Annotated in this window: 94 protein-coding genes and 2 pseudogenes (2 of these 96 running past the window's edge); 88 read left to right on the forward strand and 8 right to left on the reverse strand. The window is 56.0% G+C overall.

Annotated elements, in window-relative coordinates; all coding sequences use genetic code 11:
- The 5 genes from P0120_09835 to galU all read right to left on the reverse strand — a co-directional run.
- Positions 1-292, reverse strand: the start of a protein-coding gene (locus P0120_09835; protein ID MDF0674617.1) for an HD domain-containing protein. It extends 1,127 nt beyond the left edge of the window; 292 of the gene's 1,419 nt are visible here — the first part of the coding sequence; it begins with the start codon at positions 290-292; its stop codon lies off the left edge, out of view.
- Between the two features lie 14 nt (positions 293-306).
- On the reverse strand, positions 307-822 hold the full coding sequence (locus P0120_09840) for a DUF2062 domain-containing protein (protein MDF0674618.1): 516 nt from the start codon (positions 820-822) through the stop codon (positions 307-309).
- Positions 822-1,865 (reverse strand): thiamine-phosphate kinase, encoded by a 1,044-nt coding sequence (thiL, locus tag P0120_09845; GenBank protein MDF0674619.1) that lies wholly within the window; start codon positions 1,863-1,865, stop codon positions 822-824. Before thiL ends, P0120_09840 begins: the two co-directional genes overlap by 1 nt.
- A 9-nt stretch (positions 1,866-1,874) precedes the next feature.
- On the reverse strand, positions 1,875-4,370 hold the full coding sequence (gene lon / locus P0120_09850) for an endopeptidase La (GenBank protein ID MDF0674620.1): 2,496 nt from the start codon (positions 4,368-4,370) through the stop codon (positions 1,875-1,877).
- A gap of 247 nt (positions 4,371-4,617) precedes the next feature.
- Positions 4,618-5,514: a UTP--glucose-1-phosphate uridylyltransferase GalU gene (gene galU, locus P0120_09855; GenBank protein MDF0674621.1), complete on the reverse strand. Its 897-nt coding sequence runs from the start codon at positions 5,512-5,514 to the stop codon at positions 4,618-4,620.
- 497 nt (positions 5,515-6,011) lie between these two features.
- Here galU and bamA point away from each other — a divergent pair, with 497 nt between their 5' ends.
- From bamA to cysE, 69 genes and pseudogenes are all read left to right on the forward strand, one after another.
- Entirely contained in the window at positions 6,012-8,333 is a 2,322-nt protein-coding gene (gene bamA, locus P0120_09860; GenBank protein MDF0674622.1) for an outer membrane protein assembly factor BamA, read from the forward strand.
- Between the two features lie 13 nt (positions 8,334-8,346).
- Positions 8,347-8,922 carry an OmpH family outer membrane protein gene (locus P0120_09865; protein MDF0674623.1) on the forward strand — a complete coding sequence of 192 codons (576 nt, stop codon included), beginning with the start codon at positions 8,347-8,349 and terminating at the stop codon, positions 8,920-8,922.
- Positions 8,923-8,941: 19 nt separating this feature from the next.
- On the forward strand, positions 8,942-9,484 hold the full coding sequence (locus P0120_09870) for an OmpH family outer membrane protein (protein ID MDF0674624.1): 543 nt from the start codon (positions 8,942-8,944) through the stop codon (positions 9,482-9,484).
- A 38-nt stretch (positions 9,485-9,522) separates the two neighbouring features.
- Positions 9,523-9,975 (forward strand): 3-hydroxyacyl-ACP dehydratase FabZ, encoded by a 453-nt coding sequence (fabZ, locus tag P0120_09875; protein MDF0674625.1) that lies wholly within the window; start codon positions 9,523-9,525, stop codon positions 9,973-9,975.
- A gap of 113 nt (positions 9,976-10,088) precedes the next feature.
- Positions 10,089-10,907: an acyl-ACP--UDP-N-acetylglucosamine O-acyltransferase gene (gene lpxA / locus P0120_09880; protein ID MDF0674626.1), complete on the forward strand. Its 819-nt coding sequence runs from the start codon at positions 10,089-10,091 to the stop codon at positions 10,905-10,907.
- Between the two features lie 10 nt (positions 10,908-10,917).
- Positions 10,918-11,772: a UDP-2,3-diacylglucosamine diphosphatase LpxI gene (lpxI, locus tag P0120_09885; GenBank protein ID MDF0674627.1), complete on the forward strand. Its 855-nt coding sequence runs from the start codon at positions 10,918-10,920 to the stop codon at positions 11,770-11,772.
- Positions 11,773-11,880: 108 nt separating this feature from the next.
- A complete protein-coding gene (locus P0120_09890) occupies positions 11,881-12,828 on the forward strand; it encodes a Gfo/Idh/MocA family oxidoreductase (protein ID MDF0674628.1) in 948 nt (315 codons plus the stop codon).
- Positions 12,829-12,876: 48 nt separating this feature from the next.
- Entirely contained in the window at positions 12,877-14,019 is a 1,143-nt protein-coding gene (gene lpxB / locus P0120_09895) for a lipid-A-disaccharide synthase (GenBank protein MDF0674629.1), read from the forward strand.
- Complete coding sequence (gene msbA / locus P0120_09900) at positions 14,007-15,752, forward strand: lipid A export permease/ATP-binding protein MsbA (GenBank protein MDF0674630.1); 1,746 nt, start codon at positions 14,007-14,009, stop codon at positions 15,750-15,752. Before lpxB ends, msbA begins: the two co-directional genes overlap by 13 nt.
- Before the next feature lie 20 nt (positions 15,753-15,772).
- On the forward strand, positions 15,773-16,414 hold the full coding sequence (locus tag P0120_09905; protein ID MDF0674631.1) for a lysophospholipid acyltransferase family protein: 642 nt from the start codon (positions 15,773-15,775) through the stop codon (positions 16,412-16,414).
- Between the two features lie 126 nt (positions 16,415-16,540).
- Positions 16,541-17,878, forward strand: a complete 1,338-nt coding sequence (locus tag P0120_09910; GenBank protein MDF0674632.1) for a 3-deoxy-D-manno-octulosonic acid transferase — start codon at positions 16,541-16,543, stop codon at positions 17,876-17,878.
- A 22-nt stretch (positions 17,879-17,900) separates the two neighbouring features.
- Positions 17,901-18,992, forward strand: a complete 1,092-nt coding sequence (lpxK, locus tag P0120_09915; protein MDF0674633.1) for a tetraacyldisaccharide 4'-kinase — start codon at positions 17,901-17,903, stop codon at positions 18,990-18,992.
- A gap of 4 nt (positions 18,993-18,996) precedes the next feature.
- Positions 18,997-20,703: a lipopolysaccharide heptosyltransferase II gene (gene waaF / locus P0120_09920; protein ID MDF0674634.1), complete on the forward strand. Its 1,707-nt coding sequence runs from the start codon at positions 18,997-18,999 to the stop codon at positions 20,701-20,703.
- Positions 20,704-20,959: 256 nt separating this feature from the next.
- Positions 20,960-21,826, forward strand: coding sequence for a class I SAM-dependent methyltransferase (locus tag P0120_09925; protein ID MDF0674635.1), 867 nt, complete (start codon positions 20,960-20,962; stop codon positions 21,824-21,826).
- Entirely contained in the window at positions 21,823-22,986 is a 1,164-nt protein-coding gene (waaF, locus tag P0120_09930) for a lipopolysaccharide heptosyltransferase II (GenBank protein MDF0674636.1), read from the forward strand. The genes P0120_09925 and waaF (P0120_09930) overlap by 4 nt, the downstream gene beginning before the upstream one ends.
- Positions 22,977-24,002 carry a glycosyltransferase family 9 protein gene (locus P0120_09935; protein ID MDF0674637.1) on the forward strand — a complete coding sequence of 342 codons (1,026 nt, stop codon included), beginning with the start codon at positions 22,977-22,979 and terminating at the stop codon, positions 24,000-24,002. The genes waaF (P0120_09930) and P0120_09935 overlap by 10 nt, the downstream gene beginning before the upstream one ends.
- Before the next feature lie 133 nt (positions 24,003-24,135).
- Entirely contained in the window at positions 24,136-24,693 is a 558-nt protein-coding gene (locus tag P0120_09940) for a winged helix-turn-helix transcriptional regulator (GenBank protein ID MDF0674638.1), read from the forward strand.
- A gap of 59 nt (positions 24,694-24,752) precedes the next feature.
- Positions 24,753-25,265 carry a UpxY family transcription antiterminator gene (locus P0120_09945; GenBank protein ID MDF0674639.1) on the forward strand — a complete coding sequence of 171 codons (513 nt, stop codon included), beginning with the start codon at positions 24,753-24,755 and terminating at the stop codon, positions 25,263-25,265.
- A 15-nt stretch (positions 25,266-25,280) separates the two neighbouring features.
- Positions 25,281-26,744, forward strand: coding sequence for a flippase (locus P0120_09950; protein MDF0674640.1), 1,464 nt, complete (start codon positions 25,281-25,283; stop codon positions 26,742-26,744).
- Positions 26,745-26,779: 35 nt separating this feature from the next.
- Positions 26,780-27,604: a methyltransferase domain-containing protein gene (locus P0120_09955; GenBank protein MDF0674641.1), complete on the forward strand. Its 825-nt coding sequence runs from the start codon at positions 26,780-26,782 to the stop codon at positions 27,602-27,604.
- An 89-nt stretch (positions 27,605-27,693) separates the two neighbouring features.
- Positions 27,694-28,167: an acyltransferase gene (locus P0120_09960; GenBank protein ID MDF0674642.1), complete on the forward strand. Its 474-nt coding sequence runs from the start codon at positions 27,694-27,696 to the stop codon at positions 28,165-28,167.
- Positions 28,139-28,978 (forward strand): class I SAM-dependent methyltransferase, encoded by an 840-nt coding sequence (locus P0120_09965; protein ID MDF0674643.1) that lies wholly within the window; start codon positions 28,139-28,141, stop codon positions 28,976-28,978. The genes P0120_09960 and P0120_09965 overlap by 29 nt, the downstream gene beginning before the upstream one ends.
- Complete coding sequence (locus tag P0120_09970; protein MDF0674644.1) at positions 28,971-29,888, forward strand: NAD-dependent epimerase/dehydratase family protein; 918 nt, start codon at positions 28,971-28,973, stop codon at positions 29,886-29,888. The genes P0120_09965 and P0120_09970 overlap by 8 nt, the downstream gene beginning before the upstream one ends.
- A complete protein-coding gene (locus P0120_09975) occupies positions 29,864-31,045 on the forward strand; it encodes a glycosyltransferase (GenBank protein MDF0674645.1) in 1,182 nt (393 codons plus the stop codon). The genes P0120_09970 and P0120_09975 overlap by 25 nt, the downstream gene beginning before the upstream one ends.
- Complete coding sequence (locus P0120_09980; protein ID MDF0674646.1) at positions 31,042-31,944, forward strand: glycosyltransferase family 2 protein; 903 nt, start codon at positions 31,042-31,044, stop codon at positions 31,942-31,944. Before P0120_09975 ends, P0120_09980 begins: the two co-directional genes overlap by 4 nt.
- Positions 31,945-32,117: 173 nt before the next feature.
- A complete protein-coding gene (locus tag P0120_09985) occupies positions 32,118-32,615 on the forward strand; it encodes a nucleotidyltransferase domain-containing protein (GenBank protein MDF0674647.1) in 498 nt (165 codons plus the stop codon).
- Complete coding sequence (locus P0120_09990) at positions 32,612-33,022, forward strand: HEPN domain-containing protein (GenBank protein MDF0674648.1); 411 nt, start codon at positions 32,612-32,614, stop codon at positions 33,020-33,022. The genes P0120_09985 and P0120_09990 overlap by 4 nt, the downstream gene beginning before the upstream one ends.
- A gap of 288 nt (positions 33,023-33,310) precedes the next feature.
- Complete coding sequence (locus tag P0120_09995) at positions 33,311-34,045, forward strand: DUF268 domain-containing protein (GenBank protein ID MDF0674649.1); 735 nt, start codon at positions 33,311-33,313, stop codon at positions 34,043-34,045.
- Complete coding sequence (locus P0120_10000) at positions 34,038-34,781, forward strand: methyltransferase domain-containing protein (protein MDF0674650.1); 744 nt, start codon at positions 34,038-34,040, stop codon at positions 34,779-34,781. Before P0120_09995 ends, P0120_10000 begins: the two co-directional genes overlap by 8 nt.
- Positions 34,782-34,785: 4 nt before the next feature.
- The gene (locus tag P0120_10005; protein MDF0674651.1) at positions 34,786-35,988 is read left to right on the forward strand and encodes a glycosyltransferase; all 1,203 of its coding nucleotides are present in this window, start codon (positions 34,786-34,788) and stop codon (positions 35,986-35,988) included.
- Complete coding sequence (locus tag P0120_10010; protein MDF0674652.1) at positions 35,989-36,879, forward strand: glycosyltransferase family A protein; 891 nt, start codon at positions 35,989-35,991, stop codon at positions 36,877-36,879.
- A gap of 33 nt (positions 36,880-36,912) precedes the next feature.
- Positions 36,913-37,815, forward strand: coding sequence for a class I SAM-dependent methyltransferase (locus P0120_10015; GenBank protein MDF0674653.1), 903 nt, complete (start codon positions 36,913-36,915; stop codon positions 37,813-37,815).
- Between the two features lie 5 nt (positions 37,816-37,820).
- Complete coding sequence (asnB, locus tag P0120_10020) at positions 37,821-39,788, forward strand: asparagine synthase (glutamine-hydrolyzing) (protein MDF0674654.1); 1,968 nt, start codon at positions 37,821-37,823, stop codon at positions 39,786-39,788.
- Complete coding sequence (locus P0120_10025) at positions 39,751-40,908, forward strand: glycosyltransferase family 4 protein (GenBank protein MDF0674655.1); 1,158 nt, start codon at positions 39,751-39,753, stop codon at positions 40,906-40,908. Before asnB ends, P0120_10025 begins: the two co-directional genes overlap by 38 nt.
- The gene (locus P0120_10030) at positions 40,905-41,894 is read left to right on the forward strand and encodes an NAD-dependent epimerase/dehydratase family protein (GenBank protein ID MDF0674656.1); all 990 of its coding nucleotides are present in this window, start codon (positions 40,905-40,907) and stop codon (positions 41,892-41,894) included. Before P0120_10025 ends, P0120_10030 begins: the two co-directional genes overlap by 4 nt.
- Before the next feature lie 82 nt (positions 41,895-41,976).
- Positions 41,977-43,128, forward strand: a complete 1,152-nt coding sequence (locus tag P0120_10035) for a glycosyltransferase family 4 protein (protein ID MDF0674657.1) — start codon at positions 41,977-41,979, stop codon at positions 43,126-43,128.
- Between the two features lies 1 nt (position 43,129).
- Entirely contained in the window at positions 43,130-43,924 is a 795-nt protein-coding gene (locus P0120_10040) for a class I SAM-dependent methyltransferase (protein ID MDF0674658.1), read from the forward strand.
- A 26-nt stretch (positions 43,925-43,950) separates the two neighbouring features.
- Complete coding sequence (locus P0120_10045; GenBank protein MDF0674659.1) at positions 43,951-45,153, forward strand: O-antigen ligase family protein; 1,203 nt, start codon at positions 43,951-43,953, stop codon at positions 45,151-45,153.
- Positions 45,150-45,950, forward strand: a complete 801-nt coding sequence (locus P0120_10050) for a glycosyltransferase family 2 protein (GenBank protein ID MDF0674660.1) — start codon at positions 45,150-45,152, stop codon at positions 45,948-45,950. Before P0120_10045 ends, P0120_10050 begins: the two co-directional genes overlap by 4 nt.
- The gene (locus P0120_10055) at positions 45,947-46,762 is read left to right on the forward strand and encodes a glycosyltransferase family 2 protein (protein MDF0674661.1); all 816 of its coding nucleotides are present in this window, start codon (positions 45,947-45,949) and stop codon (positions 46,760-46,762) included. Before P0120_10050 ends, P0120_10055 begins: the two co-directional genes overlap by 4 nt.
- Positions 46,763-46,805: 43 nt before the next feature.
- Complete coding sequence (locus P0120_10060; protein ID MDF0674662.1) at positions 46,806-47,918, forward strand: glycosyltransferase family 9 protein; 1,113 nt, start codon at positions 46,806-46,808, stop codon at positions 47,916-47,918.
- Entirely contained in the window at positions 47,915-49,810 is a 1,896-nt protein-coding gene (locus P0120_10065) for a nucleoside-diphosphate sugar epimerase/dehydratase (GenBank protein ID MDF0674663.1), read from the forward strand. The genes P0120_10060 and P0120_10065 overlap by 4 nt, the downstream gene beginning before the upstream one ends.
- A gap of 77 nt (positions 49,811-49,887) precedes the next feature.
- Complete coding sequence (gene rfbB, locus P0120_10070; GenBank protein ID MDF0674664.1) at positions 49,888-50,949, forward strand: dTDP-glucose 4,6-dehydratase; 1,062 nt, start codon at positions 49,888-49,890, stop codon at positions 50,947-50,949.
- Between the two features lie 5 nt (positions 50,950-50,954).
- Positions 50,955-51,851: a dTDP-4-dehydrorhamnose reductase gene (gene rfbD, locus P0120_10075; protein MDF0674665.1), complete on the forward strand. Its 897-nt coding sequence runs from the start codon at positions 50,955-50,957 to the stop codon at positions 51,849-51,851.
- Positions 51,848-52,732 (forward strand): glucose-1-phosphate thymidylyltransferase RfbA, encoded by an 885-nt coding sequence (gene rfbA / locus P0120_10080; protein MDF0674666.1) that lies wholly within the window; start codon positions 51,848-51,850, stop codon positions 52,730-52,732. Before rfbD ends, rfbA begins: the two co-directional genes overlap by 4 nt.
- An 88-nt stretch (positions 52,733-52,820) precedes the next feature.
- Positions 52,821-53,684, forward strand: coding sequence for an ABC transporter permease (locus tag P0120_10085; GenBank protein MDF0674667.1), 864 nt, complete (start codon positions 52,821-52,823; stop codon positions 53,682-53,684).
- A complete protein-coding gene (gene cysC, locus P0120_10090) occupies positions 53,674-54,324 on the forward strand; it encodes an adenylyl-sulfate kinase (protein ID MDF0674668.1) in 651 nt (216 codons plus the stop codon). Before P0120_10085 ends, cysC begins: the two co-directional genes overlap by 11 nt.
- A 155-nt stretch (positions 54,325-54,479) precedes the next feature.
- On the forward strand, positions 54,480-54,908 hold the full coding sequence (locus P0120_10095) for a hypothetical protein (GenBank protein ID MDF0674669.1): 429 nt from the start codon (positions 54,480-54,482) through the stop codon (positions 54,906-54,908).
- Positions 54,909-55,067: 159 nt separating this feature from the next.
- The gene (locus P0120_10100; GenBank protein ID MDF0674670.1) at positions 55,068-55,460 is read left to right on the forward strand and encodes a nucleotidyltransferase domain-containing protein; all 393 of its coding nucleotides are present in this window, start codon (positions 55,068-55,070) and stop codon (positions 55,458-55,460) included.
- Positions 55,453-55,869: pseudogene (locus tag P0120_10105) on the forward strand (HEPN domain-containing protein). Before P0120_10100 ends, P0120_10105 begins: the two are co-directional and overlap by 8 nt.
- Before the next feature lie 113 nt (positions 55,870-55,982).
- Positions 55,983-56,118: pseudogene (locus tag P0120_10110) on the forward strand (DUF2283 domain-containing protein).
- Positions 56,119-56,322: 204 nt separating this feature from the next.
- A complete protein-coding gene (locus tag P0120_10115) occupies positions 56,323-57,753 on the forward strand; it encodes an ABC transporter ATP-binding protein (GenBank protein ID MDF0674671.1) in 1,431 nt (476 codons plus the stop codon).
- Positions 57,750-58,580, forward strand: coding sequence for a sulfotransferase family 2 domain-containing protein (locus P0120_10120; protein MDF0674672.1), 831 nt, complete (start codon positions 57,750-57,752; stop codon positions 58,578-58,580). The genes P0120_10115 and P0120_10120 overlap by 4 nt, the downstream gene beginning before the upstream one ends.
- A 367-nt stretch (positions 58,581-58,947) precedes the next feature.
- A complete protein-coding gene (locus P0120_10125; GenBank protein MDF0674673.1) occupies positions 58,948-63,555 on the forward strand; it encodes a glycosyltransferase in 4,608 nt (1,535 codons plus the stop codon).
- Positions 63,556-63,691: 136 nt separating this feature from the next.
- Positions 63,692-63,835, forward strand: coding sequence for a hypothetical protein (locus tag P0120_10130; protein MDF0674674.1), 144 nt, complete (start codon positions 63,692-63,694; stop codon positions 63,833-63,835).
- 14 nt (positions 63,836-63,849) lie between these two features.
- Complete coding sequence (gene wecB, locus P0120_10135) at positions 63,850-64,962, forward strand: UDP-N-acetylglucosamine 2-epimerase (non-hydrolyzing) (GenBank protein ID MDF0674675.1); 1,113 nt, start codon at positions 63,850-63,852, stop codon at positions 64,960-64,962.
- Positions 64,963-65,131: 169 nt separating this feature from the next.
- Positions 65,132-66,283: a glycosyltransferase gene (locus P0120_10140; GenBank protein MDF0674676.1), complete on the forward strand. Its 1,152-nt coding sequence runs from the start codon at positions 65,132-65,134 to the stop codon at positions 66,281-66,283.
- 33 nt (positions 66,284-66,316) lie between these two features.
- Positions 66,317-67,336, forward strand: a complete 1,020-nt coding sequence (locus tag P0120_10145; GenBank protein ID MDF0674677.1) for a glycosyltransferase family 2 protein — start codon at positions 66,317-66,319, stop codon at positions 67,334-67,336.
- 175 nt (positions 67,337-67,511) lie between these two features.
- The gene (locus tag P0120_10150) at positions 67,512-68,486 is read left to right on the forward strand and encodes a glycosyltransferase family 2 protein (GenBank protein MDF0674678.1); all 975 of its coding nucleotides are present in this window, start codon (positions 67,512-67,514) and stop codon (positions 68,484-68,486) included.
- Positions 68,479-69,357 carry an NAD-dependent epimerase/dehydratase family protein gene (locus tag P0120_10155; protein MDF0674679.1) on the forward strand — a complete coding sequence of 293 codons (879 nt, stop codon included), beginning with the start codon at positions 68,479-68,481 and terminating at the stop codon, positions 69,355-69,357. The genes P0120_10150 and P0120_10155 overlap by 8 nt, the downstream gene beginning before the upstream one ends.
- A 239-nt stretch (positions 69,358-69,596) precedes the next feature.
- A complete protein-coding gene (locus tag P0120_10160; protein MDF0674680.1) occupies positions 69,597-70,079 on the forward strand; it encodes an HAD-IIIA family hydrolase in 483 nt (160 codons plus the stop codon).
- 9 nt (positions 70,080-70,088) lie between these two features.
- Positions 70,089-71,540 carry a mannose-1-phosphate guanylyltransferase/mannose-6-phosphate isomerase gene (locus P0120_10165; protein MDF0674681.1) on the forward strand — a complete coding sequence of 484 codons (1,452 nt, stop codon included), beginning with the start codon at positions 70,089-70,091 and terminating at the stop codon, positions 71,538-71,540.
- A gap of 76 nt (positions 71,541-71,616) precedes the next feature.
- Positions 71,617-73,017, forward strand: coding sequence for a phosphomannomutase/phosphoglucomutase (locus P0120_10170; protein MDF0674682.1), 1,401 nt, complete (start codon positions 71,617-71,619; stop codon positions 73,015-73,017).
- Positions 73,011-73,832: a DUF3108 domain-containing protein gene (locus P0120_10175; protein ID MDF0674683.1), complete on the forward strand. Its 822-nt coding sequence runs from the start codon at positions 73,011-73,013 to the stop codon at positions 73,830-73,832. Before P0120_10170 ends, P0120_10175 begins: the two co-directional genes overlap by 7 nt.
- A gap of 48 nt (positions 73,833-73,880) precedes the next feature.
- Entirely contained in the window at positions 73,881-74,885 is a 1,005-nt protein-coding gene (gene fbp, locus P0120_10180) for a class 1 fructose-bisphosphatase (protein ID MDF0674684.1), read from the forward strand.
- Positions 74,886-75,105: 220 nt separating this feature from the next.
- Positions 75,106-76,665, forward strand: a complete 1,560-nt coding sequence (locus P0120_10185; GenBank protein MDF0674685.1) for a DegQ family serine endoprotease — start codon at positions 75,106-75,108, stop codon at positions 76,663-76,665.
- Positions 76,666-76,770: 105 nt separating this feature from the next.
- The gene (ispD, locus tag P0120_10190; protein ID MDF0674686.1) at positions 76,771-77,490 is read left to right on the forward strand and encodes a 2-C-methyl-D-erythritol 4-phosphate cytidylyltransferase; all 720 of its coding nucleotides are present in this window, start codon (positions 76,771-76,773) and stop codon (positions 77,488-77,490) included.
- A complete protein-coding gene (gene ispF, locus P0120_10195; protein ID MDF0674687.1) occupies positions 77,487-77,972 on the forward strand; it encodes a 2-C-methyl-D-erythritol 2,4-cyclodiphosphate synthase in 486 nt (161 codons plus the stop codon). The genes ispD and ispF overlap by 4 nt, the downstream gene beginning before the upstream one ends.
- Positions 77,973-77,992: 20 nt before the next feature.
- Complete coding sequence (cysE, locus tag P0120_10200; GenBank protein ID MDF0674688.1) at positions 77,993-78,631, forward strand: serine O-acetyltransferase; 639 nt, start codon at positions 77,993-77,995, stop codon at positions 78,629-78,631.
- 205 nt (positions 78,632-78,836) lie between these two features.
- Here cysE and truA read toward each other — a convergent pair whose 3' ends face one another.
- On the reverse strand, positions 78,837-79,574 hold the full coding sequence (truA, locus tag P0120_10205) for a tRNA pseudouridine(38-40) synthase TruA (GenBank protein ID MDF0674689.1): 738 nt from the start codon (positions 79,572-79,574) through the stop codon (positions 78,837-78,839).
- A 30-nt stretch (positions 79,575-79,604) separates the two neighbouring features.
- The gene (locus P0120_10210) at positions 79,605-80,885 is read right to left on the reverse strand and encodes an N-acetylmuramoyl-L-alanine amidase (GenBank protein MDF0674690.1); all 1,281 of its coding nucleotides are present in this window, start codon (positions 80,883-80,885) and stop codon (positions 79,605-79,607) included.
- Between the two features lie 126 nt (positions 80,886-81,011).
- On the opposite strand from P0120_10210, the gene P0120_10215 reads away from it, so the two are divergent.
- Complete coding sequence (locus tag P0120_10215) at positions 81,012-81,533, forward strand: NYN domain-containing protein (protein ID MDF0674691.1); 522 nt, start codon at positions 81,012-81,014, stop codon at positions 81,531-81,533.
- Here the strand turns inward: P0120_10215 and P0120_10220 are convergent.
- On the reverse strand, positions 81,520-82,287 hold the full coding sequence (locus P0120_10220) for a TatD family hydrolase (GenBank protein ID MDF0674692.1): 768 nt from the start codon (positions 82,285-82,287) through the stop codon (positions 81,520-81,522). The genes P0120_10215 and P0120_10220 overlap by 14 nt on opposite strands.
- A 429-nt stretch (positions 82,288-82,716) precedes the next feature.
- Between P0120_10220 and exbB the strand changes: the two genes are divergently transcribed.
- The 18 genes from exbB to P0120_10310 all read left to right on the forward strand — a co-directional run.
- On the forward strand, positions 82,717-83,142 hold the full coding sequence (exbB, locus tag P0120_10225; protein ID MDF0674693.1) for a TonB-system energizer ExbB: 426 nt from the start codon (positions 82,717-82,719) through the stop codon (positions 83,140-83,142).
- The gene (locus P0120_10230; protein ID MDF0674694.1) at positions 83,132-83,506 is read left to right on the forward strand and encodes a biopolymer transporter ExbD; all 375 of its coding nucleotides are present in this window, start codon (positions 83,132-83,134) and stop codon (positions 83,504-83,506) included. Before exbB ends, P0120_10230 begins: the two co-directional genes overlap by 11 nt.
- On the forward strand, positions 83,503-84,333 hold the full coding sequence (locus P0120_10235) for an energy transducer TonB (GenBank protein MDF0674695.1): 831 nt from the start codon (positions 83,503-83,505) through the stop codon (positions 84,331-84,333). Before P0120_10230 ends, P0120_10235 begins: the two co-directional genes overlap by 4 nt.
- A gap of 54 nt (positions 84,334-84,387) precedes the next feature.
- A complete protein-coding gene (locus tag P0120_10240; GenBank protein MDF0674696.1) occupies positions 84,388-84,846 on the forward strand; it encodes a hypothetical protein in 459 nt (152 codons plus the stop codon).
- 329 nt (positions 84,847-85,175) lie between these two features.
- A complete protein-coding gene (locus P0120_10245) occupies positions 85,176-86,447 on the forward strand; it encodes a PepSY-associated TM helix domain-containing protein (protein MDF0674697.1) in 1,272 nt (423 codons plus the stop codon).
- A 657-nt stretch (positions 86,448-87,104) separates the two neighbouring features.
- Positions 87,105-87,323, forward strand: coding sequence for a hypothetical protein (locus P0120_10250; protein ID MDF0674698.1), 219 nt, complete (start codon positions 87,105-87,107; stop codon positions 87,321-87,323).
- Positions 87,324-87,814: 491 nt separating this feature from the next.
- Complete coding sequence (locus P0120_10255) at positions 87,815-88,411, forward strand: RNA polymerase sigma factor (GenBank protein ID MDF0674699.1); 597 nt, start codon at positions 87,815-87,817, stop codon at positions 88,409-88,411.
- A gap of 73 nt (positions 88,412-88,484) precedes the next feature.
- Complete coding sequence (locus P0120_10260) at positions 88,485-89,474, forward strand: FecR family protein (protein ID MDF0674700.1); 990 nt, start codon at positions 88,485-88,487, stop codon at positions 89,472-89,474.
- Positions 89,475-89,571: 97 nt separating this feature from the next.
- A complete protein-coding gene (locus P0120_10265) occupies positions 89,572-92,181 on the forward strand; it encodes a TonB-dependent receptor (protein MDF0674701.1) in 2,610 nt (869 codons plus the stop codon).
- A gap of 362 nt (positions 92,182-92,543) precedes the next feature.
- A complete protein-coding gene (locus P0120_10270; GenBank protein ID MDF0674702.1) occupies positions 92,544-97,892 on the forward strand; it encodes an amino acid adenylation domain-containing protein in 5,349 nt (1,782 codons plus the stop codon).
- 1 nt (position 97,893) lies between these two features.
- The gene (locus P0120_10275; GenBank protein ID MDF0674703.1) at positions 97,894-102,495 is read left to right on the forward strand and encodes an SDR family NAD(P)-dependent oxidoreductase; all 4,602 of its coding nucleotides are present in this window, start codon (positions 97,894-97,896) and stop codon (positions 102,493-102,495) included.
- Positions 102,496-102,508: 13 nt separating this feature from the next.
- Positions 102,509-104,173 (forward strand): cyclic peptide export ABC transporter, encoded by a 1,665-nt coding sequence (locus P0120_10280; GenBank protein MDF0674704.1) that lies wholly within the window; start codon positions 102,509-102,511, stop codon positions 104,171-104,173.
- A gap of 76 nt (positions 104,174-104,249) precedes the next feature.
- Positions 104,250-105,656 carry a diaminobutyrate--2-oxoglutarate transaminase gene (locus P0120_10285; GenBank protein ID MDF0674705.1) on the forward strand — a complete coding sequence of 469 codons (1,407 nt, stop codon included), beginning with the start codon at positions 104,250-104,252 and terminating at the stop codon, positions 105,654-105,656.
- Entirely contained in the window at positions 105,653-108,097 is a 2,445-nt protein-coding gene (locus tag P0120_10290) for a penicillin acylase family protein (protein ID MDF0674706.1), read from the forward strand. Before P0120_10285 ends, P0120_10290 begins: the two co-directional genes overlap by 4 nt.
- Positions 108,094-108,336, forward strand: coding sequence for an MbtH family protein (locus tag P0120_10295; GenBank protein ID MDF0674707.1), 243 nt, complete (start codon positions 108,094-108,096; stop codon positions 108,334-108,336). The genes P0120_10290 and P0120_10295 overlap by 4 nt, the downstream gene beginning before the upstream one ends.
- 53 nt (positions 108,337-108,389) lie before the next feature.
- A complete protein-coding gene (locus P0120_10300; GenBank protein MDF0674708.1) occupies positions 108,390-109,097 on the forward strand; it encodes an alpha/beta fold hydrolase in 708 nt (235 codons plus the stop codon).
- Positions 109,094-110,119 carry a TauD/TfdA family dioxygenase gene (locus P0120_10305; protein ID MDF0674709.1) on the forward strand — a complete coding sequence of 342 codons (1,026 nt, stop codon included), beginning with the start codon at positions 109,094-109,096 and terminating at the stop codon, positions 110,117-110,119. Before P0120_10300 ends, P0120_10305 begins: the two co-directional genes overlap by 4 nt.
- 2 nt (positions 110,120-110,121) lie before the next feature.
- A protein-coding gene (locus P0120_10310; protein MDF0674710.1) for an amino acid adenylation domain-containing protein crosses the window boundary here: on the forward strand, positions 110,122-115,343 show its 5' portion. It continues 1,348 nt past the right edge of the window; 5,222 of the gene's 6,570 nt are visible here — the first part of the coding sequence; its start codon is at positions 110,122-110,124; the stop codon falls past the right edge of the window.

A 115,343-nucleotide genomic window follows, 5' to 3' on the forward strand; every position in this document is an offset into this window, starting at 1 on the left:
ATTTCTTGAGGAAAGGATACAAATGCCGGGCGAATCGTCCCGCCACGTGCATCGTCCCGAGCGAATGCACGAATCGGGTATGTTCCGCCGATGGATAGACCCAACGGGCGCTCTGCAGCTGGTAGATGTACCGCAGCCGCTGAACCCAGGAGGAGTCGATCAGGTCTTTCTCGGTGTATTCATGTGGATCGGGCTGAGCATACGGTACGGTGAAACTGACGTACTTGTGGATGGGATCGGCGATGAGGGCCGATCCATCATACGGAGCGTTCGGTCGGTCTGCCGATTCCATGGCGAGTGGGCATCTTAGCCCACCTGGTCAGAGGGCGGCAACGGTTCGGTCGTGGGTTTGGCGGGCGAGGAACGATGTTTATGGAAAAGTAGGTAGGCGACCGGATAGGACAGCAAGGCTCCGAGCACACTGAGAACGAGTCCTCCGAGCATGAAGGGGGCTGCGTAGGGAAGGACTTGTTCGTAGATACCGCTGAAACTCAGATCCTGCCAATCAAAATTCGGCATATCGGTCCGTCCCAAGAGCAATGCACCGGTCCAGTAGGTTGCACCTAAGATTGGAATAATGGTCCAGGGATTGTTGACCAAGGCACCGGTGAACAGGGCCAAGAAATTGAGTCCGAATAGCCAGGTGCACAGCACGACCATCGCCGTGTGCAGGCCATAGGCGGGTGAGAACGCGATGAAGACGCCCAGCGCAAATGCCAGCGCGGTGCGTTGCGGTGACTCCTGTAAGTGGAGTATTTGGCGTAGGAGTGCCCGGAACGATCGGGTTCCTCGCGCAGAGGGCTGGTTGCTCACGTCGGGCATCAGCAGAAATGCTCGTAACTGGTGGCCGGCATCGGCTGCGTCCGACCGTCGGACCTCATCCTGATCCCGAACCGCTGCGGGCGAATCGTCCCGATACAGGTCATGCGATAGCCCCGTGAATGTGCTTGCCGCTCAATGATATCGCGGTTGTTCGGCGAAGCGGTGAACAATAGTTCGTAGTCTTCACCGCCGGTGAGCGCGAGTCGAATCGGCGAGACTCCGATCGCCGATGCATAGGCTCGGCAGGCCGGTGAGATCGGGATCTTCTCGAGTTCCACATCTGCGCCGACTCGACTTGCTTCGCACAGATGTCGAAGGTCTCCGGAGAGACCGTCGGACAGATCGATGGCGGCGGAGGCGAGTCGTCTCCCGTTGAGCCACCGGCCTTCGGAGACCCTCGCGGTAGGGTGGGAATGGCGGCGAACAAGGAATTGCCGATGGGAGCGCAAGAAGTCGCTCTTCCTCTTGCTCAAAGGGTGCGAGGTTGTGCCGTTCATCAAGAGTTTGAGGCCTGCCAGAGAGTCTCCGAGGGTGCCCGAAACATAGATGTGATCTCCCACTTTGGCACCGTGCCGAAAAAGCGCCCGATGCCCGCTCGTCGTGCCGACCAGGGTGATGCTGAGAAAGAGTCCAGCCTTGGACGCCGAAGTGTCTCCACCGATGAGTGCCACGTCATACAGGCGGCAAGCCTTCATTAAGCCGCGGTACAACTTGTCGATATGGGACTGCTTCACTGTCCTCGGGATGGCGAGCGAGATGAGCAGATAGCGAGGAACGGCGCCCATCGCGGCAATATCGCTGAGGTTGGCCATGGCGGCTCGGTATCCGACTGACTCAGGGGGAACCGACTTCAGGTCAAAGTGGATTCCTTCGGCGAGCAGGTCCGTTGTGAGATGCCACCAGGTTTGGGCGGAAGTCTCAATTACGGCTGCATCGTCGCCGATGCCTTGAACGAGCCCTGGCGTGTGACGGGCAAACCGACGTTCGAGAGATCGGATCAGAGCAAATTCTTGAATGGGGCGGTTGGCCGGACGACGGGCCACGACACTATCCTATGACCGTGCGGGCTCTCGGTTTGCCATCATCGAGGCAGGGAGTTCGTGCGACCGCCGACCTTTGCCGGATCGCAGGGGGAGGCGCGTTGGCGCAGGACGGGCCGATGGTTTCCGGGAAGCCGGTGAAGCCTTGACGCTTCGGCGGAGGGCGATCTTCATGACGTCGTCCATGGTATCGACGAACGCCAATTGAATGCCTTTGAGGAGATGTTTGGGGATTTCCTCCAGGTCCTTCCTATTCCGACGTGGGAGGATCACTGTGGTGAGCTTCGCCCGCTTTGCGGCCAAAATCTTTTCCTTGAGTCCACCGATCGGAAGCACGCGGCCGCGCAAGGTGATTTCTCCGGTCATTGCCAAATCTCGTCTTGCGGGAGTACCGGAAAATGCCGAGGCAATGGCGGTGGCCATCGTGATGCCGGCCGAAGGACCGTCTTTGGGAATAGCCCCGGCCGGCACATGGATGTGCAGGTCTTGTTTGCTGAACATTGCGGGGCTGAGATGCAAGGTTTTCTCTCGTGAGCGGACGTAGCTGAGCGCCGCCTGCGCGGATTCTTTCATCACATCGCCCAGGTGTCCGGTGAGGGTCAATTGGCCTTTCCCCTTCATCACCGTCGCCTCGATGTAGAGCACATCGCCACCCGATTCCGTCCAGGCTAGGCCGGTCGCCACACCGATTTCGTCCTTCTCGAGTTCCGCTTCCGGCACATATTTCGGCACTCCCAGATATTTATGGAGATTGGACGGCTCGATCGGAAATCCTAGACCTTTGCCCTCGGCGACTTTCTTTGCAACCTTACGCATCACATTGGCGATCTCGCGCTCAAGGTTCCGTACCCCGGCCTCGCGCGTGTAGTGCGAAATGATCTGGCGGATCGCCGGCTCCGTAAGGCGGACATGTTTGCTCGTAATCCCGTGCTCTTCGAGCTGCCGGGGAATCAGGTATTTCTGGGCGATGCCGAGTTTCTCTTCTTCGGTATATCCGGGGATCTCGATGATCTCCATGCGATCGCGCAACGCGGGAAGGACCGGATCGATCAAATTCGCGGTGGTGATGAACATCACTTCGGTGAGGTCGAATGGGACCCCGAGATAGTGGTCGGTGAAAGCACTGTTTTGTTCGGGATCGAGGACCTCCAGCAAGGCTGCTGAGGGGTCGCCCCGAAAATCCATCCCGACCTTATCCACCTCGTCGAGCATGAATACAGGGTTGCCTGTGCCCGCTTGCTTCATGCCCTGGATGATGCGTCCCGGTAATGCGCCGACGTAGGTGCGGCGGTGGCCGCGAATTTCGGCCTCATCCCGCACGCCGCCCAAGCTGATACGTACAAACTCGCGCCCCAATGCACGGGCGATCGACTTTCCCAACGATGTTTTCCCGACTCCCGGTGGGCCGACGAAGCAGAGGATCGGCCCCTTCATCTTCTCTTTCAGCTTGCGGACGGCCAGGTATTCGAGAATCCGCTCCTTGACCTTTTCGAGGTCATAGTGGTCGTCGTTCAATACCTTGGCGGCGGCCTTCAGATCGAGGTTATCCTTCGACCGCTTCGACCATGGCAATTCGACCATCCATTCCAGATAGGTCCGCACCGTCGCGGATTCGGCGGTATCCGGATGCATCTTTTCGAGACGCTTGAGCTGTTTTTCCGATTCTTTCAGTACCTTGTCGGGCATCTTGGCATCTTTGATGCGCTTGCGGAATTCCGTGATTTCTTCCGCCCGCTCATCGAGTTCACCCAACTCCTTTTGAATGGCCTTCAGTTGTTCCCGCAGAAAGTACTCCCGTTGAGTCTTGTCCATCTCGCCCTTGGCTTGCGCCTGAATCTTTTGTTGCATGGAGAGGACTTCGATTTCCTTCCCGAGAATGTCGCTCACTTGGCGAAGGCGTTGAATCGGATCTGAGATTTCCAAGACGGCTTGGGTGGCGTCGACCTTGAGGCCGAGATTTGAGGCGACCATGTCGGCCAATCGGCCCGGCTCTTCGAGGTTTTCGATGACGACCATGACATCGGGGATCAAGACTTTCCCCAAGCTCACGATTCGTTCGATCTGTTCTTTCACGGTCCGCATGACGGCTTCCGCCTCAAGGGCCGTGGACGTCGGTTTCGTATCGATCAGTTTGTCGATCCGAACGGAGTAGTAAGGGTCGTTCTGAATGTATTTGGTGATCTTCGCTTTGGCGATGCCTTGCACCAGGATTTTGATGCGTTCATCGGGCAGTTTCAGCATCCGCATGATGAGGCCGACGGTGCCGATGGCATGGATGTCTTTCGGAGCGGGATTTTCGACGTCGAGCGCTTTCTGAGTCGCGAGGAAGATCATTCGATTGCCGGCAAGGGCTGCTTCGATGGCCTTGATCGACATGTCGCGTCCGACGAAAAGGGGAAGCACCATATACGGAAAGACGACGATATCTCGGACCGGCAACAGCGGGAGCTGACCGGGAACCTCGATGTTTTGTGGAGGCTGAATCTCTTGTTCGTTTGGGTCGGTCATGTGCCTGCCTGTTCTATATCGCTAAGCGGTGGCGGGTCCGACGAACCAGGTTGTGCAACGACTCATCATGCGTTTGAGCGCAGGATTTCCCTCGTCCATGAGACTCGGTGTTCCATCCTTCTGGAACTGAACGACCGATCGGGATTGCGTCATGCACCGGATCGGACACTCCGTTCACTCTCAAGCCGGGTGCCGCATGCTTGTTGCTGGGAACCTCGCGACCGAGTGCCCATCATGTCTGATGGGATCATCCTCGACGATTATTCGATGCGGTGTGCATTCTGGTCGAAAGGTAGTCGCGGAATTCTGACCCTAGTGCCGGGTTCTTCAACGCGAACTCAACAGTGGCGATCAAAAAGCCCAATTTGTCTCCGGCGTCATGGCGCTGTCCCTCCACCTCCAGAGCAAACATCGGAGTTTTTTTTGCCAGTGTCTTGAGTGCATCGGTCAATTGAATTTCCCCGTTCTTTCCAGGGGCGGTTTTTCTCAGGATCGGAAAGATTTCAGGGGGAAGGACATACCGGCCGATCACGGCGAGCGCGGATGGGGCATCGGTCGGCGATGGTTTCTCAACCAAATCCTCAACCCGATGCAGACCGTGAGCGAGGCGCTTTGGGGTCACAATTCCGTACCGGCTGACATCTGCTTTGGGAACCTCCTGCACTCCGAGCACTGCCCCATGCCGCTTTTTATAGATGTGGATCAATTGCGCGAGCCCTGGGACGTCGGCGTCGATGATTTCATCCCCGAGAATGACGGCGAAGGGTTCATCGCCGATCAGATGCTGCGCGCACAACACGGCATGCCCCAAGCCGAGGGCTTCGGATTGCCGCACGTAACAGAAATTCGCGAGGTTCGAGATCTGTCGGATTTGATGGAGTACCTGACTCTTGCCGGTGCCTTTCAAATTTTCTTCCAACTCGACCGAACGATCAAAGTGATCTTCGATAGCGCGTTTCCCGCGGCCTGTAATGACTATGATGTCCTCGATACCAGAGGCCACCGCTTCTTCGACCGTATATTGAATGAGCGGCTTGTCGACCAACGGCAACATCTCTTTGGGGGATGCCTTGGTGGCAGGAAGGAAGCGTGTCCCAAGGCCGGCAGCGGGAATGATCGCTTTTCTGACAGTCAGACGTGACATGGAAGGATACTATGTGATGGGGTGTATGAAGTCAAGAAACCAACGAACTCATCTCATCCGAGGCGACGTTGTCGTTCAGATAAAAAGCAGACACGAACGATGCTCATGGACGAGACCTGTGCCGTGCCGATTCTGCGGAATGGCGGGTGACCGTCACGATCGATGCGATCCCTGGGAACGTCCGGTGCAGAGCAAAGCAAGATGTACGCGCCTCGAATCGGAAAAGTCGATCGGAGCGGAGGACGCTGCTTTACAATGCGGGATGGGCTCAATATAATCCGAAAGTTTTGCGCGGGCGGGTGGTGCAAGGATGTTGGCGTGGTAGAGCTGCCGGGCTGTGGATTCCCGACAAGAATCCTTTTGCGGTTCAACGTGTTCTCCTGAGCGGGAGGGACGGACTCGTAGAGAACCGGCGTACGGTCGACAACGGAGAGGACCTGTGTCATGGTTCCAGCCGCACGCCCCATCTCCATACTTTGCCACAGGAATCCTTATCGGTGACCGAGCATGCTGTCTACAGCCCTCGATCGTTCCTGGTCGCGGTCGTGGTCGTCTCTGTGTTGTGGTGCGTGGTCGAAGCACTCGCTCAGACGCCAGACCTCAAGGTCGCTTCGATTGAAATTCGGGGAGCCAAACGAATCGAAGTTCCGGCGATTGCCGGTCGGCTCACACTGAAGGTCGGCGACCGCTATTCTCCGGAAACGGTGCGTGGACAAGTGAAGATTCTCTACGACACGGGTTTTTTCGAGGATGTGCAGGTTGAAACAGAATCGATCGCCGAGGGGATGGCGGTGACCTTCGTCGTGCAGGAAAAGCCGTTCATCACCGAGATCGTCTTCGACGGTAACGAGCAGTTGACCGACGAGAAGCTGAAGGAAAAAGCGACCATCAAGAACCAGGCATTTCTTGATCCACAACAGGTGAAAGAAAGCGCCGAGGCCATTCGCTTGGCCTACCAGCATGAGGGATATTTCAACGCGCAGGTTGTTCCCGTGATCGAGACGTTGGATGAGGAACGAAAGCGTCTGACCTTCCATATTACGGAGGGAGAGAAGGCTAAGGTTAAGACGGTGACATTCGAAGGGCTGCGTGCGGCAACGAAGAACGAGATGCTCAATGTCATGTCGACTCGGGAATGGATCCCTTGGTACGGGCTCGTGACGAGGTTCAAGTTGCCTTCGATGGTGTCCGACGCGGGCGTCTTGAAGCGTGAAGAGCTGACCAATGATGTGGAGCGGATCAGGGAAGTACTGCTGAACAAAGGCTACTTCAATGTTCGGGTCGGTCAGCCGTCGGTGGAGCTCACCGACGATAAAAAATGGTTCCTCATCACCTACCACATTACCGAGGGAGAGCCGTTCACCATAGGAGAAATAGGGTTTCGAGGGCACACGGTGTTTGAGGAGTCGGAGCTTCGAGCGGGATTGAGGATGAAGGAGGGGGAAATTTTTCAGCGTGCCAAAATCCGAGATGAGATTTCCCGAGTCACGGAGCTGTATGGGAGCAGGGGGTATGCGTTTGCGGAAGTCATACCCAACGTGAATCCGAACAATGAGGAACGGACGGTCGGGATCCTCTTCAACATCAAGGAAGGGCAGATGATGCGGATCCGACAGATCAATATCTATGGCAATGATAAGACTCGAGACAACGTCATCCGGCGGGAAATACGAGTGGACGAACAGGATGTGATCGACACCGCCTCCCTGAAGCGAAGTTTCCAACGATTGAACAACTTGAATTTCTTCGAGACGGTGGAGATCCTGCCGACGCAAATCGCGCCGGACAAGGTCGATCTGAATGTACGTGTGAAGGAAAAGCCGACCGGGATGTTCAGCGTCGGCGGCGGGTTCAGCACATTGGACCAACTCGTGGCGGTTGCCGATATCACCCAAGCCAACTTGGGCGGGTACGGCTATCTCCTGCGCGTCCGCGGGCAACTCGGTCAGCGAAGAACTCTCGGGTCCATTACCTTCCGCAATCCCTATCTGTACGACTCATTGACGTCGCTGCAGATCGATGGCTACCGCACGATGACGAATTACCTGAGTTATTTTGAGGAACGAACCGGCGGAAACGTCACACTCGGCCGTTGGATATCGGAATATGTGACGACCAGTATCAGCCTCTTCGGAGAAATACTCACCTACAGGGATCCTCAACCCGGTATCTGTCCGGATCTGGTTCCTATCGTGTGTCAACAGCTCGGGACGAACTCGAGTACAGGATTTCGGACGTCGCTGTTCAGAGATACCAGAGACTACTATCTCGATCCCAGAAGCGGCTGGCGCGCCGGCGGAGGGTTTGATGTCGGAACACCCTATCTGGGGGGCACCTACAATTTCATCAAATATTATGTGGACGTGGTCAAATACACGCCCCTCCCCTTTGATATGAGGATTGCGGTGCGGGCTCGCATGGGAGCGCTCGAGGCGCTGGGAGGAACAGACACTCCACTGAATGAACGGTTTTTCGTGGGAGGCATCAATACGGTGCGTGGGTTTGCCTTCGGACGAGCCGGTCCCACAGTCCCCACGACCCATGCCCCCTACGGCGCGGTCAGACAATTGATCTTCAACAACGAGTTGATCTTTACGATCTCCGCCGAGGCGAAATTGAACGGTGTGCTCTTTTTCGACTACGGGGAGGGTTTTGACAACGGTGTGCCGTGGTCGTTCAAGTTGAGACCTGCTGCCGGTATAGAGGGACGCTGGATTTCTCCCTTCGGTCCCTTGCGTGTCGCCTATGGGATCAACCTAGACCCGCGACCCGGTGAACGAGTCGGCGTGTTCGAGTTTACGATCGGGACCTTGTTTTAGTCGGAGCCTTGGCGTGGTACGTTGGAATGGGGTTCGATGGAGGCAATCGGCGGGACGGATCGAATGGGGGGTGATGTCGGCTTCGGTCACCATGCTGCTGGTTCTCAGTGGATGTACCGGAGGCGGGGGTAAAATCGACACAAAGATCGGCGTAATCAATTCACAGCGCTTGCTCAACGAGACGAGCGCGGGCAAGAAAGCCAAAGAGAATCTGACCGCCTTTTCGAAGAATCGACAGGCACTGATGGAATTGGAAGAAAAGGAGTTGCGGAGGATGGAAGAGGACTTTGCCAAGCAGTCCTCCGTCCTGAGTCCCGCCGCGAAACGAGATCGGGAAGAACAGTTTCGCCGGCGCATGCAAGAGTACCAGCAAAAGGCCTCGGAATTGAATCGGGAAGTCCAGGAAAAACAAAAAGACGTTCTGGAAGGGTTTCGCGATAAGATCGAAACGGTCGTCGCAAAGGTCGCCAAGCGTCTCGGGCTGCAGGTTGTCGTTGATAAGAGCAAGGGTGGTCCGACCATCTATCATGAAGCAGACATGGACATTTCAGGTCCGGTCATCGAGGAATTCAATCGCGAATATCCGTAATATCTGCTGGAGGTGGGTTATGACGGGGGCAGCGAGAGTGATAATAGTAGGTATCGCGTTATCGCTGGTGCAGTGGGTGGAGCCGCTCTTCGCTGGGGACGCGCTCAGGATCGGGGTCATGGATCAACAGATGGTGATGGAACGGACGAAGGGCGGCAAGCTGGCCTTGGAAGATGTGAAGGGATATTCCATGACCAGACAGAAGATCATCAATTCGGATGAACAAGACCTCAAGGATCTGCAACAGTCCTTACAAGATCCGACCGCCAAACTCACCGACCAGACAAGACAGGAGAAAGAGGAGCAGTTGCGGAGCAAGATGGAGGCGTATCAGCGCCGCCTGCAAGAGTTTAATCGTGAAGTCCAACAAAAACAGCGCGAGATGGTCGCGGAATTTGCGCAAAAGATCGCCGCGGCAGCGAAGGCTGTGGCTCAGAAAGAGGGGTATACGGCCATCTTCGATAAAGGCAACGAGGCGATGATCCGCATCGTTCTCTATTATCAGCCGGCGCTGGACGTGACGGACGCGGTCGTCAAGGAATTTGATCGACAGAACCCGTGAGACCCAGAACCACCTGGGGCAGAGAGGAGGCAGAGCCAATGGCATCGGTCGAGCAGGCTGAGATTCAGGCGTTACTTCCCCACCGGTACCCGTTCTTGCTGGTGGATCGAATCAAAGAGTTTGAACCGCATCAGAGGATCATTGGGTTCAAAAACGTGACGGTGAATGAACCGTTCTTTCAAGGACATTTCCCCGGCCGCCCTGTGATGCCGGGAGTGCTGATTGTCGAGGCCCTGGCACAGGCAGGCGGCGTGCTGGTCTTCAAGTCGGGGGGATCGGTCGGTAAAACCGTCATGTATCTGACTGGTATCGACGAGGCAAAATTCCGGCGACCGGTGGTGCCGGGCGATCAGCTCCGTCTTGAGATCGAAGTAATCAAGAAGCGTCCTCCGTTCTGGAGAATGCAAGGAAAGGCATACGTAGACAATGAGGTGGTCTGTGAAGCCGTAGTGACGGCGATGGTGATGGAAGAGAAGACGGAAACACGGTAGGCGGTCCTGATCGTTCTTCATTCCTCGATACGTAAGGTGGAGTGGTGAGCAAGGCAGTGATTCAGTGGCTGACCAATGATCGGTGATGTCCGGCGCAAGTAAAGGGGGCATGCGTGAAGATACATCCTACAGCGATCGTTCATCCCAAGGCGAGTCTCGATGGTGACGTTGAGATCGGGCCATTCTGTGTAATCGGGGAGCATGTCGCGATCGGAAAGGGAAGCCGATTGCTCTCCCATGTGACGATCGATGGGTGGACGGAGATTGGGGAGCGGAACGAAGTGCACCCGTTTGCTTCGATCGGAGGGCCTCCACAACACCTTGGGTATAAGGGGGAACCGACCAAGGTCAACATCGGTCATGACAACATTATCAGGGAGTACGTCACGATCAACCGGGGAACCGTCCAAGGGGGTGGAGTGACCTCTCTTGGATCGAGGGACATTCTGATGGCCTATGTGCATGTGGCGCATGATTGCCGGCTCGGTAACGATATTATTATGGCCAATGCGGCAAGTCTTGCCGGACACATCACCATCGGTGATCATGCCGTCATCGGAGGATTGACCGGTATTCTTCAGTTTGTGCGCGTCGGAGACTATGTGATGGTCGGCGGTTGTTGCGCGATTGGTCAGGATATTCCTCCATTTGCGTTGGCAGCCGGCGGGTACCGTGCCCATCTGTACGGTCTCAATTCGGTCGGCCTGCAGCGCCATGGTTTTTCTGCCGATCGCATCGCCCTGCTGAAGAAGGCTTTTGACCTGCTCTTCCGATCCGGCCACCGAACGGCTGAGGCGATTCGGCTGGCCAAAAAGGAATTCAAGGGACAGGCCGATGTAGCCAAGATTCTGACGTTTATGGAGGGCACCAAACGTGGAATCTCGCGGGCTGTCAGCCTGGATATGGAGCGCGAGTTCGATCAACAAATGTGATGGCAGCACTATGTACCTGACCATGCCAATACTCGACGGACGAATCGGGGTGATCGCCGGGAATGGACGATTTCCGATCATCTTTGCGGATAACGCCCGCAAGATGGGGTTGCAAGTATTCGCGGTGGCTCACGAGGGCGAAACCGAACCGGAGCTCGAACAGCATGTCGATCGAATCCATTGGGTCAAGATTGGCCAACTCAATAAGCTGATCAACGCATTCAAGTCCGACGGGGTCCGGAAAGTGGTCATGTTGGGAGGCATCAAGAAAACGCATGTCTATAGCCATGCACGTCCTGATTTTCGCGTGCTGGCTCTGGCCGCGAAATTGGTTCTTTGGAAGGATGATGATATCCTCCGCGCCCTCGCGGCGGAACTCGAGAAAGATGGAATCACTATCTGTGAGTCGACGTTCGGTCTGGAAGGGATCTTGGTTCAGGAAGGCACGCTCACTTCCCGCCAGCCGAGCAAGAAAGAGTGGGTCGACATCCGCTATGGTTGGGACGTGGCCAAGGAGACTGGGCGCCTCGACATCGGCCAATGTGTCGTGATTAAAGACCGTGTCGTCGTGGCGGTCGAAGCGGTCGAAGGAACCGATGAAGCGATCAAGCGGGGAGGCGAATTGGCCAAGGATGGTGCGGTGGTGGTGAAGCGGAGCAAGCCACAGCAGGATCTCCGGTTTGACCTGCCGGCAGTCGGTCCCAGGACGATCGCGGTCATGCGTTCCGTCAAGGCCTCGGTGCTTGCGGTCGAGGCCGGCCGATCCGTGATCCTGGATCGAGAATTGCTGATCAGCAACGCGGAGGACGCCGGAATCGCCGTCGTCGGCCTTGCTCGCGAAGAAGAAGCGAGCGCGGGGACCTGAGTCAACGGAGAAGTTTCGGAATCTGAAGATCTGTTGATCTATTGATTCCCGGAATTCAACACATCGTCAGATCAATAGCTCCTCAAATTCAGACAAAAATAGAGGTGTATGACCAAGCTTCGTGCCGGTGTCATCGGGGTCGGGCATCTGGGACGGCACCATGCGCGGCTGTATGCCACGCTGGCCGACTCGACGTTGGTGGGCGTGGTCGATCAAGACCCCGAACGGGCTCGACTCATCGCCGATCGGCACAACGCACAAGTTTTCGACCGTCTCCCCGAACTCTTGAAGCAGGTCGATGTCGTGAGTGTTGCCGTCCCTACCTCCGCTCACTATTCCGTCGCCAAAGTCTGCCTTGAAGCCGGAAAACACGTTCTGATTGAGAAGCCTATCACCGTACTTCCATCCGAGGCACAGGAACTTGTGGACTTGGCGAAGGTCAAGGGGCGCTGGCTGCAAGTGGGCCATAGCGAGCGGTTCAATCCCATCATGCAGATGATGCGGCCGCATATCCAGCGGCCGGTGTTTTTCGAATGTCACCGGCTCGGCACGTACAATGAGCGGGGCACCGACGTCGATGTCGTGCTGGATCTGATGATTCACGATCTGGACCTGATCTTGTCCTTCAATCCAGGGCCGGTGGAAGAAGTGCGGGCTGCCGGAGTGCCGGTGCTCTCCTCAATCAGCGATATCGCGAATGCACGCATTCAATTTAGAAGCGGGTGTGTCGCCAATTTAACTGCGAGCCGAGTTTCTTTACACAGCATGAGGCGGTTGCGTTTGTTCCAGCGTGACAGTTATGTGTCGATGGATTTTCAGTCCCGTCAGGGCATGATCGGGCGCCGGTCGGCTGAGCCGGGCCAAAAACCGAGGGTGACCGTTGAAGAGTTTAAAGCCGGCGACGCCGAGCCCCTAAAATTACAACTTGAATCGTTTCTGCATGCGATCCGGACGGAATCATGCCCGGTGGTATCGGGCGAAGACGGGGCAGCCGCTCTGGAAGTTGGTCATCTGGTGCTGTCCGCAATCAAAGAGTTTCTCCAACGCAATGCATAGGACGCCGCTTGCGGATCGTCATCACAGCCTGCATCTTCGTAGATCATCATGGCCCGTATTCTGATTATTTCCGGTGAAGCTTCCGGCGACCTTCACGGAGCCAATCTTGCCAAAGCGCTGAAAGCTCATGATCCCCAGGTCTCGTTAGCAGGAATCGGTGGTCGTGCGATGGAGGCGGCCGGTGTTCGATTAGTGGAAGAAATGGGGCGATTCGACGTCATCGGTATGGTCGGCCCCTTCGTCTTGCTGTCGATCATACGGCGGTTGATCACGATGCGGCGGTTATTCCGATCGAAACAATGGGATACGGTGGTGTTTATCGATCATCCGGGACTCAATATGCGCCTTGCATATTTTGCCAAAGCGGCCGGCTTGCGGGTGGTGTACTATATCGCGCCACAGATTTGGGCCTGGGCGCCTTGGCGAATTCGTTGGATCAAACAGCGTGTCGATCACGTCCTGGTCATACTTCCGTTTGAGAAGACCCTCTACGACAAAGCGGGTGTACGGTGTACGTTTGTCGGCCATCCCATATTGGATGCGGTCGCAGGCCGCTATGATCGGAAGGAGCTACGCGGCACATTCGGTTTCTCCGATGACGAACGCGTGATTGCCTTGTTGCCTGGGAGCCGGCCTCATGAAGTGCAGGTGCTGCTGCCGATCCTCATCGAGGCTGTAGAGAAATTGGCGCGCAGGGAACCCAAAACGAAGTTTATCCTGGCGCAGGCCTCCACCATACACGATAATCTGTTGCAGCCTCTCCTGAGTCGAAGCCCCGTTCCTATCGTGCTGGTAAAGGAGCAGGCCGCCGAAGTGATGGCGTTGTCGGACCTTGTGCTGGTGGCTTCGGGTACGGCCACGCTGCAAGCGGCTGTGGTCGGCACTCCTATGGTGTTGTTCTACCGAACCACACCGCTGACCTTTTGGTTTGCGAATGTGGTGATTCGTTTCGTCATTCGAGTCAAATGGATCGGGCTGGTCAATCTGGTGGCTGGCCGGACGATCGTGCCGGAGCTGATCCAATCGGCTGCGACGGGGCAACGATTGTATGAAGAGGCGCTTCGGATCTTGGACGATCGACCGGCGTACGATGAGATGAAACGGGAGTTGGCAAAGGTTCGGGCCGCTTTGGGTGAACCGGGTGCGTCAGCCAGAGCTGCGGAGGTGGTGTTGACGGCATGTCAGGCCTAGGGCGATTCAAGCGGCTTATGAGGTATGTGAAGCCGTACCGTATGCGGTTCGTGGCAGCCTTCGTCTGCTCAGGTCTCGTGGCACTGCTCAGCGGGGCCTATGCCTGGCTTGCACGCCCGGTTTTGGACGATATCTTCATCGAGAAAAACGAACAGATGTTGCTGGTGCTGCCCCTGGCGCTCTTGGCGGTCGCGACTCTCAAGGCCCTATTCAGCTACGGCGTGGGATATTTGATGGCCTATGTCGGCAACGGGGTCGTGGCGGACATCCGACAACAATTGTTCCAACAGCTTATGCGGCTGTCTGTCGGATTTCATGACGCCAATACCTCGGGACGCCTGGTCTCGCGGGTCGTGAATGATGTGGGGATGATGGCAAATGCCGCATCGAGCGTCGTCAAAGACATTTTCCAGAACGGGCTCACGTTTCTGGCGATGGTCGGAGTCATCATCTATCAGAATTGGAGGTTGGCGGCGATCTCACTGGTCGTGATCCCGCTGTCGGCACTGACGATGGTACGGGTGGGAAAACGATTGAAGCGGCTGGCGACCAGCGGACAGGAGCAAATGGGGGACATGGCCTCAACGCTCCAAGAAACGTTCGCGGGCATCCGGGTCGTGAAAGCGTTCGGGCGGGAGGAGGCGGAGGCTGAACGATTCAAGGAGCGAAACCAGACCTTTCTCTCGACCACGTTGAAGTCCAACCAGGTCTGGTCGCTCGGCCACTCGCACATGGAAATCATCGGAGTGATCGGTGTCGCAACCATTATTTGGTACGGAGGCTATCTGGTTATTCATGAGGCGATGACTCCCGGCGCCTTTTTCTCGTTCCTGGCGGCGATGTTTATGGCCTATACCCCGATCAAAAAACTATCGGGCGCCAACAATTTGATTCAACAGGCGCTGGCGGCGGCTGAGCGGGTCTTCGACGTGCTGGACTTGGAAACCGAGCAGTCTCAGAACCGCGGTATGGTCCCGCTGGCTGGGATCAAACGAGCCATCGAATTTCAGGGCGTCTCCCTGCGATATGAGAATCAGACGGCCCCGGCTCTGACCGATGTGGATCTCACGATTAAGCCCGGCGAAGTGGTGGCGCTCGTTGGCAGCAGCGGAAGCGGAAAGACCACGTTGGTCAGTTTGCTGCCGCGCTTCTATGAACCGACGGTGGGCGGCATTTACATAGACGGCATCCCCTTGACCTCCTACGAGTTACAATCGCTGAGGGCCCATATCGGAATCGTTTCGCAAGAAATCGTCTTGTTCGATGATACCGTCCGAAGCAACATCGCGTTCGGAAGGACCGGCGCCGGCCAGGCCGACGTCGAGCAGGCGGCCAAATCGGCCTATGCCCACGACTTTATTCTCCGCCTGCCGGAAGGATACGATACGGTCATCGGGGAACGCGGCCTCAAGCTCTCGGGCGGCGAGCGGCAACGTTTGGCGATCGCTCGAGCCATTCTTCGTGACCCGCCGCTGCTGATCCTCGATGAAGCGACATCGGCACTCGACACCGAGTCTGAACGGATCGTACAGTTGGCTTTGGGCAATTTGATGAAGAATCGAACCACCCTGGTGATTGCACATCGGCTCTCGACCATTCAAAACGCGGATCGAATCATCGTTTTTGACCGAGGGGCTATCGTTGAAATGGGCTCTCATGAGGAACTGCTTCGACAGGGGGGAGTCTATCATCGGCTGCATGCCATGCAATTTCAGGATGTGACCAATGTGTGAGGACGTGAGGGGGTGGGGGAGTGCCGAGTGCTGAGCGTGAAAAGAGTCTGAAGAAGCGCGCCGAACAGTGGGTGAAATTCTCTCTGGTGCCGCCGGTCTGTGCCGCGGTCATTCGGGGCGTCGCATGGTCGATGCGCTGGGATAGTCGTGGTCACGAAGCGCTCGATGGGTTGTATCGGGAGGGACGAAACGTCATTTTCGCGTTTTGGCATGCCCAGCAGTTGATGACTCCGATCGGTTATCGAGGAAGAGGTTTGCACGTGCTCATCAGCCGACATGGAGACGGGGAAATCATCGCTCGAATCGTTGCGAGGTTCGGCCACGAAGCTGTCCGTGGGTCGAGTACGCGTGGAGGGGCCGGCGCCCTTCGGGCCCTGATCAAGCTTGCACGGTCAGGTCGGGATATCGCGGTGACGCCCGATGGCCCCAGGGGGCCGCAGCATGTCGCAAAGCCGGGAGTGATTCATCTGGCCAAGGCGACAGGCCTTCCAATCGTGCCGGCGGCCTTTGCCTGTTCAAAAAAAAACTCTTTGCGAGCTGGGATCGCTACATGGTCCCATACCCGTTTTCCAGAGGTCTCTTTCTTTATGGGAATCCGCTCTGGATCTCGCGCGAAGCCGATGAAGCCTCACTCGAGACGGCTCGCCTGGAGCTTGAGATGATCCTCAATCGCCTGACGGATCAAGCGGAACAAGACGTTGTTCGTTAACCGTCATGCGTAGCTCAGAGGCGATGCTTCGGGTCATTCTACGCTTGGCGTATGACGAGTGACGGTCGGCGGTGTATTCATGTGGAAGCTTCTCTATAACATCGGCCTCCTTTTCGCGACCCCTGTGATTGTGGGCGTCCTCCTAGCCAAGCCACGTTGCAGGCCGGGGTTGGCGCAAAGGCTCGGATTGGAAGGAGGTCTGTCCGGTCGACGAGATAGACAAGACAGACCAAATAGACCAGATCAACCAGTCATCTGGATTCATGCGGTGTCGCTCGGTGAAGTGGTGGCGGCAGCGCCCCTCGTGAAGGCACTGCACGAGCGCCATCCCGAGTTTCACTACATCGTGACGACGGTGACCGAGACCGGACGTGAGGCGGTCGAACAACGTTTAGGGGGCATCGCCGAACATCGATACGCTCCGCTGGATTTTCCCTGGGCCGTGGCAAGTATGGTTCGGCGCCTGCGTCCAATGCTCTATCTGTTCGTTGAGACCGAAATATGGCCGAACTTACTGTGGACATTACGAGATCAGGATGTGCCCTCTGTATTGGTGAATGGGCGGTTGTCTTCCCGGTCCTTTCGCCGTCAGGATTTGCCCATGATTCGGTCCTTCTATCGCTCCGTGCTTCAGACATTAACGCTCTGTCTGATGCAAACCGATAGGGATGGGGATCGTCTGGTTGCATTGGGGGCCGACCCGACGCGGGTTCACGTGACCGGCAACATCAAGTTTGATCAACCGCTGCCGGACGTTCGATCGGATGAGTCGCTCCGCGGAAGCTTCGGGATCGATGAACGGGAACAGTTGATTCTCGCCGGCAGTACGCATCCCGGAGAGGAAGAGTTGCTGGTCTTGGCTTACCGCCAGATTGTGAAGACCTATCCCGCAACGGTGTTGATGTTGGCGCCGCGCCATATCGAGCGGACGGAACGAGTCGAAGCGGCGCTTCGAGAAGCGGGAGTGGTCGTCCAGCGGAGGAGTCGGATTCAGGAGAAGCAATCCGGCCCTCGCGTGGTCATCTTGGATACCAGAGGAGAGTTGTCTCGCGCGTATCGAGAAGCTGTCGTGGCATTCGTCGGCGGGACTCTGGTTCCCGTGGGTGGGCATAATTTGTTGGAGCCGGCTGTGTGGGGCACACCTGTCATGTTTGGGCCCCATACAGACCATTGTGCGGAGGTCGCCACGCTCTTATCCGAAGCCGGAGGAGGTCGACGAGTGACGGGAGAGAAGGATCTTGTCGCATCTCTTGAAGAATGGTTAGGTCAGCCTGAAATTCGATATCAGGTAGGCCAGGCTGCAAGGCGGGCGGTATTGGACAATCAAGGCGCACTGACACGGAGTCTGGAGTTCATTGAAACCTGTCTCCTTGCGGCCCCTTCGTATTCCGACTCGTGTGTGGCAACGGGGCCGTGACCTCTGATGGCCAAACCGTAACATGGCATTCTTGCAGCCTGGACAACCGGTCCGTAAAGGGCTTTACTGGGTTGCCGGGTTGTACGGCCTGATCATCCGATTTCGGCTGTGGTGCTATCGGAAAGGGTGGCTCAGTACCACACGGCTGCCCTGTCGTGTGGTGAGCGTGGGCAATCTTACGGTGGGGGGGACAGGAAAAACTCCCATCGTCATTCTCCTGACGGGCCATCTGTCGGCCAAAGGGCGGAGAGTGGCGATCTTGAGCCGGGGATACAAACGGACGAGTAAGGTACGGCAACTTCTTGTGTCTGATGGTTCTCGAATCTTGGCTGGCCCATTGGAGGCGGGTGATGAGCCATTCCTCATGGCGCAACGTTGCCCCCACGCCATTGTGGCGGTGGGAGCCGATCGGGTCGCGCTTGGTCGGTGGGTGTTGGATCGGTATCCGGTCGACTGCATCGTTCTAGATGACGGCTTTCAACATCGTGCACTTCATCGTGATGTCGATCTTGTGTTGCTGGATGCCACCGATATCGCAGGACTTGATGCGATGCTTCCGGCCGGAAGACTACGGGAACCCTTGACGGAGCTTGGTCGAGCCAGTGGGGTTGTGATTACCCGTGCCGATTCGCGTCATGATGTGGATGCGATCCATGGTCGATTGCGAACGATTTCATGTTTACCCGAAGCCGCCGTTGAAGTTGTGTTTCGACCGGAGTCCGTCCTGTCGCTCGTTTCGGGTGAGCGGCAACCGGTTGAACGGTGCCGAGGAAAAAAAATGTGGTTGGTCAGCGGCATAGGGAATAGTCGATCATTCCGTCGATCAGCCGAATCCATGGGGGTTGAGATCCTGGGTGAGACCGCCTTTGAAGATCATCACGGCTATCAGCACAGCGATATTGAGAAGATTCGTGCCGATCTACAGGCCACCAGCGGCGAGATCGTTCTGACGACTGAGAAGGATGGAGGGAAGCTGCTCCCCTTGCTCACCCCAAGCGACCCTTGGTGGATGCTTCGCCTTGAGACGAAAGTCGTGCGCGGGGAAGAGCGGCTGCACAGGTTAATCGATGGGCCGTTACAGGGTGAGAGAGAACAAGTGGGGTCTCGTGCATAGGAATGTGCCTCGCAAAATCCTGGTGCGGGCACCGAATTGGATCGGCGATGCCGTCATGTGCGAACCGGCTGTTCGTGGGCTGCGGTCTCTGTTCCCCGAGGCAGAATTGACGATGCTCGCTAAACCTGCCATTGCTGAGCTATTCATCGCCCAGCCGGGGATTAATTCCGTGCTGCGGTACGATGACAAGGGAGCTCATGCGGGGATGTCGGGAAAGTGGTCGCTCGCCGGTACGTTGCGACGGCAGCGTTTCGATTTGGCGGTACTGTTTCAGAACGCGTTCGAAGCCGCATTCCTTGCGTGGCTCGCCGGCATCCCACGGCGATATGGCTATGCAACCGATGGGAGAGTCCTATTCCTGACCGAACCTGTTGCCGTTCCCAAAGGCCCGGTGCCGGTGCATCAAGTCGAGTACTACTGGAACTTGTTGAGACCATTGGGACTGGCTGGTGGAGCTACTCTCCCCACGTTGCTCGTTTCGGCAGATGAGGATCGAAAGGTCGATGTACGGCTTGTCTCCGTCGGTATCTGCTCGTCGGACATCATTATCGGTATCAACCCCGGCTCAATCTATGGCAGCGCCAAGCGGTGGTTGTCAGACCGATTTGCCGAAGTCGCGAAGCGACTTGTGCGGCGATTGGAACAGACTGAGAACGCGCATGTCGCAGTGGTCATCCTTGGAGCAAAGGGAGAAGAATCACTGGGGGAGGACATTGCGACTCAGCTTGGCGGACGATCGGCGGTCTTATCCGGTGCGACGACCATTCGGGAGCTCATGGCGGTGGTGAAGCGTTGTCGCTTGCTGATTACGAACGATACAGGGCCGATGCATATTGCGGCGGCTTTCACTGTGCCGGTTGTGGCGGTATTCGGTCCGACGGACTGGCGCACCACCGCTCCCTATGGACAGGAACGGTCGATTGTGCGGGAAGCCGTAGACTGTGCGCCCTGTCTCCTCAGGGAATGTCCGATCGATCACCGTTGCATGACGAGAGTGTCGGTGGAGAAAGTGTATGAGGCTGCGATCCAAGTCGTGAAAGTTGAAAAGTTGGAAAGTGAGAAGCCTGAACGAGAATGGGCCTCAACTTTTGAACATTCTAACGTTCCCACTCCATTGGCCGGCTACACCATCTTTCTCGATAGAGACGGAACGCTCAACCCCGATCCCGGCTATATCAAGTCCATCGATCAGTTTGAGCTGTTCCCAGGGGTGCCTGAGGCCCTCGCCAGGCTGAAGCGGGCCGGTGCCAGATTGATCGTCGTCACCAATCAATCGGGGATCGCGCGGGGATTCTTGACGCGCGATGACCTCGATGCCGTGCACATGAAGCTACAGGGTCTTATCGGTGCTGCTGGTGCGTCACTCGATGCGATCTATTCCTGTCCTCACCATCCTGACGACGGTTGCGACTGTCGAAAGCCGAACCGTGGGATGATCGACCAAGCGGTCCGAGAATGGGAGGTGAATCTTGATCGATCCTACCTGATCGGCGATCACATCCGCGATATCGAGTTGGCGAAGCGTATTGGGGCGCGAAGTGTTTTGGTGACGACTGGAGTCGTTCCCCCACAGGAAGCAGAAAGACTGAAAGTTTCAGGGCCGGCTCCAGATTGGATCGCGTCTTCGTTGACGGAGGCTGCTGATTGGCTCTTGTCCGATGCGAGCCGGTTGTCCGCACAGATCGGCGAGCGTCAGGTCACGCATCCGTGAGCACGGATGGAGATGGAGAGGCTCTATTCGGCCCGGCTTGTGTCGGCTGAAGAGCCGGCGTAAGTTGTGTCGGTGGCAATGCGACGAAGGAGTCGGCTGTGTTGTGCTGGGAGAGAGGAAGATGGCAGTGAGCCGGCCAGTGAACGCCTGTTCGATTCCTTGTAACCTTTGTGGTGGTACCGAGGTGTCGGTTCTTTCGAACAGAAGCCGAAGCGGGAAGCCTTTACGGACCGTCATTTGTCAAGGCTGTGGGCTCGTGTGGTCGGACCCACGTCCTCATGACGCCAGGCGGTTTTACGAGGAAGAGTATCGACTCTCCTATAAACACAGCTACAGCCCGAAACCGAAACATGTCTTGCGCGCGGGCCATGTGGCCCTATCGCGATTCGAGAAGATTGAACCGTTGCTGTCGAGTCGGAGAACGGTTCTGGATGTCGGCACCGGCGGAGGAGAATTCGCTTACCTGCTTCAATCGTTGGGACATGACGTGAACGGGATTGAACCGAATAGAGGGTATGCCGACTATTCCATACGTGAATATGGGCTCGCGGTTCAGGTCGGGTTCGTGCAAGAGGCGGTGTTTGCACCGGAATCGTTCGACGCGGTGACGATCTGGCATGTGCTCGAACACACGGAAGATCCGGGTTCCATCTTAGCCCTGCTCCGATCCTGGCTGAAACCAGACGGTACGCTTGTGGTGGAAGTTCCGAATGTGGAGGCAACCTGCCAGGCTCCTCACAGTACTTTCCATGAAGCCCATCTCTATAATTTCAACGTGGTGTCATTGCGCAGGTTGGCCAAGAAACAGGGGTTGTACGAGGTCAAGCATCTGATCTCCGGCGACGGTGGGAACATCACGATGTTCCTCTCTCGCATGGAGCCGTTGGTCCAAGATCGTTACGACGCCTCGATTCCCGGCAACTGCGAATGGATCTCGAGGATCGTGCATCAGCACAGCAACGTGCGGCGCCACTTGACGCCGTCGCCTTACGTTCGTGTTTGGCAGCGCCTCTGCCGAACACTCCAAGAGAGGCGAGATACTGCGGGCGAACGGAACGGTAAGGCACTGCTCGACAAACTCTATTCTTCTCAGCTGCAGCCCCGTTCCGTAGGGCGGCCATGAAGAGATCAGACCGTGCAAGGATTCATGACGTGCGTTCTTCCTTGTCTTCAGTCTCCGACGAGCGGGGTTCGCCGGAAGGTTGTCCGGTACCATCCGTCAACTTTCCGGATAGTCGTGCCTCATCGGCGTTGAAGAGCGCCCGTATCCTTTTGATCAAGCCCAGTTCTCTTGGGGATATCGTTCACGCGTTTCCAGTCGTCTCGGCGATCAAAACGCAATGGCCGGGATCGCATATTACGTGGGTGGTGAAGCGCCAGTGGGCTGACCTTGTCGAGCGCGCGGAGGAAGTCGACCGTGTTTGGCCTGTGGAGATGACGGTGAAGAGTTGGATCAAAGAAGGCCAGGCACTGCGAGCAGAGCGGTTTGACCTCGCCATCGATTTGCAAGGCCTGTTTCGCAGCGGCATTTTGGCACGTTTCAGCGGCGCACCGACGCGTATCGGATTCGCGAATGCGAGGGAAGGGAGCCCATGGTTTTATACTCAGCGCGTACCGGTGCTCAGCCCCGATATCCACGCCGTCGACCGATATCTTTCGGTTGCCGCGGCGTTGGGAGCAGCTCTGCCGGACAAACCGCGATTTGGGTTCAGGTTGTCGGAGGAGGACATGGCGGCCGTCCGGGAGCTCTGCCGGCGCAGAGGCTTTTCGGTGGACAGGCCATGGGTCGCCATGAACATGGGGGCGCGCTGGCCGACAAAGCGCTGGCCGCAGGCGTCCTTCGCCGCCGTCGTGGATCAGCTGCATGAGACACAGCTTGATCCGATCGTCATGATAGGAGGTGCGGATGAACGTGCCTACACCAATAAGGTGAGAACTCTGACAGACCGCCCATTCATCGATCTGAGCGGTGAGATCCCATTGGGGTACTTACCGGCCCTGCTTTCTAAGGCGACCGTCATGATCACCAACGATTCCGGACCGATGCACGTTGCCGCCGCGCTTGGAGTTCCGGTCATTGCGATGTTTGGCCCGACCAGTGCGGTTCGGACCGGTCCCTATGGGGCCGGCCATCATGTATTAGCCGGTCAGGTATCCTGTAGCCCTTGTTTCAGTCGTGTCTGCAGACATGATCCTGAATTGGAATGCCTTCATCTCATTAAACCGACCCACGTGGTCGATCTGATACGACCGCTGTTGGCGGCTCACGTACCATGTCGATGAATGTCCTCATCGTTCGCCCGGACGGTATCGGTGACGTCCTGCTCTCGCTTCCCGTGGCGACCCAACTCAGGCGGCTTGTGCCGGGGGTCACGATCGGTTTTCTCACCAGTCCTACGGTCGCGCCGCTCCTCGATCGCCATCCCGATGTGGACTATGTGCGAACGATTCGCTTCATGGACCCATTCAAAGAACTCCGTCGCGCCTTTACACAAGGAGTTGAGGCGGCGATTTTTCTGAAGCCCTTTCGTCGTCTGATGTGGGCCGCATGGGTGACTGCTGTCCCAATTCGAGTTGCGACGAGGTACCGTTGGTATAGCCTATTGGCCAACCGCCATGTTTACGAACATCGCAGCGAATTTTCGAAGCATGAGTCGGAATACAACGTTGAAATGCTGAAAGGGTTGGGATTGCGCCCCCAGCCTGTAATCCCGCCCGTACTCACCTTGACGGAAGCGGAACGGGACGCCGGTGCAGCTCGGTGGTCGCGACTGCCGAGTCCTCGCGTCGTGGTCCACCCGGGAGGAGTTTCTGCGCGCCGCTGGCGGCTGGACCATTACCGTGACCTGGTCGTTGCATTGACGGAAAAAGGGTATGGTGTCCTGCTCACAGGAAGCGATCAGGAGCGAGCGGAGTTCGGCAAAGGTCCGCTGCCGTTTACGACGTTTTCCTCAGGGGTAGTGGATCTTATGGGTACTCTGTCGTTGCGGGAGCTGATGTCGGTGATCGCCAATGCTCATGTCGTCGTCTCAGGAGCGACAGGACCGGCTCATCTGGCGGCAGCCCTAGGTGTCCCCGCCGTCACCTTGTTTGACCCGCGACGAAACAACTTGCCTGTGAGATGGAAACCTCTTGGGACGGGAGTCTTGCTGCGACCGGATGTTCCCACTTGCGAAAAATGTATCGGGGAGGTCTGCCCCTACTGGGATTGTCTTGATCGATTCACTGTTGCAAAGGTCACGTCCGCGATCACCAAGGTCTCAGAGGCCCCGTCAGCGCTTACCGTGATTCATATGTAAGACGTCTCATCGTTGCTGTGGAGAGTTGTTTCTGGATGCCGCGCTTGACTCCAATGCGCTTCTACGTTCATATTCTGAACGTTGGGTATGGCCATCTAACTATATGAATCTCCAGGGGCAACGAGATCTTCTCTTGCTGAGCGAGCTGGAGCGCGATGGTGCGGTCACCCAGCGGTCTCTTGCGACAAAGCTAGGGGTTGCTCTAGGCTTGACGAATCTCTATCTTAAACGGTTGGCGCGGAAGGGCTATATTAAAATAGCCACGATTCCCTCACACCGAGTTCGGTATGTATTGACGCCACAAGGGCTTGCTGAGAAATCCAGGCTGGCCTATCTCTATATGGAGTATTCCCTGTCTCACTACCGCGATATGCGTGCGCGGCTACGAGAAGCGCTGTCCGATACGGCCCAAAACGGAACGAAACGGGTCGTCATTTATGGAATCGGTGAACTGGCGGAGATGGCATATCTGTCGCTCCGAGAAATGCATATGACCTTGGTTGGATTCGTAGATGATAGCCGGCAGGAGGCGTTTTTATCCTATCCGGTCTGGCCGCCTGAGGTGTTGAGCGAATGGGAATTCGATGCAGTGTTCCTGGCGGATTTCGACCAGGCAGCGGGGCACCGTACGACATTGCAACAGCGCCTCGTTCCGGACAGCAAGATCATAGCGCTGGTCCCATCATTCTGAGTGCTGCGGAGCGGTTGTTTTTTTGTTCCCTGTAAGTGAAAGGGCGGAGCTGTGTCCGAATGAACCGAACAAACGAGGCAGACCATCTTCACTGGTACGCACTCCGTACCAAATCACGTCATGAAAAACTGGTACGAGATCAATTAGACAAGCGAGGAATCGAGCCGTTGCTGCCGACGATCAAACGGCTGAGCCAGTGGAAAGACAGGAAAAAGGAAATCGAGGTCCCGCTGTTCTCCGGCTATTGTTTCGTGCGGTTTTCTCAGCTCGAAAAGACGCCGGTGCAAAAGATCGTGGGCGTCGTCGAAATCGTCGGCAGCGGAAGTCGACCCGAACCGATCCCTGAGCAAGAAATCGATGCGCTACGCCGCCTCATGATGAGCGTTCTTCCGTATGATCCACATCCCTATCTCCATGAAGGGATGAGGGTGGAGGTTGTTCGTGGCCCTTTGCAGGGAGTTCAAGGCATTCTGTTACGGAAGGAAAAGCGACATCGACTTGTGATCGGAGTTCGAGTGGTCCAGCAGGCTGCAGTAGTAGAAATCGACGTGAACGATGTCGTACCGATGTGAAGCAGCAGATGCTGCATGATCAACCGGGAAATAATAGGAGGCCGGTGCCTGATCCAACAGGGTCTCAAGCAAAAGGATTTTCTGGACTCTCAGCGGCTGCAAGATCGCGGGCGTCTCTGGGCAACTGAACGTATGGATTCGTGGTGGGTGAGGCTATTGCCGACGGTGTTGCGGCGTCGTTTCGAGGGCCGGATCGCTGCTCAGAGAGTGATGACGAACGCCTTTTGGCTGTCGTCCGATCATGTTTATCGATTGAGTATCAGTGTAGTTGTGAACGTGTGGATGGCACGGTATCTTGGCCCGCAACAATTCGGGCAACTCAGTTTTGCGACGGCGTTTGCCGCACTGTTTTCGGGACTGTCCACGCTGGGACTTGATAACGTGATAGTCCGTGATCTTGCACGGGCGCCTCATACCAAGGAACTCACATTAGGCAGTGCGTGGCTGATCAAATTTGTAGGGTCAGGTGCAGCCTTCATTCTGGCTATAACGGTGATTTCGTGGATCAGGCCTGATGATCCGCTTAGCTTTTGGCTGGTGTTTCTGTTTGCTAGCGTGTTTATGTTTCAAAGTGTGGATGTTATCGACATGTGGTTTCGCTCGTCACTCAAGTCGAGGCTCTCTGTTCTTCCTAAGATGATTGCAATCACCGCAGGGGCTTTGGGGAAGTCCGGCCTCATACTCGCTGGAGCCCCACTGATCGCATTCGCATGGATGGGGCCTGCCGAAGCCGTGGTGGGGAGCGTCGCTCTTCTCGGCGTATTTATGTGGTTGGGGGGAGAGCTCAAAGCGTGGCGGGTCCATTTCGGACGAGTTCGTACGTTGCTGAAGGATTCCTTCCCGCTGGCGTTGTCCGCGATGGTGATTATTCTGTATATGCGGATCGATCAAGTTCTGCTCGGCGAAATGTTGAATGACGAAGCAGTCGGCATGTACACCGTTGCGACCAAAATCTCAGAGGTGTTTTATTTCATTCCGAGTGCGTTTGTGATGTCGTTGGTGCCGGCTCTGGTGCAGGCAAGGGAATCGGATGGCGCGAATTATCTCGCGCGAGTGGAGGAGATGTTCTCAATAGTGGCTATCGGTGCGATTCTCATTGCTGTACCCATATCAGTTTTCGCCAATCCGCTGATACAGTTTGTCTTCGGGCCGAACTTCGCTTCGGCTGCTCCGGTCTTGCAGATTCATATCTGGGCATTGGTATTTGCGTCGTTGGGGGTTGCCAGCGGTCAATACCTCCTCCTTGAGGGCCTCAACAGTATTTTGTTGCAGAGGACGGCGTTGGGTGCGGCCGTCAATATTATGTTAAATGTTCTCTGGATACCCCGGTACGGAATTGTCGGGGCTGCGTGGGCTTCTTTGATCGCATATGGGATAGCCACTTGCTTCCTGTTCCAAAATGTCGTGTCGCGTAGATGTCTCAATTTGATGGTCAGGAGTCTGTTTTATCCAAGAATGCTCGCAGTGCTATGGCGCTGAAGCGGGTGTCTTCAACCGCGCGCGCAGGTGGATGGATGAAATTCTGGCGCGCGTTCAAGGGTGAGATTAATCGACAGGCGTATCTACATACCGGTCGTCGACCATGGTCCAGAGGGTATGGTGAACATCGACAAAGGGAGATACAGCGAATACTTGATCATGGACTTTTTAACGCCGACCGACTTCCTCAACGCTACGGCTTCCGACTTGACGAACGGGTGATTGAGTATCCCTGGTTGTTCAACCGTCTTCGTGCTGATGAGGGGGTACTGTTAGATGCGGGATCTGTTCTCAACCATCGCTTCTTTCTAGAACGAGATGTATTCAGGAACAAACGTGTGTTCATTTCTACTCTTGCGCCGGAGCCCATTTCATTTAATGCGTTGGGTGTGTCCTATGTTTACGAGGATCTTCGAGACAGCGGCTTTAAGAACGACTACTTCGATTGGACCGTCAGCCTCTCAACCTTGGAACATGTTGGGATGGACAACACCATGCTTTACACGGGTGATGCCTCAAAAAAAGAGGATGCTCCTCTTGCCTATTTGGGTGCGGTACGAGAACTCAGGCGCATTCTGAGGCCCGGAGGACATTTGTACGTGAGTGTTCCGTTCGGAAAAGCCAAGACTCATGGGTGGTTTCAGATATTCGATGCGCCTATGGTTGATGCACTCATTAACGAGTTTGCTCCCAACTCGTTTGAAGAATTTCACTTCAGATACTTGCCCGAGGGGTGGACGGTGTCGACGCGCGAGCAATCTGCCGGCTCGACCTATTTCGACATTCATAACACCACTACCTATGACGCTGACTTTGCTGCGGCATCCAGGGCGGTCGTCTGTTTAGATCTCCTCAAGTAATGTTGAGTAGGTTGCGGGCTTACAGGAAGCGCCGGACGGTCAAGTCGGAGCCCGGAGTAGTTTTTCATTCGGAAGCGAAGATCACGAACATGCGTTCCCCCGAACACATACAAATCGGCGCATTCACGCACGTTCGGGGCGAGCTGCTAACCTTTGCTCACGGCGGGCAAATCACGATCGGCAACTACTGCTATATCGGTGAACAGAGCAGGCTATGGTCATCTGCTCACATTCACATCGGCGACCGAGTCCTGATCGCCCATCTTGTCACGATTCTTGATAATCTGACTCATCCAATCGCGGCTCGTGCCCGCCATGATCACTACCGGGCTATCCTCGAAAAGGGACATCCCAAGGTATTGGATCTGGACGAACAACCGGTGGAGATTTGCGACGATGTGTGGATCGGATGTTCATCTGTAATCCTTAAAGGGGTCATGATTGGGCAAGGGGCCATCATAGGAGCGGGTAGTGTCGTGACAACCTCTATTCCTCCCTGGACTATCTGTGCTGGAAATCCGGCACGAGTCATTCGTGAACTCACACACGCGGAACGCGCCTGAATTGTCATCGTGGGAAGAGGCCGTGCTCCGGCTTCGTCACCAACCCGATCAGCTGGCACTTGTGCGGGCGTGCTTCTACGACGATCCACTGCTGGAAGCGGCACAACGCTACCATTTAAGTACGGAGTGGCGAGCAGTGTGTCTCTATCTTCCAAAGGAGCGGGGTCACGCGCTCGACCTCGGCGCCGGCCGAGGCATCGCTTCCTACGCATTGGCACGCGACGGATGGCGAGTAACCGCGGTGGAACCTGATCCGAGCGCTGTTGTCGGAGCTGAGGCCATCAGAAAATTGGCTAAGGAGACAGGTCTTCCTATCGAAGTGGTAACTCAGTATGGCGAAGCGCTTCCGTTCCCAGATCACTGCTTCGATCTCGTTCATTGTCGCGCCGTGCTCCATCATGCGCACAATCTTTCTGCACTGTGCCAAGAAGTCAGTCGGGTGCTCAGACCAGGGGGAAGATCCATTGCCACGAGAGAACATGTGATTTCCCGGAAAGCTGATCTCCCCGCATTTCTTGAGTCTCATCCCCTCCATCGCTTGTACGGCGGCGAGCACGCCTATCTCCTCAGCGAATATCAGGCTGCGATCCAAGCCGCAGGTCTCAAGATGACTCACGTGTTGAATCCCTACGCGTCCGATATCAATTTGTTTCCCGATTCACGGGCTGAATTGAAGCGGCGAATTGCGGAGCGACTGTATTTGCCCTCGACGGCACTAGTCCCCGGATTCATGATCGACTGGCTTGGGAAGCGCCTCGACCAGCCGGGCCGTCACTTTTCATTCATAGCCGAGAAGCCGTCGGATGCCTAGCAAGGTTCTCATCACGGGTGCGGCGGGATTCATTGGTCGGCATGTCGCCAGGCGGTTTTCAGAAGCCGGATGGTCCGTCACAGGATTGGGCCATGGCACATGGTCTTTCGAGGAAGCCCGGTCATGGGGTATAGGGGAGTGGCATGCAGCCGACATCTCGTTCGATGCGCTCTCGGCGTTGGTAGCGGCGCCCGACGCCCTCGTCCATTGCGCTGGCAGCGGGACCGTCGGGTATTCGTTGAGCCATCCGTATCAAGATTTTCAACGGAGTGCGGGCACTGTGGCGGCTGTCTTGGAATACGTGAGACTGCGCGCACCGCTTGCGCGGCTCGTGCTACTGTCAAGCGCAGCAGTTTACGGGCAAGGAGGAACACAGGCCATTCGAGAAGATGGTCCATTAAATCCAGTGTCCCCATACGGTGTCCACAAAATGTTCGGGGAAACGTTGTGCCGGATGTATGGAGCGCAATATGGAGTCTCTTCTGCGGTCGTACGATTCTTCTCCGTGTATGGGGACAACTTACGGAAGCAGTTGTTGTGGGACGCGTGCAACAAAGCCGCGAGTGGTGCTCTGACTTTTGCCGGGTCGGGCGAGGAGACACGCGACTGGCTTCACGTCATAGATGCGGCTGAGTTACTGTTCACTGCGGTCGAGTATGCATCATCGCTTTCTCCGGTGGTCAACGGAGGCACGGGCGATTCCCCAACGATCGCCGAGGTGTTGGAAGTGCTGCTGTATGGTCTTGGTATCCGTGAGAAACCGATCTTTTCCGGAATGGCTCGACAGGGAGATCCGCTCCACTATCGGGCTGATGTGGACGCGGCACGGCGGTGGGGTTGGCGTTCGAAGGTCGGCTGGCGGGACGGCGTGCAAGCGTACGCCCAATGGTTCAAGGCTCGGGGGTTGTGATTCGTGTCGGCTTTATCCTGACGTTTGACGGATCAACATGGCTGGGGGGAGTCAGTTACTTCAGAAATCTTCTCCGTGCATTGAGAGACTTGCCGCATCCTCGCATTGAACCGGTCATCTTCGGCGGTGAACGCACGGAGGAGAGCGTGTTGGCGCAGTTTCCTGCTCAAACCACAGTACGCTCATCGTTCCTGGATGCGGGAAGTTCGTCATGGAATGCTCGTCGCATCATCGCCAAGCTGTGCGGAAGAGACCTCTTGTTGGAAAGTCTTCTTCGGCGTCATGGCATCCAGGCGCTCTCCCACCAAGGATTCTTCGGTGGTTTGAGGCGGATTCCGGCGCTCGGCTGGATACCGGATTTTCAGGAGCGACACCTTCCTGAATTTTTCTCCTCAACGGAGATCAGAGCCAGGGTCAGAAAACGCAAACTATTCTGCCGCGTATGTCCTGTCGTGATTCTCTCAAGCCAGGATGCCCGACAAGATCTGGAAGCCCTTGATCGGCGATGTGCCAGCAAGGCAAAGGTCCTTCACTTCGTCGCTGATGCCATGGCTCCTTCCGAGGAGGTGGTATTTGCCACTGCGAGGCGGCTGGGGGTTAACCAGCCCTATTTTCATTTGCCGAACCAGTTCTGGAATCATAAGAATCATGTGCTGGTGGTGGAGGCCCTCCGACTTTTGCAGAAACGAGGTGTGAAGGCGCGAGTGGTCGCCACCGGCAACACCTCCGACCACCGTCAGCCGGCATACTTCAATACGCTCATGCAACGGGTACGCGACGGGGGTGTCGAGGGGTGTTTCACCATGCTGGGTACGGTGGCGTACGAAGATCTGTACGCTCTTATGGTCGGTTCGGTGGCGGTCATCAATCCATCCCGGTTTGAAGGATGGAGCACCACGGTGGAGGAGGCGAAATCGCTCGGTAAGATGGTCCTGTTGTCGGATCTTGCCGTGCATCGGGAACAGGCCCCGACACGAAGCTGGTACTTTTCGCCGGACAACGCCGAAGAACTGGCAGCCGGAATATTTGCGGCGCTGGAGTCATACGATTCCGGCGTTGAGCGCGAGGCGATTCGGGAAGCCCAGGCCTCTTTGCCGGAACGCCGTCGAGCGTTCGCCACAGCCTATGAGGACATCGTCCTAGAGGCTGCAGTATGAACCAGTTCCCCCGGTTGGCCGTCACGGTGGTGACACCGAATCTCAACCTCGGCCCATATCTGTCCCAAACCGTGGAGTCGGTCTTGCGCAATCTCTCATCCGGTGACGAATACTTCATCATCGACGGCGGCTCGAAGGATGGGAGCGTCGATATCATTAAGCGGTATGAATCATGGCTGACCGGTTGGGTCAGCGAGCCGGATCAAGGCTATGCGGACGCATTGGCGAAGGGGTTCGCCCGGGCGACAGGCGACGTTCTGTGTTGGATCAATTCCGGTGATCTGTTGTTGCCGGGAGCTGTGGACGAAGCTCGACAAGCGTTGACTGACACCGGAGCCGATATGATTTTTGGGGATGATTTCTACGTCGATGAAGAAGGGCACGTGATTTGTTTCAGCAGGGGATATGTAAAAGCTCTTCAAAATGCCATGTTATACGGAGGATGGACGCCGCTCCAAGATGCGTGTTTTTGGCGGCGAGAGTTGTATGAGCGCGTCGGTGGGATGAATCCCGCTGTTCGGTATGCGGCGGACTTCGATCTGTTTCTTCGAATGGCGCTTCATGGAACATGCCGATATGTTCCTCTGACCTTCAGCGCGTTTCGCCGTCATGCCGGCCAGAAATCGATCTCCGGGTCTGATGTCTATCGGAGGGAACGGGAGGATCTCCGTCGCGCGGTGCTTGATGGATTGCCAGGGTCCAAATTGGGAAGATCTTTTCGTTGTGCTTGGTACGAGGCCGCGATCCGGTGGCGAGTGCATGTCTCCCAGCGACGTTGGCGGCGAGATGATCTTGTTGGACAGCCCGTTGAGGCGTTGCCGTGCCTCCAATATTGGCCGTTGGAAGCCGGCCCGAACCGACCCTGGCAAAAGAAAATAACGCGCTGCGCCGACTTATGACAGGCTTCCTTCCTCATAATCGACCCCGACGGTTCCATGGAAGCATGGTGGCAGTCGTTCGTGGACCACTTCCAGGGAGTTCATGGACTTCTCTCACGGAAGGAAAAGCGACATTGCTTGGGCTGAGGGGTGCGACTTATTCAGCAGGTGGAGGTATCTGCGCGAGGTGATGCGTGGGTGATCTAAAAGAAGCATTCGCCGCTGTAGTGGACCGGACGGTTTCTGCCGCTCGATCCTTTTACGGTGATCGGCTCATCTCGGTCGTGCTCTATGGATCGGTGGCACGCGGCACGATGCGGCATGACTCCGACGTGGATCTGTTGATCGTGGCGGATGCTCTTCCCAACGGCCGATTGAATCGGGTTCGCGAATTCGAGACTGTTGAAGAATCGTTGAAGGAGGCTTTCAGGAGAGCAGCGGCCTGTGGCGTTCATACCTCCCTGTCACCCGTCTTCAAAACCGCTCACGAAGTTCAGGCTGGGAGTCCGCTATTTCTGGATATGGTTGAAGATGCCCTGGTGCTCTACGATCGAAGCGGATTTTTTGCGAACGAACTTACTCGTCTCCGGAGCAAGCTCACTCAACTCGGCGCCAAACGGGTCTGGAAGGGCAATGCCTGGTATTGGGATCTCAAGCCGGACTATCGTCCCGGTGAGGTGTTCGAGCTGTGACGAATGAATCCTTGGCCAAGAGCTATCTAAGGAAGGCCTCAGATCGTTTGGATGTGCTTGATGTGCTGCTCAAGAAAGGAGCGTATTCAGACGTTGTGCGGGAGGCGCAGGAATTGGTGGAATTGGCGCTGAAGGGCATGCTGAGAACGATCGGCATCGAACCGCCGAAGCTTCATGATGTCGGAGGTTTGCTACTCGAGCATCGAGAACGATTTCCTATGGACGTCCAAGCACAACTGGCGGACCTGGCGGATATTTCAAAGCGGTTGCGTAAAGAACGAGAGCTAGCCTTCTATGGAGATATCGATTTTATTCCCACGGAGGAGTATTCAGCGGAGGACGCGCGGAAAGCTCGGCAAGAAGCGCAACGGGTCCTTGAAACGGCGAAGTGCGCTATTCGCATGTAAAGAGGACACACCCCGCTCGCGATGCATCGGAGTCAGCTGCTGAAAGCCGCAGTATGTGATACCGCGAAAAGCTATGTGAACCTTTCCAAGATTTGCTCAATGTACGGGAATACCGTTGTAGAGGGGATGCGGCTACGCGTGGGTGTCGGGGTGGTCCTTCGAGGATCGGGGATTTGCCCAAAACTATTAGCAAATCTTCATCTCTCACCGTCGTTTTCGGACTGCCTCTAATAGGATAGTCGCTTTGCCACCGCCGTCGTGAGACATCGTTTCCGCAACAGTGCGATCGTGCGGTGGGGTGCAGCGTTTTTTGGCCCCCACTTCTTTACCAGCCTTGGAGCATTGCCTCGCTATCTCGTGGAATGGAACATCTATAATAAGAAGGCCGCCACACAACTGATTTCCTTCCGAGATTCGTACCCATGCCTTGCTGATCGTGTCGTGGCCACGCCGTTTGATCCGCACTATTTCTTTCAGGCCGCGTGGCTCGCGCGGCGATTGCATGAGAAGAAGCCCTCGCTCCATGTCGATGTCGGTTCAAGTGTCATGATGATGAACGTGTTGAGTGCCGGTGCGAAGACGGTTTTTGTTGACTATCGGCCTCTTCGAGTCCAGCTCTCAAACTTCCTTCCGCTCGGTGGGGATATTATTCGGTTACCCTTCCACACCGGAAGCATCACGTCATTGTCGTGCCTCCATGTCCTCGAACATGTCGGACTTGGTCGGTATGGGGACCCCATCAATCCGGCTGGGAGCCTTCTGGCTGCTGCAGAGCTACAGCGTGTTTTGGAGCCTGGCGGAACGTTGTTTCTATCGGTGCCGCTCGGACGTGAGCGGGTTTGTTTCAACGCGCATCGAGTATTCTCGTCTAGCACGGTCAGCGGGTTCTTCCGGGAGCTCCAGCTCGAAGCTTTTTCGCTTGTTGACGATGCCGGACAGTTCAACGAGGGGGTTCCATCGGAAGCTGCCGCCGATCTCGACTATGGGTGCGGACTTTTTGAGTTTGTGAAGGTACGTGAGTAACGGTCTGCGGGCCTGGCTGGCTCAGAGTGAATTGTTGGCCTATAACGTGGTGCGGCGCGATCGTTGGATTGCGCAACAGGCGTCGCTGGTGCCGAGTGGGACGAGAGTGCTGGATGTCGGTGCCGGCTCCTGTCCCTATCGTGCGTTGTTCACACACTGCGACTACCGCACGCAGGACCTCGCCCCGTTGCGGGGTGACCAGCTGAGACATGGCGGCTATGGAGTGCTCGACTTCGTGTCGGATGTGACCGCCATCCCGGTACCTGACGGCAGCTTTGGAGTTGCGCTCTGTACAGAGGTGCTGGAGCATCATCCCGAGCCCATCCGGGTAGTCTACGAATTAGCGAGGATTCTTCAGCCGGGGGGAATACTCATTCTCACCGCGCCGCTTGGATCAGGAATACATCAAGAGCCCTACCATTACTACGGCGGTTATACACCCTGGTGGTACGAACGCTTTCTTAAGGCGGCCGGATTCGAGGAAATCAATATTGAACCGAACGAGGGCTCGTTTCGATTTTTTGGGCAGGAATCCTTAAGGTTTATTCAAACAACCGGTCCGTTGAGCTCGCTTCCGGTGAGTATTCGGCTGCTCTGGTTTCCGATGTGGATCGTGTTGTTTCCTGTCCTCGGCTTGGTCGTTCCCGTGTGCTGCAAATGGCTGGATAAGTTCGACCGCGAGAGGCGTTTTACAGTCGGCTACCATGTCACGGCGCGGCGGGCTGGGTCGGCGTGATGTCATGAAAATCTTGTGCGTATTGGGAGAGCATGCCTACGGCGACCCCTCACGCGGAGAAGGCCCAGAATACGCGAACTTTCTTCCTGGTTTGCGGCGTTTAGGGCATCAGGTTCACTTCTTCGAGTCGTTGTCCCGCACACTGTACGATGATTTTTCTCGCTTGAATCAAGCATTGTTGAAACGTGTGGAGGAGACGAGCCCGGATGTCCTTTTCTGCGTTCTGATGCACTATGAAGTCTGGACCGAGACCATCCGTGCGATCCGGAACAAGGGGGCCTGGGTCGTCAATTGGTCGACCGATGATTCCTGGAAATATCGGATGTTCTCCAGGCTGATCGGTTCGGAATTCGATCTCTTTATGACGACCTACCCGCAGATGATCGAACGCTACCATCAAGACGGCATCAACTCAGTCTGTCTTTCTCAGTGGGCGGCCAATGCCGATACCTTGATGTTCCCCTTGCCGGCTGCTGCCTGTCGATATCCTGTGAGCTTTGTCGGGGCAGCGTATGGGAATCGCCGAGCCATGATCGCCAGGCTTCGTCACGAAGGCATCGAGGTCGCCTGTTTCGGCCATGGATGGCCGGAAGGTCCCGTTGAAACCAAGCGCATGGGGGAAATCATTCGCGAATCGCAGATCAGCCTTAATTTCAGCGATGGAGCGCACGGTCGTTCTGATTCTGTAAATCGACAGATCAAGGCACGTATTTTTGAAGTGCCGGGATATGGAGGCTGTCTTCTGACTGAGAAGACCCCGAACCTCGATCAGTATTTCCACATCGGGGAAGAAGTTCTGACCTTCGAAGGTGCCAACGAGGTGGTCGAACAGGTCAAATCGCTGCTCTCTCATCCTGAGCGGCGAGATGAGATTGCGCGACGCGGCTTTGAGCGAGTGCGACGAGACCATACCTATGAGCGACGCTTTGAGGAGATACTGGCCGAACTCAACGAACGTGCGGCACGACGACCTCAACGGCCGATCGACTGGACGACGTTTGAGGCGGCGGCTGATCGCCACAGCCTAAGTCCTGCGCTGAAGCTGATCCGATCTTTTCTGGTCGGCGCCGCGTCTGTGATGTTCGGCAAGCGACGGGGTCCGCGCGCTGCACGTCGGCTGACCTTCGAACTCTCCTGGCGTTTGCGAGGGGCCTGGACCTACGGGGCTGCCGGCTGGCCTGGTCGGATGTTTTACAGGGAAAGTTGATTGAACGCACGGCCTCTGGTTACTGTTGCGATGTCGGCGTACAACGCGTCCGGGACGATTGACGTTGCCTTGCGGTCCATTCTGACCCAAACGTATCAAGACTGGGAATTGATCGTCGTCGACGATGGCTCGACTGATCGGACCGCAGAGAGCATATCGCATGTGAAGGATTCCCGAATCCGATTCATTCAAGAGCCGTCAGGGAATCTGGGCCTCGCTGCACGGTTGAATCAATGTGTGCGCCTTGCCAGGGGACAGTATGTCGCCAGAATGGATGCCGACGACGTGGCGTATCCGCAGCGTCTTGAACGGCAGGTTCAGTTCCTTGAAGAGCATCGCGGAATCGATCTGCTGGGAACCGGTGCGGTGATTTTCAAGGGGGAAGGCGAGGTCATCGGTTGCTATCCAACGGCAAGCTCACACGAGGCCATTTGTCGACGACCATGGTGGGGGTTTCCGCTTGCCCATCCGACTTGGATGGGCAAGCGGACCTGGTTCTTATCTCATCCCTATTCCGACGAAGATACCCGGTGCGAAGATCAAGCGCTCCTTCTTCAAAGTTTTTCTTACAGTCGCTTTGCGGCGTTGGAGGAGGTTCTCTTAGGTTACCGTGTGGCCGGCATCGAAGCTGGAAAATTGAGCCGTGGTCGGCTGAACTATTGTCGTCGGCTCCTTGCCGGAGTGAAGAACCTTCCCTCGTTCGGCTGGGCGCTGAAGGGGCTCGGCATGCATGGTGCTGCTATGGCAAGAGATGTCATGCTCAACTTAAGCGGCACGATCGAAAAGGAATCTCGTGAGTCGTGGGCGCCTGCCGGTCGGGCAGAGAGAGAACAGTGGCAATCTATATGGACTCGGGTGTCGCTAGAACGTCCTGTCTTTACTGATGCGTGACGATCGGGCGCGAAGGAGGGCGCATAGGCGATTGTGGCTGATTTTGAAGTAACGAACCGTCCATCCTTGCAGCTTCGTCACGGACTGGAGGAGAACGCAGTATTGGTGGGTCGCAATATCGACCATGAGACGGTGCAAGGGTTTGGGGATGAGTGGACCCGATTCGATCAGCGCCGGCTCGACGAAGCCGAGCTGGCGCAGTTGTTTGATCGATATTTCCGCATTTTCCCCTGGCATCTATTGCCCGACCATGCGCACGGGTTCGACCTCGGCTGCGGAAGCGGCCGCTGGGCAAGACTGGTGGCGCCAAGAGTAGGTCGGCTTCATTGCATTGATGCCAGCGAGGCTGCCATTGCGGTTGCCCGGGAGAATCTACACGAGGCACCCAATTGCGAGTTTCATGTGGCCTCGGTGGACCGATTACCATCGGCCGTAAGATTGATGGATTTCGGTTACTCGCTGGGAGTTTTGCACCATATTCCTGATACCGAAGCGGCGTTACAGGCTTGTGTCGAACGACTCAAACATGGGGCGCCGTTTCTCCTCTATCTCTATTATGCATTCGACAATCGGCCCTGGTGGTTTCGTCTCCTGTGGCGGGTCAGTGAAGTGGCTCGGCAGAACGTTTCCCGGATGCCGATGAGATTGAGGTATGTGGCGAGCCAGGTGATGGCCTCGACGATCTATTATCCCCTGGCTCGACTCTGTTGGTTCTTGGAACAAATAGGGTTGAAGGTCGAGGGCTTTCCTTTATCGGCTTATCGTTCGCAATCGTTTTATGTCATGCGTACGGATGCGCTTGACCGGTTTGGGACCAGGCTTGAACAGCGGTTTACGGCAGTTCAGATTCGTCGGATGATGGAACGAGCCGGCCTTGATCGGATTACGTTCAGCGATTCCATTCCGTACTGGTGTGCCGTGGGCTTTAAGAAGTAGCCAAGATGTGTGGTATTGCCGGAATGATGTTCCATCGAGGCTCTGAGCTCGGTCGTACTGTTTCAGGAATGACCGAGATGATCCGCTATCGAGGTCCTGACAATTCGGGAGTGTGGTGCGATGCCGACAGCGGCCTTGCTCTTGGCCATGCCCGCCTGTCGATCCTGGATCTGTCTCCCGCCGGTCATCAGCCCATGGAATCGGCTTCCGGTCGATATGTCATCGTTTTCAACGGTGAAATCTACAATCATCTGGAGCTTCGAGGGCAGCTCACGGGCCTACCGTGGCGCGGGCATTCGGACACCGAGACGCTCCTGGCGGCCTTCGAAACGTGGGGTGTGGAAAAAGCGCTTCAGGCTACCGTGGGGATGTTTGCTTTGGCTCTATGGGATCGCGTCGAGCGGCGTCTAGTCCTGGCTCGTGACCGGATCGGAGAGAAGCCGCTCTACTACGGGTGGTCCAACGGGACGTTCCTCTTTGCTTCGGAGCTGAAGGCGTTGGAAGCCTACCCAGGCTGGCGCGGTGAAATCGATCGGGGGGCCTTGGCCTTACTCATGCGCTATGCCTACGTGCCGTTACCGTACTCGATCTACACCGGCATTCGAAAACTCTTACCTGGAACGTATGCGACGATTTCTCCCACCTTTGCAGCGGGCTACTGGCCGGAACCCACCGCCTATTGGTCTGCGGCGGCGGTCGCGAGCCAGGCCCGTCGATGGGATTGGACCGATAGTATGGCTGCGGATGAGTTGAACCGGTTATTGAGTGGGGCCGTCAAGGGACAAATGGTTGCCGATGTGCCTCTCGGCGCGCTTCTATCCGGCGGGATTGATTCTTCGACCGTGGTGGCCCTCATGCAGGCACAGTCCTCTCGTCTGGTCAAGACCTTCTCGATAGGTTTCCATGAAGATGACTATAATGAAGCGCCTGGAGCGAAGGCCGTCGCCGAACACCTGGGAACCGACCATACCGAATTCTATGTGAGTCCGGCCGACGCGTTGGCGGTGATTCCGCTCCTGCCGTCGATGTATGACGAACCATTCGGCGATTCGTCCGCCATTCCAACCCATCTTGTCGCCGGCTTGGCCAAGCAGCAGGTCACAGTTGCGCTTTCCGGGGATGGGGGAGATGAGTTATTCGGTGGCTACAATCGGTATTCCTGGGGAGGATCGATCTGGCGTCGCATCGCAGGAGTGCCAGCTTCTATGAGAGCGATCGCGGCCTGTGCTTTGACGGTACCGTCGCCCGAGCAGTGGGATAGGATCGGCAGAATACTGAGGAAAGGGCTCCCGGCTTCCCTCCATCTGTCGACCCTCGGGGAGAAGGTTCATAAACTTGCCGCAGTTTTGGATTCGGCTAGTCAGACGGAATTGTATCGGCGGCTTGTATCGCTACAACGAGAGACCGCTTCCTTGGTCCTCGGCACTCAGGACAAACCGATTTGGGCTGACGCCCAAACGCAACAACTGGGGGGCGAAGATTTCAGCGAAGCGATGATGCTCCACGATTTGGTCGGATACTTGACCGATGATATCTTGGCCAAGGTCGATCGGGCCGCGATGGCGGTCAGCCTGGAAACCAGGATGCCGTTGCTGGACCATCGCGTCGTGGAGTTTTCCTGGAGTCTCCCTCTTTCGATGAAGATCAGGTCGGAAGGCCAAGGGAAATGGCTGCTTCGACAGGTTCTGTATCGCTATGTCCCGAAATATCTGGTTGAACGACCCAAGATGGGTTTTGGCATTCCGTTGGACTCTTGGCTCCGAGGCAGTTTGAGGGATTGGGCCGAGGCGTTGTTGGAGGAGTCTCGGCTCAAGCGTGAAGGATATTTCGATCCGGGTCTGATTCGAACGAAATGGCGGGAGCATCTCTCGGGTCGACGCAATTGGCAGTATTGGCTCTGGAACGTCTTGGTGTTTCAAGTCTGGTTGAGTGCTCATGCGCGATCGCCCTCGGCTGCTGTATCTTATCACTGAAGACTGGTATTTCTGGTCTCATCGTCTCGATCTGGCTCGGGCCGCGCGGGAAGCGGGCTATGATGTCATCGTGGCGGCTCGTGTGACTGACCATGGAGAACGGATCCAAAGAGAAGGATTTCAGCTTGAGCCGTTGGAGATGGTCCGTCGGAGCCGCAATCTGTTCCGTGAGGTGATCGCTGTTGCCGAACTCGTGCGATTGTATCGGCGCGTCAGACCCGACGTCGTTCACCATGTGGCCATGAAGCCGATTCTGTACGGATCTCTGGCTGCGTGGGTTGCGCGGGTTCCGGCGGTCATCAACGCATTCGCCGGTCTTGGGTATACCTTCATGGACGAACGGAACCAGCTGTTACGCTGGTGCGTGAAGACGGCGTTAAGAATCGTCCTCAGTTTGGGGCATTCTGTCGTGCTGGTACAAAATCACGATGATCAAGACCGGCTCGTCGGAGAGGGGCTGGTCCCTGTCTCTCGAACGAGAATTATTGCCGGTTCCGGCATCGATGTCGCGATGTATTCCTTACAGCCGCAACCGTCCGGTGTCCCGATCGTTGTTCTGCCGGCACGCATGCTCTGGGACAAAGGTGTGGGAGAATTTGTAGAGGCTGCAAGACGGTTGAAGCGGAAAGGCGTCGATGCGCGGTTCATCCTCGTCGGTCGACGGGATGAGCATAACCCCGCGGCTATCACGGAGATCCGCCTGAAGGAGTGGGTGAAGGAAGGAGTGGTCGAGTGGTGGGGACATCGAGAGGATATGCCGGCTGTCTATGCCGCGGCCATGCTCGTCGTGCTGCCATCGTATCGAGAGGGGCTTCCTAAAGTGCTGTTGGAAGCGGCAGCCTGCGGCAAGGCCATGGTGGCCACGGATGTTCCAGGTTGTCGAGAGATTGTGCGTGATCGATTTAACGGGTTGTTGGTTCCCCCTAAAGATTCCGTGGCGTTGGCGACGGCCATTGAAGAACTGCTGATCGACCAGAAGTCGCGTGAGGTCATGGGACAGCGAAGCCGGACCCGTGTCATGGCGGAATGGTCCGGCTCCCGAATCGCTGAACAGGTACTTGGTCTCTACCATGACATGGTGAAGGTCGCGGCCATCGATCGTTCCCATGGGTATGCATGACCAAAGTGCTGGTCACAGGTGCTGCGGGGTTTCTGGGATCGTCGCTTGTCAAAGCGCTAGGTCGGTCTGGGTATCACATGCGAGCGCTTCTGCATGATGCGTCGCGATCCATCTCGTTCTTGCCGGATATCGAAACAGTCGTTGCGGACATCCAGGATTCGAAGGCGATCCGGGAGATAGCGGTTGGCTGTGAGGTGATCGTGCATCTTGCGGCCAAGGCCCATGCCATCGATGATTCCGGGGCGGCGGAGGACTACGAGGCCGTCAACGTCGACGGGACGAAGCACATCTTGGAGGCAGCCGTGAGATCCGGGGTAAGCCGCATCGTGTTTGCAAGTTCGGTCAAAGTCTTCGGCGAGGAGACGAGGGGGTGTATCGATGAATCGCGGACTCCCGATCCTCGGACTGCCTACGGCCGGTCAAAATGGCAGGCGGAGCAACTTGTTTCGGAGTACGCAGAGCGACATGGCCTCACAGCCGTCTCACTCCGGCTTCCGATGGTCTATGGTCCGACAAGGAAAGGCAACCTGTATCGAATGATCGAAGCGATCGATCACGGGCGGTTTCCGGCCTTGCCTCGTCTCTCGGCGGTCCGGAGTCTTTTGCATGTTGAGAATTTTGTACAGGCGGTGTTGCTGTGTCTTCGTGTGCCGTGTTTTAATCGAGCTGCGTATATCGTCACCGATACCGAGCCGTATTGCGTGACCGACCTCTATGACTGGTTGCGGGTCGGATTAGGGAAGCCTCATCCTCGATGGCGAGTGCCGCTCTGGATGCTCAAGGGCGGTGCGCGGTGCGGCGATGTGCTTCGATTCATCGGTGGCCGGCAGGTTCCCTTGACGACGGAGCAACTGACCAAGCTTATCGACTGTGCCTGGTATAGTTCCACGGCCATCGAGCGGGAATTGGATTATCGGGCTACGCATTCTTTCGAGAAAACGGTCCCTGAGCTGATCGCGTTTTATCGCGAAGGCGCATCGGTTTAATCCGGACTGACCTAATGCGCCAGCCACCTTGGTTTCTGCTTGTTTCTTACTGAGATAAGCTTTAGCAGCTAACGACGCTCCCATGCCGACCATCATCCTCGCCCTTCCTGCGGTTTTGGCTTTTGTTTCCGCCTGGTGGATCACAAGAAAGTTGTGCTCGCCGAATTCGTTCCTCTCAATACTCGCTCATCCCAACGAACGGACATTGCATTCCATGCCGACTCCCCAGACCGGCGGGTTAGCCGTCATTGCCAGTGTGGTGATCAGTCTCGTTTTGGCTGCCAGTGTTTTGGCGATTATCCAACCTTCGAAGCCTATATTGCCGAAAGGCGTGGCGTCAGGGAGTGTGTGGATCGTGGTTTCGATGCTCCTGATCTTTGTCGTCTCTTTCCTCGATGACTGCATAGGTCTTCCTGCAAGGCTGCGTCTGGGTGTTCAGGCACTCTCCGCTTTTATCATCATTGGGGGTATCGGTTTGACATTGTCTTCCATCCCAATACCAGGAAGACCGAATATCCCGCTTGGGATAGCCGCAATTCCGGTCAGTGTCCTCGTCCTCCTCTGGATGGCGAATCTCTATAACTTTATGGACGGTATGGACGGCTTTGCAGGCGGAATGACGTTTTTTGGGTTCGGATTTCTCGCATATTTCGGGTGGCAGGCCCATTTCCCGGTCATGGTCATCATCGCCACGTTCGTTGCGATGGGCGCGCTGGGATTTCTCACCCATAATTTCCCGCCTGCGCGTATCTTCATGGGCGATGCGGGGAGCATTACCATTGGATTCTTGGCGGGGACATTGATGATCCTTGGAGTTCGCGACGGAATATTCGAGTTGTGGGTCCCGGTCATGATCTTCTCCCCATTCATTGTGGACGCGACGGTGACTCTGATCCGACGGGCGCTCCATCGCAAAAAGATCTGGCAAGCTCACCGGGAGCATTATTATCAGCGATTGGTCTTGAGCGGATGGAGCCATCGCCGGACCGTGCTTGCAGAGTATGGGGTCATGATGCTGTGCGGAGGGCTGGCTGTTCTGTATCATCACTCGACGGACAAAGTGCGACTCATTATTCTTGCTGTATGGGTCGGCATGTTTGTCCTACTCGGGAGCTTGGTAGGCAAGTTGGAGCGGAATGGGAAGGTCGCCCACTGCCTTCGAGATCCTGTTCCATCAGGCGGAGACGCTGAAGCGCCGGTTCAAGACCCTCCACATGTCGTCGTCAAGACATAGCTTGAAATCCGATCTTGCCGAAGACCGATCGACGAACAGCAAGGACCTCTTGCATTTCGCCGTCCGGTTGCGGAATGAAGGCCGCTTCTTTCGTCGAGGCGACCCGGAAATGGAGGATTTGTTCAAGGGGAGCATCGATCGATTCTGCCAGATCGCCCTTCGGCTGAGCGCGGCCAAGCGGGTGCTCGATGTCGGGTCTGGACAAGGTTTATTGCTCTTGTTTCTGGCCGAACTGGGTCACGAGTGTCATGGGCTCGATGTGAAGGATCAGCCTTCGATTTACCCTGATACGTATGGGAAAGGCATTACGTTTCAGCTTTGCAATGTGGAAGCAGATGCGATTCCCTATCCCGACGAATCATTCGATGCCGTGGTGTGCTGCCAGGTGCTTGAACATTTTTCACATTCTCATCTGCCGGCGGTCCGTGAAATGAGGCGAGTGTTGCGGCCGGGAGGAGTCCTGGAGATCGACGTGCCCAACGTCGCCAGTTTTAGAAACCGGAGCCGTCTGTTGCGAGGAAAGCATATTACCTACGACTATGCCGATCACTATCTTCATGCGACCCCCATCCTGTACAAGGGCATGTCGTATTATCCCCGCCGACACAATCGCGAGTTTACCCGGGGTGAGTTGGAGTTGCTGCTGGACTCGGCGGGGTTCGAAAGATATGAGGTGTCCTTCCTGAAGTCCAGGCGGTACCGCGAGGGGATGGAGCGGATGAAATCAGTGGGTACGGCGATGAAAGACATGATTCCGTCTCTTCGGAAATCTCTGATCGCGTTCGCCTACAAGTGATGAGTTGGACGAAGGATAGGATGCAGATGGAGGCGAGGCGAGCGGCAGGCTGGACGACGACTGCGCTCGGATTCACGATTCCACTGTGGGTAGTCGCGGACGGTATCCTCGTCGTTCTGCTCGTGTTGTGTTGGGCGGCCTCTGGCGGATGGCGTGAAAGACTTCGCCGGATGACGGCAAATCCTGTGGCGCTCACCGCTTTGTTGTTGTTCGGGTGGTTGCTGGCAGGATCCTTTTGGGGGCTGGGCACACCTGATGAACGGATGCTGGCGGTGAAGAAGTATGCCGATCTCCTGCTTATCCCTTTGTTGATTTCAATGGCGGTCGATGCCCAGGAGCGCAATCGCGCAATCTCGGCCTTGGCGGCCTCATTACTAGTGACGTTGGCACTCTCGTTCATATTAGGTTTGGGGTTCCTTCCAACAGGCGGGTTCATCAAAGGCGAGATGGGCAATCCGTTCGTGTTTAAGAAACACACCACGCATAACGTCCTGATGGCGTTCGGCGCGCTGCTCTTTGCCCTGCTGGCCTGGAAATCCTCACACAGGTGGGTGCGATGGGGGTGGGGGAGCGCGTCAGTCTTGGCCGCAGGTAATGTCTTGTTGATGGTCCAAGGCCGAACTGGGTATGTCGTGCTGGCCGGCCTCGCCATCCTGGCTTTTCATATGACCTTCGGATGGCGAGGAATACTCGCGTCGATGGTGGCGCTAAGCGTGACATTTTCGACAGCATACCAGGTTTCATCTGCATTCCATGAACGGGTGAATCTTGCGGTCTCCAGTGTCACACAGTGGAATCCGAAGGTGGCTGTAGTGGATGACCCGATAGGCTGGCGATTGGAATATTTCTATCACACCGCTGAGATCATTCAGGACCACCCACTGATAGGTATCGGCACCGGAGGGTTTGTTCAAGCGTATCGGGCGCGGACAGAGCAAGCCGGTCTCGATGTTCCTCCCCATCCCCACAATCAATACCTCTTTATTCTGGCACAAGTAGGCATAGTCGGACTTGGGTTACTGCTCTGGTTGTTTGTACAACAGTGGCGATCGGCGTCTCTTACCGGCGACGAGACGTATAGATTACTTGCCAGAGGGTTGGTGGTCACCATAGCGGTGGGATGTTTCTTCAACCCTTTTCTCGTCGACCATACGGAGAAACTATTTTACTGCTTGTTCTCCGGTCTCATGTATTCCGGGCCTGATTCACAATGTGATGCGAGGGCATGAATCTTTCCGCTTACATTATCGCCTTCAACGAGGCGAAGAAAATCGCCGACACCGTCAACAGCGTGCTGTGGGCCGACGAAATCATTGTGGCCGATTCTGCCAGTACCGACGAGACCGCTCGGATCGCACAGGACTTGGGAGCCCGTGTCGTCCAGATCCCATTCCGGGGATTCGGCCACCTGCGAAATCAAGCCATCAAAGCCTGTACACATGAATGGATTTTGAGCCTGGACACGGATGAACAGTGCACGCCGGAAGTGCGGGATGAAATCCTCGCGATACTTGCCGGAATTCCCGCCCACGACGCCTATCTTGTGCCGAGGCGGAATTACTTCATGGGACGCTGGATCAAACATTCCGGCTGGTATCCAAATTTCCGCCAACCGCAATTGTTTCGAAAAGGGTCCATGAAATATCTGGAATCTCCTGTCCATGAAGGATATGAATTATTGACCGCCAAGCCGGTCGGTCGGCTGGCGCATGCGATTTGGCAGATTCCGTTCAGGGACTTTGAAGAGGTTGTCAAGAAGGCCAACCGCTATTCGTCGCTTGGGGTACTGAAGCTCGCCGATCAACGAGTGTCGATGGGGACCGCATTGTTTCATGGCATCTGGTCGTTCCTCAAACATTATGTCGCGAAGCGAGGGTTTCTGGACGGATGGCCGGGGTTTGTCATTGCCTTCGGAAATTTCGAGGGAACGTTTTATCGGTATGCCAAGCGGTTCGAACAGCAGGAGATGTGGTCGCTTCCCAAACAGGGGCCTCTTCGACGCCGCGTTGACTCGCCATTGAAATGAAGACAGCAGTGATCGTGACGACATACAACCGCCCTGATGCGCTGGCGGTTGTACTGGAAGGCTACTGCAGCCAAAGCGATCAAGATTTCGGGCTGCTGGTTGCAGATGACGGGTCAAAGGAGGAGACGGCCGAGGTCGTGCGGCAATTTGCACGGCGCACGCCGTTCCCGCTGACGCATATTTGGCAGGAAGACCGTGGATTTCGTGCCGCAGCAATCCGCAATCGCGCTGTCGCAGCAGCGGAGGCCGACTACCTTATTTTCACAGACGGAGATTGTGTTCCTTCCCGTCATTTTGTGGGTGTCCATAAGCGGCTTGCCGAACCAGGCTACTTCCTAGGATCGAACCGCGTATTACTCAATGCCGACTTGACGAACCGTGTTGTCCGAGACCGGCTTCCGATTCATGAATGGACAGGAACCGATTGGGCGCTTTCCTGGTCGCGTCGGGAAGTCAATCGCTTGCTTCCATTGATGAAATTGCCGGATGGTGCTTTTCGAAAATGGACGCCGGACCGTTGGAAAGGCATCAAGACCTGCAATCTCTCCATTTGGCGGACCGACTTGATCGGTGTGAACGGGCTTGACGAGTCCTACGAGGGGTGGGGGCTTGAAGATTCTGATTTGATTATTCGCCTTCTTCATGCCGGCGTCAAGCATAAGAATGCGCGCATGGCTGCGACGGTGTTTCATTTATGGCATCCCGAGCAGGATCGCATGAGGCTGCCCGACAATCAGGAACGTCTGGATGATCTTTTGCGTTCGTCGAACGTTCGAGCCGCCATTGGACTCGATCAACATGGTGGTCTCTGATGCGGACCGGCCATCGTCCTGATGACGAAATCCGGATTGCGAAATGAAGCGCGAAATGAACAGCGCGTTGGTCGTGTGTACGCGTCGAATCGGGGATGTCCTCTTGGCCACGCCGGTCGTTCGTTCGCTCAAGGCGGCGTTGCCCCAGCTGATGGTCGATATGCTCGTGTTCGAAGGGACCGAGGATATTGTATCGGCCAATCTTGATATCCGACGAATCTGGACGATTCCCGAACGTCCTCCGATCGGAACTCATCTGAGATTACTCCGCTCGATTTGGCGTCGCTATGATGTCGCCCTTTCAGTCTTAGCCGGCGATCGCCCGACCTTTCACGCGTGGGTCGCCGGCCGATATCGCGTGGGAACGTTGTTGCCGGACAACAAATCACGGTGGAAACGGACCCTGCTCCATGAATGGATTCCGTTCGATAACCTCTATACCCATACGGTCGTGATGAATCTGCGGTTGCTTGCACCGTTAGAGATCAAACCTCTGGGAACACCCGTTGTCAGTTGGAAAGAGGAGGATGAAGCATCCGTTCATCGCCGGTTTCCTGGAGTAGTGAATCATCGACGATACGCCGTACTGCATGTCTCGCCGAAGTTTGTCTACAAGACCTGGTCGGTGGCCGGTTGGGCCGCACTTGGACGGTGGCTAGCCGATCAGGGGCTTGTGGTCGTGGTGGCAGGAGGGACGTCGGATCAACGAGCCTACAGCGAGCAAGTGGTCGAGAGACTCCCGGATGCGGTGAATCTTGTCGGTCATCTGACATTGCCGGCGCTCGGGTATCTGCTCAGCCGAGCAGCCCTGTATGTCGGAACGGATACCGCTGTGAGCCACATGGCGGCGGCCATCGGTGCGCCGACCGTCGTCCTGTTCGGGCCATCGAATCCGGTGAAGTGGGGGCCCTGGCCGAAGAACTTCCCTGTCACAGCGCAGAGTCCATGGAAAACCCACGGATCGCAACGGCTGGAGAATGTCTACTTGCTTCAAGGAGAAGGAGACTGCGTGCCTTGCTTGGGCGAAGGCTGCGATCGCCATATCAATAGTTTGAGCAAGTGTCTGCAAGAGTTGTCCGTGAATCGTGTCATCCAGGTCGTCGAGATGCTGTTGGCGGAGCAGGAGCTTCGCGTTCGGACATCAGGATTCGCATGAAACAGACCGTAGCCAAATTATTTCACTCCATCGCCGGACGGTATGGGAGCACGGTGCTCGATCATCGCTCGACCCTCGTGATCGGCGCGCAGCTGGCTCTGATCCTGGCGGCCAATGTGACCGCCTTTGCGCTGCGCTTTGAGGGCGATATTCCTCCCGAATATCGGCAGATCATGTGGGATCATGTGCCCGCCCTGTTGCTGATATTCGGTGCCGGTTTATGGGTATTTGGGATTGATCGAGGGCTTTGGAGATATGTCGGTCTTCACGATCTGGGCAAAATCCTCTTGGCCTCTCTGACCAGCGCAGCAGCATTTTACGGAGTGATCCATCATCTCGGCGGTATTACGCAATATCCTCGATCCGTGATCATCTTGACCGGCCTGTTGAATGGATTGTATTTGGCGGGAATTCGATTAGCCGTGCGGGGGTTCCGTGAGTGGCTCCAGGTCGTCGGCCCTAGTGCACGACGCGTGTTGATCGTCGGTGCCGGGAATGCAGGCGAGCTGTTGGTCAGGGACATGTTGTCCGATGCAAATTATAACTGCCGTCCGGTGGGGTTCGTGGACGACGATCCTATCAAGCGTAAGAAAAAGATCCATGGAATCCCGGTTGTAGGAACCATTGCCGATACCAGGAAAGCGGCCGATAGGCTGGATGTCCAAGAGATCATCGTCGCCATTCCATCGGCTTCGACGACGGTGAAACAGAAGATTTTGGCGGCTTCGGAAGGGTGCACGGTTCCGATTAAAACCTTGCCCGATATCAAGCAACTCTTAGTCGATCCTGTCTCTCTGCAGCGAGTACGGCCGATGAGACTGGAGGATTTGCTGCAGCGTGAACCGATCGAAACGGATCGTCAGGAACTGCGCCCTCTCGTCGCCGGAAAGGCGGCATTGGTGACCGGAGCGGGAGGGTCGATCGGATCGGAGTTGTGCCGGCAGATCGCGCGATACAAACCGGCATGTCTGGTCTTGTTCGAACGGTATGAAAATGCCCTCCATTCGCTCCTGCTCGAGTTGAGAGCGGAACATCCGGAGGCGGTGATTCTCCCAGTCATCGGAGATGTCACTGTGCCGGACCGAGTATCGGAGGTGTTCAATCAGACGCGTCCGGATATCGTGTTCCATGCTGCTGCGCACAAACATGTTCCGCTTATGGAACTGAACCCGAAGGAAGCGATCCGCAACAATATCCTAGGGACTCGCGTGGTCGCCGAAGTCGCCTTAAAAACAGGCGTTGACCGATTTGTGCTGATCTCTACGGATAAGGCCGTCAATCCATCGAGCGTCATGGGTGCCACCAAGAGAATTGCGGAGCATTTGGTGCAGGAGTTCAACCATACCGGTCTCACGAAGTTTACGGTCGTGCGGTTCGGCAACGTGTTGGGCAGCAATGGGAGCGTGGTGCCCCTGTTCGCCGAACAGATCCGGAAGGGTGGTCCGGTGACCGTGACTCATCCGGAGGTCAAGCGGTTCTTTATGACGATTCCGGAGGCCGTGCAGCTGGTTCTCCAAGCGAGTGTGATCGGGCGGGGAGGAGAAGTATTCGTCCTCGATATGGGGGAACAGATCAAAGTCGCTGATCTGGCCAGAAATATGATTGTGTTGGCCGGCCTTGTTCCAGGAAAGGACGTTGACATAGTCTTCACGGGGCTTCGGCCGGGAGAAAAGTTGTACGAGGAGCTGTTTGAGGAACGTGAGCAAGTCGAGCCGACCGCCCATCCGAAAATTCATCGTGCTATTGGATCTCCTGTTCCTGTCAGCGAGCTGAGTGAATGGCTGGAGTCGTTACAGGCTACTCTTTCGAATCTGGACGAAGAAGAACTGCTTCAAGATCTCAAACGGCTTGTTCCAAGTTTTCAACCTGTCCTATCTGAACGGATGGCTTGACAGCATGGTGACAAAGCCTACCATCATCGTCGTTCGCGCATCGTTCACATGCAACACACAGGGAACCCAATAGAAGCATGAGTATTCTGGTCACCGGCGGCGCCGGGTTTATCGGTGCCAACTTCGTTCTTGACTGGCTGGCGCAACACGAGGAGCGCCTGATCAATCTCGACAAGCTCACCTATGCGGGCAATCTGGACAATCTTGCCGGCCTCCAAGGGGATACGAGGCATCTGTTCGTGCGAGGCGATATCGGTGATACGGCGCTCGTCGATCGACTGCTGGCCGAGCACCGTCCTCGTGCGATGATCAATTTCGCGGCTGAGAGTCATGTCGATCGCTCCATTCACGGTCCCGGCGAATTCATTCAGACCAACATCGTCGGTACCTTTCACTTGCTTGAATCCGTGCGGGCCTACTGGGAAGCGCTGGAAGGTGAGGCCAAAGAGGGCTTCCGTTTTTTACACGTGTCCACCGACGAAGTGTACGGCTCGTTAACGACAGCGGCTCCATCCTTCAGCGAAACGAGTCGCTACGAGCCCAACAGTCCCTATTCGGCCAGTAAGGCGGCCAGCGATCATCTTGTGCGCGCCTACCACCATACCTATGGGTTGCCGGTTCTCACGACCAATTGTTCAAATAATTACGGTCCGTATCACTTTCCTGAAAAACTCATTCCCCTCTGTATCCTGAATGCGTTGGCCGGCAAGCCGCTTCCTCTGTATGGCGACGGCCGACAAGTGCGAGACTGGCTGTACGTCAAGGACCACTGCAGTGCCATCCGTCTGGTGCTTGAAAGGGGGCGTGTGGGCGAAACGTATAACATCGGCGGCTGGAACGAAAAAGCCAATCTCGATGTTGTGCAGATGCTCTGCGACATCCTCGACGAACTCCGCCCCCGTTCCGACGGCAAGCGGTATGCCGACCAGATCACCTTCGTCAAAGATCGTCCCGGCCACGACCGCCGCTACGCTATCGACGCGAGCAAACTCGCACGGGAACTAGGGTGGAAGCCACAAGAGACCTTTGAAACAGGCATCCGCAAGACGGTGGCTTGGTATTTGGATAACCAGAGGTGGGTTGCCAACGTCACCAGCGGGGCCTATCGCAACTGGATCGACAAGCAGTACGGCACCTGAGCGCGATGAGGATACTGGTAACCGGCAAGCAGGGGCAGGTCGGGTTTGAGTTGCAACGGGCATTGGCTCCCTTGGGTGAGATTGTCGCCGTGGGTTGCGCTGAGTGTGATTTGGCCGATGCCTCTGCGATCTCTGGCTTGGTGCGATCGGTTAAACCCGATCTGGTGATCAATCCCGGAGCCTATACTGCCGTGGACAAGGCACAATCACAGCCCGAGTTGGCTCACGCCGTCAATGCTGTCGCCCCTGGGGTCCTGGGGGAAGAAGCGACGAAACTGGGCGCATGGGTGGTGCATTATTCCACCGACTATGTGTTTGATGGAACCAAGGCGGGTCTCTATACCGAAGATGACATGACGAACCCAGGAAATGTCTATGGACGAACCAAGAGAGATGGCGAGATTGCACTAGAAGCAACCGGCGCGCGGCATCTGATTCTTCGCACGAGCTGGGTGGTCGGAGCCCAGGGGAAAAATTTTGCGAAAACGATCCTGCGATTGGCTCTTGAACGAGAAAGTTTGAACGTCGTGGCGGATCAATATGGGGTGCCGACATCTGCGGCCTTGCTCGCGGATGTGACGGCACTGCTGGTTCGGCAGAGACAGCGCGAGGGAGATGACAACTTTCCCTTCGGCTTGTATCATCTTGTGCCAGGGGGGGAGACGAACTGGTGTGAGTATGCGCGGTTTGTCCTGTCGGAGGCCAAGGCTCTTGGCAAGTCGCTCAAACTTTCACCGGATTCGATCTGTGCGATTCCCTCGTCGGAATATTTCACCGCCGCTAAGCGTCCGGCCAATTCACGGTTGGATACCACGAAGCTTCGCCGTGGGTTTGGCCTGGAATTGCCTGAGTGGCAAAGCGGCGTCCGGCACATTCTTCAACAGATTCTGAGTGACTCATGAGCACACGCAAAGGTATCATCCTCGCCGGTGGCTCCGGCACTCGTCTGTATCCGGTGACACAAGCGGTTTCCAAGCAGTTGCTACCGGTCTTCGATAAACCGATGATCTACTATCCCCTCAGTGCGCTCATGTTGGCGGGGATCCGGGACATCCTCATCATCTCCACACCTCAGGACACCCCACGCTTCGAGCAGCTGCTGGGGAGCGGCAAGCAGTGGGGGCTGGATATCCAGTATGCAGTACAGCCCTCGCCCGATGGGCTCGCACAGGCGTTTCTTATCGGTGGGTCGTTCATCGGGAACAATCCCTCTGCCTTGGTGCTGGGCGATAACATCTTCTATGGCCATGATTTTCACAATCTGCTCGGCAACGCCATGGTGCGCACGAACGGGGCGACGGTCTTTGCCTACCATGTGCATGACCCGGAGCGGTACGGTGTGGTCGAGTTTGATGAGAAGGGCGACGTACTGTCACTGGAAGAAAAGCCGAGGCAGCCCAAGTCGCACTATGCCGTGACCGGCCTCTATTTTTACGACCATCAGGTGGTTGAGTTTGCCAAGAGCCTCAGACCTTCCCGGCGCGGTGAACTGGAAATTACGGACCTGAATCGCTTGTATCTGGAACAAGGCACACTCAAAGTCGAAATCATGGGGCGTGGGTATGCCTGGCTGGACACTGGTACGCATGAATCGCTCCTCGATGCGAGCCAGTTCATCGCCACACTAGAAAACCGGCAAGGTTTGAAGGTGGCATGTCCCGAAGAGATCGCCTATCGCCAGCGATGGATCGATGCCACCCAGCTTGAAAGACTTGCAAAGCCGCTAGACAAAACCGGTTACGGGCGGTATCTGTGTCGCCTGCTGGAAGAAAACGTCTTTTAATGAAGGCCACGCTGCTCGATCCGGTAATCGCAGGGCAAGTTGGTGCGTCTCGTGAAGGGGCTGCCTTTTTAGAAGCGTAGCGTGTCGAGTGACCAGCGCAACTCGGTCCTTATCTCAGAGCGTCAATCCTCATGCCGCGCATGCGGTATCAATTGCGGCCTTGCTGCGGAGCCTCTGGAGGAACCGCGGGCTTATTGCGCAGATGACCAGGCGCGAGGTGATCGGGCGCTATAAAGGGGCAATGATGGGGCTGGGGTGGTCATTCCTTCATCCCGTGTTTATGCTGGCTGTCTATACCTTTGTGTTCTCTGTGGTGTTCAAGGCCCGCTGGGGCGGAGGAGAAGAAGAAACCAGAACGCAGTTTGCCCTTGTGCTGTTTATCGGCATGATCGTGCACGGTTTGTTTGCAGAGGTGCTGAATCGAGCGCCGGCGCTTATCTATTCTAACGTCAATTACGTCAAGAAAGTTGTGTTTCCATTGGAGATATTGCCGGTCGTGACCATGGGTGCGGCATTGTTTCACAGCCTTATCAGTATTGGAATCTGGCTGGCAGCGTTTGCCCTACTGAATGGGTACGTGCAATGGACCGCAGTGTTCGTTCCATTGGTGTTGATGCTACTGATCATCATAACCCTTGGCCTGGCCTGGATGCTGGCATCCTTGGGAGTGTTTGTGCGGGATGTGGGGCAAACGATCGGCATCATGACTACGGTGATGTTGTTTCTTTCGCCGGTCTTTTACCCTGTGACTGCCCTTCCGGAAGCCGTTCGACCTTGGCTCCTGGCTAATCCGCTTACCTTCATCATCGAGCAAGCGCGAGCAGTCTTGATCTGGGGGCGCATGCCGGACTGGGTGGGATTGGGAGCGTACGCACTCGTTGCAATTGCCGTTGCTTGGGCCGGTTATGCGTGGTTCCAAAAAACACGCAATGGGTTTGCCGATGTCCTCTGAGGATATCAAGCCGGCCAAGGTCGTATGGCACAATGGGCATGTCCAAACTGAAGATCGTAGCCACCTACTTGGGCAGCGACCAATAACAATATGGCTGACGGGTTTAAGCGCATCGGGCAAATCCACCTTGGCGTTTGCGTTAGAGCATCGGCTGGTCGATGTCGGCCATGCCTGCTATGTGTTGGATGGCGACAATGTCCGGCATGGCTTGAACAAGGATCTGAGTTTTTCACATCAGGACCGAACCGAAAATATCAGACGCATCGCAGAAGTGGCGCGATTGATGAACGACGCGGGTCTAATCGTCATAACGGCATTTATCTCGCCGTACCGTGATGACCGCCGATTAGCGCGAGAGATTGTCGGCGCAGAGCGTTTTGTGGAAGTCTATATCAGCACGCCCATTGAAACATGTGAGGCGCGAGACCCTAAAGGCATGTATAAGCGGGCGCGGGCAGGCCAAATATCAGGATTTACGGGCGTGAATGATCCATATGAATCACCAGGAACACCTGATCTGACGATTGACACGTCGATCGCCTCACCCTCAGAGTGTGTGGGGAAGATGCTGGCCGAAGTAATTGCGCGCATTGCCGTATCCAAAGTCGAGAAGCAACCCACGCTCAAAGCCTCCCAATGAGCGGTGACGATATTGCCATCACAGTCAGCGGTCTTCACGTCTATTTCAAGCAAGATGAAGCGGCGAAGAGCAAGGAAGTGGAGGATAGAGCGTCTTCCTCTTGAGATGGTCGCCGAGGGCTGAGGATTCCGTTCTGTTGTGTTCACTGAACGGTGATGACGCATCCACTGCCACAAAGGGTGTTGGTCGAACAGCGGGATCGGCTGATCCGGCAACTGAGAGCTCTGCTTCGGAACAGGCCGGAGATTCTCTTCTCCTTGTTGCACGGGTCGTTTCTTGCGGGCGGCCTGTTCCGGGATGTGGACCTTGCTCTGTACCTTGAGCCAGGGGCAATCCAGCGGGAGGCATTTCGTGGCTATCAGCTGGAACAAGGGGTCCGATGGAGCGAAGCCCTCGACCTGCCCGTCGATGTTCGCCTCCTCAACGATGCGCCGGTGAGCTTTCGATACCATGCCTTGAGAGGATCTGTCTTGTTCGTGCAGGAGAAAGAATTTCTCGACGAATTTCGTGCCGGAACGTGGGACGAGTACTGTGACTTTGCGCCCTTTGCCAAACGGTATCTCCGGGAGGTGATGGGTGAGTGAGCTCAATTCGGACCGCCTCCGGGAACCCTCGGGGCACCCTCGAAATGCCTGTTGCCAACTGCCAAATGCCCCCGGGTCTCTCCATAGCGATCAGTTTGTTTCTACTGCAGTGAAATTGAAAAAGCCTCGGTTCACGGTGCCCTTCAAGAAGTCGTTGATATGGCGGCGGGTTGGTTCAACCCCCTCAACCATGACTTCTCAACGACATCGGCTCATGCTAGTCTGAAAGCCATGAAGACAATCCCCTCAGGCTTGTTGGAGAAAGTCGTGGAACGGCTGAAAGCCGAGTTTCAACCGGATGAGATTTATCTGTTCGGCTCACATGCTTGGGGCGTGCCCAGTGACGACAGTGACGTGGACTTGATGGTCATTGTCCGCGACAGCGCTGAAAAGGCCATCCGACGGATGCAACGGGCGCACCGCTGTTTGAGCGGGTTGGGTTTTCCCAAGGACGTGCTCGTTCCCACGCGCGCTCAAGTTGACCGCTACAAACACTTGCGGGCTTCCTTGTTTCACCAAGTGCTCGCCAAGGGTCGCAAACTCTATGGATGAGGCCGCGTGCGAACTGGTGCGCGACTGGCTGATCCGTGCCTGCCACGATTTGCAGGCTGCGCGCACGTTGGCGGCAGGGAAAGAACCGCTGCTCGACACGGCAATCTATCACTGCCAGCAGGGGGCGGAGAAGGCGATCAAAGGATGGCTGCAATCGTAAGATAAGCCCTTTCCCAAGACGCACGACATTGAAGATTTGGTCGCCCAAGCGGCGAAGTTGCATGGCGATTTTAAGCAGTTTGCGAAGGTGGCGGCGGTCTTGACGCCGTACGTCTCGGCCTTCCGGTACCCCGGCGGTGGTTCGGGTGAACCAATGCCGTCGCCCGAGGAATTCGACGAAGCCTTGCAACACGCCAAAACCATTTACGATTTCGTGTTGAGTCTGCTCCCGACGGAAGCGCGACCATGAAACGTGTACCGATACGCACAATGACCGAGATAACTGCGGGCTTCACGAGATACGCGGTCGATGCTGTTTCGTCACGAACTGTCATGAATAATGGGCTAACGAACTGGAGAAGGAGTGGTTGTGGATCTGGATGCTGAAGGTCATGTCATTGGGATCGAAGCGCTGGATGCAAGTTCCCGCATCGGCATTCAGGACCTTGTCACTGTCACCATAGAGAATCTCCCTCTTGAGATGGTCGCCGAGGGCTGAGGATTCCCTTCTGCTTTCGTAAGTGGTCGTCTCGTCGACGTCTACCGAGACGAGATTGACCAAGAGCCCTTGTTTGGGTTCTCACCACGGCAACCCCCTGTCCTCCAGTCAGGCCAGAAATGAATGGTTGCCGGTTTCCGACACAACCGATCATCGCCTGGGTCGGCTTCTGGTGGTTCCAAAAGACTCGCAAAGGAGTTGTTGATGTCTTCTGAGGGTCTCGCGAAAGAATCCCCTATTCCCTCGCCACTTTCCTCCGCTCTGGCGGAAGAGAGCCGGTCTGAGGAGGTTCAATCTTCTTCTCCTCATCAACCTGCACAGGTGGCCGACGACGTCGCCATTCGGGTGCAAAACCTCAGCAAGTGCTATCACATCTACGACAAGCCGCATGATCGATTGAAGCAATCAATCTATCCATATTTGCAGCGACTGGCCGGGAAACAGCCCAAGCAATATTTTCGCGAATTCTGGGCGCTGAAAAATGTGTCATTTGAAATCAAGAAGGGTGAGACCGTCGGCATCATCGGGCGCAACGGCTCAGGGAAATCCACCTTGCTGCAACTCATCTGCGGTACGCTTAGCGCGACCAGCGGCACGATCGAAACAGAAGGCCGCATTGCGGCTCTATTGGAACTCGGCTCAGGCTTTAATCCGGAATTTACCGGACGAGAGAACGTCTACATGAATGCGGCGGTGCTTGGTCTGAGCAAGAAAGAAACCGATGCGCGGTTCGACCAGATCGCAGCCTTTGCGGACATTGGCGAATTCATAGAGCAACCGGTGAAGACCTATTCCAGCGGCATGTTTGTGCGGCTGGCTTTTTCTGTTCAAGTCAGTATTGATCCTGAAATTCTGGTGGTTGACGAAGCCTTGGCGGTGGGAGATGCATACTTTGTGCATCGCTGCATGCTAAGGCTTCACGAACTGAAAGCCCAAGGAGTAACGATCATATTTGTGTCGCATGCATCACAGACGGTTGCGCAGCTATGTGATCGTGCGATCTGGATCGGGGAAGGGCAGATACGACGGGATGGGCCAGCTCCATCCGTAGTAGAGGAGTATCTGAATTCCATTTTTGGCCTGCATGGCGCCGCATCGGTAGCTCGGGTGAAGGCTGCTGCAAATGATGAAGAAAAGAGGATGGCGACGTTCGAAACGTCAATGCCCAACATAGACAAGCGAATAGGATCGCAAGAAGTTGGCGTAATTGGTATTGGCATATATGATCTAGCAGGTAGGCGAGTCGTATGTGTTAATCATGGCAGTAGCGTGGTTCTCAGAATTACGGTTAAAAACAATTCGTGTAGCTATCCAGATCGCTTGGTAGTGGGATATATATTTCGGAATTCACGAGGTGAGAATATAGCTAGCACAAATACCCTTATCGAAGATGCAGCTGTTCCGCCTGTTGCCATAGGCGCAATGTACACCGTTTCGATTCGGATTTGCCTTCCTCTTCTGTGTCCTGACAACTATGCGTTCAGCCCTTCGGTTGGATATGTAAACCTTCTGGGCGAACCGGTGGTGACTGACAGGGTGGAAAACGCCATTTTACTAAAAATAACTGCAATAAAAATTGTTCCTGCAATCATGCGGTTTGCGTCCTCGTTTGTTTCCGACGAGGCACAAGGATGAAATATATTATTTTGCATCATCATTTCTTTAAAAATGCTGGTTCTACCCTGATCGATATACTAAAACGGGAGTTCGGTGAGGGCTTCGAGGAATATCATCCCTCAGCTGAGAGCGAGGGCTATTTCTCAGACGAGACGTTAGCTGGTTATCTTCACGGCAAACAGCCGACTGCAATCTCAAGCCATCATTTCATCGGACAAAATTACAATCTAAGCCCTTTTCTGAACAGGCAGTTCAGGTTTTATGACTTCATTCTTGTGCGCCATCCGCTCAAACGATTAGCTTCAATGTATAGCTACTATCAAACGATCGGGCAGAGCAATCACCCTATCGCGCAGGTGGCGCAACGTTCCACCTTGCAAGAGTTTCTCAAATTTCTGATCCGTGAGCACCCGAACCATGTTCTAAGCCCCCAAGTATGTAATCTAGCAGGTGCCCCATTGCCTCCCATGGCGAAGCATCTTGATGAGGCGATTGCCAGGCTCAGAGTTTGTGCAGTCTCTAGCACTGTTGAAGACTTTAAGGCGGCGATGATCGCTGCCGAGTATTTTCTTAAGCCGGTGTTTCGAAACCTGCGCTTGCATTATGCGACAGAGGTCAATCGTTCGCCAAGGATTGAAGGTTACGATGGTACGTTGTCCTCCTTGGAAGAAGTCCTTGGAAAGACATTGTTTTCGACGCTAGTCGACATGAATGCGTTGGATATCGAGCTGTGCAAGACGGCAAGTTTTGAACTGGAGAGCCGCACAAAACAAATTCCTCATTATCTTGAATTAGCAAATGACTTCGAGTCGCGTTGTGGGGCGTCACCTATCACAGTCTCCTAAACCTCTACTGCTGGCTGTCAACACCTATGCGAGACATGGTTATTCACCATCTATCTTCAAGAATACAGGCAGTTCAGCTGGCTATTCACTGAGCAATTCGTTTCATAAGACATGGTATATGCTTAAGGTAGAGTTCTCATGGTTATCTCTGCCCAATAGCGCAGTTACGGCATTTCGCGATGCTCATCCTGACTGTGTAGCGATACCCTCACAGCAAGCGCGAATTATTCGAGACGAGCCATCTGGGAAATATAGATTCTTCCCTATTATCTTCATTCGGCATCCCATTGACAGGGTAGGTTCATGTTATGCCTACGAATGATCCACGAACACCGCCTACCACACATCTATAACCTCCCCAAAAGGGTTGGCTTATGATGTTGAGTACTCCAAAGACAAGTTTGAAAAGCTCGGGGAAGCTTTTGCCCAAAAAGAAGGACTGCTAATCATGTGCAACCACTGGTGCATAGAGGTGGCGAATAGCCTATTGGACAAGATTCCAGTGGGTGCGCGGATATTGGAGGTGGGGTCGCGAAATGTTAATGGCTCAGTACGCGCAGTACTTGAGAGTCGCGCAGCAGAATATCTTGGGGTTGACTTATTTGAGGGCTCCGGTGTCGATATCGTGCTGCATGTGGCGCATTTGCGAGATCAGTTCGGCGATGAGAAGTTTGATGTAGTTATTTCTACAGAAATGTTGGAGCATTGCAGCAATTGGCAGGAAGCTCTTTATCAAATGAGCAGCGTGTTGCGTCAAGGAGGGTTGTTGATCATCACCACACGCTCTCCTGGATTTGAACTGCATGATTACCCTGCCGATTACTGGAGATTCTCACGTGGGGACTTCGCAGAGATATTCAACCCTATAGGAGAGCTTCTTCTGCTACGAGATGATATGACGCTAGGCTGGCCATGTGGTGTTGGTATAGCAGTAAGAAAAACAGCCGACCATGCCAAGCTTATGGACTGGTACAAAAACATAATGCGGCGGGCAGTCCATTCAATGGCGACTGAGACGGGTGGAAAAGGGGGTCTGGTCGAAAGATCTGCGTCAATGATCTTTGATCAATATAGTCGTTATAAAGCTTGTTCAGATTTGCTTCGCCAGGCCGGTGTCAAAGCGGGCAGCACGATCCTCGATATAGGAAGTGGACCGGAATGTCTGTTCGGACGATTCTTACCGGACATGACGGTCAGTTTTGTTGATCCTCTGATCCTCCCAGAATCGGGAGAGCAGCGTATTACTGGCAGTGTATTCGCAGACGAATTGAACGGACGGACATTTGACTGCGTAACGGCGGTGGATGTGCTCGAACATGTACAGCCGGAACATCGCCGTCCTTTTCTTGAGCGCGTATCTTCTTTGGGGAGGAATAGCCTCCTTCTTGGTTTTCCGACGTCGGATTCGTCCGAAGGGTACGAGACAGACCGGACGATTGATGAACAATATAGGAGAGTCACGGGGCTCAGGTACTCATGGCTGAGGGAGCACTATGCGTATGGCCTGCCATCTCTGAGCGCCACCGTAGAGCAGCTACAGGGTCTGGGGTGGCATTGCCAGACTGTGGGGCATGGACATGCCCCTTGGCTGCGTGAGTTGTTGGCCTTTGTCATTTGCACATGGGACGACCCGAACTGGAAAGACCTCGTGCTGCGGGTTAGCGAGCGATTCAACAGGGAGTTCTATCCGTATGATTTCCTTCCGCCATATTATCGGCAATTCGTGATCGCCAGCCGAGTCCCGTTGGCGTCGATTATGCCACTGATACCAGAAGATGCCGGGCTAGCCGAAGGCCGATTCCGTACGATGATGGACGAAGTGCGTGAGAGATATTTCGTGGAAAGTTTGCGACTATTGTCTGCGGCCGAAGCGCGGCGGGCTGCGGAAGTGGCCGAGCGAGATAGGCAAATCGTCGAGCGGGATAGGCAAATCGTCGAGCGGGATAGGCAAGTCGTCGAGCGGGATGGACAAATTCGGTTGATAGTGAATAGCTGGTCGTGGAAGTTGACGCGTCCGTTGCGCTTTGTTTCAAGGTTGGTTCGCGACGGGTTAACCAGTGACGATCGTCAGCGATTAGCACAAGAATTACGGAAGTCTTATCATCGGTTACCGTTGCCTGTCCCGGTGAAAAGATTTGCCAGCTTTGCCTGTCACGAGGTGTTGGGAAAAATTATACGGCGGTTCCGACAGAGCGTTGCTCGTACAGCTTCATTTTGTGTGCCCACCATCAAGCCGGCTGCTAGGCAAGAGGGCTTGCCTGACTATATCATCTGGGGTGTTATTGACTGGCATTTTCGCCATCAGCGGCCTCAGCAGCTGGCAAAGGCAGTGGCTGGTACGAGACGCCGCGTTTTCTATGTCTCGCCTAATCTGGTTGACGATGATCGAGTTGGCTTTGATGCTGAGGCGTTGGATTCGTCAGGTTTGCTGTTTCAGATTAAGTTGTTTGCAAAAGGAGCCCCACAGATTTATTCGAAAGCGCCCACTCTGCCTCTTGTAAGTCGGTTGAGGACGAGCATTGGTGAAGTTCTGGAATGGGCGGATTGTGGGCGGCTTGTTTCAATGGTGCAACATCCGTTCTGGGGTGATGTGGCCTCCGTACTGCCTAATAGAGAACTTGTTTATGATTGTATGGACCACCATCAGGGTTTCGGAGGCATGAGTGAAGATTTGACTCAGCTAGAAAAAAGGCTGTTGACAAGTTCCGATCTGACAATTACGACCTCTGCGTGGTTGGATCATTCCGTTGCTAAGCATGCGCAGTATCATGCGTTGATTCGCAACGCAACAGACTACGAATTATTCGCACAGGTGCCGGAGAGTATCTATTGCGACCCTCAAGGTCGTCGGATTATCGGGTATTACGGTGCAATCGCGGAATGGTTTGATCTTGATCTGGTTGAGGCTGTGGCTAAGCGGCATCGTGAGTGCTCCGTCATGATAATCGGCGCCGACACAGTCAATGCCGATTCCAGGCTTGGGAAACTGCCGAATGTCACTTTCATCGGTGAAGTGCCATATCCCAAACTTCCGCATTACCTGCATAGCTTCGATGTTTGCCTATTACCCTTCAAAGTAGTTCCGCTCACCTTGGCGACCAATCCAGTCAAAATATATGAATACTTGAGTGCGGGTAAGCCTGTGGTTGCAGTCAATTTGCCGGAAATGGCCCAGTTTGATGGGTTGGTCTATGTTGCCACTGATCACACTCAATTTCTCGACTCTGTTGATGCGCTTCTATCGGCGCCAGAGTCAAGAAACTTGGTTCAGCGCCGCCAGGACTTTGCGCGGGGACAAACATGGAGGCATCGTGCCGAGGCGCTTATCCAGCAGACGGAATCTTCCGATCGTGCAGCCAGAGTCAGCGTCATTGTCGTTACCTACAACAACCTTGAATTGACCCGCGCTTGTTTGGCAAGCATCGATGAGCATAGCCAGTATGAAAATCTGGAAATAATCATTGTCGATAATGCTTCCAGCGATGGGTCAATAGAGTTTCTCAAAAACTGGTCTTCGGTGAATGGAAATCGCAGGTTGATTCTAAATGATAATAACCGGGGGTTTGCAGCAGCCAATAACCAGGGCCTGAACATTGCCACGGGCGATTTCCTCGTCATGCTCAATAATGATACTTATGTAACTCCGGGATGGGTGCGGTCTCTGGTCAATCATCTGAATCGGGATACAACCATTGGCCTGATTGGGCCCGTCACCAACAACATCGGTAATGAGGCCAAGATCGATATTCCCTACGCGGACATGAGCGAAATGCTTGTCAAGTCCGCCGCGTATACTCGCCGACATGCCGGACAACTGTATCCGTTGCGTACGGTCGCATTTTTCTGCGTGATGATGAAGAGGGAGACCTTTGAGCGCGTAGGGCAGTTAGACGAAGCCTTTGGCCGCGGATGGTTTGAAGACGATGACTATTGTCGGCGTGTAGAACGGGTAGGTCTGCGCGTGGTGTGTGCTGAAGACGTATTCGTTCATCACCACCTGTCCGCATCGTTCAACAAGCTCAAGCAGCAAGACCGGCAAGAGCTGTTTGAAGAAAATAAGAAAATTTACGAGGCCAAGTGGGGCGCATGGATTCCACACGGCCATCGGCAAAATCGTCAGCTGGCGATATCCGATCCTATCGTGCCGGAAATGTATGCCGACTGGGGCTACATGAGCGGTTACTGTAACGTCTGTGGTAAGTTAAGCCGATTTTTTTACAAAAAAGTCGAGCTTTGGCGAGAGTCTCTCAATTGCGAACATTGCCATACGACTAGCCGTTACCGATCAATCGCTCAAGGTATTTTACGTGCGATCAGTGAATTGACGGGTAATGAGGCATTGTCTTTGGCAACACTGCCGTGTGCCAGCACAAAGAAACTCCACGTTTATGACACACAACCCCCCTTCTATGTGCGGGGCTGCGCCTATCCTCTCCCTGATCTCCTGAAGGCAACAGGGTGGATAGAAGTCGAGTTGTCCCAATACAAGCCCAATAAACCAATGGGGAAGATGCTTGCCGGAGGAGTAACCAATCAAAATCTTGAGTGTCTAACCTTTTCCGATGAGTTGCTGGATCTCGTGATCACCAGCGACGTAATGGAACATGTGCGGCTGGATGACCGGGCGCATCGAGAGATTTATCGGGTGTTAAAACCAGGGGGCATCTATATTTTTACTGTGCCTCATGACCGCTCGTTGGAGCGGACCATGATCAGGGTTCAAGTCGATGACCCGGATGATTCTACGAAGGACGTGCACTTGCTTGAACCGGAGTATCACGGCGACACAAATTCTGATGTAGGTGCAGGTGTGCTTTCCTACCGTGTTTATGGCCGAGATCTTGAAACCTATTTAGCCAAGTTGGGGTTTGAAGTTGAGTATTCCCGCAATGGTATTGCCAATTGCGGGATTTTAAACGCCGAATTGTATTACTGCAGGAAGAAGCCTCTTCTTGCAGAAGGGAATGCGCTATAGTGAGAAAATCGGCACCTTGCATCTACACTGATGCCCACGAGTTGATGACGTTCTCTTGCTTGAAAACGACTTAATGTAAGTTTTGCTTCTCCAGATGTTCGTCGCATCGACTCAAACTGTGCGCTGAGCCGCAGGCATGAGTGCTGCGACGAGCCGCCATGGTGATTGGTCCACCACCGCTTTTGCTTCACTGGCAAAGCCGACTTTTTTATTCACGCTCTGTTCTGTCGATCAATCAAAAAACGCCAATGTGAAGGGAATTACCCTTGCGGTGAGCTGATGGGGGGTGCGTTGATGAGTAAGAAGAAAATCTATTGTATTGTCGGCACTCGCCCCGAAGCCATCAAAATGGCTCCGGTTATCTTGGCGCTAAAGAAAGAACCATGGGCAGATGTCCGTGTTCTGGCGACTGCGCAACATCGTGAGATCCTCGATCAGGTGCTGGGACTTTTTGATATCAAACCCGACATCGACCTCAATCTTATGCAGAAAGAGCAAACGTTGCCGGAGTTGACGGCCCGTTTGATGACGACGCTGGACCTGACGCTCTCCGGTGAGACTCCCGATGCCGTGCTTGCACAGGGGGACACGACGACCGTCATGGTCGCAGCGCTTGCGGCATTCTATCGCCGCATTCCATTTGGTCATGTCGAGGCCGGCCTGCGTACCGGCGACATGGCCTATCCATTTCCAGAGGAGATGAATCGCGTGGTCACCGGGCGTCTTGCTTGTTGGCATTTTGCTCCAACAGAGTCCGCAAGAGCAAACTTGCTTGCGGAAGGTGTGGGTGCCGATAGAATTCTTGTTACTGGGAACACGGTCATTGATGCGCTGCTCGATGTGTCAAAACGCTGTGACGACTTCGCTCCGAAGATTTCACCGGGTAACCGGCTGGTGCTGCTGACAGCTCACCGACGAGAAAATTTCGGAGCGCCTTTTCTCGAAATATGTCGCGCCATCAAGTACCTGGCGGACACCCGCAGAGATGTTGAATTCTTGTATCCGATTCACCCGAACCCAAATGTGCGTGATGTTGCCATCAAGACCCTTGGGCATCATCCGCGTATCCGGCTCTGTGATCCGCTCGAGTACGTGCCTTTCGTAGCGGCAATGAAAGCCGCTCATTTCGTCCTTTCAGACTCTGGTGGTGTTCAAGAGGAAGCACCTGCCTTAGGAAAACCTGTCCTTGTTCTTCGACAAGAAACGGAACGACCTGAAGCGGTGAGAGAAGGTGTTGTGAAGCTTGTGGGGCCAAACTGCGATGCTATCGTTCACGAGTCAGTACGGTTGCTCGATGATGAGAAGGCGTATTACTCCATGGCTCGGGGCATTTCGCCATACGGAGATGGTAACGCTTCCACGAGAATCGCGGCCGCTTTGCATCGTTATCTTCTCGATAATGCCTGAAGTGCGAAATTTGCCAGGGATTCTAAAACTCTTCGGTCTTCTTCTTTCTAGGCCGTTACTTACACTACGTCTAGCTAAGCCTAGAAGGATTAGGAACGCCATTCGCTCATTTCTTTCGAACAGGGGTAACCGTGGTCAGCTTTATGATCGCTATGTTGAAATTTATGGCATGTCCGACAGCGGTATCCAGATACAGGAGCCAGTTGGTGGCGGCAGAGAGAAGAGGGGCAAGGGAACCGTTTTAATATTCCCCATTATCGACTGGGAGTATCGTTACCAGCGACCACAGCATTTGGCGACGAATCTAGCCAAACTAGGGCATAGAATTTTCTATTTGTCCACGAGCCCGCTCCTTGATGTGGGGAAGGATCCATATCGCATCACGAGACACCCTTGTGAAAACGTTTATGTTTGTCGACTCCGTGGAGCAGGTGCGGATATTGAGGATCTTCTCCGCGACAAAATGGGTCCACATACAGTGGACGCATATGCCAATTCGCTTTCCCATTTCCTGAAAGATCTAGGTATAGAGTTTCCGGTCGTCGTGCTTCATCATCCGTATTGGCTCCCCCTGGTTAGGAGGATTCAGGGGGGAAGGATCGGATATGACTGTATGGATTTTCATCGAGGTTTCTTGGGGGAAACCGAAATGGACGAGTCCGAGCGAATATTGCTGAGAACGGCGGACTTTGTTGTTGCAAGCTCGAGTTATTTGCAACAGAAAATCGGTGCAATGCGCCGCAATGTTTCCCTGATCCGGAACGGCTGCGAGTACGGCGCGTTTTCCGCTATAGGAGCGCAACCTAAAGCGCATATTCCCGTGGCAGGATATGTAGGAGCGGTAGAGGAGTGGTTTGACATGGATCTTCTTGTGGGTATCGCGAGGAAACTGCCTGGCTGGAGATTCGTTATTATTGGCTCAACTCTAGGTTGCAACATCGATAGTGCAAGGCGCATGCGAAACATCGAGTTTGTCGGGGAGGTGCCATATGAACGAGTGCCAGCGCAGCTCTCACGTTTTGACGTGTGCATGATTCCATTTAAGATTACTGAGTTGATAAAGGCGACTAATCCTGTGAAGGTGTATGAGTATTTGGCTGCTGGTCGCCCCGTTGTAGCTACGCCCATTCCGGAATTGATGGTTTTGGGGGACAAAGTCGCTATTGCATCGACGACTGATGAATTTGCTACAAAGCTCCAAGAGGGTTTGCATGTGTGTTCGGAGATTACAGATAAGTGGCGCCATTGGGCTGCTACCCAAGATTGGTCTGTAAGGGCACGAGAGTTTGAAAATGTTATGAAGGGTGAAATCGGAAGGTAAATGGAAAGGCAGGTTTCCCAAGAGGGTAGCGGGATGCCAACCCCACAGATTGCCACTCTTAGCGCCTCTTGCTCCGCTGGAGAACAAGTGCGTGGTCGAAAGTGTGTAACCGTCATCATTGTCAACTGGAATAGCGGGACGCTGCTTGCTAAGTGCATGGAGTTTATCAGAAAACAGACAATGCGGCCTGATCACATCGTCATAGTAGATAATGCCAGCATGGATGATTCTGTAGCGGCTCTAAAAACGTATGATAGGGTGACCGTACGTGTGTCGAATGTTAATCTGGGTTTTGCCGCAGGCAATAACCTCGCATTGGCTGAGTGCGACACGGAGTTCGTCGCATTGCTCAATCCTGACGCTTTTCCTAAGGAGGATTGGCTGGAACGTTTGGTGGCCAGCGCCGACACCCATTCACACATAGCCATGTTTGGATCCAGGCAGCTGTGCCAAGACAGGCCGGCTGTGTTGGATGGGATTGGGGACCTGTATCACTGGAGCGGGTTGGTGTTGCGTAACAGGCATAGCGTGCGGCAATGTGAAGCCGACTTAGTTTCTCGAGAAATATTCTCGCCCTGTGCGGCGGCGGGTTTGTATCGGCGGCAAGCATTGGTGGATGCTGGTGGGTTCGATGAGGATTATTTTTGCTATGTGGAGGATGTGGATCTGGGATTTCGCTTACGCTTGGCGGGGCACAAGGCTATGTATGTGCCGGACGCGGTGGTTCATCATGTTGGATCGGCGACTACTGGCGGACAGCACAGTGATTTTTCCGTGTACCACGGCCACCGTAATCTGGTGTGGACTTTTGTGAAGGATATGCCAGGGATCTTATTCTGGCTGTTGCTGCCGCTGCATGTAGCGATGAATCTGGCAAGCATCCTCTGGTTTGCGATGAAGGGACGCGGCGGTGTGATCTTGCGGGCCAAGCGCGATGCGCTGCTGGGGTTGCCGAAGATGTGGCGCAAGCGGCGGGCGATCCAATCGACCCGCATCGCTACAGTGCGTGAGATTTGGCGGGTGATGGACAAGCATGTCCTTCCAGCAAGGTGAGGCTATCCCGGATTAGTGCTGCTCTCGAAAATGGTATTTTAGAAGAGCAGGATTCCTCCGAGCGCCCCCTGTCTTGTGCAGTTTGTGCGGCAATCTACTGATTGACTTGTGCGGTAGGCCTGGCCTAAGTTTAAAGCTCAGCCAAAGCCTAGCGAAATTTCGCTAAGGAATACAAATGCTGAGCACGACGAGCTCCGACCAACAATTCGCCTCAGTACCACGTTGCTCAGGCAATCTTGAGGCATGTTCGACCTCCGATGCAGTATCGCTGATTATCGTGAATTATAACGCAGGCGATCTTCTTGAGGTCTGCGTCTCGTCCGCCGCACATCAGGTGGACGAAGTGATCGTGGTCGACAACGCTTCCACCGATGGAAGCCTGGAAAAAGTTGAGGCCGTATTTCCATGTGATGGGAAGTTGAAGGTTGTTCGTAATCGAGAGAATCTTGGGTTTGCAGCAGGCTGCAATATCGGAGTCGATCATTCCGCGGGTAGTTGTCTGTTATTTCTTAATCCTGATTGTGTCCTGCAGCCGGATTCTGTAAAGCGTCTGTCCCAGAGGCTGAAGGATTACCCTGAAGTTGGAATGGTGGGTGGTTTGTTGGTGAATCCCGATGGGACAGAACAAGCGGGAGGGCGGCGGGCTGTTCCAACGCCATGGCGGTCTTTTGTGCGGGCATTTGGTTTGTCCCGATTTTCAGATCGATGGCCGCGCCTGTTTTTTGATTTTCACTTACACAAGCAGCCGTTGCCGTCTCACCCCATCGAGGTCGAGGCAATTTCAGGTGCGTGCATGCTGGTCCGCCGTGCTGCGATGCAAGCCGTCGGGCATTGGGACGAAGGCTATTTTTTGCATTGTGAGGATCTGGATTTTTCCATGACCTTGCGAGGCAAGGGCTGGAAAATCATGTTTGCGCCCGATGCCAGGATCGTTCATGCCAAAGGAGGCTGCAGCCACTCTCGTCCAATATTCGTCGAATGGCATAAGCACCGTGGGATGATGCGATTTTATCGAAAGTTTTTCCAGCATCAGTACCCAGGCCCCGTGATGTGGCTGGTGGGACTTGGTATCTGGCTGCGATTCGGCTTGGTCGTCTCCTACCTTTCTGCGTTGCTGATTCTTCGTCGGCTCGGGATTCAGCGTGGATGAATGGGTGCATACCGGCTTGCTCGGGGCAAACAGTCTGGTCGGCAACTGCGTGATCCCGCGACTGAGTAAAGATGGACGGCACACGGTTGCATTTTCCAGGCACCCACCTGATCGCAGAGCTGAAGCGGGAGTGACGTGGCTGCGGCTTTCCGCGCCTCTGCTGTCTTGCCCCGAAGTTTCCTCGATCAAACATTGGTTGTGCGTGGCTCCTATCTGGGTCTTGCCTCAGTATTTTGGAATGATCGGAGCCTTTGGTGCACGCCGAGTGGTGGTGCTGTCTTCCACCAGTCTTTTTGTCAAGGGTGATTCGTCGGATCACGGTGAGCAGGATAGTGCATGCCGTTTGGCCGATGGAGAGCGGGCCCTCCGTGCCTGGGCAGAGGCACAGGGGGTTGAGTGGGTTATCTTGCGTCCCACCTTGATCTATGGATGCGGACGAGATAAGAATCTCTCCGAAATTGTCCGCTTTGTACGGCGATGGGGCTTTTTCCCCCTGATGGGACAGGCAGAGGGCCTGCGTCAGCCTGTGCATGCGGAGGATGTTGCAACAGCATGTGTGTCGGCACTGACTATGCCGGCTGCAGCAAACCGGACATACAACCTCTCAGGCGGGGAGACGTTGCCTTACCGGGAGATGGTGTGCCGCGTCTTTGCCTCGGTCGGCAAGTTGCCACGTCTGGTGACAATACAACGGTGGTTGTTCCGGTTAGGAGTGACAGCATTGCATCTGTTGCCACGGTACCGGCACTGGACCGTGGAGATGGCCGAACGCATGAACCGCGACCTGGTGTTTGACCATACCGATGCAGCACGGGACCTTGGCTTTTCACCAAGGCCCTTTCGGCTTTCGCCTGAGGACTTGCCGACATGAATATTCCGCTTGTGGTTGTGATGGAAATGGTTTCAAGGTTTGAGACCAACGTCTACGGACGACTCTTGTACCACTGTTGATCGGTGGGGCATGTTTTTGTCTTGCAAAGGCATACCCGTCGGGTATCATAGGTTTCGCCGGAGTTAGTCTAGGTCAACCCCTTGGTATCGGCGAACAAACCAGCAAAACGAAGTTCTGTAAGCAGGAGGCTATCCCTCACAGTCCTGAAAGGGATCCGCCTGTTTGCTACTGATGTGGACGGCGTCCTGACCGATGCCGGCATGTATTATTCCGAGTCGGGCGATGAATGGAAAAAGTTCAATACCCGCGACGGGATGGGTATCAAACTGCTCCAGAAGGCCGGCCTCATCACGGCGATCGTGACGCAGGAACGAACCAGGTTGGTCGCTCGCCGGGCGGAGAAACTCGCGATCCCAGAGCTTCATCAAGGGGTATTCGACAAGTTATCGGTGATCAGAGACATGGCCATACGGCATGGGATCTCACTAAATGAAGTTGCCTATGTCGGCGACGACATCAACGATATGGAGGCCTTGCAGGCAGTAGGATTCTCAGCGGCTCCGGCGGATAGTTTTCCGCAAGTGTTGAAGATCGTCAACTATGTATGCCGGCAAAAGGGTGGCGAAGGGGCTGTCAGAGAGCTCGCCGAAATAATACTGTTGTCTCGCAACGAGGCAAAGATCATCAAACAGCGACGTTGAGGAGAAGTGATGGCGCGCAAATCCATACTGTATCCGGTGATCATGGCGGGAGGGAGCGGGACCAGGTTTTGGCCGTTGAGCCGCCATCTGTTCCCGAAGCAACTCTTGCGGATCAGCGGGGAGTACACGCTCATTCAACAGACCATGCGGCGGGTCATAGGCTGTGCGCCGGCCGCCAACGTACTGATCTCGACAAATGCGGCGCAAGCCGACCTCATCCGTGCGCAATTGGCAGACTGGAAAGAGGACCTCACGAATGGATTCCTTCTCGAGCCGGAAGGGCGTAACACGGCGCCCGCCATTGCATTGGCGGCGCTCGAGGTGCTGACACGTGATCCTGACGGCTTCATGTTGGTGGTTCCCGCCGATCATGTGGTGACAGGGCAACGCGACTTTGAGACTGCGGTACGATTGGCTTCGCAATTGGCTGCGGAGGGCTACTTGGTCACGTTCGGGATTAAGCCGACCAGACCGGAGACTGGTTATGGTTATATCAGATCGAAGGGTAACGCGCTCCTGGGTAAACAGGGAAAGTTGCGAGGGTATCTCGTTCAACAATTCGTGGAGAAGCCCAACGCCGCGAAGGCGACCCGGTATGTGAGGGGAGGCGGCTATTTTTGGAACAGCGGCATGTTTGTCTGGCGTGCCGCAACGATCTTGGAGGAAATCGGCCTTCACCAGCCGGCGATCATGGCTGCAATGGAACGGATCAGGCAGCTTAGAATCGACGGTGCGCCAAAGCAGTCGATCGACGATATCTATCGCCGGATCGTGTCGGTCTCTATCGATACCGGTGTGATGGAACGGTCGTCGAAGACCGCCGTGGTGCCGGTGACGTTTCAGTGGTCTGATGTCGGGAGTTGGGGCAGCTTGGATGAAGTGGCGGAGAAAGATAGAGCCGGCAATGTGGTCACCGGACGGGTGATCGACCTGGAGAGCGAACACTCGATTGTCTATGCGGATCGGCGTGTCATCGCGACGATCGGGCTACAAAATATGGTGGTGGTGGACACTCCGGATGCAACGCTGGTGTGTCCGAAATCTCGAGCGCAGGATGTGAAAAAGATCGTTGACATCCTGAAACAGCAGCAGGCGCCCGAACATTTGGAACACCTGACAGTTCAGCGGCCTTGGGGGTCGTACACCGTGTTGGAAGAGGGGCCGGGATTCAAAGTGAAACGTGTCACGGTGAACCCGGGCGGTCGACTCTCCCTCCAGATGCATCATCAGCGTAGCGAACATTGGGTGGTGATCAGCGGCACCGCACGGGTCACGAGAGATCAGGAAGTCTTCGATTTGCACGTCGGCGAAAGTACGGCCGTTCCGGTGAAAACCAAGCATCGATTGGAGAACCCTGGACAGGAGACGGTGCATATTATCGAGGTACAGAACGGGCCCTATCTTGGTGAAGATGATATTGTGCGGTTCAAGGACGATTACGGCCGGATAGCCGATGGTTGATCCAGGGTGAAGCGGGCGAGGTTTGGCAGAGTGTCTCGTCGGGTCCGTGAGGGCTCGGCTCGCTGAAGGAGGGTCTGTGGGGTTGTTTCGAGAATATGATCTCAGAGGAATTGTCGGTACCGAATTGACCGAGGATCTGGCAGAACGTTTGGGTCGAGCCTATTCCACGTATGTGAGTGTGCGTGGAGTGACCACGATCAGCGTGGGGCGGGATGGTCGGCTGAGCTCCCCGGCCCTCCACAAGGCGCTTCTGAAGGGGTTGCTCGCCGGTGGGCTCGATGTCATCGACATCGGAATTTGTCCCTCCCCGTTGGTGTACTTCTCATTGTTCACCCTGCCGGTCGGCGGCGGCATCATGATTACCGGGAGCCACAACGCGGCAGAATATAACGGGTTCAAGATCTGTGTCGGAAGAACCGCCATCCATGGAGAAGAAATTCAGGAACTTCGAAGAGTGATGGAAAAAGGTGCATTCGTGTCGGGGAAGGGGCGTCTCTCCGAGCATCCGATCATTCCTGACTATATGGCTTACATTCACCAACACTTCTCTCATGTCCAAGCGAACCGGCTGCATGTCGTGATCGATAGCGGGAACGGGGCGGCCTCCCTTGTCGCCAAAGAAGCACTTGAGTTGCTGGGATGTAAGGTAACAGGGCTCTATTGCGATCTGGACGGACGCTTTCCCAATCACCATCCTGACCCCACGGTCCTCGATAACCTCTCCGACCTCATGCAGGCGGTGAAGGAGCATGGGGCCGATGTGGGAATCGGGTATGATGGGGATGCGGACCGAATTGGGGCTGTCGACGAGCAGGGCAATGTTCTGTGGGGGGACCGCCTCCTGGTTCTCTACGCGAGAGATATCCTGACTGTGAAACCGGGCAGCACCATCATCTCGGAAGTCAAGGCATCGCAGAGTCTCTACGATGACATTGTCAAGCGCGGCGGACGCGCCATCATGTGGAAGACCGGCCATTCGCTGATGAAGGCGAAAATGAAAGAAGAGGCGGCGGTATTGGCCGGTGAAATGTCCGGGCACATGTTTTTTGCCGATCGGTATTTCGGGTATGACGATGCAGTCTATGCGTCGTGCCGGCTCATAGAAATTTTGGCGAAAGCCGGACAGCCGCTTTCCGCCTTAGTGTCGGATCTGCCTCGGTCGGTCGTCACACCAGAGATACGAGTGGATCTTCCTGATACCGTCAAGTTCGATGTCGTTGAGCAGATTCGCCAGAGATTCACCGAGTATTTGAAGACCAGGCAAGGCCTCGGGCCGAAGAAACTGGCGCTCAAAAACCTGATCACGATCGACGGCGTCCGTGCGATATTCGACGACGGGTGGGGGCTGATCAGGGCTTCCAATACCCAACCAGCCTTAGTACTGAGATTTGAAGCCACCTCTTCCGCACAACTCAACATCATTCAGGCGCTCATAGAAAATGAACTCGCGATGGCGAAACGAGCGCTCGGGTGCTAGGATTGTCACCTTTCCGGCTTGCCCACATTCGTGTTCCTATCAGCATCTGCCATCCTGCCGTCGTTTCAGCTCTGGTACTCCTTGTCGGTTCAATTGATGCAGAAGCGTTGGGCGAAACGACAAGGCCGTTCCAGATCGGAGAACGACTGACGTACGAGGTCTCTTGGCTCAATTTGGCGGCTGTGATCGCCGTGATGGAGGTGGCTCCGACGGAAGGCACGAGGGGTGAAGCAGGTGCCAGGTTGGTTGGGACGGCGCAATCAACACCGACCATTACCAAGTTCTTCCCAGTAGATAACCGCGTTGAATCTGAACTGGATCTCAAGACGCTCGCTCCCGACCATATGACGTTCCGTCGGCGCGAAGGCAAAAAGAAGGAAGACATCGAGTACCTGTTCCATCAAAAGGAGGGCATGGTCACGACCGTCGGAGAAGGAACGGCGGAGTCGCTCGCCATTCCAGCCGGGACCCAGGATATCATTTCATGCTTGTACTATGCGCGTACGCGGTTGTCGCCGAATCCAGGCGCCTCGTTGAAAATGAACGTGTATCATGACAAGAAAAATCGTCCGGTCGAGGTTCGTGTTGAGGCTGTCGAGACCATTGAAGGAGCCTGGGGAAAGACGGAGACCCTGCGGGTGCTTGTGGTTATGCCGTTCCATGGGCTGTTTATGAATCAGGGCAACATCCGTGTTTGGGTCACGAATGATGAACGGAGGACTCCTGTTCGAATGAAAGCGAAGGTCGTGCTTGGATCGATCGTGGCCAATCTGATCGATGGCCTCGAGAATCGGGACACAATGCAAGGGTCCTGACATAGGTTGTTGTTCGCACAGGTCAAACCCGCTATACTGGGCGCTAGCATGAGAGAGTTTCCCCTTACTTTAAGCCGCTTTATCATTCAGAGTCAGGCTTCGCATCCCAGCGCGACAGGGGAATTTTCGAACCTCTTGACCCAGATCGGTCTTGTCGGCAAGCTCATTTCGCAGGATCTTCGTCGAGCCGGACTGATCAACATTCTTGGTGCGACCGACGACACGAATGTGCAGGGAGAAACGGTCAAGAAGCTGGACGCCATCGCCAACGACGACTTCGTCAAAGTCTTTCAACACAGCGGGTATGTCTGCGCCTTGGCCTCGGAAGAAATGGAAAAACCGATCTCGATCCCGGACAATTGGCCGCACGGCAAGTACATGTTGCTGTTCGATCCGCTCGATGGCTCCTCGAACACGGACAACAATATGCCGCTCGGGGCCATTTTCTCCGTCCTGAAGTACGACCGGGACGATCGGTTGCCTACCGAGGGGGAGTTGATGCGTCGGGGGACCGAACAAATCGCGGCCGGGTATCTCCTGTACGGATCCAGTACCATGCTGGTGTATACCGTGGGGAAAGGTGTGTATGGATTCACGCTCGAACCCGGCATCGGAGAATATCTCCTGTCGCACGAAAGGATCAGGATTCCGGAAAAGGGCAAGGTCTACGCTGTCAACGAAGGGAACTGCCACAAGTGGTCGGAGGGAACCAAGAAGTATGTGGATTCACTCAAAGTCAGCGACAAGGCGACAGGCCGTCCGTACAGCAGCCGGTATTCGGGTTGTCTGGTGGCCGACGTGCACCGCCTGTTGCTCGGCGGAGGAATTTATCTCTATCCGGGTGAAGTCGACAAACCGGAGGGGAAACTCAGGCTGCTCTACGAGGCCAATCCGTTGGCGTTTGTCGTCGAGCAGGCCGGCGGAAAAGCCTCAACGGGGACATCGAGAGTGTTGGAAGTGGAGCCCAAGAAATTGCACCAGCGCGTGCCGCTGATCATCGGAAGCCGACAAGATGTCGAGCAAGCTGAAGCGTACATTCAGGGGAAAGACTAGATGCTTAGTTATGTGGTACTGTGATGTTGTTGAGAGGGAATTGTAGGAGACCTGGTTCAAGAATTTCTGAGTTGGTGTTGCAGCAACAATGCCGGGACTGAAACCAACATTGCGCGTGTCCTACGGTCTGAAACATTGGCCGGTGCCGGCAAGTTGGTCATTTTATTAGCGGCGAGATTCGGTGAGCCTCGCCCCGCCTTGATAAGAGTGCATCGACACCATGAATCAAATAGATTTTGACCGCAAACCACCTCAGAGAACCAGAAGTTGGCTGTTTGCCGCAACCTTGTTGACGGCTGGGATCATCATTGGGTTTGTGATTGCATCGGACCTTGGCTGGTTACCTACCGGGCATGCGGTCCCTGATTCTTCTTCCGTTGCTCAGCCTGTTCCGCCCCCTCCCGTCGTCAGACCCGTCTCGACCGCTCCACAACCTGCGTTGGCCGGGAGTAGTCAAACATTCGTGGAAATAGCAAAATCAGTCAAACCGGCAGTGGTGAATATCTACGCGACCAAAAGCGGACGTGGTGAAGGCTCCGGCACCGCACCGTTCGATGACCCATTGTTTAGAAAGTTTTTCGGCGACGAGTTTTTCCGGAAGTTTGAACACCCGAAAGAACGAAAAGAGCGAGGACTTGGGTCCGGCGTGATCGTCGAATCAAACGGACTCATCATCACCAACAATCATGTCGTCGGCAAGGCGGATGAAATTCGCGTCACCTTGTCAGACAAGCGCGAATTCAAAGCGAAGCTGATCGGCACCGATCCGAAGACTGACGTGGCCGTCGTGAAGATCGACGCGACGGGGCTTCCGACCGTAGCCTGGGCCGATTCAGACAAACTGGAGGTCGGAGAGTTTGTTCTGGCCGTCGGGAATCCATTCGGACTAACCCAAACCGTCACCTTGGGGATCGTCAGTGCCCTAGGGCGAGCCGCAGGTATTGCTGAATACGAAGATTTCATCCAGACGGATGCGGCCATCAACCCGGGCAACTCCGGTGGTCCCTTGGTCAATGTGCGGGGCGAATTGGTAGGGATGAATACCGCTATATTCAGCCAGAGCGGCGGAAACATGGGGATCGGTTTTGCCGTGCCGAGCAATATGGCTATGTCCATTATGAACCAGCTCGTACAAACGGGAAAAGTCGTCCGTGGCTGGCTTGGGGTATCTATTCAGGAGTTGACGCCGGAACTGGCATCCCAATTTGGCATCACGGAGACGAAGGGTGTGCTCGTGAGCGATGTCATGGACGACAGCCCGGCGAAAAAAGCCGGATTCGAACGAGCCGACGTCATCGTCGAGTATGACGGCAAACCCATGGATTCACCGACTCACCTGCGTAATGCCGTGGCTCAAACGCCGGCTGGGAAAAAAGTCACCATCAAGTTCATTCGCGATAAAAAACCGAAAACAGTCGACCTCATCATCGCCGAACAGCCCAAGTCTATGTCGCAAAGCGGCGAGGACGATGGAGGGGAATCGACCACGCCGACGGGTGTGCTCTCCAGCCTTGATGTCCGAGACTTGACCCAAGAGTTGGCGAGTCGGTACGGGCTGAAGTCGAGTGAGCGGGGCGTGGTGATCGTTCGGGTCAAGCCCGGGAGTACGGCCGAGGAATTGGGAGTTCGCGAAGGCGATATCGTCCTGGAGGTGAATCGCCAAGCTGTGTCGTCGGTGAAGGTTTTTGAGCGAATCGCCGGCAAGTTGCCCAAGGACCAACCGGTCTTGCTTTTGTTGAAACGGCAGGGACGGACGATCTACCTGACGCTTCGTCCATGAGGACCTGCCGAAGTGGTTAGGTACCGGATTGTGGTGCCGAGGTTGCATAAAGGCCCTGCATTCGTACGCTTCCCGCGATGAGTAAGAATAGTCTAGATTCCAGTCGTGAATAACCACACCGTGGCTCTTGTCCCTGCCGCTGGGCGGGGGCTTCGCATGGGCGGCTCGGTACCCAAACAATTTCTCGTGCTCGGCGGCCAGCCCCTCGTCCTCCATTCGCTCCATGTGCTTCAGGCTTCTTCCGTCATTGAGGAAATCATTCTGGCGGTTCCCCAGAACGAGATGGACTATTGCCTCAATGAGATCGTGGCGAAGCATGGGTTTACCAAGGTGACGAAAGTGGTGCCGGGAGGACAGGAACGGCAAGACTCCGTCAGACATGCGCTTGAGGTGGTCCATGACGATGTCGATGTGGTGTTGGTGCATGACGCAGTTCGTCCGTTTCTCACAGAGCAGATGGTGGAAGGAGTTGTGAAGGGGGCACGGGCCATGGGAGCGGCAATTATCGCCCTTCCCGTGAGGGATACCGTCAAGCAAGTGAGAGCTGATCATGTCATTGAGCGCACGGTTGATCGGCAGTCATTGTGGCTGGCTCAAACCCCGCAAGCCTTCCGTCGAGACTGGTTGTTGGCAGCCCATCGCAAGGCTCACGCTGAAGGAGTACGTGCCACCGATGATGCCTATCTCATCGAGTGGACTGGACATCCTGTGTCTGTGGTCGAAGGAAGCGGCGAAAACATCAAGGTCACGAGGCCGGAAGACATGGGGATCGGCGAGGCGATCTTGGCATCGCGCCGATTGAGCGGCACAAAGGGATCGGTATGAAGAAGGGATCTCGTATCGGCTATGGCTATGATGTCCACCCGCTCGGAGCGGATCGTCAATTGATCCTGGGAGGAATTGAGATTCCACACACGAAAGGATTGCTCGGCCATTCTGACTCTGACGTCCTCGTTCACGCGATTTGCGATGCTTTATTGGGGGCGATGGGGGAGGGGGATCTCGGTCGGCACTATCCAAGTTCCGATCCCAAGTATAAGGGGATCTCAAGTTTGAAACTCTTGGAAGACGTCACGGTGAAGCTGCAAGCGAAGGGGTATCGGGTGGGAAATATCGACAGCGTGATTGTGGCCCAGGCCCCTCGGCTTGGTCCGCATCTTCCGACGATGCAGAAGAAAATAGCGGAAATTGCCGGCATCGAGCCGGATCTAGTCAATGTAAAGGTGAAAAGTGGGGAAGGCTTGGATGCGGTCGGACGAGAAGAGGCGATGACCGCTCACGCGGTATGTTTGATAGAACCGGTTTGACGTCATAAGATCGGCTCGTGATGTTAGCGAAAATTAAACAAGATCTCCAAGCCGTTTTCGACCGGGACCCGGCGGCCACAAGCAAGCTCGAAGTGATCCTCACCTATGCAGGCTTCCACGCACTGCTCGCCTATCGCATCTCCCATTGGCTCAAGTCATACGAAGTACCGATCCTGCCGCGCGTGATTTCGCAATTGGCCCGTTGGGTGACCGGCGTGGAGATCCATCCTTCCGCCAAAATCGGGACCGGCTTTTTCATCGATCATGGCATGGGAGTTGTGATCGGAGAGACGGCGGAGATCGGCGATTATGTCACCCTCTTTCAAGACGTAACCTTGGGAGGAACGGGCAAGGAACGTGGCAAACGGCATCCGACGCTCGGCAATCATGTGGTGGTGGGGGCCGGTGCGAAGATTCTCGGCGGCATCAAGATCGGCGATAACGTCAAGATCGGCGCAAATTCGGTCGTGTTGAAACACGTGCCTGCTAATTCGACGGTGATCGGTGTGCCGGCCCGGGTCATCAAGTCCCAGGGCGAACGCCTGCCTGACGCGACGATGGATCAGGTCGATCTGCCCGATCCGATTAGTGACCGCCTGATCGCCCTGGAGCAGGAATTGATCGAACTCCGCAAAAAAGTCGATGACCGGAATTCCTGACCGGAGTCACTCTTCCCAGGTTGCTCCTACCAGAAATTCTGGTTCCTGTCTGACCGTCCAACCAGACACAGTCATCCCCCCTTCCTTCAACCATGAGCCTTTTTCATCTTCCTTGATCCGATGCAACGGCCTTCGGGGTCATACCTAGACCCACCATGAGCAGCTCAGGTGTGAGGACTTGCTGCCGTCCAAACAGGATTTGAGTTTACTTATAGTCGACTCGCACTAGGAAGAGCCCATGCGGAGGAGCTGTTTTACCGGCAGCCGAGCGGTCACGTGCCTTGAGGATGGTACTGAGGCTCTCCGGTGTGCGCTTGCTCAAGCCGACCTCCACGAGTGTCCCGACGATCGAGCGGACCATTTGCTTCAAGAACCGATCAGCATAGGCTTCGATCTGCAGCCGATCGCCTTCGCGGAAGACGGTGAATCGCTGCAGATGACAGATGGGATCGTCGTTGTCGGTTGGCTGGGTCTGAAACGAAGAAAAATCGTGTGAGCCGATCAGGGCCATCCCGGCCTTATTCATCGCAGCGTCGTCGAGAGGCTGATGGATGTGCCAGCAATAGTCGCGCTCAACCGCCGGACGCTCCGGGCGATTCAGAATGCGATATTCATACAATTTGCCTTGAGCCGAATGTCTCGCGTGGAACGTGTTCGGCATGAGCGCGGATGATCGCACCACAATACTCTTCGGGAGATGGGCGTTCAGCGCCCTGGTCCATTCCCGGGGCGTCATATCTCGATCGATACGAAAACTCGCGGCTTGACCCAGCGCGTGCACTCCTGCATCAGTGCGCCCCGCGCCCATGACGGATACGCTGGTTTGAGTAACGCCTAGGATAGCTATTTCGAGGGCTTCTTGGATCGTCGGCTGGTCGGGCTGACGCTGCCAGCCTGCGTAGGCCGTGCCGTCATATTCGAGAATCAGTTTGATGATGGGCATGGAGCACGTGAATGGCGATGAGGGAAACGATCATCGGATGTTCTGTCGATTATCGGTAAGGAATGAAACAATGCCATGGTAGAGGGATTGAGCGACATCCCGGACGAACGCAGGTTTTCTGAGGAGATCTTCTTCATCAGGGTTGGAAATATAGGCGATCTCGGCCAGGATGCTCGGCATACTCGTAAACCGCAATACATAAAATGGTGCCGTCTTCACGCCATGGTCGTTGACCACGTATTGCCCGTTCATCCGGGAAATCATGGCTTCTTTCGCGTTCCAAGCGAGGTCAAGGGACGCCTCGATCTTCTTCGTCGTTAAGAGATCCGCCACGAGGTATTCCCATCCGACTCCGGTGTTGCTGATGGGGGTGCCGTTCTCCCGTGCTGCGACCTCGAGAGCCCGCTGATCCTTGGCCTCTCCAAAGTGATAGATTTCAATCCCTTTGACCGCGCGTGACGGATGAGAGTTGACATGGATGGAGACAAAGAGATCGGCTTCGTTGCTGTTTGCAAACCTGGCCCGGTCTTCCAGGTCAATGAACATATCACGGTCCCGGGTCATCAACACGCGTACGCCAGGCCGTCGGCCTAGGAGCTCACGAAGCTGGAGTCCCACCTTGAGGGTAATATCCTTCTCCTCGGTCTTTCTGAGGCCTCTTGCGCCAGGATCTTTCCCACCATGGCCGGGATCGATCACAATGGTTGTGTATCCCTTGGCGCGCGGCGTTATGGGTTGCGAGACTGGTGAAGTTGACTGCTGAGGGACTCCATGCGAGTCAGGTGTGTTAGGAAGGACTTGTGCAGGGGGCGGAGTCACGTCAATGACTAAGCGAGGCGGATGAGAAAGAGAGAAGTGCCTATAGGTCCGGAACGAGATGGTCGGAAGAGACACCGTGACAGCGTGGGAGGATGGTTGAGTGACTATGAAGGGTGACGGGATGGTCCCATTCGTGGCCTTCGTTTGAACTGGTTGGCTGAGCCTTGCGTTGGGAAGGGCGATCATCACGCGACTTGGATTGGTCGCTCGTTGTTGGATGACAGTGGCATGCCAATCAAGATCCAAGACCAGTCTGGTTCTCTCCGGGGTCGTCATCACAGGGAAATTGCGAACGGTAACGGGAGCAAGGGAAGCAGTCGTTCCTGCGACGCGACTGTGTTCCGATGACATCACCGGCAGAGGATAGTGATCATGGGAAGTCCAAGCCCAGGCCGCTTGGATGAGGATCCCGTATGCGGACAGGAAGATGGTACTGGACAAGAGAAGGGTGAGGGACTTGATTGAAAGCAGCCGAGGCTTTCGTGCGCGCATGGGCCCTTATCAGTAGAAGTCAATGGGAAACTATTCTCAGATGTCTGCCGCCTTGTCAAGAATTACACCGGTTGGCTATGCGGAGTTCAGATTGACTGTTTGCGCATGACCACGATAGCGTGAGGTATGCCGACACATCTGATCGTCGATGGGTATAACGTGCTGGCTGGTGCCGGAAGCCTTTCCGGACACCTTGAATCGGCCCGCGAAACGTTGGTGCACGATCTTGCGGCCTATCGGCATCGAAAGAATTACTTCATCACCGTCGTCTTCGACGGCTGGCAGCAGGGCCGACCATCGGAGCAGCGGGAGCATCGTGCCGGAGTCCAGGTGATCTATTCAAAACGGGGTGAGCGGGCGGATCAGGTCATCCAACGGTTGGCACGGGAGTATGGGGCGGATTGTGCGGTCGTCAGCTCCGATCACGAGATCGTGAATGCGGCCAAAGCCCATGGGGCCTTTTCCATAGGTGCTCGGGAGTTTGCGGGTAAGCTCCGCATGTCATCGGGGGCGGTCGGCACCATACCATACAAAGAACTAGATTCTGGGGACGACACTCGCCCGAGACGCGGACCGGAGAAGAAGGGAAATCCTCGCAAGCTTCCAAAGGCGCAGAGGCAGCGAGACCGCCGACTCAGGCGATTTTGAAAAGTCGCCTGGCATTCACGGTGGTTATTCGCTGCACATCGTCGAGGGACAGTTCGGGGTGGAGCACGGCAAGTTGTTTGGCCACCTGGGATACATAGGCTGGTTCGTTGCGTTTCCCTCGGTAGGGAACGGGCGTGAGATATGGGCAATCGGTTTCGATGAGCACGCGATCCAACGGGGTCTGTTTGGCGATCTCGCGCAGCGGAGTCGCGTTTTGAAACGTGAGAATTCCGGAAAACGACAGGTAGAATCCAAGCTCCAAAGCTTTTTCCGCCAGCCAGCTATCTCCGGAAAAACAGTGAAATACCCCACCAATCTCTGACGCTCTCTCTTCCTTTAGAATTGTAACCGTATCCTCCTGTGCCTCCCTCGTGTGAATGATCACGGGCAGCGCGAGCTCGCGCGCAAGCTGAATCTGTTCGCGGAACCGATCACGTTGTTCATCTGGTGAGGAGTGATTGTAATGGTAGTCGAGCCCGATTTCCCCATAGGCCACCACGTTTTTGTTTTTCGCCAGGCGCCGGAATTCATCGTACCAGCCGTCCCGGACATGTTTGACCTCGTGCGGATGAACACCGACTGACGCGTACACAAAAGGATATCGCTCAGCGAGCGCGACGGCTGCTTGGCTGGTCGTCAGATCACAGCCGATAGTGACGAATGCCTCAACCCCTGCATTCCGCGCGCGGGTGATGACTGTGTCTCTATCGTCGTTATAACGAGCATCATCGAGGTGCGTGTGCGTGTCGATCATCGGGCGCATCGTAACATGGGCGATTGCTCCGGAGATAGTCGGACAGGGCGCTGAATGACGGAAGCCATCGAATCGATCAGTCGTGGAGCCGCCTAAACTAAGGAGAGGGATTGCTAGAACGAAACGTGATGATGTACGGACCGTAATCCTCACAATCAATGCCGAGGCCGCGATGAAATAGGCCATCGGTCAGAGGCCAGAGTACTGTACCTCCAGAGCCCAAGATCGCCAGGCGGCGGTCTTGGGCTTTTTATTGCCGGCCGATATGGAATGGATAGGTCAATGTCGCCGACGTTCCAGTGATTTGGGAGTCATAGAGGAGAAGATTTGATCATTTCATGGTGAGGGTTTTGTACGCTCAATCGTCTTCTATATGAAGTGGTGCCGTCGGGAATGTTCAGCGTCGGCTCAGAACCAAGGAATCGCAATATGGACGCGCTTAAGGATTTGGTGGATTACGGGATCATTGGGCTGCTCTTAGCGCTCAGTCTCTGGGCACTGGCCGTGGCGGTGGAACGATGGCTCTACTATCGACGTGTGGGCCTCAATCAGTTCGAGAATATTCAGATCATGGAAATCGACCTGACAAAACGGCTGGTCGTGATCGGAACGGTGGCTGCCAATGCGCCGTACATTGGTCTCTTGGGCACCGTGTTGGGGATTATGTTGACCTTCCATACGATGGGCACATCGGGAACGATGGCGGTCAGTTCCATTATGGTCGGGTTAAGCCTGGCGCTCAAGGCGACGGCTATTGGGCTGTTGGTCGCGATCCCGTGCGTCGTGCTGAACAACATCCTCCGACGTCGTGTCTCCGAACTGCTTACGCTGTACAAGGTGCAGCATGGAGCGTGAGCTGAATCAGATCAATGTCATTCCTCTCGTGGACGTGATGCTGGTCCTCTTGGTCATTGTCTTGACCACGGCGACGTTCATTTCGACGGGACAAGTGCCGGTCGAACTGGCGAAAGCGAAGGAAGTCAGCGATCACCAGGACGTGCCGCTGATGATTACCTTGACGTCCGATGGCCGGCTGTTTCTGAATGACCAATCCATCCCCACGAACGGGCTGACGACCGCCTTGAATGGGCATCCTCGCGAGTCAGCGGTCGTATTGCGGGCTGATCGAGTCACCGTCTTGGAGCGGTTCGTGGGAGTGGTCGATGAAGTGAGGGGACTTGGATTTAGACATGTGAGTCTTGAGGTCCTGCGATCATGACGACCATCGAGTTTAGTCAGGTCGGCGTACGCACTGCCGTCGACAGAAGTGCTGTTGGAGAGCAGGCCCGAGGGTGGACGGTCTCCCTGCTGCTTCATGGCATGGCTGTGGTGGGCGCTGTTCTCTTCATGGCGGAAATTGACAAGCCGATTCTGCTGGAGTCGTTTCACTGGGACGTCTCGATGGTGGAAGCTCCGACGCAATCCGAATCGCCACCGGCCGAATCGGTGGTTCAGCCTCCTCCTTCACCCGTCACGCCGAAGCCACCCGTCAGACCGACATCCAAGCCGATCGCTCAACAGCCTCAGCCAATGACACACCAGGAGTCGGTGGTCACCAACGCAGAGCCAGTGATGGAACATGCTCCCGTGGAGTCGGCTGAAAATCAGGTCGTCACATCGGAAGCCGCCGTCGCACAAACGGTCGAATCATTCACTCCGCAGATTGTTGAACAGGCGTCTCCGGTTGAATCTCAAGGGCCTGTCTTGGAGCACCGCATGGTGCAGTACCGGCCGGTGCAATATCGCCGGACCCAAGCAGATTACGGCTGGCTCCGCGACATGCTTTGGAAGCGGATCGAAGAATTAAAGCGCTATCCGGCCCTGGCGAGAACCAACCATTGGGAAGGCCGAGTCGTCGTCCAGGCAGTCATCAAGGCGGACGGGACAGTGGGAGAGCTCAGTGTCGCTGAAAGCTCAGGCCACGCGCTGCTGGATGAGGAGGCCTTGGTGGTCATGAAGAAAGCCTCCCCGTTGACGCTCAAACATCAATTGGAGAGGTCGCAGATTACCATTCTGGTTCCGATCAGTTATCGATTGGACGGGTAACAAGCGGCGCAAGAAACTCTCGTCGAGTGGAACACATACACAAGGAGAATCACGATGAATCGCCGGACGATCAGACGCTCAATCATTCGCTCCGCGTCCTTCATGTCTGTTATTGGGATGCTTTGCCTATTTGCCGATCCAGCCTGGGCCCAGAACAAGAGCGAGAAGGCCTTCCACGCCGTGGCGGTTGATGCGAAGAGCGTTGAAACAGACGTCAAGAACGTCACTTTCTATTACGAAGAAAAGATCAGTGAAACCGCGTTTGTGCCGCACGAGATGCGTGAGCTACCCGTGAAGCGTGGTACTGCCACCGTCAAAATCAAGTTCGACGGTATCAAACATATCGACCTCAAGCCATCAGGTAACGGCACAGCGCCGAACGTGACGATTACACTCAACGACGGCAAGACGGGGGAGTTTATCTTGGCCGTCGCAGGCAGTTTCAAAGGGCAATCAGAATTCGGGGAAGTCGAATTGCCGGCCGCGGAACTGAAAAAACTGACATTCAAGTAGGCCTTCTTCGCCGGACCACAGCATTCGGCGAACGGGGTAGGGTCATGAATGAGTCGCGCGTGTCAACCGCATTGGGTATGGACGTCCGGTGCCACTGCGGGAAGCTGGTGGCTCGCTGGGAAGGTCGAAGTCTGGTTATCAAGTGCGTGCGCTGCAGGCGATTCATCCGGATTCACGCGTCCGCCATAGGTGGCTGGCCGCCTCACGGGCTCATGTCGCGTCCGCGGTAACTTCCGTCCACACACACCATCCCCTGCAAGGCCAAGGGATCGGGAATCTGAACTACCGGCTACAGGCCGCGCGGTTCTTATCCCATTAGGCGCAGCGACATGATTGCCGACCAGTTTAGGTCCAACATCACACAACCGGACTTGATCGACCCCATTGGTGCTTCTGCGGGCCTTGATTCACCAGCGTCGGCGCAGCCTCATTTTAAATTAAAAAGGTTTTGGCTGAAGATCCATCTCTATCTGGGACTGTTCGGCGGCGGGCTGTTCGTATTGATGAGCCTCACCGGCAGCTTCTTGGTCTTCTATAAGGCCATCGACGAATGGTTGAATCCCGCGCTCGTGACGACGAACGGCGAGAGTTCCTATCGACCCTTGAATGAGATCGTCGCGGTGGCCAGGACGGCTGGCCCATCCGATGGCGTACTGGATAGCGTCGAATGGCCGTCCCACCCGCGGGGTGTCTTTCTCACCTGGCACAAGGTGCCGGCCGATACAGTCGGTGGCTTCAGTTGGTTTCAAGTGGCCATCGATCCGTATACGGCAGTCGTGCTGACCAAAGACCGTGAATGGGGCGGATACCTGGTTTCGTTCATCTACAAGCTGCATGCATCGCTTCTGATGGACGATGTTGGTGCGGCGATATTAGGGTTTGTCGCTATCGCCCTGCTTGTCTCGATCATTACCGGTCTGTACCTCTGGTGGCCGCGTCCCGGTCGCCTCCGTCAGGCACTCACCTTCACATCGGCCAGGAGCCCGATTCGTCGACAGTACGAATGGCACAAACTCAGTGGATTCTACAGCGCGATCATCCTGGGGATGCTCGCCTTCACCGGTCTGTACCTGGAATTCAGCGACTATGTGGTTCCGATCGTTCGACTCTTTTCGCCGGTTCAAGAATTTCCTGAAGAAGAAACGCTGCAATCCATTCCAATTGCAGGCACTCTGCCGTTGTCCGTCGAGGAGGCGATCGCGCTCACGGGGCGAGTGTTTCCGGAAGGGGAGTTGCGGTCCATCAGCATTCCTCATGGGGACACGGATGTCTATCAAATCAGCCTGCGCCAGCCGGGCGAGGTCATGGAATCGAGCGGTCAAAGCCAAGTCTGGCTGGATCAATACAGCGGTAAGATCCTTCGTGTCCACGATTGGCGGCAGTTTACCGGCGGCGAAACGTTTTTGGCTTGGCTCTTCCCTCTGCACAACGGCGAAGCATTCGGCCTCGCCGGTCGATGGATCGTGTTCTTCATCGGGTTTGTTCCCCTCGTGCTTTACGTCACTGCGCTGCGCATGTGGTGGCTCAAGCGACAGGCGCATCGCCGGCAATCGGCATATGATCCAGAACATTATCATCGCCTTCCTCTGTTACCGGATTGATCGTATCTGAAGCCGTTCCATCGCGACAGGTGACTCGGCATCACGTCTTGCCACCCGCCATAGCGAACGTGACCCAAGACAACGAAAGATTTCCCACCGAACTCTAGCCTGAGGGGTTGACAACGTCCTGCAATAATGATATTGAGAACTCCTATCAAGGAGATGTCTGCCAGGCAACGAAGCCCTATCATCGATTAGCAGTCGCAGGAACCAAGAGGCCAGAGGTCGCATTGACCGGAGCCCAAGGCGTCGTTAGATGCTTTGGGCTTTTTTGTTTTGGGACAGAGATCCGAAAGCAGCGCTCCGCACTGCCGCGTTACGGTGTTGTTGGTTGGATGGAGGGCCGGCATCGGGTCGAGGACGAGCATCGTCCTGGCGGGGATCTCGGCAAGGCGATTGGCCGGTGGCAAAGCAGGAACAGGAACCGCTTCAGACAAGCCTGAGGAGAAGAAATCATGATATCAAACTGCAAGCGATGCGGAGGTTTCCTGGTAGGCGAGCAAGCGCTCGATTACTACCAAACGCGATGCTGGAAATGTGTTAACTGCGGTTGGTACCGCAGGGAGACTCAAATCCGCCCAAGCCGACCCATCACATTGATGAATCATCGTGTCGGCAAATAGGTTCGAACATTGATCGACGAAAGGTGAGGACACTGTGAAAAATACGTTACAAGCCGATGGAGCGATGAGGTTGGTCCTGTGCGATTGCGGCAAACTGCATGTGACGTTAGGTTCCGTCACCCTGCACTTCACCCGCGACGAGTTTCAGAAGTTTGCTGAATCGATACGACGCCTTGCAGGGATTGTGGGACAATCCGGACCCTTTCAGGCGTCGGCAGGAGGACGGTCCTCCTTCTCCGAAGGATGTCACTGAGACGAGAGCCACGAGTGTCCGACCCAAGTTGTGGAGAGGAATTGCTTGGAGGCGTGGGACGCACGCATGGACGACGCACAGGCCAGGCGTAGTGCACTGCCTTCGTGCAAGACCGTTGAAGGGTCGGCTGTGAAGAGGTATGGCATCGCATCTCGTAACGATCTTGCGGTGGTCCTTAGCTTGGCGACGGCGATCAGCATTCTCATGTCGGCTGGGGCAACTATGTGGATATGGTCGAATGTTTCGGAGAGTAGGGCGACGGTCACTGTCGAGGAAGGCTTGGATAGGCCGTAGAGGAACCATGGACCTTGTTGTATTGATGGCCGCGGCCTTCGGCGCTTTTACAGCTGTGTTCGGGTCTAGTTGAAAACACTCGGTATCCAGCAACCAGCACTAAACGAGGCCCGGGGTCGTTGCAGATCGGACTCCGAGGTATCAAGGGACACCGTGGGCTTTCTTATTTCGCACAAAGGATTTTGAGGAGATACACGATGAGGATCCAGGGCATGAATCTTGTTGGAATAGAGTCCATGGTATCGTGCGATGCTCGTGAGTCGGCGGGTACCTCTCTAACGCTCACGTATGAGCAGATCGCAGGCTTGTTTCATCAGTACCGCGAGGAACTCACCCGTCGCCTTGTCGGTATGGTGAGATCTCACGAGACAGCCGCCGATCTTGTGCAAGATACGTATGTGCGGCTGCTGCGGCTGGGCGATCAGCAAGCCGTCGAGCAGCCGCGCGCCTTGCTTCACCGGATTGCGGCCAACCTGGCGATCGACCATTTACGAAAAGAAAAGCATCCGGTCCATGCCGCCGATGGTTTGGATGCCGCGATGGCGGTGCCCAGCCACGCGCCCTCTCCGGAACGCGAGTTGCTCGGAAAACAGCGGTTTCGAATCGTCCTTCAAGCGATTGAACGTTTGCCCTCTCGAACCCGCGAAGCCTTCCTGCTCTGCCGGGTGTATGGGTACTCCTATCAAGAGATCGCGAGGCGTATGAATATCTCTGAAAGCGCTGTGGAGAAGTTGCTGATGCGCGCGCTGGATCGGAGCTGTGAAGCGCTCGAATCGTTAAACAACGCTGAGTGAGGAAGGTGGTCCTCCGATTCGTCACACTGTATACTAAGCGGCCTCGTCGAGCATCAGCCGACGAGGCCGCCTCATGCAGCGAACAAACGAATCAGGCGACATGTTTCCTTGTGAAGAAGCCAGGCTCCGGAAGGAAGCCGTGGCGTGGCTTATTCGGTTACAGAACGATAGCCTGTCGCCGGAAGAGCGACGGGCATTCAATGGGTGGCACGAGCAGAGTCCGGCGCATGCGCTGATGTTTCGTAAGGTTTCGACCGTTTGGAACAGTCCCGATTTGCGCGCGGCTGCGGAAGCGGCTGTGCAGGCCGATCCTTCCTCGTTCAAGATAAGAACTACGGTGCGTCGACGGTGGTCGATTCTAGCCTCCGCTTGTGTCATCCTAGTCATTGTCGTCGCGGTACACCTCGATGTTATTACGCGATGGCGGGCCGATTATCGGACCGAAGTCGGCGAGCGCCGCACCGTTGAATTGCCGGACCGGTCGATTGTTACCCTCAACACTCAATCAGCGATCGAGCTTTCGTTTGACGCCTCGACACGACGAATCCGTTTGCTCAAAGGGGAAGCGCTCTTCAACGTCCGGCATGATCCAGCCCATCCGTTCATCGTGGAAAGCGCCGACACCACCACGCGGGCTGTCGGAACGGCTTTTGTCGTGCGGGCAGAGCCGGATGGTGATCAGATTATCGTCATCGAAGGCGCCGTCGAAGTCGATGTGATCAGTGCTGGACGAGAGGCTCACCTACCGGCAATCGCGACTTCCGGATCGCGGATCGATATGGTGCAAGGCCGGATGGGGGAACCGTATCCCGTCGATGTCTCGGCGGCCTCAGCCTGGGCGCGAGGGCGGCTCGTGGTCAACGGCGTCCCGTTCGCCCAGGTGATCGACGAATTGCGTCGGTACTATCCTGGCACGATCGTCTTGTGGAACCACGCCATCGATGAGATGCAGGTGACCGGGACCTATAACCTTGAAGACCCCGCAAGAGTCTTGTCTCTTCTGACCCAGACCCTTCCGATCCGACAGGTCAGCTTGACCGATCGCATTGTGATTCTTTTCTAAATTCGTCGTCACTCTTTTTCAGCCTCAAGTAGGTGAGGTGAATCCTGTCGCCTTCCGTCTACAGGAGGATGGGCAAGCACGGGAGGCGCTGAGCTGAGTGAAGAGAGAGGAACGAGACAACGGACATATTTCACGACACGACGATCGAAACCGCCGATGGTTTCCTGCGTGGTCGCAGGATTTCTGTCGGCGCCTGCTGCTTCTCGCGCTCATCGTGACGGTCGCCGACGACCTATTCGCGCAACAGGGCGTCCCGCCGGGAACAAAAGGCGCCCCAATCGAGTTCAACATTTCTGCACAACCGCTCGGCTCCGCGCTGAACGCCTTCGCCGAGACGACGGGCTGGCAGGTCAGTGTGCCGACCGAGCTGGTCGCCGATCGGGCCTCCTCCGGGCTCAGCGGGACCCACCAGCCCGAAGCTGCACTGCAGGCGCTGTTGGCCGGGACAGGACTGATCTATCGTTTGACCGAGAGCAATGCCGTCACGCTCGTGCCGGGAGCCGCAATGCCGACCGTGGCCTCGCCGTCGATCGGTGAAAGTCAGGCCACAACGCCGGGATCGCAGGCTGGGTCGATGGATACCACAATGGCGAAGCCCATTAAGGTGTCTGAAATTGTGGTGAAAGAAAAACGTGAGCGGCGAGATTCCTATACCGTTGACGAGGCCTCGAGTGCGACCAGGATTCCCGTTCCGGTTCACGACACCCCTCGGTCTGTCGAGGTGGTAACGAGGCAGGTGATGGACGATCAAAAAGTCACCCGGTTCAGTGAGGCCCTGCGGAATGTAAGCGGGGTGGCGGAATCCAACACTCAGGGCGGTCGCGCCGGCGAATTCACGATCCGGGGATTTGCATCGGAATTCAACGTCTTCAAGAACGGCTTTCGCGATGACGCCAGATTCGCCTCAACCGACGCGCGAGACGTCATCAACCTAGAGCGCATCGAGGTCGTCAAAGGTCCACCATCCTATCTGTACGGTCGAGGCGATCCGGGTGGTGTCATCAATCAAATCACGAAGGCGCCGCTGAAAACTCCTTATTACTCGGCGGAAATGCTCATCGGCAGTTATAACCTGTATCGTCCACAGTTCGACATCGGCGGCCCGCTGAACGCCAGCAAGACGCTGACCTTTCGATTTAACGGCCTGTTCGAGTCATCTGGCAGTTACCGAGAAGGGGTCGAGTCGACCAGGACCTTCCTGGCGCCGACGATCGGGTGGGAGATCGGGCCTCGGACGACCTTGAGGTTCGAAGGTGAGTACCTATACAGTCGCGCCCCCATCGACCGCGGATTGACCGCCTTCGGCGGAGGCGTCTTGCCGATCCCGATCAGCACCTTCTTAGGCGATCCGACTCGTATGAATATAGCGCAAAATGGGAAAGCCACGCTGATCTTGTTGCACGACTTCAACGACATGTTCAGGTGGCGCACCGGTTTTAGAGCGGCGGTGAACAGCGACCAGTATCGGAGCCGGGAAGCGTGGTTCTACGTCGGGGACGAAAGCAATGGCATTTTGAATCTGGCACAGTTTTACATCCCCGCTTTCAACCAGAGTTACTATTTGCAGAATGAATTGCACGGAAATTTTTCCACCGGCCCGATCAAGCACAAGACCATCCTCGGGATCGAGCTGGGACGTGAAGTCTCTGATAGTACAACAGCCGACGATAATCAGGGTCAGGATACCAGCATACCTGGCGCCTTCAGCTATATTAACGTTTTTAATCCTGCCGACCGACTCTTTCTGGATACCCCGCTCACCACAATCAATGATAGCAAAGAAGTCAACGGTATTCTGGGCGTCTATTTCGGCGATCACGTGAGTCTCACGGACAAGCTCCACCTGCACGCCGGTGGCCGGTTCGATTACTTTAAGCAGGATCTCACCAATCGTCCCACCGATCTCGATCCGACTCAAACTGAGGAAGGCCAAACCGACACGGCTTTCAGCCCGTCCGTTGGACTGACCTATCAACCCTGGAAACCCATCGCGTTGTATGCCAACTATACCGAGTCCTTCATGCCTAATATCGGAACCAGAAGCTTTGACCGGGCGCTGTTGAGTCCACAGCGGGGCAAGGCCTATGAAGGAGGGGTCAAGTTTCGATTCTTCGAGGACCGGTTGCGGGCGACCATCGCCGGTTTTCACATCAATAAGACAAATGTGCCAACGATCGATCCGATCAACGGATTCCCGTTTTTGGTAGCGACGGGTGAACAGCGGAGTCAAGGTATCGAGTTCGACGTGGCAGGAAGGATTTTGCCGGGGTGGGATCTCATCGGCAACTATGCCTACATCGACGCGAGGGTCACCGAAGATAATGAATTTTTGGTAGGAAGCCGACTGCCCAACGTCCCCCTCAACCAGGGCAGTCTCTGGACGACCTATTTTCTCCAGGAGGGTCCGCTCAAAGGCCTTGGCGCTGGACTCGGCATGTATGCCCAAGGCAAGCGGAACGGCATGTTCCAATGCCAGAATCCGGGCGATTGCCCGGAACCGTTCGAACTTCCCGGGTTTGTTCGCATGGATGCCGCGGTGTACTATCGGAAACCGGAGATATTCACCCGAACCAACTTACTCGCTGCCGTGAACTTCACCAACGTCTTGGATCAGCGGTACTTTACCGGAACGTTGGGGATGCGGGAAGTTGTCTACACCGGCGCGCCCTTCACGGTGATCGGCTCTGTGAAGCTGGAGTTTTTCTAGCCGGCTCTTCATCATCTCAACAGAAGCGAGACAATACGTAGGCCGTGGGAACCTCACAGGGCGCGTCGTGGTCTGGAGCTGATCCTCTCGGCAAAAGGTCGCGTAGGCCAGGTGAGGGAAATGCTTCGTGTTCCGTCTACGTAGTAAAGAGCGCTTCAGTCATCAGAGAAGGGACGCGGCCCTGGCACGCCGCTAGTCTGGCTCCCTTCGATGCAGATGGCCTTCGAGCTCACCGGCTGAGGCAACGAGAGAAACCCTACAGAGGTTCACGAGGATTCGGGATGCAGGCAACCGGCATCCCACGCCCTGGGTGTCTCTCATGATCGAGAAAGACTCCATTGGCATCTGATGAACACAAAGACATGGTAACGCTCGTCGATCTTGCTCGTCAAAGAGCCGACCGTTTCACGAATCGAACGGCCTACACATTTTTGACCGACGGCGAGTCAGAGACCTGCGAAGTCACGTATGGTGAATTGGATCGTCAAGCACGTGCCATTGCGGCTTGGCTTCAGTCGCTGGGAGCTCAGGGAGAACGAGCCATCCTTCTCTATCCGCCTGGTCTGGACTATATCGCGGCATTCTTCGGTTGTCTGTACGCGGAGGTCGTCGCAGTACCGGCCTATCCTCCGCAACGGAAGCGAACGCTGGGAAGATTGCATGCGGTCCTTGCAGACTCAGGAGCCACCTTTGCCTTGACGACGGCGAAAGTCCGCGCCGGCATCGATCGTCTGTGCCGCCAAGATCCAGGAATGGACGAGTTCCGGAAGGTCCAGTGGATCGAAACCGATGCCATACCCGAAGGCATCGAACGCACTTGGAGACCGCCTGCCTTGACGGCGAGGACGCTCGCCTTTCTCCAATACACCTCCGGGTCAACCGGATCTCCGAAAGGAGTCATGGTCAGTCATGAGAATCTGCTGCACAACCAACGCATGATTCAAGAGGCGTTCGGCCATACCGAGGAGACGACGGTTCTTGGGTGGCTTCCGCTCTATCACGACATGGGACTGATCGGGAACGTTCTTCAACCCCTCTATCTCGGCCGGCCTTGTGTGCTGATGTCGCCCGTGCACTTCATGCAGAAACCGGTTCGGTGGTTGTCCGCCATTTCTCGATATCGTGCCACAACCAGCGGCGCGCCGAATTTTGCCTATGACCTCTGTGTGCGCCAGATTTCTGCAGAGGAACGAGCTTCGCTGGACTTGAGTTCTTGGTTGGTGGCTTTCAACGGGGCTGAGCCCATTCACGCCGGAACGCTGGATCGATTTTCGGAAAAATTCGGTCCTTGCGGGTTCAGGCGCGAGGCATTCTATCCCTGTTACGGGCTGGCCGAAGCGACATTGTTTGTCGCTGGAGGTGAACGCGGGGCGGCACCCGTTGTGAGAACCGTTCAGAAAGCCGCGATGGAGCGAGGCCGGATCATCGATTCCACTCGGGCGGATAGCTCCACTCAACGCTTGGTCGGATGTGGTCGAATCGGCGCTGATCAGCAAGTGATGATTGTGAACCCCGAAACCCTGTCGCGCTGCCTCCAAAGACAGGTGGGCGAAATCTGGGTGAAAGGTCCAAGCGTGGCACAGGGGTACTGGAAATGCCCTGAAACCACGGCGCTGACGTTTGCGGCAACGATGGCGGATACAGGTGAGGGTCCGTATCTTCGGACCGGCGATCTGGGAGTGAGCCAGGACGGCGAACTGTTCGTGGTCGGGAGATTGAAAGATCTGATCATTATCCGCGGCAGAAACCATCACCCGCAGGACATTGAGACCACGGTGCAGGAAAGCCATTCGTCTCTCAAGCCCGGCTGCGGCGCGGCCTTCTCCATCCCCATCAACGATGAGGAACAGTTGGTTGTGGTGCAGGAAGTTGTCGGCGCTCCCACGGTCGATCTCGACCATGTCGCGTCGGAAATCAGTCGGGCTGTCACGGAGCATCACGAAATCCAAGTACATGCTGTGGTTCTCATCAAGCCTGGAACCCTTCCCAAGACTTCGAGCGGGAAGGTTCAGCGGCACCTGTGTCGGACGAAATTTCTTGCGCAAGAGCTGGAAGCAATTGAAACGTTTCTGGATAAGAGGGTGGCAGGACCGACCGATTCTGCCGCTGAGGATGCCGACAATGGCATGATTAAAACAGTGGGCGAAATCTGGGCTCAGGTGCTTGACTGTGCCCGCATAGGGCCTCACGACAATTTTTTCGAACTGGGCGGAGACTCGTTGCGAGGGACGCAAGTACTGGCGAGGGTACGCGAAACCTACGCAGTCGATCTTCCCCTCGAATCTCTGTTCGACGCACCAACGGTAGCGGGTCTGGCGGCGCTGATCAAACCGACATGTCGATCGACCGAATCTCTGTCGCAGAGAAAGCCCGAATCGACGAGTTGGAACGGCATCATGCCCCTATCTTTTTCCCAAGAACGATTCTGGTTTCTCGATCAACTTTCGCAGGTAAACTCGTTCAACAATATTCCGGTCGCCTTGAGGATTGAGGGAGCGCTCAATCTTGAGTCGTTTCATCGTGCTTTGGCTGAAATCGTGCGGCGCCATGAAATCCTTCGGGCGAGATTTGTTGTCTCTCACGGCTATCCCGGTCAGGTTATCGCTCCGCATGTTGACCTGCCTCTTCCAATTGAGAATCTCACAGGTGTGTCAGGACCGGCTCAAGAAGAACAGGTCAGACGGTTGACCTTGAAAGAGGCCCGACAGTCGTTTGATCTGGCGACCGGACCCTTGATTCGAGTGCGGCTTCTTCGTCTCAGCCAAACCGAGCATGTCTTGTTGCTCACGATCCATCACATTGTCGCCGACGGCTGGTCCATGCGCCTCCTTGCCCGGGAACTGGTGCAGCTGTATGGGGCATTCAAAAACGGGTTTGATTCCCCTTTGCCCATTCTATCGAAACAGTATTTGGATATGGTCCTCCATCAACGTGAATGTGTGGACAGTCACGAATGGAAACGGCAAGAGACCTATTGGCGTCGACAGCTGGAATCCGTACCTGTGCTCACGCTGCCATTCGATTTTCCGCGACCCGCTGTGCAAGGGCAGCAGGGTGAGCGATATGCCTGGACAGTGGATGCGGAGGTAGGACGGCAACTATTCGTAATTGGTTGCAGCCAGCAGGCGTCACTGTTCATGACCGTTCTAGCTTCGTTCAACGTGCTCTTGGCCCGCTACAGCGGGCAGTCTGAATTTTGTGTCGGCACACCTGTGGCCAACCGATCACAGCCGGAATGTGATTCGATTATCGGCTGTTTCGTCAACACGGTCGCATTGCGTGCCGATCTGTCCGGTAGTCCTTCATTTTTAGAGCTTCTAGCACGAGTCCGAAAGACCGTCCTTGGAGCACAGGCCAACCAAGAGCTTCCTTTTGAGCGGTTGGTCGATGTGCTCCACGTGCCGCGCAGCCTCAGCCATACACCGCTCTATCAGGTCATGTTGACTGTGGAGGAGGACCAGCCCGATCTCTGCCGACTGGACGGTCTGGATGTCCGCCGGATGAAGACGAGCCCACAGACATCCGCCTTCGACCTCACGCTTGAGCTGGTGGCAATGAAAGACGGGACATTGGAGGCAGTGTTTGAGTACAACACGGACCTGTTCGCCGGCGAAACCATCGCGCGCATGGCCGGACATTTTCAGGAATTGTTGAGGCAGGTTGCGCTGCATCCTGAAGCCCGCGTGAGCGAACTCGGCATGTTGAGCCAGGATGAGAGAAGACACTTACTTGAGGATTGTAATAATACGGCCGCGTCTTATCCACACGAGTCCTGCCTCCATCACCTGTTCGAAGAGCAAGCACGACTCACGCCGGATGCCCTTGCGATGGTGTGGAACGGGGCGTCGTACAGCTACCGATTCCTCAATGAACGAGCCAACCAACTTGCCCGTTATCTCAGATCGCAGGGCATCGCGATAGAAAGCCGCGTGGCGCTTTGCATGGAACGCTCGCTGGAGATGGTCGCTGGTCTGCTGGGAATTCTCAAAGCCGGAGCCACCTATGTGCCGATGGATCCATCGTATCCCCGCGAACGACTCGGTTTCATGATCGAGGACAGCGGCGCGCAGCTGGTGCTCACTCAAAAACGATTTGTCGAGAATTTTCAGAACCGGACGGTTCCGATCATCGCACTGGACGAAGCGTGGACGACCGTTACGACTTTGCCCGACAGCGATTCCCGGTGGCGCACTGTTCCGGAGAACTTGGCCTATGTTCTGTATACCTCCGGGACGACAGGTGCACCGAAGGGGATCGAAATCTCCCACCGAGCGTTGGTCAATCATAGTACGGCCATGGCGAGGCATTACGGTCTTCAGCCGACCGATCGTGTGCTGCAATTCGCCTCGATCAGCTTCGATGTCGCGGCTGAGGAGTGCTTTCCGACCTGGGCGGCCGGTGCAACGGTGGTGTTGCGCCCGAACGAGCCGGTGCCGGCGTTTTCGGATTTGGAGCAGTTCATCGAGGACCACGGTCTCACCGTGTTGAACTTGCCGACGCCATACTGGGATGAATGGATTGAGGCGAGTGAGCAGACCGAAACAGCGCTTCCGCCTTCGATCCGTTGGGTCATCGTGGGGAGTGAGAAGGCTCTGCCGGATAGTCTGGTGCGGTGGCAACGACTTGCCGGGGACCGCATCGCCTGGTGCAACTCGTATGGACCGACTGAAGCCACGATCACGGCGAGCTACTTTGTGCCGGAGCGACAGAAGGATTGGATGTCGGCAGCTACGGTGCCGATCGGCCGACCGATTGCGAACGTGCAATTGTATGTCCTCAATCCTGCCTTGCAACCGGTTCCGATCGGGGTGGCAGGAGAGCTCTACATCGGTGGGGTTGGCTTAGTCCGAGGGTACCATCGTCAGCCGGCTTGGACTGCCGAAAAGTTTCTCCCGGACTGTTTCAGCCACGCACCGGGCCGGCGACTGTATCGGACCGGCGACAAGGTCCGGCGACTCGCGGACGGGAATGTGGAATTTCTCGGGCGATACGACGACCAAATAAAGGTTCGCGGATTCCGGGTCGAACCGGAGGAAATTGAGGTTCGGGTGAAGCAACATCCGGCCGTGAAGGATGCGCGGGTCTTCCAGGAATTGAACGCTCAGTCTGGTTTGCCGGCTGGGGCACGAAGGGGAGAGCCGCAATTGGTGGGCTATGTCGTGTCGCGGGCGGAGGGCGGCGTGACGGCGCAGGATCTTCGGAGTTTCCTGGCCGACCGTCTGCCCGGGTACATGATTCCCACGGCATGGGTATTCCTCGACGGCTTTCCGCTCACATCGCGTGGGAAGGTGGATCGTCAAGCCTTGAGGAATCTCGCCGGACGGATTCAGATGGCGGAGCCACGGTCGGCTCCACTTCAGACCGAGACCGAGCGGGCGATCGCAGACATTTGGAAAGCTGTTCTCGGCCTTGAAGCAGTCGGTCGGCACGACAACTTTTTCGATCTCGGCGGGCATTCTCTTCTCCTCGGTAAGGTGCTGACGCAGGTTCGCTCACTGAGCAAGCGGCCACTGGGGATGGTGGAGTTATTTCAATATCCCACCGTGCAGGACTTGGCCGCATATGTCACCGATGGGCGGCCCCTCATGGAAGGTCGTGGAGCGGCTGCTCAAACCGAACAGACACAAGAGGTAAAGGAACGACGAATAGCAGGCGCGCAACGGTTGAAGCGGCAGCGAGAACAACGACGGACGATGACACGCGGAATCTGAGATGGATCGAAACAGCGGCGATCAAGCCAACGAGCATGATGGATTGGACATTGCAGTCATTGGACTGGCCTGTCGCTTTCCCGGCAGCTATGACAGCACGGCATTCTGGACCAATCTGCGCGACGGAGTGGAATCCATTACAGCCCTTAGCGAGGAGGATCTGCGATCAGCTGGCGTTCAGGCGCGTCTGCGTCAGGATCCGAGCTATGTTCGAATGCGGGGCATCATCGACGGGATCGATCTCTTCGATGCCGATTTCTTCGGCGTGACGCCCAAAGAAGCCGAGTCGATGGATCCGCAGCATCGGCTGTTTCTCGAATGTGCGTGGGAGACCTTCGAACATGCGGGCTATGACCCTGAACGGTTCCACGGATCGATCGGTGTCTACGCGGGCTCAAGTACCAGCGGTTACCTGTTCAATCTTTTCCCTGATGGCGTGCTGTTACAGTCGGCCTCCGATATGGCGAGACTGCTTGGTGTGGAAAAAGATTCGCTGCCAACCCGCGTGTCCTACAAATTGAATCTGGAAGGGCCAAGCATCGCGGTCCAGACTGCCTGTTCCACATCCCTGGTCGCCGTCCACCTGGCTTGTCAGGGGTTGCTCGCCGGCGAATGCGACATGGCGCTGGCGGGCGGCATCTCCGTCAACGTGCCGCAAGCAGTCGGCTATCTCTATCAGAAGAGCGGGATTGCCTCTCCCGATGGACATTGTCGGGCCTTTGATGCGGACGCACGTGGAACGGTCGGAGGGAGTGGGGTGGGAATCGTGCTCTTGAAGCGATTGGACGAGGCACGAATCGACAGGGACCATATCTTGGCAGTGATCAAGGGCACCGCGATCAATAACGATGGAGCGCATAAGGTCGGGTACACCGCGCCGCGAGTCGAAGGGCAGGCCAAGGTGATCCGGGCGGCACATGTGGCGGCCAGGGTCGAGTCGGAATCGATACGATATGTCGAAGCGCATGGTACCGGGACACCCATGGGCGATCCGATAGAAGTTGCGGCCCTCACCCAGGCATTTCGTGCCGGCACCGACCGAAACGGTTTCTGTGCCATCGGATCGGTCAAGACCAACATCGGACACCTCGATGCAGCGGCAGGGATCGCAGGGCTGATCAAGACAGCCCTCGCTCTGTCGCACAAACAGATTCCTCCCAGTCTGCATTTTTCCTCGCCGAACTCAGAAATTGATTTTGCTGAGACGCCTTTCTACGTCAATACAAAACTGACCGACTGGAACGCACACGATAGTCCTCGACGTGCCGGTGTCAGCTCGTTCGGCATCGGCGGTACCAATGCGCATGTGATCATGGAAGAAGCACCACCGGTTGAGCGTGAGCCGCATCGTGTCGATAAACGTCCGAGGCTTGTCGTGTTGTCCGCCAAGTCCGAGGCGACGCTGAACGAGATGACGGCTCGATTGGTCGTCTATCTTCAGCAACAGCCGGCGGTTGAATTGCCGGATGTTGTCTATACGCTGCAGACCGGACGAAGAGCATTTTCCTATCGGCGGTGGGTGGTGGCCGATAACGTGGAATCTGCGACGCGCGCCTTGAGCCGGCACGACTCTGTGAAAACGATCGCCCAAGCCGGCGAACCGAGGCCGGTGGTGTTTCTGTTCTCGGGGCAGGGCGCGCAGTATTGCACGATGGGACGTGGTCTCTATGCCCAAGAACCCATTTTCCGTGAACAGGCGGACCGATGCGCAGCTCTTCTCGTTCCTCACATTGGAACGGACATCAAGTCGGTTCTGTTTGACGAGTTCCCGTCGGATCCGGAAAGGCTCCACCGCACGGCGTTAACACAACCGGCATTGTTCGTGCTGGAGTATGCGCTTGCCAAACTTTGGATGAGCCTCAATGTGCATCCTGCCGGCATGATCGGACATAGTATCGGGGAATATGTTGCCGCCTGTCTCTCAGGTGTTTTCTCGCTCGAAGATGCGCTGCGATTGGTCGCGGCTCGCGGACGACTCATGCAGAGTATGCCGCCCGGTTCGATGCTGGCCGTGTCGATGTCGGAAGCTGATGCAACATCTCTTCTGCACGAAGACTTAGACCTCGCGGCGGTCAACGCGCCGAGTCAGTGCGTCCTGTCTGGGTCGGAACCCAGCATCAAAGATCTGCAAGAAACTCTGACGAAAAAAGGTGTACAGAGCGTACGGCTTCAAACTTCCCATGCGTTTCACTCCCGCATGATGGACCCCATCCTGGAATCCTTCAACGCACAAGTCGCCGGCGTCGCGCGTCACGCGCCGACTATTCCCTGGATTTCCAATGTGACCGGCGACTGGATTATGCCCGATCAAGCCATGGATCCATCGTATTGGGCTGATCATTTGCGACGGACCGTCCGCTTCACCGACGGTATCGAGACATTGTGCCGGGAGCCGGAGCGAATTCTGCTTGAAGTGGGACCGGGACAAACCTTATGCACATTGGCTCGGCGACAGATTGATGGACGGCCGGTGATGGCGTTGGCCTCTCTGAGCAAACCGCGAGACGGTTCTTCCTCAGCATTCGAACCGTCAAGTTTTCTTGAGGCGGTCGGGCAGCTCTGGGCAACCGGTGTAGCAATCGATTGGGCCGGGTTGTATTGCGGCGAACGTCCTAGGCGACTTCCCCTGCCCACCTATCCATTTGAACGTCGACGGTTCTGGGTAGAACCGGTCAAGCCATCATCTTCGACAAGTCAGAATGAAGCGCGCTCCAAGAAACCGAATATCAGTGACTGGTTCTACGAACCGTCGTGGAGGCGATCCAGAGCAGCTCTACCGGCTCACCCCATTCGGGGCGGCTCATGGCTGGTATTTGTCGGCGAGCGGGGAGAAGGAATCGGCATCGTCGAGCAATTGGAATCAGATGGACGGCTGGTCGTGACGGTATCGGCAGGGGAGCGATACGAACGACACGCAAAGGGAAGGTATTCGATACGCCCCGGAGTTCGTGAGGACTATCACAAGTTGATCGAGGATTTGCGTCGACAGGACCCATGGCCGGATCGGTTGGTGCATTGTTGGAATGTACGCCCTCGCGATGGTTCGTTATCCGTCGAGACTTTCCGCCGCGCCCAAAATAAAGGTTTGTACAGTCTCCTGTTCCTCTCCCAGGCTTTGGGAAGCAGAACATCAGCGAATCCGACATTCATGTGCATCCTGACAGTCGGGTTGCATGATGTCACAGGAGAAGAAACGTTGCGTCCGGAACTGGCTCCGATCGTGGGGGCCTGTCGGGTCATTCCTCAGGAATACGGCAATCTCACATGTCGGGTGGTCGATCTCCAAGTATCGACACCTACTGAGGAAGCTCTGACGCGTTCTGTGATCGCGCAACTTCTTGCCGAGGATCCTGCTCGACAGGATGAACCAATCGTTGCGTACCGGGGAATGCATCGATGGATCCCGACATTCCAGCCGGTGAAGCTGGACCATTCGGACGAACGGCCAGCCTTACTCCGGGCACGAAACGTCTATCTCATCACCGGTGGGCTTGGAGGAGTCGGTCTTCAACTCGCCGACTATCTCGTCCGGACCGTCAAGGCGCGTCTTGTCCTCATAGGTCGCTCAAAGCCGACAGAAGGACAGGTGCAGCAACTGAAGACGCTCGAACAAGTCGGCGGAGAAATTCTCACCATCCAGGCGAATGTGGCCGATGAGCCGCAGATGCGGTTCGCGTTGGCGCAGGCTCTGGATCGGTTCGGCGCAGTGCATGGAGTGATACATGCCGCCGGGGTGCCAGGAGGAGGACTGATCGATCTCAAAACCGCGGAGGCCGTGGAGACTGAGTTTGCTCCAAAAGTAATCGGCGCTTTGGTCCTCGACCATGTGTTGCGTAAAGTCCCATTGGATTTCATCTGCTTCTGTTCCTCCTTGAATGCGCTGACCGGAGGAGTGGGACAAGTCGGTTATTGTGCCGCCAACGCCACCTTGGATGCGATGGCTCACGCGCTCTCGAAGCGTGGGTCGCGTGTCGTCTCCGTGAACTTCGATCGGTGGAATGAGGTTGGAATGGCGGTGCAGGCCGAAGCCCGGTTGAAAACCTTACAGATCGATGCGTCGGAATTCGACGGCATGGCGGCATCGGAAGCGCAGGACGTGTTCGGCCGTATCTTGCACGGATGGATCTCTCCGCAGGCCATCGTGTCCGTTCGAGACTGTTCATCCCTTGTAATGCAGGGCGCCGGAGCCGCGCTTTTGAACGTCGTTGGTATCACGGCCAAGGGAGGAGATGCGAGCCAAGAATTGCTCCGTGGCAAGGCGAATCAGATAGCCGGCGCGGCGATTGAGGACAAAGTGACGTTTGTCTGGCAACACATTCTCGGCATCGAGCGCATCGGTTTGCATGACGACTTTTTCACATTGGGCGGCGAATCATTGGCGGCTCTGCAGATCTTGAACCGCGTGCAGGAGCTTTTCGGTACGGAGATCTCTCTCAAAAAGTTTTTTGAACATCCGACGGTCGCCGGACTGTCCGAACAAATCCGGTGTCCACAGAAGGGCGGCATCACGGCGGTACCGGACATCGTTCCGCTTCCTCGAAAAGCCAGCTCTCAACGGATGAGTTCCGTCCATTCGGGGGGGGCGGGCCGACCGGAATCATGAGGAACGCACGACGATGAGTTTGCTCCGCTTTTTGTACGGTAATTCCTGGCGACTGGTCATCCTCTCTATGGTCGCCGGCTTGATCAGCGGCCTGGCAAGCGCGGGAATCATCGCCCTGATCAATTCAGCTCTGGAAGAGAGCCAGCGCACGGTTGCCCTCGGCTTGAGTTTTCTTGGAGGGGTCGTGCTCGTGGTGGTTACGAAAGCCTTTTCAGAGGTGGTGCTGACGAGATTGGGCCAGGACATCATCGCCCAGCTCCGGATGCATCTCAGCGAACAAATTCTCCGCGCTCCTCTCCGACACGTGCAGGAACTTGGCCGCCATCGATTACTGGCCGCACTCAACGAAGATACGGATGTCATTGCTCATGCCTACGTCCAAATTCCGTTGATTTGCGTGAACGGTGCAACGGTTGTCGGTTGCCTCGCATATCTCGGATGGCTCTCATGGACCATGTTGGCCATCGTTATCGGCTTCATGATTTTCGGCGCGCTATCGTTCCAAACGCAGGAGAAGCGAGCCCTCCATTCGTTCAAGCAAGCTCGAGAAACGAACGACACCCTCTTCCGCCATTTTCAATCGATCCTCGAGGGCATCAAGGAACTCAAGCTTCACCGTGAACGTCGCCATGCATTTCTCACCACCGCACTCCGGCCGACAGTGACCAGTTACAAGGGCGACTTCGTCGAGGGCATGACGGTGTATGCCATCGCCACCAACTGGGGGATGTTCTTGTTCTACGCGGTGATCGGGCTCGTTCTCTTCATCCTCCCGGAGTCGCTGGCGCTGACTCCTCAAGCGGTTGCGGGATCGACACTCGTGCTCCTGTATATGATGGGGCCGTTCGCGCAGATTGTTGAAACCCTTCCGACTGTCGGCCGCGCAGATGTGGCACTGGAAAAGGTCGAAGCGTTGGGGCTGTCGTTGGAAGCGGCCTCCGCGCAGGACCAGATCGAGAAACGTGAAACGATCAGGACCAACGGCGCTGGTGGACCCGTTCTCAACGTCCCGTGGAAGCGGATCGAGATGGTCAGTGTGACGCATCGATACTTCCGGGAGGAGGAGGGCAGTTTTCATCTCGGTCCGATCGAGCTCAGTTTCACGCCAGGTGAGCTGGTATTTCTTGTGGGTGGAAACGGCAGCGGAAAGACCACGCTCGCTCTGCTCCTGTTGGGGCTCTACGCGCCGGAGTCCGGAACGATTCGTCTCGATGGAGTTCCGATCGACGAAGTCAATCGCGAGAACTATCGTCAGCTCTTCTCCGCCGTCTTCTCCGATTACCATCTGTTCGACATGTTGTTCGGGTTGCACCAGTCCGACCTCGACACGCAAGCACGCGAATACTCGGACCGTCTACAGCTTCGCGACAAAGTGCGGATCAGAGACGGAGCGTTATCCACGCAAGCGCTTTCACAAGGACAGCGCAAACGCCTGGCATTGTTGACCGCCTATCTTGAGGACCGTCCGTTCTATGTGTTTGATGAGTGGGCCGCCGATCAGGATCCGATTTTTCGTAGAGTGTTCTATGAGGAGCTGCTGCCTGACTTGAAGGCACGCGGAAAAACGGCACTCGTCATCACCCACGATGATCAATACTTTTCTGTCGCGGACCGATGTCTCCGGATGGACCTTGGAAAGATCACAACAGCGACAGAAGGAGTGGGCGCATTTCGATAAACGGCATCGTCGTCGTCATGCGGCAATCGGCGTAACAGTCTCAAGGTTGCCGCACTAGTGAAGGAAGGAGCGCGTCATGACCGTTCAAGCGGGTGAGATGAAGAGGATATTCCCGACGCAGCCGTATTCTGTAGTGCAGGAAAGAGAAAACAACCACTATCTGGCGCGACAAGCAGAAAGGGAGTCGAACGCCCGTAGTTACCCGAGACGGCTCCCCTTGGCGCTCAGCAAAGCCAAGGGTATCTATGTGCAGGATACCGACGGCCGCATCTACATCGATTGTCTCGCCGGAGCCGGCGCTCTGACGTTGGGGCACAACCACCCGGTCGTATTGGAGGCCATCCAGCAATTGTTGCGGGAAGGCGTACCCTTCCAGACGCTGGATCTGACGACCCCTGTGAAAGACCGATTTGTCGATGCTCTCTTCGGTGCGTTGCCGAAAGCGTTTGCAGAAGACGCGCGTATCCAGTTTTGCGGACCCTCCGGTGCCGATGCCGTTGAGGCTGCCGTCAAGCTGGTGAAGACGGCGACCGGTCGGCGAACGATTCTGTCGTTTCATGGCGCCTATCACGGAATGACGCACGGCGGTCTGGCGCTGACTGGTCACCTGGGACCGAAAGCCGCCGTCAGTGGTCTGATGCCGGATGTTCAGTTCCTTCCCTATCCCTACGAGTATCGTTGTCCATTCGGCGTCGGTGGCGAGGAAGGACACCGCCTCTCCAGCACCTATATCGAGCGGTTACTCGACGATCCGAACAGCGGTGTCGTATCACCGGCCGGTGTGATCTTGGAAGTGGTTCAGGGTGAGGGAGGTGTGATCCCTTCGCCTGATGCCTGGCTACGGGACATTCGAAGGATCACGAGAGATCGCAATATTCCCCTGATCATCGATGAGATTCAGACCGGTCTGGGACGCACCGGTTCGTTGTTTGCGTTTGAACGGGCCGGGATCATTCCTGACGCGTTGGTGCTGTCGAAGGCAATCGGAGGCGGGCTGCCGTTGAGCGTGGTGGTATATCGAGCAGAGCTGGATCAGTGGCAGCCGGGAGCTCATGCCGGCACCTTCCGAGGAAACCAGATGGCCATGGCTGCGGGGGCGGCGACCATCGAATTTGTCCTGACCCATCGTCTCGATCAGCACGCTCAGATCATGGGAGAGCGTCTCTTGTCGCATCTGCGTAATGCCCGAGCGTCGTTGCACAGTTTCGGCGACGTGCGAGGACGTGGGTTGATGATCGGCGTCGAAATCGTCGATGTCAATGCTCGTCCCGATATCGGTGGAGCCCATCCCGCGGCTCCGGAAGTTGCGCGAAAGATTCAATCAGAGGCCCTCAATCGCGGTCTGATCCTTGAGTTGGGCGGACGCAACGGCAGTGTTGTGCGGTTTTTGTCGCCGCTCATTGTCACAGCCGAGGAAGTGGAGATGATTGCCTCCACTTTCTGCGAAGCCGTCCGCGCAGCGGAGCAAGATTCACGTTTATGAAGCGAGTCGTTCTTCCGTTGGTCCTCCTCTTGCTCGTGTTGGCGACAGGTCTCGGTTATGCCGTGATGACGATTCGAGCCTCATTGCCGATGTTGGACGGCAAATTGGACGTCACGAGCTTGCACGAACCGGTCACGGTCGCCTCGGATGCCTACGGTATCCCGACGATCACGGCTCGCTCACGAGGAGACGCGATTCGCGCTCTCGGTTATGTCACGGCGCGTGATCGCCTTTTTCAAATGGACTTGCTGCGGCGTACAGCCGCAGGGCGGTTGGCCGAGATTCTCGGCGAGACGATGCGCCAAACCGATCTTAAGCAGCGGACTTTTGGTTTCAGTGGGACAGCCGGAGCCATTGCTGCGCGGCTGCCTCAAGATCAACGAGATGCCCTCGACGCCTACACAGAAGGGGTGAACGAGTACTTGGCTCAGATGGAAAACCCGCCGTTCGAATTCTTGCTACTCGGCTATGAACCGGATCCCTGGAAGGTCGAGGACAGTCTTCTCATCTTGCTTGGAATCTTCCAGATACTCAGCGGGACCGAGGACGATGAGCGGATGCGGACGGTGATGGAGCAGACGTTGCCGTCCGAAGTCGTCGCGTTTCTCGTTCCGGACAGCGATCCTTATACGGAAACGTTGTTAAATGGGAAGTCTCATGCTGCTGTCCGCTCGCTCATTCCTGTGCAGGCACTGGCGGCCTTACGGAGGCCGGTCGACCAGATGCAAGTCCGAAGGACGACCATGGTCCGTTTCGAGAGGAGTGGATTGGGTTCGAACGGATGGGCCGTCCATGGGGCCAAGACCGTGGATGGACGATCCGTTCTCGCAAACGACATGCACTTGGATATGACCGTTCCCAATATTTGGTACCGTGTCCAGCTTCGATACGAGCAGATCAGGGTGACCGGGGTTGTGGTTCCAGGCGTTCCGGTCGCCGTTGCAGGCACAAACGGCTTTGTGGCTTGGGGCGTGACGAATGTCGAGGGAGATTTTTTGGACCTGGTGCGCTTGGAGATCAATCCCGCCAATTCAAATGAGTACAGGACTCCTGAAGGATGGAAACTGTTCACGAACAGGCGGGAAGTCATCACAGTGAAGGGCGCGCAGGATTCCGTGGCGGAGTTCAAAGAAACGATCTGGGGCCCAGTGTCACAGGATCCTCTGTTGAAGAGGCCTGTGGCCGTTCGCTGGACCGCACTCGATCCGGAGGCCGTTGATCTCGGTCAGCTTGCTATGGATCGGGTCCGGTCGGTGGGCGAGGCCATTGCCGTGATGAACCGCGCAGGCGGACCTGCAAATAACGTCATTCTTGCCGACAGTAGCGGCCATATTGCCTGGACCTACACAGGCAGGATTCCCGTCCGCCGAGGATTTAACGGTTCGGTCAGTGTTTCTTGGGCAGACGGCCGCTTTGGGTGGATGGGATATGTGTCGCCGGAGGCCTTACCCAGAATTGTGGACCCTCCGTCAGGATTCGTTGTCAGCGCCAACCATCGCATGCTGGATGCCTCCTATCCCTATGTAGTCGGCCATTCCTTCGTCAACGGGTATCGCGCGTTCAGGATCTCTCAGCGGCTGGAGGCCATGACGAACATCCAGGAGCGAGACCTGTTTGACCTACAATTGGATTCGACCAGTCAATTCTATGAGTTCTACAGGCAACTCGCGCAAGAGCTCCTAACGGACAGTGTGATTCGACGCAGCCCGTCCTTAATGAAGGCCCGGCATGCCTTCACGGCCTGGAACGGGAAAGCTGACGCCGATAGCCGTGGCTTCGCGCTTGTACTCCGCTTTAGTGAACTGCTTTTACGCTCGGTGTTTGCTCCTTATTTGTCCACTTGTCATGAGCGCGACGCGCAGTTCAGCTACGACGGTGATTTGGACACTCCGTTACGTGAGCTTCTGACGACGAAAATCCCGGAGCTGAATCCGGATCCGGACCGTTTCTCCAGTTGGACGGAGTTTCTTCTGAACGCGGTCGAGCAAAGTGTCCGGGAATTGGAAGAGGAACATCCTTCCGTGTCACTGACCGAGCTCACTTGGGGACAACTGAATCGTGTAAGGATCGAGCATCCTCTCGCCGGGGCACTGCCGGGACTGGGGTACATCCTCAACATGCCGGATAAACCTGCGTCGGGATGCGGGCAGTGCATTCGGGTGATGCAGGATGGCCTCGGAGCGAGTCAAAGGCTCGTGGTATCCCCTGGCCATGAAGACGAAGGCATTCTTCATATGCCCGGTGGACAGTCCGGACATCCGCTCTCACTACACTATCGGGATCAGCACCACTATTGGAGTGAGGGATTGCCGCTTCCCTTGTTGGCAGGAACACCGGTCCATACGCTAACGCTGGTTCCTCGTTCACGAACCACACAGATTGTTGCTGAACAGAAACCGGCATCTGACGAACTTCAATTACACCAGGAGGAGGGACGATGAACAGCGAGGAACGTGAGGACACAACCGTATACAAGGTCGTCGTGAACCATGAAGAGCAATACTCGATCTGGCCATCCTATCGCGAGAATCCGCTCGGCTGGAGAGACGAGGGGAAAACCGGCCTCAAGGCCGAATGTCTGGCCCATATCGCGGAGGTCTGGACCGACATGCGCCCGTTGAGTTTAAGGAAATGGATGGACGAACAGGCCAACGCGGAACAATCGACATCCTCATGCTGACCGTTTCACACGTATCTCCATCAGTCGTCACCCATCGGCCCGTCAATTCGGGAATGCGCTTAATTTGTTTTCCATATGCGGGCGGGGGAGCCTCCGTGTTTCGAAGCTGGGCCGACAGTGAGTTCTTGGCGGATATCGAAGTCTGCGCCGTCCAGCTTCCGGGGCGGGAGGCCAGGATCACGGAGTCGCCTGTCGGCGATTTGCGTCGGCTGGTGCAGATGTTGTGCGGGACATTGGAGCCCTATTTCGATCGACCGTTCGTCTTTTTCGGTCACAGTATTGGTGCACTGGTGGGGTTTGAATTGACACGCGAGTTGCGCCGGATCCGGGGTATCGAGCCGAGCCATCTCTTCGTGTCCGGTTGTCCGGCTCCACATCTCCCGGATTCAGAACGGATCTGTGATCTGCCTGACGACGAATTTCTCGAACGGGTGTGTCGGTTCAACGGCACTCCGCCGGAAGTCCTCAATCATTCGGAACTGATGCAATTGATGCTTCCCGCGCTTCGCGCCGACTTTGCGCTTCGCGATCGATATGTCCACCGTGAGGAGCCGTCGTTGAGCTGCCCTATCACCGCATTCGGAGGGATGAGCGATAAGCATGTCGACGGTTTAATGTTAGGGGCTTGGCGACAGCACACTCGCGAGCGATTTCAATTGTGGCTGTTTCAAGGAGATCACTTTTTTGTAAGGAGCGCTCAAGGACTAATGCTGGAAACTCTCTCCACTGTGTTGTCCCTACATCAGAGGACCGCGCGATGACCGCCAACCACAATAATACTGCGCCGATACCCGTAGTGGAAACAGGAGGAGAGTCTGTCGGTCGGCTGTCTTGCCGGGTGAGCTACTTGGCCTCGGATACCCTCCTTCCTGTCGTGGTCAATCCCACAGAGAACCAGTCGTTGGCAGAATACCGAAACGCCATAGAGCGGGTGGTGAGTACACATCTGTCGACCGTGGGAGGTCTGCTGTTCAGGGGATTTCCGATCGAATCGGCGGCTGACTTCGAAGCCTTCGTCCGGATGATTTCGCCTGACCTGGCTTCTTACGAGTTCGGATCAACACCACGGTCTCAGGTCCACCATCAGATTTATACATCGACGGAATATCCTCCACATCAGCACATCCCCCTGCACAACGAACAAGCCTATACCGCCGAGTGGCCGATGAAAATCTGGTTTTATTGTGCGCAGGCGCCGCCGGAAGGAGGCTACACGCCGATTGCGGATAGCCGCGAGGTGTATCGGCAGATCCCGATCCGTATCAGAGCGCGGTTCATCGAGAAGGGTGTGATGTATGTGCGCAACTACGGGAACGGACTGGATGTGCCCTGGACCAAAGTGTTCAACACCGTGGACCGTCGAGTCGTAGAACGGTTCTGCCGTGCGGCTGGGATCGCCTATGAATGGAAGCCGGACGGAGAACTCCGCACGCGTCAGGTCTGTCAGGCCGTTGCCGTCCATCCCCGCACCGATGAAACGGTCTGGTTCAACCAAGCGCATCTGTTTCATGTCTCGAATCTGGAGCCGGCCGTCCGCGAGGCGCTGCTGTCCGTGGTCAGTGAGGCGGATCTTCCTCGGCAGGCCTGCTACGGAGACGGAACCCCGATCGAGACGGCCGTATTGGACGAAATCCGGGATGCCTATCAATGCCACGCCGTCCAGTTTCCGTGGCAGGAAGGGGACGTATTGATGCTGGACAATATGCTGGCGGCGCATGGGCGCACGCCCTTCAAGGGACCGAGAAAAATTCTGGTGGCGATGGCTGAATCGAGCAAGAGTTGACGGTGAAACCGATACATTCCGACGCACTCATTACCGGCGCGACGGCGCCGGCCGGGCCTCAATCGAATGCGGACGTCTTTCCTACGAGCTTCGCGCAGCAGCGATTGTGGTTTCTCTCTCAGCTGGAACCGGACAGTGCCTCATACAATACGGCGCTGGAGGTACGGCTGCGAGGCCTGCTCAACCGAGCGGCACTGGCACAGAGTCTCGACGAAATCGTCCGGCGGCATGAAGTTCTCCGCACGACTTTCGATGAAGTGGACGGCGAGTTGGTTCAAGTGATCGCCGATGACTGTCCGATGGACCTGCCGGTGGTGGATTTCAGCATGGAGTTGCCGCCCGGGCGCGAGGCCTCGGCAGCCGTGGCCGCACGGGTGGAGGCGCATCGTCCGTTCGATCTCCGCACCGGACCCTTGATGCGGGTGCGCCTGCTCAAACTGGGGCCACAGGATCATAGGTTCATCCTCACGCTGCACCATATTGTCTGCGACGGGTGGTCGTCGCAGATTCTCGCGCGGGAATTCGTGACTCTCTACGAAGCGTTCGACGCAGGTCTGCCGGCACCGCTGCCTCCGTTGCCGATTCAGTATGCGGATTACGCGGTGTGGCAGCGCGGGTGGCTGCAAGGATCGGTCATTGAAGAGCGACTGGCCTATTGGAAAGAAAAATTGAAGGGGAGGTTGCCGGTTCTCGACCTGCCGACGGACCGCCCGCGTCCAGCCGTGCAGAGCGACCGAGGTGCGCGCTTTCCTTTTTCGGTGTCGCATGTCCTGACCGATCGGCTGCATGCATTGAGCCGCCGGCAAGGCGCGACGCTGTTCATGACGCTTGCGGCGGCCTTCCAGGTATTTCTGATGCGGTATAGCGGCATGGAAGATTTTTGCATCGGCACGCCGGTCGCGAACCGCCCGAAGCGGGAGACGGAGTCGTTGATCGGCTTTTTCGCGAACACGCTCGTTCTGCGGGCCGACCTCTCGGGCAACCCGCCGTTCGCCGACCTGTTGGCGCGCGTACAGGAAACAGTTCTTGGCGCGCAGGCTCATCAAGATTTGCCTTTCGAGCAACTGGTCGACACCCTGCAGCCGGTCCGTGCACTCAGCCATACGCCGCTGTTCCAAGTGATGTTTGCGCTGCAGACTTCACTCGCTCGGACGCTGGCCATCACGTCACTGGAAGTCAGCGCGATGGAGTTGGATGCTGGAGGAGCCAAGTTTGATCTGTCACTCGACATGGCGGAAGACGAGATCGGACTGGAATGCGCCTTTGAGTATAACCAGGATCTCTTCGATCAGAAGACTGTCGGCAGGATGGCAATCCATCTGCAACAGCTTCTGGCAAGCATCGTCGACGACCCACAGGCGCGTCTCAGCGATCTCACCATACTGACGGCAGCTGAGCGTCGGAAGATTCTGATCGAGTGGAATGACACTGCGGTACCGGATGCCGCTGATGGCCAGGTGGCCCGTCTCTTTGAGGCACAGGCGGCGCGATCGGCGGAGGCCGTGGCCGTCGCTTGTGGTGAAGAAACACTCAGCTATCAGGATTTGAACGATCGCGCTGACCGGATTGCCCGCACGCTTTCGATTACCGGTGTCGGCTGCGAGACCGTCGTCGCCGTGCTCGGCGAACGTGGCATCGACTATGTGGCCATGATTGTGGGTCTATGGAAGTGTGGAGGAGTCTACCTGCCGCTCGATCCCGGACATCCGCCGTCGCGATGGATGTCCATTCTCGAAGCGAGCCGGGCTTCGATGGTGCTGACGACGGAGGCCTGGATGTCCAGGACACAGGACATGATCGCTCAGCTGCCACAGGCCGCGCGACCTGTGATACTCACGGTCGAGGCCTGTTTCTTAGAAAAGCCGGCTCTGTTTAGGGAGCGAACCGCGTGGCCGTTCGCGAAGTTGTCCTATGTGATTTACACGAGTGGATCGACCGGTGTTCCGAAGGGAGCGATGGTGACGGAGCGAGGGCTGGTCAATCATCTTCGGAGCAAGATCTCTATGCTCCAGCTTGGACCGACCGACATCATCGCGCAGACCGCGTCCCAGGGATTCGACATTTCGATCTGGCAGCTCACGGCCGCGCTCCTCTGCGGCGCCCGCACACTCGTCGTGCCCGACGAAGTCGCTCGCGATCCAGAGCAACTGCTTCGTTATGTCGATGTTCGGAAAGTGACCGTCCTCCAAACGGTGCCGACTTTGCTGCAGGGCATGCTCGACAGCGCTGCCGCGGCCGGAGCCAACGCACCGGCATTGACTCGCCTGCGATGGCTCTTGCCTACCGGAGAAGCGCTACCGCCTGCCTTGATCCGCCGATGGTTCGAGCGATACCGACATGTGCCGTTGATCAATGCCTATGGACCGGCCGAATGCGCCGACGATGTCGCCATGGCGACTATCACGGCACCACCGGACGAAGCCTATGCTCATGCTCCGATCGGCAAGCCCATCGCTAACATTCGGGGCTATGTCGTGGACGGCTGGCTGGAACCGGTGCCGATCGGCGCCGCAGGTGAACTGTGCGTAGCAGGAGCCGGCGTCGGCCGCGGCTATCTCCACGATCCGGCCAGGACAGCCGAGGCGTTCGTGCCGGACCCCTTCTCCGATGAACCGGGCGCGCGGCTCTATCGGACCGGCGACCGCGTCCGTCATCGTCCGGACGGGACGATGGAGTTTCTCGGACGCAGGGATCATCAAGTCAAAGTCCGGGGTGTGCGCATCGAGTTGGGCGAAGTCGAATTGCGGTTGCAGGCTCATCCGGATGTTCGCGAAGCGGCGGCTGTCGTGCGCCAGGACCGTCCGGGACAGAAACGATTAACGGCCTATGTGGTGTCTCGCGACGGTGCGTCGTGCGATTCCGATGTGTTGGTCCGCCTGCTGCGCGAGCAATTGCCGGAGCCGATGGTCCCCTCTGCGATCGTCACGCTCCAAGCATTGCCTCGCAACGACAACGGCAAGATCGACCGGCAGGCCTTGCCCGAGCCGGACCATGCGGCGGTAAAGGAATGGACTGCTGCCCGCACGCCGACTGAAGCGCGGTTGGCGGCGGTCTGGGCCGAGGTGTTGAGGTTGGAGCGTGTCGGCGTTCACGACAATTTCTTCGAGCTGGGCGGGGATTCCATCCTTAGTTTACAGGTGATTTCACGTGCCAAGGCACAAGGCCTGCCGCTCACACCGCGACATCTGTTCCAACATCAGACGATCGCCGAACTGGCGGAGGCCGCAGGCTGCAGGATTGAAGGAGTCGATTCGAAGCTGAATCACGGGATACGGGTTCAGAGACCGACAGATCCAGCCCTACTAGAAGCGGCGCGGCGATTGTATCCCACAATCGAAGATGTCTATCCGCTCACCCCGTTGCAGCAGGGGCTGCTGTTTCACAGTCTGTACGAACCGCAATCCGGCGTCTACATCGAGCAGCTGAGTTGTCGTCTCCGCGGCCACCTTGATCATGCCGCATTCCTCGATGCATGGCGGATGGTGATCGCACGCTCGACACCGCTCCGCACCGCGTTTGTGTGGCAGGAACTCGACAGGCCCGTGCAGGTTGTGTTGCCGGGCGAGGCGCCGCCCATCATCGAACTCGATTGGCGCGATGCATCCGAATTCAACCAGAGAGAACGGCTACGGGATTTTCTCCGGAACGATAGGCTGACGGACTTCGACCTGACAAGACCGCCGCTGATGCGTCTTGCCTTGATCCGTGTGGCAGATGACGCGCGCTACCTGATTTGGACGCATCATCACATCGTCCTCGACGGCTGGTGTCTTCCCATCATTCTGGGTGATCTGTTCGCCTGCTACGCCTTCTTCAAAGGTGGTCCCGATCCAGGCGAGCCGCAGTCGCAACCGTATCGAAACTATGTTGACTGGATTGTATCGCAGGACCAGACGGCGGCGGAGCAGTACTGGCGCAAGACCCTGGCGGGAATCACTTCTACCACACCCCTTCCGACTGATCGCTCGCCGGACGGCGCGCAGTCAGATGCCGGATACGGCATGCATCGATTGACGATCTCAGCGGTCAGAACATCCGCCCTTCATGAGTATGCCTCCAGAGAACGCATCACGGTCAATACGCTGGTACAGGGAGCGTGGGCACTGTTACTGAGCCGTTACTGTGGCGAGGAAGACGTGCTGTTCGGCACGACGGTGTCGGGACGCTCTGCGGATATCTCGGGTATCGAAACAATGCTCGGGCTATTCATCAACACGTTGCCGCTACGGATCACTGCGTCTCCAGACGCCGTTCTGCAGGATTGGTTGCGAGGATTGCTGCAGCAGAATGCCGAGTTGCGCCAGTACGAGCATATTTCCCTCGCACAGATCCAGAGCTGGAGTCAGATGCCGCGCGGCACTCAGCTCTTCAACAGCCTCCTGGTCTTTGACAACCATCCGACTGACCAAACCCTGGATGACGGCGGCGCCGGTTTGACCGCTCATGATGTCTACCTGGAGGGCCAGACCAATTATCCGTTGACCGTCAACGTCGTGCCGGGCGAATCGCTCTGTTTTCTCCTGTCCTATCAGCAGAAGCGCTTTTCTCCTGAACGCGTGCAACATATCGCAGCGCATCTGGACCTGGTGCTGAGTCAGTTGGTCGCGCAGCCGGATCTGCGTCTCTCGGCGATCGGGGTGTTGGGGGCGGAAGAGCGGCGGCAGGTGGTGGAGGAGTGGAATGCGACACGACGAGAGTATCCGATAGGCGCGACAGTGCCGGAATTGATCTACCATTGCGTACTGCGCACACCGGCAGCGGCAGCGGTACGGTTAGATGAGCAGGTGTTGAGTTATGCGGAGTTATGGCGCCGAAGCACCGTGTTGGCAGCCCAGCTGCGACGGCAGGGTGTCGGTCCCGATGTGTTGGTGGGGATATGTGCCGAGCGGTCGCTGGAAATGGTCATCGGCCTTCTGGGGATCTTGCAGGCAGGCGGGGCCTACGTGCCGATCGATCCCAGTTATCCGGCCGATCGGATCGCCTACATGCTGGCCGACGTGGCGCCCTCTGTGCTGCTGACGCAACCGGCTCTACGGGGGCAGCTGCCGCCGTTCGCCGGGCTGTGTCTCGAACTCTCTGCCGCTGCGCCGGAAGAATCTGAAACGGCGTATCTCCCGCCGACGCCGGTGAGGCTGGAACATCTGGCCTACACGATCTATACGTCCGGCTCCACCGGGCGCCCCAAAGGGGCGGGCAACACGCATGGAGGATTACTCAATCGACT

This window comes from Nitrospira sp., from assembly GCA_029194675.1.
Taxonomy (GTDB): Bacteria; Nitrospirota; Nitrospiria; order Nitrospirales; family Nitrospiraceae; genus Nitrospira_D.

Coding starts and splice junctions, on each gene's coding strand:
- P0120_09840 (MDF0674618.1), bottom strand. CDS start 822: ATGCCCGACGTGAGCAACCAGCCCTCTGCGCGAGGAACCCGATCGTTC.
- lon (MDF0674620.1), bottom strand. CDS start 4,370: ATGACCGACCCAAACGAACAAGAGATTCAGCCTCCACAAAACATCGAG.
- galU (MDF0674621.1), bottom strand. CDS start 5,514: ATGTCACGTCTGACTGTCAGAAAAGCGATCATTCCCGCTGCCGGCCTT.
- P0120_09870 (MDF0674624.1), top strand. CDS start 8,942: ATGACGGGGGCAGCGAGAGTGATAATAGTAGGTATCGCGTTATCGCTG.
- fabZ (MDF0674625.1), top strand. CDS start 9,523: ATGGCATCGGTCGAGCAGGCTGAGATTCAGGCGTTACTTCCCCACCGG.
- lpxI (MDF0674627.1), top strand. CDS start 10,918: ATGTACCTGACCATGCCAATACTCGACGGACGAATCGGGGTGATCGCC.
- P0120_09890 (MDF0674628.1), top strand. CDS start 11,881: ATGACCAAGCTTCGTGCCGGTGTCATCGGGGTCGGGCATCTGGGACGG.
- lpxB (MDF0674629.1), top strand. CDS start 12,877: ATGGCCCGTATTCTGATTATTTCCGGTGAAGCTTCCGGCGACCTTCAC.
- msbA (MDF0674630.1), top strand. CDS start 14,007: ATGTCAGGCCTAGGGCGATTCAAGCGGCTTATGAGGTATGTGAAGCCG.
- P0120_09910 (MDF0674632.1), top strand. CDS start 16,541: ATGTGGAAGCTTCTCTATAACATCGGCCTCCTTTTCGCGACCCCTGTG.
- lpxK (MDF0674633.1), top strand. CDS start 17,901: ATGGCATTCTTGCAGCCTGGACAACCGGTCCGTAAAGGGCTTTACTGG.
- waaF (MDF0674636.1), top strand. CDS start 21,823: ATGAAGAGATCAGACCGTGCAAGGATTCATGACGTGCGTTCTTCCTTG.
- P0120_09935 (MDF0674637.1), top strand. CDS start 22,977: ATGTCGATGAATGTCCTCATCGTTCGCCCGGACGGTATCGGTGACGTC.
- P0120_09945 (MDF0674639.1), top strand. CDS start 24,753: ATGAACCGAACAAACGAGGCAGACCATCTTCACTGGTACGCACTCCGT.
- P0120_09950 (MDF0674640.1), top strand. CDS start 25,281: ATGATCAACCGGGAAATAATAGGAGGCCGGTGCCTGATCCAACAGGGT.
- P0120_09955 (MDF0674641.1), top strand. CDS start 26,780: ATGAAATTCTGGCGCGCGTTCAAGGGTGAGATTAATCGACAGGCGTAT.
- P0120_09960 (MDF0674642.1), top strand. CDS start 27,694: ATGCGTTCCCCCGAACACATACAAATCGGCGCATTCACGCACGTTCGG.
- P0120_09970 (MDF0674644.1), top strand. CDS start 28,971: ATGCCTAGCAAGGTTCTCATCACGGGTGCGGCGGGATTCATTGGTCGG.
- P0120_09975 (MDF0674645.1), top strand. CDS start 29,864: ATGGTTCAAGGCTCGGGGGTTGTGATTCGTGTCGGCTTTATCCTGACG.
- P0120_09980 (MDF0674646.1), top strand. CDS start 31,042: ATGAACCAGTTCCCCCGGTTGGCCGTCACGGTGGTGACACCGAATCTC.
- P0120_10005 (MDF0674651.1), top strand. CDS start 34,786: ATGAAAATCTTGTGCGTATTGGGAGAGCATGCCTACGGCGACCCCTCA.
- asnB (MDF0674654.1), top strand. CDS start 37,821: ATGTGTGGTATTGCCGGAATGATGTTCCATCGAGGCTCTGAGCTCGGT.
- P0120_10025 (MDF0674655.1), top strand. CDS start 39,751: ATGCGCGATCGCCCTCGGCTGCTGTATCTTATCACTGAAGACTGGTAT.
- P0120_10030 (MDF0674656.1), top strand. CDS start 40,905: ATGACCAAAGTGCTGGTCACAGGTGCTGCGGGGTTTCTGGGATCGTCG.
- P0120_10035 (MDF0674657.1), top strand. CDS start 41,977: ATGCCGACCATCATCCTCGCCCTTCCTGCGGTTTTGGCTTTTGTTTCC.
- P0120_10045 (MDF0674659.1), top strand. CDS start 43,951: ATGGAGGCGAGGCGAGCGGCAGGCTGGACGACGACTGCGCTCGGATTC.
- P0120_10050 (MDF0674660.1), top strand. CDS start 45,150: ATGAATCTTTCCGCTTACATTATCGCCTTCAACGAGGCGAAGAAAATC.
- P0120_10055 (MDF0674661.1), top strand. CDS start 45,947: ATGAAGACAGCAGTGATCGTGACGACATACAACCGCCCTGATGCGCTG.
- P0120_10060 (MDF0674662.1), top strand. CDS start 46,806: ATGAAGCGCGAAATGAACAGCGCGTTGGTCGTGTGTACGCGTCGAATC.
- P0120_10065 (MDF0674663.1), top strand. CDS start 47,915: ATGAAACAGACCGTAGCCAAATTATTTCACTCCATCGCCGGACGGTAT.
- rfbB (MDF0674664.1), top strand. CDS start 49,888: ATGAGTATTCTGGTCACCGGCGGCGCCGGGTTTATCGGTGCCAACTTC.
- rfbD (MDF0674665.1), top strand. CDS start 50,955: ATGAGGATACTGGTAACCGGCAAGCAGGGGCAGGTCGGGTTTGAGTTG.
- rfbA (MDF0674666.1), top strand. CDS start 51,848: ATGAGCACACGCAAAGGTATCATCCTCGCCGGTGGCTCCGGCACTCGT.
- cysC (MDF0674668.1), top strand. CDS start 53,674: ATGTCCTCTGAGGATATCAAGCCGGCCAAGGTCGTATGGCACAATGGG.
- P0120_10095 (MDF0674669.1), top strand. CDS start 54,480: ATGACGCATCCACTGCCACAAAGGGTGTTGGTCGAACAGCGGGATCGG.
- P0120_10100 (MDF0674670.1), top strand. CDS start 55,068: ATGGCGGCGGGTTGGTTCAACCCCCTCAACCATGACTTCTCAACGACA.
- P0120_10115 (MDF0674671.1), top strand. CDS start 56,323: ATGTCTTCTGAGGGTCTCGCGAAAGAATCCCCTATTCCCTCGCCACTT.
- P0120_10120 (MDF0674672.1), top strand. CDS start 57,750: ATGAAATATATTATTTTGCATCATCATTTCTTTAAAAATGCTGGTTCT.
- P0120_10130 (MDF0674674.1), top strand. CDS start 63,692: ATGAGTGCTGCGACGAGCCGCCATGGTGATTGGTCCACCACCGCTTTT.
- wecB (MDF0674675.1), top strand. CDS start 63,850: ATGAGTAAGAAGAAAATCTATTGTATTGTCGGCACTCGCCCCGAAGCC.
- P0120_10140 (MDF0674676.1), top strand. CDS start 65,132: ATGTCCGACAGCGGTATCCAGATACAGGAGCCAGTTGGTGGCGGCAGA.
- P0120_10145 (MDF0674677.1), top strand. CDS start 66,317: ATGCCAACCCCACAGATTGCCACTCTTAGCGCCTCTTGCTCCGCTGGA.
- P0120_10150 (MDF0674678.1), top strand. CDS start 67,512: ATGCTGAGCACGACGAGCTCCGACCAACAATTCGCCTCAGTACCACGT.
- P0120_10165 (MDF0674681.1), top strand. CDS start 70,089: ATGGCGCGCAAATCCATACTGTATCCGGTGATCATGGCGGGAGGGAGC.
- fbp (MDF0674684.1), top strand. CDS start 73,881: ATGAGAGAGTTTCCCCTTACTTTAAGCCGCTTTATCATTCAGAGTCAG.
- P0120_10185 (MDF0674685.1), top strand. CDS start 75,106: ATGAATCAAATAGATTTTGACCGCAAACCACCTCAGAGAACCAGAAGT.
- ispF (MDF0674687.1), top strand. CDS start 77,487: ATGAAGAAGGGATCTCGTATCGGCTATGGCTATGATGTCCACCCGCTC.
- cysE (MDF0674688.1), top strand. CDS start 77,993: ATGTTAGCGAAAATTAAACAAGATCTCCAAGCCGTTTTCGACCGGGAC.
- truA (MDF0674689.1), bottom strand. CDS start 79,574: ATGCCCATCATCAAACTGATTCTCGAATATGACGGCACGGCCTACGCA.
- P0120_10210 (MDF0674690.1), bottom strand. CDS start 80,885: ATGCGCGCACGAAAGCCTCGGCTGCTTTCAATCAAGTCCCTCACCCTT.
- P0120_10215 (MDF0674691.1), top strand. CDS start 81,012: ATGCCGACACATCTGATCGTCGATGGGTATAACGTGCTGGCTGGTGCC.
- P0120_10220 (MDF0674692.1), bottom strand. CDS start 82,287: ATGATCGACACGCACACGCACCTCGATGATGCTCGTTATAACGACGAT.
- exbB (MDF0674693.1), top strand. CDS start 82,717: ATGGACGCGCTTAAGGATTTGGTGGATTACGGGATCATTGGGCTGCTC.
- P0120_10230 (MDF0674694.1), top strand. CDS start 83,132: ATGGAGCGTGAGCTGAATCAGATCAATGTCATTCCTCTCGTGGACGTG.
- P0120_10235 (MDF0674695.1), top strand. CDS start 83,503: ATGACGACCATCGAGTTTAGTCAGGTCGGCGTACGCACTGCCGTCGAC.
- P0120_10240 (MDF0674696.1), top strand. CDS start 84,388: ATGAATCGCCGGACGATCAGACGCTCAATCATTCGCTCCGCGTCCTTC.
- P0120_10245 (MDF0674697.1), top strand. CDS start 85,176: ATGATTGCCGACCAGTTTAGGTCCAACATCACACAACCGGACTTGATC.
- P0120_10255 (MDF0674699.1), top strand. CDS start 87,815: ATGAGGATCCAGGGCATGAATCTTGTTGGAATAGAGTCCATGGTATCG.
- P0120_10260 (MDF0674700.1), top strand. CDS start 88,485: ATGCAGCGAACAAACGAATCAGGCGACATGTTTCCTTGTGAAGAAGCC.
- P0120_10270 (MDF0674702.1), top strand. CDS start 92,544: ATGGTAACGCTCGTCGATCTTGCTCGTCAAAGAGCCGACCGTTTCACG.
- P0120_10275 (MDF0674703.1), top strand. CDS start 97,894: ATGGATCGAAACAGCGGCGATCAAGCCAACGAGCATGATGGATTGGAC.
- P0120_10280 (MDF0674704.1), top strand. CDS start 102,509: ATGAGTTTGCTCCGCTTTTTGTACGGTAATTCCTGGCGACTGGTCATC.
- P0120_10285 (MDF0674705.1), top strand. CDS start 104,250: ATGACCGTTCAAGCGGGTGAGATGAAGAGGATATTCCCGACGCAGCCG.
- P0120_10290 (MDF0674706.1), top strand. CDS start 105,653: ATGAAGCGAGTCGTTCTTCCGTTGGTCCTCCTCTTGCTCGTGTTGGCG.
- P0120_10295 (MDF0674707.1), top strand. CDS start 108,094: ATGAACAGCGAGGAACGTGAGGACACAACCGTATACAAGGTCGTCGTG.
- P0120_10300 (MDF0674708.1), top strand. CDS start 108,390: ATGCGCTTAATTTGTTTTCCATATGCGGGCGGGGGAGCCTCCGTGTTT.
- P0120_10305 (MDF0674709.1), top strand. CDS start 109,094: ATGACCGCCAACCACAATAATACTGCGCCGATACCCGTAGTGGAAACA.